This window comes from Oceanobacillus halophilus (genome assembly GCF_003628505.1).
Classification (GTDB): domain Bacteria; phylum Bacillota; class Bacilli; order Bacillales; family Amphibacillaceae; genus Oceanobacillus; species Oceanobacillus halophilus.
On the sequence record NZ_RBZP01000008.1, the window covers coordinates 57,672 to 148,203 of the forward strand.

General features: G+C 35.9%; 89 protein-coding genes, 3 tRNA genes, 1 rRNA gene, 1 other RNA gene and 2 other annotated features (1 of these 96 running past the window's edge). Of the genes, 78 read left to right on the forward strand and 16 right to left on the reverse strand.

Annotation, left to right across the window (positions count from 1 at the left end; translation table 11 throughout):
- From mnmE to rpmH, 8 genes are all read right to left on the reverse strand, one after another.
- On the reverse strand, nucleotides 1–660 hold the start of the coding sequence (mnmE, locus tag D8M06_RS11270; protein ID WP_121204591.1) for a tRNA uridine-5-carboxymethylaminomethyl(34) synthesis GTPase MnmE. It extends 717 nt beyond the left edge of the window; the window shows 660 of its 1,377 coding nt (coding positions 1–660); its start codon is at nucleotides 658–660; its stop codon lies off the left edge, out of view.
- 303 nt (nucleotides 661–963) lie between these two features.
- Nucleotides 964–1,212 (reverse strand): alpha/beta-type small acid-soluble spore protein, encoded by a 249-nt coding sequence (locus D8M06_RS11275; RefSeq protein WP_121204509.1) that lies wholly within the window; start codon nucleotides 1,210–1,212, stop codon nucleotides 964–966.
- A 39-nt stretch (nucleotides 1,213–1,251) separates the two neighbouring features.
- Nucleotides 1,252–1,467, reverse strand: a complete 216-nt coding sequence (locus D8M06_RS11280; RefSeq protein ID WP_121204510.1) for a YozQ family protein — start codon at nucleotides 1,465–1,467, stop codon at nucleotides 1,252–1,254.
- A 22-nt stretch (nucleotides 1,468–1,489) separates the two neighbouring features.
- Complete coding sequence (locus tag D8M06_RS11285) at nucleotides 1,490–1,750, reverse strand: hypothetical protein (protein ID WP_121204511.1); 261 nt, start codon at nucleotides 1,748–1,750, stop codon at nucleotides 1,490–1,492.
- A 732-nt stretch (nucleotides 1,751–2,482) separates the two neighbouring features.
- On the reverse strand, nucleotides 2,483–3,097 hold the full coding sequence (jag, locus tag D8M06_RS11290) for an RNA-binding cell elongation regulator Jag/EloR (RefSeq protein ID WP_121204512.1): 615 nt from the start codon (nucleotides 3,095–3,097) through the stop codon (nucleotides 2,483–2,485).
- On the reverse strand, nucleotides 3,094–3,873 hold the full coding sequence (gene yidC / locus D8M06_RS11295) for a membrane protein insertase YidC (protein ID WP_121204513.1): 780 nt from the start codon (nucleotides 3,871–3,873) through the stop codon (nucleotides 3,094–3,096). The genes jag and yidC overlap by 4 nt, the downstream gene beginning before the upstream one ends.
- A 71-nt stretch (nucleotides 3,874–3,944) precedes the next feature.
- Entirely contained in the window at nucleotides 3,945–4,298 is a 354-nt protein-coding gene (rnpA, locus tag D8M06_RS11300; RefSeq protein ID WP_121204514.1) for a ribonuclease P protein component, read from the reverse strand.
- A gap of 146 nt (nucleotides 4,299–4,444) precedes the next feature.
- On the reverse strand, nucleotides 4,445–4,579 hold the full coding sequence (gene rpmH / locus D8M06_RS11305; protein ID WP_121204515.1) for a 50S ribosomal protein L34: 135 nt from the start codon (nucleotides 4,577–4,579) through the stop codon (nucleotides 4,445–4,447).
- Nucleotides 4,580–5,440: 861 nt separating this feature from the next.
- Between rpmH and dnaA the strand changes: the two genes are divergently transcribed.
- From dnaA to D8M06_RS19715, 9 genes are all read left to right on the forward strand, one after another.
- The gene (gene dnaA, locus D8M06_RS11310) at nucleotides 5,441–6,787 is read left to right on the forward strand and encodes a chromosomal replication initiator protein DnaA (RefSeq protein ID WP_121204592.1); all 1,347 of its coding nucleotides are present in this window, start codon (nucleotides 5,441–5,443) and stop codon (nucleotides 6,785–6,787) included.
- Between the two features lie 210 nt (nucleotides 6,788–6,997).
- Nucleotides 6,998–8,134 (forward strand): DNA polymerase III subunit beta, encoded by a 1,137-nt coding sequence (dnaN, locus tag D8M06_RS11320; RefSeq protein ID WP_121204517.1) that lies wholly within the window; start codon nucleotides 6,998–7,000, stop codon nucleotides 8,132–8,134.
- Nucleotides 8,135–8,456: 322 nt separating this feature from the next.
- Nucleotides 8,457–8,678: a S4 domain-containing protein YaaA gene (gene yaaA, locus D8M06_RS11325; protein WP_121204593.1), complete on the forward strand. Its 222-nt coding sequence runs from the start codon at nucleotides 8,457–8,459 to the stop codon at nucleotides 8,676–8,678.
- Nucleotides 8,679–8,683: 5 nt separating this feature from the next.
- On the forward strand, nucleotides 8,684–9,796 hold the full coding sequence (recF, locus tag D8M06_RS11330; RefSeq protein WP_121204518.1) for a DNA replication/repair protein RecF: 1,113 nt from the start codon (nucleotides 8,684–8,686) through the stop codon (nucleotides 9,794–9,796).
- Between the two features lie 34 nt (nucleotides 9,797–9,830).
- Nucleotides 9,831–10,112, forward strand: coding sequence for an extracellular matrix regulator RemB (gene remB / locus D8M06_RS11335; protein WP_121204519.1), 282 nt, complete (start codon nucleotides 9,831–9,833; stop codon nucleotides 10,110–10,112).
- A 224-nt stretch (nucleotides 10,113–10,336) separates the two neighbouring features.
- Nucleotides 10,337–12,262: a DNA topoisomerase (ATP-hydrolyzing) subunit B gene (gene gyrB / locus D8M06_RS11340; RefSeq protein WP_121204520.1), complete on the forward strand. Its 1,926-nt coding sequence runs from the start codon at nucleotides 10,337–10,339 to the stop codon at nucleotides 12,260–12,262.
- Nucleotides 12,263–12,352: 90 nt separating this feature from the next.
- Nucleotides 12,353–14,875, forward strand: coding sequence for a DNA gyrase subunit A (gyrA, locus tag D8M06_RS11345; RefSeq protein WP_121204521.1), 2,523 nt, complete (start codon nucleotides 12,353–12,355; stop codon nucleotides 14,873–14,875).
- A gap of 102 nt (nucleotides 14,876–14,977) precedes the next feature.
- Nucleotides 14,978–16,072 (forward strand): HD-GYP domain-containing protein, encoded by a 1,095-nt coding sequence (locus tag D8M06_RS11350; protein WP_121204522.1) that lies wholly within the window; start codon nucleotides 14,978–14,980, stop codon nucleotides 16,070–16,072.
- 74 nt (nucleotides 16,073–16,146) lie between these two features.
- The gene (locus D8M06_RS19715; protein ID WP_147404969.1) at nucleotides 16,147–16,605 is read left to right on the forward strand and encodes a hypothetical protein; all 459 of its coding nucleotides are present in this window, start codon (nucleotides 16,147–16,149) and stop codon (nucleotides 16,603–16,605) included.
- Here the strand turns inward: D8M06_RS19715 and D8M06_RS11355 are convergent.
- The gene (locus tag D8M06_RS11355) at nucleotides 16,585–17,535 is read right to left on the reverse strand and encodes a YaaC family protein (RefSeq protein ID WP_121204523.1); all 951 of its coding nucleotides are present in this window, start codon (nucleotides 17,533–17,535) and stop codon (nucleotides 16,585–16,587) included. The two genes, D8M06_RS19715 and D8M06_RS11355, sit on opposite strands and share 21 nt — an antisense overlap.
- A gap of 163 nt (nucleotides 17,536–17,698) precedes the next feature.
- Between D8M06_RS11355 and guaB the strand changes: the two genes are divergently transcribed.
- From guaB to D8M06_RS11375, 4 genes are all read left to right on the forward strand, one after another.
- Nucleotides 17,699–19,171, forward strand: a complete 1,473-nt coding sequence (gene guaB / locus D8M06_RS11360; RefSeq protein WP_121204524.1) for an IMP dehydrogenase — start codon at nucleotides 17,699–17,701, stop codon at nucleotides 19,169–19,171.
- Between the two features lie 201 nt (nucleotides 19,172–19,372).
- On the forward strand, nucleotides 19,373–20,710 hold the full coding sequence (locus D8M06_RS11365) for a serine hydrolase (RefSeq protein ID WP_421904345.1): 1,338 nt from the start codon (nucleotides 19,373–19,375) through the stop codon (nucleotides 20,708–20,710).
- A gap of 73 nt (nucleotides 20,711–20,783) precedes the next feature.
- Nucleotides 20,784–21,012, forward strand: a binding site (T-box leader).
- A 630-nt stretch (nucleotides 21,013–21,642) separates the two neighbouring features.
- Nucleotides 21,643–22,917, forward strand: a complete 1,275-nt coding sequence (gene serS, locus D8M06_RS11370) for a serine--tRNA ligase (protein WP_121204525.1) — start codon at nucleotides 21,643–21,645, stop codon at nucleotides 22,915–22,917.
- Between the two features lie 252 nt (nucleotides 22,918–23,169).
- Nucleotides 23,170–23,262, forward strand: a tRNA-Ser gene (locus D8M06_RS11375).
- A 68-nt stretch (nucleotides 23,263–23,330) separates the two neighbouring features.
- On the opposite strand, the gene D8M06_RS11380 is transcribed toward D8M06_RS11375, so the two are convergent.
- Entirely contained in the window at nucleotides 23,331–24,059 is a 729-nt protein-coding gene (locus tag D8M06_RS11380) for a GTP pyrophosphokinase (RefSeq protein ID WP_121204526.1), read from the reverse strand.
- 135 nt (nucleotides 24,060–24,194) lie between these two features.
- Nucleotides 24,195–24,404 (forward strand) — a binding site (T-box leader).
- Nucleotides 24,405–24,448: 44 nt separating this feature from the next.
- On the opposite strand from D8M06_RS11380, the gene proC reads away from it, so the two are divergent.
- Nucleotides 24,449–25,261, forward strand: a complete 813-nt coding sequence (gene proC, locus D8M06_RS11385) for a pyrroline-5-carboxylate reductase (protein ID WP_121204527.1) — start codon at nucleotides 24,449–24,451, stop codon at nucleotides 25,259–25,261.
- A gap of 53 nt (nucleotides 25,262–25,314) precedes the next feature.
- Here the strand turns inward: proC and D8M06_RS11390 are convergent, their stop codons facing one another.
- Nucleotides 25,315–25,998 carry a deoxynucleoside kinase gene (locus D8M06_RS11390; RefSeq protein WP_121204528.1) on the reverse strand — a complete coding sequence of 228 codons (684 nt, stop codon included), beginning with the start codon at nucleotides 25,996–25,998 and terminating at the stop codon, nucleotides 25,315–25,317.
- Between the two features lie 15 nt (nucleotides 25,999–26,013).
- Nucleotides 26,014–26,655, reverse strand: coding sequence for a deoxynucleoside kinase (locus D8M06_RS11395; protein ID WP_121204529.1), 642 nt, complete (start codon nucleotides 26,653–26,655; stop codon nucleotides 26,014–26,016).
- Between the two features lie 178 nt (nucleotides 26,656–26,833).
- On the opposite strand from D8M06_RS11395, the gene D8M06_RS11400 reads away from it, so the two are divergent.
- The 3 genes from D8M06_RS11400 to D8M06_RS11410 all read left to right on the forward strand — a co-directional run bounded on the left by D8M06_RS11400 (nucleotide 26,834) and on the right by D8M06_RS11410 (nucleotide 29,433).
- A tRNA-Arg gene (locus D8M06_RS11400) sits at nucleotides 26,834–26,906 on the forward strand.
- A 184-nt stretch (nucleotides 26,907–27,090) separates the two neighbouring features.
- Nucleotides 27,091–28,806, forward strand: a complete 1,716-nt coding sequence (acsA, locus tag D8M06_RS11405; protein WP_121204530.1) for an acetate--CoA ligase — start codon at nucleotides 27,091–27,093, stop codon at nucleotides 28,804–28,806.
- 123 nt (nucleotides 28,807–28,929) lie between these two features.
- Nucleotides 28,930–29,433, forward strand: a complete 504-nt coding sequence (locus tag D8M06_RS11410; protein ID WP_121204531.1) for a YiiX/YebB-like N1pC/P60 family cysteine hydrolase — start codon at nucleotides 28,930–28,932, stop codon at nucleotides 29,431–29,433.
- A gap of 806 nt (nucleotides 29,434–30,239) precedes the next feature.
- On the opposite strand, the gene hmpA is transcribed toward D8M06_RS11410, so the two are convergent.
- Entirely contained in the window at nucleotides 30,240–31,469 is a 1,230-nt protein-coding gene (gene hmpA / locus D8M06_RS11415; RefSeq protein WP_121204532.1) for an NO-inducible flavohemoprotein, read from the reverse strand.
- A 142-nt stretch (nucleotides 31,470–31,611) separates the two neighbouring features.
- Here hmpA and D8M06_RS11420 point away from each other — a divergent pair, with 142 nt between their 5' ends.
- Complete coding sequence (locus tag D8M06_RS11420; RefSeq protein WP_121204533.1) at nucleotides 31,612–32,052, forward strand: Rrf2 family transcriptional regulator; 441 nt, start codon at nucleotides 31,612–31,614, stop codon at nucleotides 32,050–32,052.
- Nucleotides 32,053–32,226: 174 nt separating this feature from the next.
- Here the strand turns inward: D8M06_RS11420 and D8M06_RS11425 are convergent, their stop codons facing one another.
- Nucleotides 32,227–33,516 (reverse strand): glycoside hydrolase family 18 protein, encoded by a 1,290-nt coding sequence (locus D8M06_RS11425; protein ID WP_121204534.1) that lies wholly within the window; start codon nucleotides 33,514–33,516, stop codon nucleotides 32,227–32,229.
- 159 nt (nucleotides 33,517–33,675) lie between these two features.
- Here D8M06_RS11425 and tadA point away from each other — a divergent pair, with 159 nt between their 5' ends.
- From tadA to rsmI, 18 genes are all read left to right on the forward strand, one after another.
- On the forward strand, nucleotides 33,676–34,143 hold the full coding sequence (gene tadA / locus D8M06_RS11430; protein WP_121204535.1) for a tRNA adenosine(34) deaminase TadA: 468 nt from the start codon (nucleotides 33,676–33,678) through the stop codon (nucleotides 34,141–34,143).
- Nucleotides 34,144–34,219: 76 nt separating this feature from the next.
- An RNA gene (ffs, locus tag D8M06_RS11435) (signal recognition particle sRNA large type) lies at nucleotides 34,220–34,484 on the forward strand.
- 214 nt (nucleotides 34,485–34,698) lie between these two features.
- Nucleotides 34,699–36,393 (forward strand): DNA polymerase III subunit gamma/tau, encoded by a 1,695-nt coding sequence (dnaX, locus tag D8M06_RS11440; protein ID WP_121204536.1) that lies wholly within the window; start codon nucleotides 34,699–34,701, stop codon nucleotides 36,391–36,393.
- Between the two features lie 89 nt (nucleotides 36,394–36,482).
- On the forward strand, nucleotides 36,483–36,797 hold the full coding sequence (locus tag D8M06_RS11445; RefSeq protein ID WP_121204537.1) for a YbaB/EbfC family nucleoid-associated protein: 315 nt from the start codon (nucleotides 36,483–36,485) through the stop codon (nucleotides 36,795–36,797).
- A 15-nt stretch (nucleotides 36,798–36,812) separates the two neighbouring features.
- Nucleotides 36,813–37,409: a recombination mediator RecR gene (gene recR / locus D8M06_RS11450; protein ID WP_121204538.1), complete on the forward strand. Its 597-nt coding sequence runs from the start codon at nucleotides 36,813–36,815 to the stop codon at nucleotides 37,407–37,409.
- Nucleotides 37,410–37,436: 27 nt separating this feature from the next.
- A complete protein-coding gene (locus tag D8M06_RS11455) occupies nucleotides 37,437–37,646 on the forward strand; it encodes a YaaL family protein (RefSeq protein WP_121204539.1) in 210 nt (69 codons plus the stop codon).
- 128 nt (nucleotides 37,647–37,774) lie between these two features.
- Nucleotides 37,775–38,038 carry a pro-sigmaK processing inhibitor BofA family protein gene (locus tag D8M06_RS11460; protein ID WP_121204540.1) on the forward strand — a complete coding sequence of 88 codons (264 nt, stop codon included), beginning with the start codon at nucleotides 37,775–37,777 and terminating at the stop codon, nucleotides 38,036–38,038.
- A gap of 210 nt (nucleotides 38,039–38,248) precedes the next feature.
- Nucleotides 38,249–38,440 (forward strand): sigma factor G inhibitor Gin, encoded by a 192-nt coding sequence (locus tag D8M06_RS11465; protein ID WP_121204541.1) that lies wholly within the window; start codon nucleotides 38,249–38,251, stop codon nucleotides 38,438–38,440.
- An 83-nt stretch (nucleotides 38,441–38,523) separates the two neighbouring features.
- Complete coding sequence (locus D8M06_RS11470; protein ID WP_121204542.1) at nucleotides 38,524–39,960, forward strand: aminotransferase class I/II-fold pyridoxal phosphate-dependent enzyme; 1,437 nt, start codon at nucleotides 38,524–38,526, stop codon at nucleotides 39,958–39,960.
- The gene (gene tmk / locus D8M06_RS11475; RefSeq protein ID WP_121204543.1) at nucleotides 39,961–40,590 is read left to right on the forward strand and encodes a dTMP kinase; all 630 of its coding nucleotides are present in this window, start codon (nucleotides 39,961–39,963) and stop codon (nucleotides 40,588–40,590) included.
- Between the two features lie 190 nt (nucleotides 40,591–40,780).
- Nucleotides 40,781–41,110: a cyclic-di-AMP receptor gene (locus D8M06_RS11480; protein WP_121204544.1), complete on the forward strand. Its 330-nt coding sequence runs from the start codon at nucleotides 40,781–40,783 to the stop codon at nucleotides 41,108–41,110.
- A 27-nt stretch (nucleotides 41,111–41,137) separates the two neighbouring features.
- Nucleotides 41,138–41,569 carry a YaaR family protein gene (locus D8M06_RS11485; RefSeq protein WP_121204545.1) on the forward strand — a complete coding sequence of 144 codons (432 nt, stop codon included), beginning with the start codon at nucleotides 41,138–41,140 and terminating at the stop codon, nucleotides 41,567–41,569.
- Nucleotides 41,570–41,597: 28 nt separating this feature from the next.
- On the forward strand, nucleotides 41,598–42,587 hold the full coding sequence (holB, locus tag D8M06_RS11490) for a DNA polymerase III subunit delta' (RefSeq protein WP_121204546.1): 990 nt from the start codon (nucleotides 41,598–41,600) through the stop codon (nucleotides 42,585–42,587).
- A 5-nt stretch (nucleotides 42,588–42,592) separates the two neighbouring features.
- Entirely contained in the window at nucleotides 42,593–43,417 is an 825-nt protein-coding gene (locus tag D8M06_RS11495; protein WP_121204547.1) for a PSP1 domain-containing protein, read from the forward strand.
- 14 nt (nucleotides 43,418–43,431) lie between these two features.
- Nucleotides 43,432–43,782, forward strand: coding sequence for a DNA replication initiation control protein YabA (gene yabA, locus D8M06_RS11500; RefSeq protein WP_121204548.1), 351 nt, complete (start codon nucleotides 43,432–43,434; stop codon nucleotides 43,780–43,782).
- Between the two features lie 250 nt (nucleotides 43,783–44,032).
- Nucleotides 44,033–44,773: a tRNA1(Val) (adenine(37)-N6)-methyltransferase gene (locus D8M06_RS11505; protein ID WP_121204549.1), complete on the forward strand. Its 741-nt coding sequence runs from the start codon at nucleotides 44,033–44,035 to the stop codon at nucleotides 44,771–44,773.
- Entirely contained in the window at nucleotides 44,766–45,053 is a 288-nt protein-coding gene (locus D8M06_RS11510) for a GIY-YIG nuclease family protein (RefSeq protein ID WP_121204550.1), read from the forward strand. Before D8M06_RS11505 ends, D8M06_RS11510 begins: the two co-directional genes overlap by 8 nt.
- The gene (gene rsmI, locus D8M06_RS11515; RefSeq protein ID WP_121204551.1) at nucleotides 45,037–45,927 is read left to right on the forward strand and encodes a 16S rRNA (cytidine(1402)-2'-O)-methyltransferase; all 891 of its coding nucleotides are present in this window, start codon (nucleotides 45,037–45,039) and stop codon (nucleotides 45,925–45,927) included. The genes D8M06_RS11510 and rsmI overlap by 17 nt, the downstream gene beginning before the upstream one ends.
- 206 nt (nucleotides 45,928–46,133) lie before the next feature.
- Here the strand turns inward: rsmI and D8M06_RS11520 are convergent, their stop codons facing one another.
- Entirely contained in the window at nucleotides 46,134–46,418 is a 285-nt protein-coding gene (locus D8M06_RS11520; protein ID WP_121204552.1) for an AbrB/MazE/SpoVT family DNA-binding domain-containing protein, read from the reverse strand.
- A gap of 305 nt (nucleotides 46,419–46,723) precedes the next feature.
- On the opposite strand from D8M06_RS11520, the gene metG reads away from it, so the two are divergent.
- From metG to D8M06_RS11645, 25 genes are all read left to right on the forward strand, one after another.
- Nucleotides 46,724–48,682: a methionine--tRNA ligase gene (metG, locus tag D8M06_RS11525; protein WP_121204553.1), complete on the forward strand. Its 1,959-nt coding sequence runs from the start codon at nucleotides 46,724–46,726 to the stop codon at nucleotides 48,680–48,682.
- A gap of 207 nt (nucleotides 48,683–48,889) precedes the next feature.
- Nucleotides 48,890–49,657 (forward strand): TatD family hydrolase, encoded by a 768-nt coding sequence (locus D8M06_RS11530; protein WP_121204554.1) that lies wholly within the window; start codon nucleotides 48,890–48,892, stop codon nucleotides 49,655–49,657.
- A 291-nt stretch (nucleotides 49,658–49,948) separates the two neighbouring features.
- Nucleotides 49,949–51,157 (forward strand): G5 and 3D domain-containing protein, encoded by a 1,209-nt coding sequence (locus D8M06_RS11535; protein ID WP_121204555.1) that lies wholly within the window; start codon nucleotides 49,949–49,951, stop codon nucleotides 51,155–51,157.
- Between the two features lie 123 nt (nucleotides 51,158–51,280).
- On the forward strand, nucleotides 51,281–51,889 hold the full coding sequence (gene rnmV / locus D8M06_RS11540; protein WP_121204556.1) for a ribonuclease M5: 609 nt from the start codon (nucleotides 51,281–51,283) through the stop codon (nucleotides 51,887–51,889).
- Nucleotides 51,840–52,730, forward strand: coding sequence for a 16S rRNA (adenine(1518)-N(6)/adenine(1519)-N(6))-dimethyltransferase RsmA (gene rsmA, locus D8M06_RS11545; protein ID WP_121204557.1), 891 nt, complete (start codon nucleotides 51,840–51,842; stop codon nucleotides 52,728–52,730). The genes rnmV and rsmA overlap by 50 nt, the downstream gene beginning before the upstream one ends.
- A 231-nt stretch (nucleotides 52,731–52,961) precedes the next feature.
- Nucleotides 52,962–53,831, forward strand: coding sequence for a sporulation peptidase YabG (gene yabG, locus D8M06_RS11550; protein WP_121204558.1), 870 nt, complete (start codon nucleotides 52,962–52,964; stop codon nucleotides 53,829–53,831).
- Between the two features lie 261 nt (nucleotides 53,832–54,092).
- Nucleotides 54,093–54,350 (forward strand): biofilm formation stimulator Veg, encoded by a 258-nt coding sequence (gene veg, locus D8M06_RS11555; RefSeq protein ID WP_121204559.1) that lies wholly within the window; start codon nucleotides 54,093–54,095, stop codon nucleotides 54,348–54,350.
- Between the two features lie 198 nt (nucleotides 54,351–54,548).
- The gene (locus tag D8M06_RS11560) at nucleotides 54,549–54,731 is read left to right on the forward strand and encodes a small, acid-soluble spore protein, alpha/beta type (protein WP_121204560.1); all 183 of its coding nucleotides are present in this window, start codon (nucleotides 54,549–54,551) and stop codon (nucleotides 54,729–54,731) included.
- A gap of 266 nt (nucleotides 54,732–54,997) precedes the next feature.
- Entirely contained in the window at nucleotides 54,998–55,849 is an 852-nt protein-coding gene (ispE, locus tag D8M06_RS11565) for a 4-(cytidine 5'-diphospho)-2-C-methyl-D-erythritol kinase (RefSeq protein WP_121204561.1), read from the forward strand.
- Nucleotides 55,850–55,915: 66 nt separating this feature from the next.
- On the forward strand, nucleotides 55,916–56,737 hold the full coding sequence (purR, locus tag D8M06_RS11570) for a pur operon repressor (protein ID WP_121204562.1): 822 nt from the start codon (nucleotides 55,916–55,918) through the stop codon (nucleotides 56,735–56,737).
- A 176-nt stretch (nucleotides 56,738–56,913) separates the two neighbouring features.
- Nucleotides 56,914–57,204 carry a septation regulator SpoVG gene (gene spoVG, locus D8M06_RS11575; RefSeq protein WP_026680175.1) on the forward strand — a complete coding sequence of 97 codons (291 nt, stop codon included), beginning with the start codon at nucleotides 56,914–56,916 and terminating at the stop codon, nucleotides 57,202–57,204.
- Nucleotides 57,205–57,583: 379 nt separating this feature from the next.
- Nucleotides 57,584–58,957: a bifunctional UDP-N-acetylglucosamine diphosphorylase/glucosamine-1-phosphate N-acetyltransferase GlmU gene (gene glmU, locus D8M06_RS11580; RefSeq protein ID WP_121204563.1), complete on the forward strand. Its 1,374-nt coding sequence runs from the start codon at nucleotides 57,584–57,586 to the stop codon at nucleotides 58,955–58,957.
- 22 nt (nucleotides 58,958–58,979) lie between these two features.
- Entirely contained in the window at nucleotides 58,980–59,933 is a 954-nt protein-coding gene (locus D8M06_RS11585) for a ribose-phosphate diphosphokinase (RefSeq protein ID WP_121204564.1), read from the forward strand.
- 137 nt (nucleotides 59,934–60,070) lie between these two features.
- Complete coding sequence (locus tag D8M06_RS11590) at nucleotides 60,071–60,685, forward strand: 50S ribosomal protein L25/general stress protein Ctc (RefSeq protein WP_121204565.1); 615 nt, start codon at nucleotides 60,071–60,073, stop codon at nucleotides 60,683–60,685.
- 330 nt (nucleotides 60,686–61,015) lie between these two features.
- Nucleotides 61,016–61,582, forward strand: a complete 567-nt coding sequence (pth, locus tag D8M06_RS11595) for an aminoacyl-tRNA hydrolase (RefSeq protein WP_121204595.1) — start codon at nucleotides 61,016–61,018, stop codon at nucleotides 61,580–61,582.
- Nucleotides 61,583–61,761: 179 nt separating this feature from the next.
- A complete protein-coding gene (locus tag D8M06_RS11600) occupies nucleotides 61,762–61,992 on the forward strand; it encodes an anti-sigma-F factor Fin (protein WP_121204566.1) in 231 nt (76 codons plus the stop codon).
- 79 nt (nucleotides 61,993–62,071) lie between these two features.
- Nucleotides 62,072–65,593: a transcription-repair coupling factor gene (gene mfd, locus D8M06_RS11605; RefSeq protein WP_121204567.1), complete on the forward strand. Its 3,522-nt coding sequence runs from the start codon at nucleotides 62,072–62,074 to the stop codon at nucleotides 65,591–65,593.
- Between the two features lie 218 nt (nucleotides 65,594–65,811).
- Nucleotides 65,812–66,348, forward strand: a complete 537-nt coding sequence (gene spoVT, locus D8M06_RS11610) for a stage V sporulation protein T (RefSeq protein ID WP_121204596.1) — start codon at nucleotides 65,812–65,814, stop codon at nucleotides 66,346–66,348.
- A gap of 128 nt (nucleotides 66,349–66,476) precedes the next feature.
- On the forward strand, nucleotides 66,477–68,069 hold the full coding sequence (locus D8M06_RS11615; RefSeq protein WP_121204568.1) for a putative polysaccharide biosynthesis protein: 1,593 nt from the start codon (nucleotides 66,477–66,479) through the stop codon (nucleotides 68,067–68,069).
- On the forward strand, nucleotides 68,062–69,510 hold the full coding sequence (gene yabN, locus D8M06_RS11620; protein WP_121204569.1) for a bifunctional methyltransferase/pyrophosphohydrolase YabN: 1,449 nt from the start codon (nucleotides 68,062–68,064) through the stop codon (nucleotides 69,508–69,510). The genes D8M06_RS11615 and yabN overlap by 8 nt, the downstream gene beginning before the upstream one ends.
- A 5-nt stretch (nucleotides 69,511–69,515) precedes the next feature.
- Nucleotides 69,516–69,773 (forward strand): RNA-binding S4 domain-containing protein, encoded by a 258-nt coding sequence (locus D8M06_RS11625; protein ID WP_121204597.1) that lies wholly within the window; start codon nucleotides 69,516–69,518, stop codon nucleotides 69,771–69,773.
- 73 nt (nucleotides 69,774–69,846) lie between these two features.
- Entirely contained in the window at nucleotides 69,847–70,149 is a 303-nt protein-coding gene (yabP, locus tag D8M06_RS11630) for a sporulation protein YabP (protein WP_121204570.1), read from the forward strand.
- Complete coding sequence (gene yabQ / locus D8M06_RS11635; protein ID WP_121204571.1) at nucleotides 70,146–70,748, forward strand: spore cortex biosynthesis protein YabQ; 603 nt, start codon at nucleotides 70,146–70,148, stop codon at nucleotides 70,746–70,748. Before yabP ends, yabQ begins: the two co-directional genes overlap by 4 nt.
- A gap of 62 nt (nucleotides 70,749–70,810) precedes the next feature.
- The gene (locus D8M06_RS11640; RefSeq protein ID WP_121204572.1) at nucleotides 70,811–71,191 is read left to right on the forward strand and encodes an FtsB family cell division protein; all 381 of its coding nucleotides are present in this window, start codon (nucleotides 70,811–70,813) and stop codon (nucleotides 71,189–71,191) included.
- Between the two features lie 225 nt (nucleotides 71,192–71,416).
- On the forward strand, nucleotides 71,417–71,800 hold the full coding sequence (locus D8M06_RS11645) for a S1 domain-containing RNA-binding protein (RefSeq protein ID WP_121204573.1): 384 nt from the start codon (nucleotides 71,417–71,419) through the stop codon (nucleotides 71,798–71,800).
- A 91-nt stretch (nucleotides 71,801–71,891) separates the two neighbouring features.
- Here D8M06_RS11645 and D8M06_RS11650 read toward each other — a convergent pair.
- Nucleotides 71,892–71,965: transfer RNA gene (locus tag D8M06_RS11650), tRNA-Met, on the reverse strand.
- Nucleotides 71,966–72,509: 544 nt separating this feature from the next.
- Here D8M06_RS11650 and spoIIE point away from each other — a divergent pair.
- The 17 genes from spoIIE to D8M06_RS11735 form a co-directional block, all read left to right on the forward strand.
- A complete protein-coding gene (gene spoIIE / locus D8M06_RS11655) occupies nucleotides 72,510–74,963 on the forward strand; it encodes a stage II sporulation protein E (protein ID WP_421904367.1) in 2,454 nt (817 codons plus the stop codon).
- Between the two features lie 15 nt (nucleotides 74,964–74,978).
- Nucleotides 74,979–75,281, forward strand: coding sequence for a hypothetical protein (locus D8M06_RS11660; RefSeq protein WP_121204575.1), 303 nt, complete (start codon nucleotides 74,979–74,981; stop codon nucleotides 75,279–75,281).
- 425 nt (nucleotides 75,282–75,706) lie between these two features.
- Nucleotides 75,707–76,447: a VWA domain-containing protein gene (locus D8M06_RS11665; protein ID WP_121204576.1), complete on the forward strand. Its 741-nt coding sequence runs from the start codon at nucleotides 75,707–75,709 to the stop codon at nucleotides 76,445–76,447.
- Nucleotides 76,410–77,345 carry a protein kinase domain-containing protein gene (locus D8M06_RS11670; RefSeq protein WP_121204577.1) on the forward strand — a complete coding sequence of 312 codons (936 nt, stop codon included), beginning with the start codon at nucleotides 76,410–76,412 and terminating at the stop codon, nucleotides 77,343–77,345. Before D8M06_RS11665 ends, D8M06_RS11670 begins: the two co-directional genes overlap by 38 nt.
- A 364-nt stretch (nucleotides 77,346–77,709) precedes the next feature.
- Nucleotides 77,710–79,110 (forward strand): tRNA lysidine(34) synthetase TilS, encoded by a 1,401-nt coding sequence (gene tilS / locus D8M06_RS11675; RefSeq protein ID WP_241558938.1) that lies wholly within the window; start codon nucleotides 77,710–77,712, stop codon nucleotides 79,108–79,110.
- A gap of 10 nt (nucleotides 79,111–79,120) precedes the next feature.
- A complete protein-coding gene (gene hpt, locus D8M06_RS11680) occupies nucleotides 79,121–79,681 on the forward strand; it encodes a hypoxanthine phosphoribosyltransferase (RefSeq protein ID WP_421904361.1) in 561 nt (186 codons plus the stop codon).
- Nucleotides 79,682–79,793: 112 nt separating this feature from the next.
- A complete protein-coding gene (gene ftsH / locus D8M06_RS11685; protein ID WP_121204578.1) occupies nucleotides 79,794–81,791 on the forward strand; it encodes an ATP-dependent zinc metalloprotease FtsH in 1,998 nt (665 codons plus the stop codon).
- 616 nt (nucleotides 81,792–82,407) lie between these two features.
- Nucleotides 82,408–83,184: a type III pantothenate kinase gene (locus D8M06_RS11690; protein ID WP_121204579.1), complete on the forward strand. Its 777-nt coding sequence runs from the start codon at nucleotides 82,408–82,410 to the stop codon at nucleotides 83,182–83,184.
- A 41-nt stretch (nucleotides 83,185–83,225) separates the two neighbouring features.
- On the forward strand, nucleotides 83,226–84,095 hold the full coding sequence (gene hslO / locus D8M06_RS11695) for an Hsp33 family molecular chaperone HslO (protein WP_121204580.1): 870 nt from the start codon (nucleotides 83,226–83,228) through the stop codon (nucleotides 84,093–84,095).
- 18 nt (nucleotides 84,096–84,113) lie between these two features.
- Nucleotides 84,114–85,013, forward strand: a complete 900-nt coding sequence (locus D8M06_RS11700; protein WP_121204581.1) for a peptidylprolyl isomerase — start codon at nucleotides 84,114–84,116, stop codon at nucleotides 85,011–85,013.
- 116 nt (nucleotides 85,014–85,129) lie between these two features.
- A complete protein-coding gene (gene cysK / locus D8M06_RS11705; protein ID WP_121204582.1) occupies nucleotides 85,130–86,062 on the forward strand; it encodes a cysteine synthase A in 933 nt (310 codons plus the stop codon).
- A gap of 199 nt (nucleotides 86,063–86,261) precedes the next feature.
- Nucleotides 86,262–87,098 carry a dihydropteroate synthase gene (gene folP / locus D8M06_RS11710; RefSeq protein ID WP_121204600.1) on the forward strand — a complete coding sequence of 279 codons (837 nt, stop codon included), beginning with the start codon at nucleotides 86,262–86,264 and terminating at the stop codon, nucleotides 87,096–87,098.
- A complete protein-coding gene (folB, locus tag D8M06_RS11715) occupies nucleotides 87,091–87,456 on the forward strand; it encodes a dihydroneopterin aldolase (RefSeq protein ID WP_121204583.1) in 366 nt (121 codons plus the stop codon). The genes folP and folB overlap by 8 nt, the downstream gene beginning before the upstream one ends.
- Nucleotides 87,453–87,953: a 2-amino-4-hydroxy-6-hydroxymethyldihydropteridine diphosphokinase gene (gene folK / locus D8M06_RS11720; RefSeq protein WP_121204584.1), complete on the forward strand. Its 501-nt coding sequence runs from the start codon at nucleotides 87,453–87,455 to the stop codon at nucleotides 87,951–87,953. The genes folB and folK overlap by 4 nt, the downstream gene beginning before the upstream one ends.
- Nucleotides 87,935–88,162 carry a helix-turn-helix domain-containing protein gene (locus D8M06_RS11725; RefSeq protein ID WP_121204585.1) on the forward strand — a complete coding sequence of 76 codons (228 nt, stop codon included), beginning with the start codon at nucleotides 87,935–87,937 and terminating at the stop codon, nucleotides 88,160–88,162. The genes folK and D8M06_RS11725 overlap by 19 nt, the downstream gene beginning before the upstream one ends.
- 321 nt (nucleotides 88,163–88,483) lie before the next feature.
- Nucleotides 88,484–89,980 (forward strand): lysine--tRNA ligase, encoded by a 1,497-nt coding sequence (gene lysS, locus D8M06_RS11730; protein ID WP_277749481.1) that lies wholly within the window; start codon nucleotides 88,484–88,486, stop codon nucleotides 89,978–89,980.
- Between the two features lie 460 nt (nucleotides 89,981–90,440).
- Nucleotides 90,441–90,532, forward strand: a 16S ribosomal RNA gene (locus tag D8M06_RS11735); the annotation flags it as partial.

The following is a 90,532-nucleotide window of genomic DNA, read 5'->3' on the forward strand; positions in this document are numbered from 1 at the left end:
GCCTTCACGTAATATTTTTCCCTGCTTCGCTACTTGCAGGAGTTGCTCAATTTCTCCATGGACTTCTCTTGTTTTCGTTCGCATGACTTCATGCGACATTTCTTCTACATCATCATATTCCGGGTAATCGATATTTACTTCCACATGGGCAACCGTTTCTAATAAATCCTGTCTTAAGCGTTGGATTAATCCAGAAAGTCTACCATCCATTTGTTTTAAAGCAACATTCATTGCTTTATCCGTTTTAGCACGTATTAAATCCATTACTGCTTCTGCCTGTGATAAATCAATACGACCATTTAGAAAAGCTCGTTTCGTAAATTCACCAGGTTCAGCAAGTCTAGCACCTTTGGTTAGTAAAATTTCTAATACCCGATTTACTGCAACCATTCCACCATGGCAATTTATTTCAACTACATCTTCCCGTGTAAATGTCTTCGGCGCACGCATGACAGAAACCATTACCTCATCCGCAATTTCCTGAGTCTGTGGATCAATAATCTTCCCATAATTAATAGTGTGCGAATCCACTTCCTGCAAATTTTTCCCCTTGAATACTTCTGATGTTAACTGTATTGCTTTTGTACCGCTCAATCTAACAATTGCTATAGCCCCTTCACCAATCGGGGTTGAAATGGCGGTTATCGTATCTGTTTCCATCATCCCGTTCACCTCCAACATTATTCCTGACTCTATCTATCTGAACTTAAAATTATAGTCACTAACATATTAGGATATCATAATTCTAATCAAAAATAAAATTATCCACAACTATTTTTATTTGATTAAAAAGGGAATTATCAACATGTGGATAAGCCTTAGCCATTACAAAAAAGTTCCTTGTTCAACTTATCAACAGGATTCTTTCATTATGATTGTTAGTAATATCATAAGCAAAATTAACTTTAATTAATATTTAGATGAATGCCAAAAAGTCTCGCTTAGTAACGAGACTTTTAGAAGTTACTTATTGAGTTCGTTTTTCGCCATTTGAACTAGTTCCTTCACCATGCTACCACCTATATTTCCACCAATTTTACCAGCATCTTTTGCTTTAATTTCTCCATTATAGCCCTTATGAAAATCTATTCCCTGTTCATTTGCTATTTCGTATTTGGTCTCTTCCGGATTATTCGTATTAGTAATCCTTGCTTTTAACTGGTCCAGACCATTACGGGCTTCCGGAACTAAAATTTTATTTTTCCTTGCCATAAACTCACCTTGATCCCTATTATCAATTATTGATTCAAATTATCGTTTTCTTGGTATATTTTCTTCCTGACTGTTATCATCACGCTGGTTTGTATGATCTGCTTCTCTATCGGCTGTACCTTCCATGTACGTATCTGATACTTGTTCATGTGTTACAGCCATACCTTTTGAAAGTTGGTCATCACTATAATAATCTGAATATTGATAGGTTTTTTCCGCTACTGTTTTTGCCTTCCCGCTATTTTTTTTAAGCATCATTATTACTCCCTTCATACCTTTAATTTTTTAGAGATTGCATAATATCACCGATATCTCGTAATAACAGGTCAATCTCATCCTTTTGTATTAAAATAGGCATTTGATCATTTACTGTTATCATGCAGGTATCGTTTTGATTATTTAAATACTGGTATAGATCTGATAACTGTTTTTTGGATAAAACAGATCCCGTTTGAAGACTTTTTACTTCTGTGAGGTAAAAGTTGTCATTTCCCTGGTCAAACTCACCAGCAAAGACACCACCCGTAAACTGATTCATTCATAAAACTCCTTATAGCCAATTTATTATGCTTAGTATGGATTATCCATCCTATTACATTCACTATTGGCGAAAGGAATTTGCTATTAATTTGTACTAAAAAGGGGATTTTAAACAAAGTTCTTTTCTTAAGGCTCTTTGCGTGTATTTTGATGCTTTTTTTATGCCGCAGTAGATGGAAATTATTGATCTATTTAATTAAGAATAGTGTAGCTCTCGCTCGCACTTATGATTAACTTGTGCGAAAACTCGCTCCGGCAGAATACTTCGCTTTCCGCGGGCACGGCCTCAGCCTCCTCGCGGAAAAAGCGCCGCTGCGGGGTCTTCAGACTCGTGCTTTTCCCGCAGGAGTCTTCGTATTCTGCCTCCGCTATGTTACATAAGCTGGATATTCTTATAGCCAAAGCCCATAATGTCACGTTTTGGGATAGCTGTTCCTCATAAAAAATCTTTCCAGATAAAATCAAGTAGAGCAGACACTTAGCGGAGGAAATACACGGAGACTCCTGCGGGAAGAAGAGCATCGATGAGACTGCTGAGTGCGTCAGCACGAAGGAGGCTCATCAGCTCCCCGCGGAAAGCGAAGTGTATTTCCGTAGCGGGTGCTAAGCACTATTCTGAATTAAAGATATCAACAGTCTATACAATAAATGAAATAAATATAAATAAAACTTATTAAAAACAGCTTTCAGCAACAAAAAAACCTTGGAGTATCTCCAAGGTTTTTTTATCTTATGGTTGAATAACGATATGGCGATGTGGTTCTTCACCATCAGAATAAGTGGAAATTTTAGGGTTACCCTGTAATGCACTATGGATGATTTTTCTTTCAAACGCTGGCATTGGTTCTAATGCCACCGGTTTGTTAAGATGAATTGCTTTATCTGCCATTTTTAATGCTAATGAGTCTAAAGTTTCTTTTCTTCGACCACGGTAACCTTCCGCATCTAATGTTACGGTATAATAGGTTTCACTATTTTTGTTAATAGCTAAATGGGTTAGATATTGTAATGCATTTAATGTTTGTCCACGTTTTCCAATTAATATCGCAATATTTTTGCCGCTCAGTTCATAAGTAACATGTTTTCCATCGACATTTGTTGATATGTCAACATCCATGTTCATATTTGTTGTAATCTGCTTAATGAACTTTTCTGTTTCTAAAACAGGATCTTGGACAATAGATACTTTCACAACTGCTGGTTTAGAACCAAATAAACCAAGTAAACCTTTTTTTCCTTCATCAATAATGGTTATTTCTACTTGGTCTCTCGTGGTGTTTAACTGCTCTAGTGCTGATTGGACCGCTTCATCAACTGTATGCCCACTAGCAGTTATTTCTCTCACTTTTTAACTCCTCCATTTTCGTTATTGCTCATCATTGGCTTATTAATGAGAAGTGTTTGAGCAACCATAAAGATATTACCTGTTACCCAATACAAGGCTAATGCTGCTGGGAAGAAGAAAGCCATAACCCCGATCATGATAGGCATCATGTATAACATCATCTTCATTTGCATAGCAATTTGCGGGTTTGCATTTGCTGATGTATTTGTTGACATCATTAGTTTTTGTTGCAAGAACGTAAAACCGGCTGTTAGTAGTGGCAAGATATAATCTGGAGAACCTAATTCAAACCATAAGAAGCTATAGTTACTAATTTCCCCAGTTCTTACAATAGCATGGTACATTGCAATTAATATTGGCATTTGTACAAAAATCGGCAAACACCCTGCTAATGGGTTTACATTGTGTTCCTGCATTACTTTCATTGTTTCCTGTTGAAGCTTTTGTTGTGTATTTGCATCTTTTGAGCTATATTTTTCTTGAATTTCTTTTAATTTCGGTTGAACTTCCTGCATTGCTCTTGAACTTTTTATCTGTTTAATACTTAAAGGTAAAATGATCAAACGTAAAATAACTGTCACAATTATAATAGAAAGTCCATAACTGTTATTAAAAATTTCAGCAATTTTAATGATTACCCATGAAAGCGGATAAACAAAAACAGTGTTCCAAACTCCTTCGCTTTCTGACGTGATTGGTTGATCTACTTCTGTACATCCTGAAAGCAGTAAGGCTGCGCCAATCAATGCCAGAAGTAATAGATACTTCTTACGCAATTTATTTCCTCCTTAAATTCAGAGCCTAAATGTAACCCAATAGCTATTTTATCTTATAAATGGATATGTTTCTATTTTGAGCTTATATTCTTTAATAGTTTTTGCTTATATAACAGATGATTTAAACTTTTCTTCACTGCTTCATATTCCATATTTTTGGTTTGATTCCTAGCAATAATAACAATATCATGTGGATATTTAATATTATCTTCTAGCTCTTGAAAAGCTTGTCGTAAATAACGTTTGATTCGATTTCTTGTTACAGCATTCCCTATTTTTTTCCCAACAGACAGACCAATCCGAAAATGATCTTGTCCAGGTTTTTCTAAATAATATATAACAAGCTGACGGTTAGCAAAAGATTTCCCTTTCCGAAACACGAATTGAAAATCTTCATTTTTTTTAATTCGAAATCTTTTTTTCATCTTATATCACCTATCTAACACTTAAGCTTGTTAAGTAACAGTAGCTATCATGCACTATACCATTTATTGCATTTGTAAATCATTATGGATAGTTTCTCATTTTAACAAATCATTTATGTAAAAAAAACCACTGACTTAACAGTGGCCTATGCAGATAATACTTTTCTTCCTTTATTGCGACGACGAGCTAAAACTTTGCGTCCGTTTTTTGAACTCATGCGCGCGCGGAAACCGTGTACTTTTTTACGTTTACGATTATTTGGTTGGTAAGTTCTTTTCATTTATCTTGCACCTCCCTAAGGGAAACTTCAGTATCTAAAATTGTTTGTAAAACTTATCAATTAGACAGTCTTTGTAATTATACGTAATAGATGTGCATTTTGTCAACTTCATTTTCTGCAAAACAATCATATGCGATAGAAAATAACCTCGTAATAAAATTTGATGTTTGTCTTTTACTTTTTTAAAGGAGCTTTACTAACATATTGTTGTTACCTATGACTTTACCTTAGAGTCTGGAGTTTCTATCAACTACAAACGTCAAAAGCAACAAACTATACGAAAAGATACTTTTAAAACTTTTCATCCACCGTTATCACTTCCAAAATTCAGCTTACAAAAATAAAATCTTAAATGTTTTCCTATGAAAAAATTTTTTTCCATCCTTACCTCTAATTAAACTAAATACTTTATCCACACCACCTGTAAATAACAATTTCGACATCATTCTTCTATCCACAACCATTATCGACAGGAAAATCACAAAATATAGTAGTGTGGACAAAAAATATGTACAAGCAGTAGACTTTGTGGATAAGTGTCGAAAAACCATTGCACTATCAGTTTTTTTTTGATATTATATTAATGTTTTCACTTGTGGAAAACCAAAACAAGAATTGACTTATGCACAGATTGTGGATAAACTGTGGATAGTTGTTCACACCTATATATATAACTTTTTCAACAACTATGTGGATAACGTATATAACTATCTTTAACCTTCATTATACTTATATTATCTATCCACATACAATAATTCCTCTAAAATAATAATAATAATCTTATCCAACATGCCTTTCTATCATTTTCAACGAATGGAGGGAGGCTTTTTCTGTCATTTATTGAAAGGAGTGAAAACCGTATTGGAAAATATTGAGGAGCTGTGGGTTGCTACATTAGAAAAGATAGAAGAAAAAATAAGCAAACCTAGCTTTGACACTTGGTTAAAAAATACAAAAGCTGAAGCGCTAGACAAAAATACGTTAGTTATTTCAGCTCCAAATGAGTTTGCTCGTGATTGGTTAGAAAACCAATATACGGATCTGATTTCTGATATTATTGGCGAAATTACTGGTTCTCGATTAAATACAAAATTTATAATTCCCGACACAACTCCAGATATAGAAGATACAAAGCCTGTTCCAAAACCAAAGGAAACTTCTGATACAAATGAATTTCCAAAAACAATGCTAAATTCAAAATATACATTTGATACTTTTGTTATTGGTGCAGGGAATCGATTTGCTCACGCAGCCTCTCTAGCTGTAGCAGAGGCCCCAGCAAAAGCATATAATCCTCTATTTATCTATGGAGGAGTTGGTTTAGGTAAAACCCACTTAATGCATGCAATTGGGCATTATGTATTAGAGCATAATCCAAAAGCAAAAGTAGTTTATATTACATCTGAGAAATTTACGAATGAATTCATTAACGCCATTATGGAAAATAAAACAACAAATTTTCGTAATAAATATAGAAATGTAGATGTCCTTTTAATAGATGATATTCAATTTATTGCTGGAAAAGAATCAACTCAGGAAGAATTTTTCCATACGTTTAATACATTACATGAGGAAAGTAAACAGATTATCATTTCTAGTGATCGTCCACCTAAAGAAATACCTACATTAGAAGACAGATTACGGTCTCGTTTTGAATGGGGATTAATAACGGATATTACACCGCCAGATTTAGAAACACGAATTGCAATTTTAAACAAAAAAGCAAAAGCAGAAGGATTAGATATTCCAAACGAAGTAATGCTTTATATAGCTAATCAAATTGATACAAACATTCGTGAGTTAGAAGGAGCACTAATACGTGTAGTTGCCTATTCATCTCTAGTAAATCAAGATATTGATGCACCTCTGGCAGCAGATGCATTAAAAGATATTATCCCTAGCAGTAAGCCAAAAGTGGTTACTATATTAGGAATTCAAGAGGCTGTCGGAGAAAGATACAATGTTAAACTCGAAGACTTTGCAGCTAAAAAACGAACAAAGTCCATTGCCTTTCCTAGACAAATTGCCATGTATCTCTCTAGAGAATTAACAGACTTCTCTTTACCTAAAATCGGAGAAGAATTTGGTGGCCGCGATCATACAACGGTTATTCACGCACATGAAAAAATTTCTAAATTACTAGAAAAGGATACAGAACTAAATCGAGACATCGAAGAACTCAAGGAGCAACTTAAATCATTTAAATAATCTCTCCTTCTTCTTTTAGAAAGTCTTATGCACATGTGAATAGTGTGAATGAGCGATACACGTTACTAACATTCTATCCACATGTGGAAAACTTAGAGCCATTTGATAAAAATACGATTATCCACATAATCACAAGCATTATTACTTTTATTACTGTTTTTTTTATTAAAAATAAATATAATATAGAACTTCCACTAGGAGGATTTTTTTATGAAATTTATTATCCAACGTGATCAATTAATAGCTAGTGTTCAAAATGTCATGAAAGCTATCTCACCTAGAACCGTTATTCCAATCTTGACTGGTATAAAAGTTGAAGCAAAATCACACGGAGTAACTCTTACGGGTAGTGATTCTGATGTATCTATCGAATCTTATATTCCAGCAGAAGAAAATGAAAAAGTAAATGTAGAACAGATAGAAGAAGGAAGTATTGTATTACAAGCAAAGTATTTCCCAGATATTGTACGCAAATTGCCTGAAAAAACGGTCGAAATTGAGTCTGATTCAGATCTAAAAGTAACTATTCGCTCAGGTAAAGCAGAATTCACCCTAAATGGACAAGATGCTGAGGAATATCCACAGCTTCCAAAAATTCAAACAGATGATAGTTTTGAATTACCTATAGATTTGTTGAAAAGTTTGATTAAGCAAACTGTATTTGCAGTTTCAACGATGGAAACTAGACCTATTCTTACGGGGGTAAATATTAATCTTAAAGAAAATGTTTTAAAATTTATTGCGACGGATAGCCATCGTTTAGCATCTAGAGAAATTCCAGTTACAAATACAAATATTGAATTTAATAATATTGTTGTTCCTGGTAAAAGTTTAAATGAGTTAAATAAAATACTAGTCGATGCTGAAGAAACGGTAGAAATCAGCGTAACCAATAACCAAATTCTTTTTAAAACGAAGCATTTGAATTTCTTATCTCGTCTCTTAGATGGTAATTACCCTGAAACTTCACGTTTAATTCCTGAACAAAGTAAGACCTTAATTCAGGTAAAAACGAAAGAATTACTTAGCACAATTGATCGTGCCTCCTTATTAGCTAAAGAAGAGAGAAACAATGTTGTTCGTTTAACAACTCAAGGCACAGGGTTAATAGAAATTACTAGTAATTCACCGGAAATCGGAAATGTAACGGAAGATATTACCGTTCAATCCATTGAAGGAGAGGAATTAAAAATATCTTTTAGTTCCAAATATATGATAGAGGCCTTAAAAGCTATTGAATATGACGAAGTATCTATCGCCTTTACTGGTGCTATGAGACCATTCATTATTAGACCTGTAAACGATGATTCTATCTTACAATTAATTCTTCCAGTTAGAACTTACTAATTCGAAGGAAGAAACAAAAGCGTTCACGCTGGACGTGGCCATTCATGCATGTTATCCACATCCTATTTTTTATAATTTATGCTAGACCAAAAAAAGGAAATCGGCACAACCCGGTTTCTTTTTTGTTTCTAAAAAGCAAAAATAGGCCAAAATGAGCGTTTATTTTTAATTTCCAGGGTCTCACCTTCCCTTAAAGCAAAAACTTTAGTAAAATAGGTATATATAAGTTTTAGAAGGGAATAAGCAGAATATAGGGTTTTAACTAGATTTCAAAATTAGTTTGATAAGAGCCTAAAATAATAAAGAAAATTTGGTGATGACATTGCATGAAGAAGTTCAAATTCAAACAGATTACATTACATTAGGACAATTTATTAAACTCCTAAACATATTGGATTCAGGTGGTATGGTTAAAGCATTTATTCAGGATGTTGGTGCTGTTGTAAATGGTGAACTAGAACACCGACGCGGTCGAAAACTCTATCCAGAAGATATAATAGAGATAGAAGAGTTTGGTTCTTATATTGTTAAAAAAGAGGCTTAAATTATATGCACATTGAGAGGTTAGACTTAAGGAACTACCGAAACTATGAAAAATTAAGTATCTCCTTCGATGATAAAATCAATGTCATTATTGGTGAAAATGCCCAGGGGAAAACTAATTTGATGGAAGCAATATACGTACTGGCCTTTACCAAATCACATCGTACCTCACATGAAAAAGAACTTATCCAATGGGACCAAGAATATGCTAAAATAGAGGGTAGGGTAAAAAAACGAAATAACTCTCTTCCACTTGAAATTGTTATCTCATCCAAAGGAAAAAAAGCAAAACTAAATCATTTAGAACAAAAGCGACTTAGTGATTATATAGGGGCAATAAATGTCGTAATGTTTGCCCCAGAAGACTTAACCCTTGTGAAGGGGCCACCACAAATTAGAAGAAGATTTATCGATATGGAACTTGGTCAAATACAACCTACTTATATATACCACTTAGGACAGTACCAACGCATATTAAAACAGCGTAACAATCTGTTGAAGCAGATGCAGCGAAGAGATAAAACAGATAGAACGATGCTTGAAGTCCTATCTGCACAACTCATAGAACATGCCTCTATCATTCTGGAAAAGAGATTTATCTTTCTGGAATTGCTTAAAAAATGGGCAAGTCCGATACATCATGGAATAAGCAGAGGACTAGAAAAACTAGAAATCAAGTATAATGCTACAATTGAAGTATCAGAAGCAGAAAATAAGGAGAAAATAGATACTATCTATACAAAAAAATTTCAAGAAATACAAGAAAAGGAAATTGAACGTGGTACAACACTAATTGGTCCTCATAGAGATGACCTGAAATTCCAGGTTAATGATAAGGATGTCCAAACTTATGGTTCCCAAGGACAGCAGCGCACAACTGCCTTATCTTTAAAACTTGCTGAGATTGAGTTAATTAATAACGAGGTTGGCGAGTATCCAATATTACTCCTTGATGATGTATTAAGTGAATTGGATGATTATAGACAATCTCACCTACTGAATACCATTCAAGGGAAAGTACAAACCTTTGTATCCACAACTAGTGTAGAAGGAATTAATCATGAAACGTTGAAAAAAGCAGAATTGTTCCGGGTATCAGGAGGAAACATAGAATCATAATAAAATATTTAAATAGGAAGGATTCTGAAGCAAAATGTTTATTCATATCGGCGATGGAAACGTTATTCGTTCAAAAGATGTGATAGCGATTATTGATCATCAGATTATTTCTTCCTCGGTCATAATGGGAGAAATGATGGAAGCATGGAAAAAAGAAAAGAAAATTGCCGGCCCTGCAAACAGCTCGAAATCTGTAATAGTAACAAAAGATATGATATATTATACTACTGTTTCTGTTCCGACATTAAAGAAACGTACGAGTGTTAGTAAAATCATCAGTAATTTAGAGGATTATTCTGAAGGGGTCATTCCTTAGTGTTTTAATTACATTTTTGAAATTTGAATAATGAACCATAGGTGAATGCGAATGTTTTTAAACTTTCCAATTACAGAAATATGTATACAGAAAGATTAGACGAAAGCTTTTCGGTGATTACATATATCAACCTATGCAAGAAAAAAGTATCGTACTGCTAAAATACATGATTTTTATCATTAAAAAATAGATTGAGTTTTTCATAAGAAATGAGTGTGAGAAAGATGTCAATGGAAGAAAAAGTAACTACTGAACAATCATATGATGCCGATCAGATTCAAGTTCTAGAAGGTTTGGAAGCTGTTCGAAAACGTCCTGGAATGTATATTGGTTCAACTGCAGAAAAAGGTCTACACCATCTTGTATGGGAGATTGTAGACAATAGTATTGATGAAGCTTTAGCGGGATATTGTGATCATATTGAAGTTATTATTGAAGAAGACAATAGTATCACCGTTCAGGATAATGGTCGAGGAATTCCTGTTGATATCCAGAAAAAAACTGGTCGTCCTGCACTAGAAGTAATTATGACAGTGCTTCATGCGGGCGGTAAATTTGGCGGTGGCGGATACAAAGTTTCTGGAGGACTTCACGGTGTAGGTGCATCTGTTGTTAATGCCCTATCAACTAATCTAGAAGTTTACGTTCACCGTGATAATAAAATTCATTATCAGCAATTTAAAAAAGGCGTTCCTCAAGAAGATATTAAAGTAATCGGCGAAACCGATATTACCGGGACAATAACTCATTTTAATCCTGATCCAGAAATCTTCACTGAAACATTGGAGTATAATTTTGATACCTTATCACAACGTTTGCGTGAACTGTCTTTCTTAAATAAAGGATTGAGAATTTCTTTAGAAGATAAACGCTCAGATAAAGAAACGGAAAGTTATTATTATGAGGGCGGTATAGCCTCGTATGTTGAATATATAAATAACAATAAAGAAGTATTACATGAGCCATTTTATGCAGAAGGTGAAGATCAGAATATTTCTGTGGAAGTAGCAATTCAGTATAACGATGGCTTTGCATCTAATCTTTATTCTTTTGCCAACAATATTCATACGTACGAAGGTGGTACTCATGAAGTTGGCTTTAGAACTGGTTTAACACGTGTGATTAATGACTATGCTAGAAAAAATAACTTAATAAAAGAAGGCGAGTCAAACCTTTCTGGTGATGATGTAAGAGAAGGAATTACTGCCATTGTTTCCATAAAACATCCCAATCCTCAATTTGAAGGACAAACAAAAACGAAACTTGGTAATAGTGAAGTTAGAACGGTAACAGATTCTATTTTTAGTGAGAGATTTTCTACATTCCTCTATGAAAATCCTAATGTGGCAAAAATCATCGTTGATAAAGGTTTAATGGCATCAAGAGCACGTATGGCAGCTAAAAAGGCTCGAGAGCTTACTCGTAGAAAAGGTGCACTTGAAATTTCCAATTTGCCGGGTAAACTAGCAGATTGTTCATCAAAAGATGCCTCTATAAGTGAACTATATATCGTGGAGGGGGATTCTGCTGGTGGGTCAGCAAAAACAGGACGAGATCGTCATTTCCAAGCAATTCTTCCATTACGAGGGAAAATATTAAACGTTGAAAAGGCACGCTTAGATAGAATCCTATCGAACAACGAAGTCAGGTCCATGATTACTGCGATGGGAACTGGAATTTCCGAAGACTTTGATATATCTAAGGCAAGATATCATAAAGTTGTTATTATGACAGACGCTGATGTTGATGGAGCACATATACGTACCTTACTATTAACATTTTTCTATCGTTATATGCGCCCATTAATTGAACATGGATATATATATATCGCTCAGCCACCTCTTTATCAGATAAAACAAGGGAAAAGTTCCTATTATGCCTATAATGAAAAAGAGCTTGATAAAATTCTAGCAGAAATCCCAAGTACTCCTAAGCCTGGAATTCAACGTTACAAAGGTCTTGGGGAGATGAATGCAGAACAGTTATGGGATACAACGATGAATCCTGATAATCGTACATTACTCCAAGTAGAATTAGAAGATGCGATTGATGCAGACCAGGTATTCGATATGCTAATGGGTGATAAAGTAGAACCAAGACGGAATTTTATCGAAGAAAATGCCCAGTATGTAAAAAATCTAGATATTTAAAAAGTATGTTGAAGGTTAAAAGTCAATTTTATGATGTTTAACCAGTAGAAAAGCACTTGAAGTGTTTTTTCTATTAGGAGGTAATAAGTAATGGCGGAAGAAAAGCGCTCAAATGTTCAAGAGATAAATATCAGTAATGAAATGCGTACATCATTCCTTGATTATGCCATGAGTGTTATCGTGTCACGTGCCCTTCCAGATGTCCGTGATGGTATGAAGCCGGTACACAGAAGGATTCTTTATGCAATGAATGATTTAGGTATGCATTCTGATAAAGCTCACAAAAAGTCAGCACGTATTGTTGGAGAAGTAATTGGTAAGTATCATCCGCATGGTGATTCTGCTGTTTACGAAACAATGGTACGTATGGCACAGGATTTTAGCTATCGCTATATGCTCGTTGATGGCCATGGGAATTTTGGTTCGGTGGATGGCGACTCAGCAGCTGCGATGCGATATACAGAAGCTAGAATGTCCAAGATATCAATGGAATTACTTCGTGATATTAATAAAGACACGATTGACTATCAAGATAACTATGATGGATCTGAACGCGAACCGGTTGTATTCCCAGCACGATTTCCTAATCTATTAGTAAATGGCGCCTCAGGTATTGCTGTAGGTATGGCGACCAATATAGCTCCGCACAACTTGGGAGAAACTATTGACGCGGTTTTAGCAGTAAGTAAAAATCCTGAAATTACAATTGAAGAGCTTATGGAAGATTATATTTATGGGCCAGACTTCCCTACAGCAGCACAAATCTTAGGAAGAAGTGGAATTCGTAAAGCTTATGAAACTGGTAAGGGATCTATAACGTTACGTGCAAAGGCTAATATTGAGGAACATAGTAATGGCAAATCAACCATCATTGTTAATGAGATCCCCTATCAAGTAAATAAAGCAAAACTGGTTGAGAAAATTGCTGAACTTGTCCGTGATAAACGTTTAGAAGGTATTACGGACTTGAGGGATGAATCTGATCGTAATGGAATGCGTATCGTTATTGAATTGCGTCGTGATGCCAATCCAAATGTTGTTCTAAATAATTTATATAAAAATACCGCTATGCAGACGACATTTGGTATTAACACACTAGCGCTAGTTGACGGACAGCCAAAAGTATTAAATATCAAGGAATGTTTAGTACATTATCTAAACCATCAGAAAATTATTATAAGACGAAGAACAGAGTTTGAACTTAGAAAAGCAGAAGCTCGTGCACATATTCTAGAAGGTTTGCGTATTGCCTTAGACCATATCGACGAGGTAATATCGCTTATTCGGAATTCAAAAACAACAGAAATTGCACGTACTGGTTTAATGGAACGCTTTAACCTTTCAGAGAAACAAGCACAAGCAATCCTCGATATGCGTTTACAGCGTCTAACTGGTTTAGAACGAGATAAAATTGAGGAAGAATATGCAGAATTACAAGCATTAATCTCTGAATTAAAAGCAATCTTAGCAGATGAAGAGAAAATCCTAGAAATTATTCGTGAAGAGCTTATCGAAATTAAAGAAAAATACAATGATGAACGCCGTACGGAAATTGTAGCTGGTGGTGCTGGATTCTTCGAGGATGAAGACTTAATTCCTGAAGAAAACATCGTCGTTACCTTAACTCATAAAGGATATATTAAACGTCTTCCATCTTCTACGTATCGTACTCAAAAACGTGGAGGACGAGGTATTCAAGGAATGGGAACAAATGAAGATGATTTTGTAGAACATCTTGTATCTACCTCAACCCACAACACACTATTATTCTTTACCAATAAAGGTAAGGTATACAAAGCAAAGGGGTATGAGGTACCTGAGTTCTCAAGAACAGCAAAAGGTATCCCGATTATTAATATGCTCCAAGTTGAAAATGGAGAATGGGTTAACGCTGTAATTTCAGTAAGTGAATATAAAGAAGATGCGTTTCTATTCTTTACCACAAAACATGGTATTACTAAACGTACTTCTGTTTCGAAGTATTCCAATATCCGTAAAGGTGGGCTAATTGCACTTGGTCTTAAAGAGGATGATGAGCTGATATCAGTTAAAGAAACAGATGGTACGAAAGATGTTATGATCGCAACGAAGAATGGTTATCTTATCCGATTTGAAGAAACTCAAATTAGATCGATGGGTAGAACTGCTGCTGGTGTCAGAGGTATTTCTCTAAGAGATGACGATGAGGTTGTTTCCATGGAAATTATCGAAGAAGGCTGTAAGATTCTACATGTGACGGATAAAGGGTATGGTAAACAAACCCATGAGTCCGAATATCGCCGTACAAATCGTGGTGGTAAGGGTGTATTCACTTGCAAGTTAGGTGAAAAGACAGGAAATGTCTCCGCAGTAAAAACAGTAACTGGTGATGAAGACCTAATGTTAATTACAGTTGCTGGTGTGTTAATTCGAATTCCTGTTGAAGATATCTCTGAGACAGGTCGAAATACAATGGGCGTTCGTTTGATTCGTTTACTTGATGATGAAGAAGTTGCTACAGTTGCAAAAATAGAACATGAAGAAGATGAAGAAAACGAAGAAAGCGAAGAAAACGAAAATGAAGAGCAATCTTCTGAAGAAACTGATGTGGAAACACCAGATGATACGGAATAAAGAGTAAGGTGGCTTGATAAAGAGTCACCTTATTTTTTCAAATCCCACGCTTTTTCTATAAGAAACTACGGGATTACATACCTAGATAGAGGGGGCAATCATATGCTATCGACGCCATCACAGCTTGTTCCAGGTTGTATTTTGTTAAAGGATATTTACGGGAAATCAAATCGTCCTATTATTTATAAACATACAATATTAACAGAACAGCATATTGAATTTCTAAAAGCCTTCCTTGTTGAGTCTGTAGAAGTTGATCCCAATCTCAGTAACGGAAAAGTATTTGAACCCAAATTAGTAGATGAGCAAGTGGGCAGAATATCTCCGAATAGTGTAGAGGATCAAAATGGTATTTCTACTTTTAAACAGCATTTTCAAAAAGCTGTTAAGGATTACAAAAAGCTCTACAAAACCATACAAAGTGGGATTCCGTTAGATATATTAAAGGTAAGGCAAATTATTATTCCATTATTAGAGAGAGTCGACGAAATTGATGAAAATGTAACTCGTCTTCATCACTACGGTGAAAAAAGAGATTATTTATTCTTTCATAGTATCGCTTTAGGTATACTCTCCTCCTACTTAGCAAGAAAATTAGGTTTTTCTAAAGGGGAATGGCTTCAAATAGGAATTGCTGGCTTACTAAGTGATAGTGGCATGGCAAAGATAAATTCTAATATTATCTTAAAGGATGCTCCTTTACTAGAGAGTGAGCTAGAAGAAATAAAGAAACATCCTACATATTCCTACCGGCTTGTTGAACATATCTCTGCATTAACAGTTGGAGTAAAGCTAGCCGTCTTGCAGCATCACGAACGATTAGACGGGAGCGGTTATCCACTTGGTGTCCCTATGGATAAAATACATAAATATGCGCAAATCGTTGCTGTTTGTGATACCTATCATGCGATGACTAGTGAGCGACTATATAAAGAAAAAAAATCACCTTATAAAGTAATCGAGGAAATTCAAAAGAATCAATATACCAAGTTTAATCCAGAAATTGTAAAGGTGTTTGCAAAAAGCCTTGCTAATTTTTCTGTGGGCACGAAAATCCTGTTAAATAATAAACAACAGGGAGAAGTTATTTTTGTAGAGCCCGCTAATCCAACTCGACCAATTATTCGCCTTGAACATAACGGAGATATCATCGCACTCCAAACAGCACCCAACCTACATATTGAGCAAAAAATATAAAGGAATAGATTCCGGTAAGACTCCGGTTCTATTCCTTTTATGCTTTTTATGTAAGGTATGCTTTTTAGATAGGGTTGATAGAGCTTCTGGGTCGGTTGATAGAAGGTACGAGCCGGTTGATAGAAGCTCCAGGTCGGTTGATAGAGGGCACGGGGCGGTTGATAGACGGGACGAGCCGGTTGATAGAAGCTCCAGGTCGGTTGATAGACAGCACGAGCTGGTTGATAGAAGCTCCAGGCCGGTTGATAGAAGGTACGAGCCGGTTGATAGAAGCCCCAGGTCGGTTGATAGAGGGCACGAGCCGGTTGGTAGAAGCCCCAGGTCGGTTGATAGACAGCACGAGCCGGTTGATAGAAGCTCCAGGTCGGTTGATAGACAGCACGAGCCGGTTGATAGAAGCACCAACTCGGTTGATAGAAGCACCAACTCGGTTGATAGCCCCCTCCGACCGGTCGATATCCCAGCCCAAGCGGTTGATAGACTCACACTCCCCCACCACCAATTGTGTAATATCACAATTTTCCTACCGATAATAATTCATGTTGTAGTATTTGTGGTATTTTTTCAGCTGTAATGTTTAAAAACTTACGAATAAAAGGATAGTCTAAGTCTGATTTGGAGGATAATAGATCCCCCCACCATTCTGCCTCATATCTGCAAAGCATGCTTAGATTATATAACAGCAAGTAATGAATCATCACCTCGGAAATAGGTAAAAAGTGATTTCTTTGATAAGGAAAATATATCGTTCTATCCTTCATATGGATAAAAAACGGCCCGTTTGAACTTGTTATATTACGAGCTATCTTTAGTTGAATGTATTCTTTATCAATATCAAGGTCTTCGATTAGAGGAAGGTTTGGTTCAATACGTTTAATAAATGCCTTATTAGTTAGATGGTAGTTGTCTAATAACTCTGTTGGAAATTTTAAAAAGCGAGAATCCATAGAACCTACAGCAATCATTCTTCTGCTTTGCTGAAGATTAAAAAAGGATTGTATCTCAGGAATGACAGATAACAGATCCTCCATTTTCACTTTCTCAAAAGGCATATTGCTAATGTTAAAGAGATGACTTGAAAAGTATGGAAAGAGCCCTTTTTTTTGCACTTTTACGTCATCTTCCATGAATGAATAATTTTTTTTCTTTCGTTTTCTTGAGGTCACTCCGTGCGATAATAATGTAGTAGATTCTGGATAATTTGGCCTTCTTGATAATAGGCAGCCTTTTAATAAGTGTGTCATTCCATAGAAGTATAAGACTGGCTTTGCAAATAAATCTACGGTATCCCCTATTTCATAGAAACTTTTCCCATGTTCAAGATAATACATAAATGCACTGTAATTCTCGTAGCTTTTTGACGCTGCATCTACTTCACTAATCTCTTTGTAGCAGCTGAATAAATAGTTTTGTGCAGTTTGTTGAGACGTTAAATATGTATAAAAATCATAATTATTATTCATTTCATTCTCCTACCAAAAATTCAGAATCTATTTTCTTTTTACATTTCACGAATATGTTATTGAAAAAGCTAAATAGTTAGCGTATGGTATATAAAAATAGAATTACCTACTAGTTTGGTCATATTGTAAAAAAATAATACATGGTAAAAAGGAGGAGTAACTTTTGCGTAAAGATAAGTTTGCAAAAGAAGGTTTGACGTTTGATGATGTGTTGTTATTACCAGCTGAATCTGAAGTTTTGCCAAATGAGGTTAAGCTTCATACGGAGTTGTCTCCTAGTTTGCAATTAAAATCACCCTTCATTAGTGCTGGTATGGATACGGTAACCGAGGCAGAAATGGCAATTGCGATGGCTCGTCAGGGTGGATTTGGTGTCATTCATAAGAATATGTCCATTGAAGAGCAAGCGGAACAAGTTGATCGGGTAAAACGTTCTGAGAGTGGAGTTATAACCAATCCATTTTTCCTCACACCAGAACATCAAGTTTTTGACGCAGAACATTTAATGGGGAAATTTCGGATTTCTGGTGTACCAATAGTTAATACAATAGAAGAACAGAAATTAGTAGGTATTATTACGAATCGTGATTTGCGTTTTATTCAGGATTATTCCATCGCTATATCAGATGTTATGACTAGTAATAATTTAATTACTGCACCTGTTGGGACTACATTAGAAGAAGCGGAGAAAATACTTCAACAATATAAAATTGAGAAACTTCCTCTCGTAGATAATCATAATGTATTAAAAGGATTAATAACTATTAAAGATATTGAAAAGGTTATTGAATTTCCAAATGCTGCAAAGGATGCGCAAGGGAGATTATTAGTTGGTGCAGCCGTTGGTGTGACGAAAGATGCGATGAAGCGTATTGATAAATTAGTAGAAGCTGGTGTTGATGTCATTGTAATTGATACAGCACATGGCCACTCTAAAGGTGTTCTTGACCAGATAAGAGAGGTACGTAAAGAATATCCAGATTTAAATGTTATTGCTGGTAATGTGGCAACTGCTGAGGGTACAAAGGCATTAATCGATGCAGGAGCTACTATTGTAAAAGTCGGTATCGGACCAGGATCTATTTGTACGACACGTGTTGTAGCGGGTGTAGGAGTTCCGCAAATTACAGCAGTTAATGATTGTGCTGCTGCGGCAGAGGAATATGGGGTTCCAGTTATTGCAGATGGTGGAATTAAATATTCTGGCGATATAGTTAAAGCATTGGCAGCTGGTGCGCATGCTGTTATGTTGGGCAGTATGTTTGCTGGAACATCTGAAAGCCCTGGAGAAACAGAAATATATCAAGGCCGAAAATATAAAGTATATCGTGGAATGGGCTCAGTTGGGGCGATGAAAGCTGGATCTAAAGATCGATATTTCCAAGGGGATGCTGAAAATAAAAAGCTTGTTCCAGAGGGAATTGAGGGACGAGTTCCTTATAAAGGCGCTTTATCTGATACAGTTCATCAACTAATGGGAGGATTACGTTCTGGAATGGGTTACTGTGGTACTGCAACAATTACGGCTTTGCGTAATGATGCACAGTTTATTAGAATCACAAATGCTGGTTTACGTGAAAGTCACCCACATGACGTTCAAATAACAAAGGAAGCGCCTAATTATTCCGTACAATAATAGAGCTAAAAATATAATGTTTTCTTAAATAAGAAAAATTTTCAAGATGAGGACTTTCCTCATCTATTTTTTTTTCATGCTCTATGGTAAAATAACAAAGTGTGTGTTTAAAAGGACAAGAAATATAATCCGTAATCCATAGTAGACAAAAATAAAAGAAAGATATAATAAATAGAAACCAAATGTTGGAGGTACAGAGCGTTGAAATATGACATAAAATTGAACTTTACGATACTATTTGTTTTTGCGATTATGTTCGCAACTATTGTTATCAATCCTAGTGGGATAAAGGCACAGGAATCTTTAGATTTAAATGCTGAATCAGCAATATTAGTAGACTTTGATACAGGAAAAATTTTATATTCTAAAAATCCAGATGCTACTATTCCACCAGCAAGTATGACAAAAATGATGACAGAATACCTGGTGTTAGAAGCCATCCAAAATGGAGAGATTAGTTGGGATACCACAACAGAAATTAGTGACTATGCCTATAGTATTTCAGCGAATGATGCTTTTTCAGGTGTTGGTTTAAAACAAGACCAGCCATATACAGTGAAAGAACTTTATGAAGCAATGGCCATAAACTCTGACAATGCAACAACAATTGCACTTGCAGAACTCATTGCAGGATCTGAAGGTGAATTTGTAAAACTAATGAATCAAAAGGCTGAAGAAATGGGCCTTTCAGAATTCGAGTTTGTAAATTCAACTGGGTTGGACAATGCTGATTTGGCTGGAAATCATCCAGAAGGTACAGACTCAGATGATTTAAATTTATTATCGGCTAGATCCACAGCATTACTTGCTTATAATCTTGTTCATGACTTTCCTGAGGTTTTAGATACATCATCAATTCCAGAAACAGAATTTGCTGATCAGTCTATACGAAATTGGAATTGGATGTTGCCACATGAAGCATCTTTCCTAGAACAATTCTTTTATGAAGGCGTAGATGGTTTAAAAACTGGCTATACGGAAAGTGGTGGGAATAGCTTTGCAGGTACAGCAATACGAAATGGAAATCGTCTAATTACTGTGGTAATGAAGACAGATAGTAAAGAGGAACGGTTTGAAGAAACCGCGAAACTACTGGATTATGGATTTAAAAACTTCCAGACACAAGAGCTTTTTGCGGAAGGGTACCAATTAGATGGAAAATCAACATTGCCAGTACAAAAAGGGAAGGAAGATACGGTTAAAGTATCATTAGGAGATGCTATTTCTGTACCTATAAAATCAGAAGATGCTGAGCAATATAGTATTGAATACGTAATTGATCAAGATAAATTAAATGAAGATGGCGAATTAACTGCTCCGATAGAAAAAGGAGAAGTTGTAGGAACGGTAAATCTTGTTTTTGAAGGCGAAAATGATTATGGGTATATTATTAGTAAAAATTCCAGTTCTGTTCCATTGGTGACAGAAGATGGGGTAGAGAAAGCTAACTGGTTTATGCTAACACTTGGTGCTATTGGTGATTTCTTTGCTAATATATTTACAAGTGCAGTTGATTGGATTAAAGGTTTGTTTAGTTAAGAAATCAACAATGAAGATATTTACTTGCAACTTGGTAAAAAATTGATTATTATATTTATAATAAAATGTAACACAAATAGTTATGATAGGAATTAGTAACAGTATATCTATCCAAAGAGAGTCGATGGTTGGTGTAAATCGATGTTAGAAAGCTGTGAATCCATCCTTGAACTGGTTTATGGAATTGATTTGTATAGTCAAACTAAGTAAACCCGGTTACGGACCGTTAACACGTGGAAAGCCGGAAGAGATGAACTCTTCAACAAGGGTGGCAACGCGGGAAATATACTCTCGTCCCTATATAATAGGGACGGGAGTTTTTTATTTAAGATAAGATAGTAACGCTTTAAAGTAGGCTTCCTCGACGCAAGGGCCAAAGAATTCTCTCGATGCTCAGGTCTGCACACGTGCTGCTCCTGAATGACAAGCTATGGCAGCGTTGCATCTCAGGAAGAAAATAGTTCTTTAGTTTTAAGGAGTCTCTGTACTCTGCCTTCGCTAGTTTTAGTTTTCTGATTGGTGTATTGCTTCAAATTATATAGTAACGTTTGATAATATTTTTCCATCTGAAGAGATACAACAAATCTGTTAACGATTCTAATTAGATTTTATTAGTACAGATCAGCGGAGGAAATACACGGAGACTCCTTGAAAAAAGAAAACCACTTTTTTCTGCGTGCGATGTAACCCTGCCGAAACGTTCCTTGTCCTGCGGGATGATAGGCATCGGTGAGACCCCTAAAGACACGACAGTACGAGGAGGATCACCAGCCGCCCGCGGAAAGCGAAGTGTATTTCCGTAGTGGGTAAATGCAGAAACCTTCTTTATAACGGATTCTATAATCTTAACTAATTGATTTGTTTTTCTAAGTTGTTAGTAAAGCAATATAAAAAAATCCTATTTTACACACTAAAAAAAAGGAGGAATTATCATGCTAGACATGAAGTATTTACGTAATAATTTTGAGGAAGTGAAGGCAAAATTAAACCATCGAGGCGAAGATTTGTCTGAACTAAACCACTTTGGTGAATTGGATGGAAAACGCCGAGAATTAATAGCTGAATCAGAAACCTTAAAGGCTAAACGTAATGAAGCAACAAAGAAAATTTCCGAATTAAAAAGGGATGGAAAAGATGCAGAACCTGCCATTAAAGAAATGCGGGAAGTAGGAAATCAAATATCTGCACTGGATAAGGAATTAAAAGAAATTGAAGAAAAGTTACAATTGATTATGCTTTCTATTCCGAATATCCCTCATGAAAGTGTACCTATTGGCGAAGATGAGGATGACAATGTGGAGGTACGTAAGTGGGGGGCAATTCCTTCCTTTCCATTTGAAGAAAAGCCACATTGGGATATTGCAACAAATCTTGATATTTTAGATTTTGAGCGAGCTGGTAAAGTAACAGGAAGCCGATTTGTTTTTTACAAAGGCATGGGGGCTAGGTTAGAACGCGCTTTAATAAGCTTTATGATGGATTTACACGCAGATGAGCATGGATATGTTGAAATGCTTCCACCATATATTGTAAACCGCACAAGTATGACTGGGACAGGCCAGTTGCCAAAATTTGAAGAGGATGCCTTTAAATTAGAAGGATGGGACTACTTCATGGTACCAACTGCGGAAGTACCAGTTACAAATTACCATCGAGATGAAATATTAAATGCCGATGAATTACCAAAAAAATATGTAGCATTTAGTGGAAGTTTCCGTTCTGAAGCCGGTTCTGCAGGTCGTGATACTAGAGGGCTAATTCGACAGCACCAATTTAATAAAGTAGAATTAGTTCATTTTGCTAAACCAGAAGACTCTTATAATACATTAGAAACACTAACAGGACATGCAGAAAAAGTATTACAGTTATTAGAGCTTCCGTATCGAGTGATGAGTATGTGCACAGGTGATTTAGGGTTTACTGCTGCGAAAAAATACGATATTGAAGTATGGATTCCAAACCAAAATACGTATCGTGAAATCTCTTCTTGTTCAAATTTTGAAGATTTCCAAGCGAGACGTGCGGGCATTCGTTTCCGCAGAGAAGCAAATGGTAAGCCAGAATTCGTTCACACATTGAATGGATCAGGATTAGCAGTAGGTAGAACCGTTGCAGCCATCTTAGAAAATTATCAACAGGAAGATGGAACGGTTAAAGTACCTAACGTATTGCAACCTTATATGGGCGGAGTAGAGTACATCAAATAAGGCTAAAAAATGAGGCTGGGACATAACTAAAGTGTTTAACGCAAAAAACGAACAATGTGCTACTTAGCGGAGTATATTTCCGGAGCGGTAATTATGCACCAATCATGTTCGGGTTTTCCTTTGAGAAAATACTTTTATCCCAGCCTTATTTTAAATTTTAGAATTAAACAGTCCTGGTAAAAAAATGGTAGAAAAAAGTCGAATAATGTTGACACAGATTTTTCAGTATGGTATATTAATTCTTGTCGTCATGGAGGTATACCCAAGTCTGGCTGAAGGGATCGGTCTTGAAAACCGACAGGCGGGTCAAACCGCGCGGGGGTTCGAATCCCTCTACCTCCTCCATTTAATTATACATACAATACACTACTATAAAAACACCATTACAACTGTAATGGTGTTTATTATGATACCTACTTTTGTTTCATCAATGAATTTATAAAGTTAGTTGGCAGGTATAACTTATCCTCATTTATTTCTAAATAATTGATATTTTGATCTGTATGTCGGTCCTTGATGTGATTGACTTCTTTATGTAATCGCTCCATTCTTTCATCTAATTCATTCGCTGCTTTTGCTGCATCGGTTAATTCCTTTGTTAATCTTTCTGGAATCGTATTATTATACTTATAAAAGATTTTATGTTCGAGACTTGCCCAGAAGTCCATGGCAACTGTGCGAATCTGTATCTCTACGAAAACATCTTCCACTCGATCTGACATAAAGACAGGTATAGATACAATAAGATGTAAACTTTTATATCCATTTGGTTTTGGATTTTGGATGTAATCTTTCTTGGTAATTAATGTGACATCCTTTTGATTTTCAATCATGTTGCTGATTCGACCAATATCAGAAATAAAGGAGCAAACCACACGTATTCCTACTATATCTCGTATATTTTCCTTAATATTATCTGTTGTTATCGGAATATCCTTTCGATACATCTTTTTCATGATACTCTCTGGCGATTTAATCCGTGATTTAATATGTTCAATAGGATTATATTCATGAATATGTTGAAATTCTTCCTTCAAAATCGTTAACTTAGTATTCATTTCATCTAAGCCAAACTTATATGTCATCATAAATCGCGTTAATTCATTTTTTATTTTTCGTAACTTTTCTATATTGTTTTCCATAAAAATGTCCTTTCCTTCTGAATTTACACATATATTATACCAATATCCATGTATTTATCTCATTAAAAATGTCCACTTGACAAATTGCTGGAAAGAGCATATATTACAAAAAAACAAATAAATGATAGATGAATAATAAAGATGTTGATTAGGCCAGTAATGCAAAGCATATTCGAAAGAGAGTGGAATCCAAAGGCTGGAAGATTCCTCGGAAAATGCTTGTATGAACCTACCTAGGAGTCGTTAGCAAATGAAACTAACCACAGATTACTGTGTTATCAAATTAAAGCTGGGTAGTATAATTACCAAATTAGGTGGTATCGCGGAACTCATTTCGTCCTATATATATAGGGGGGAATGGGTTTTTTATTATACAAGGAGGTATTGGTATGAATAAAAATATAACTTTTTTAGGGGCAGGGTCTGCGGCAGAAGCCATTCTTTCAGGGATTATTAAAGCAGGAATTGTGGAAAGAAATCGTATCCGTATGACAAATAGGAATAATATAAAAAGGAGGGAATATCTAGAAGAACAGTATCAGATTACTTGTTGCGAGAATAAAGAAAAGGCAGTTCGAGAAGCAGATATCATCATTTTGGCAATGAAACCCTATGACCTTCAAGAGTCTCTAAGTGAAATTAAGTCTTATATAAATAAACAGCAATTACTTATTTCTATTTTGGCTGGGGTATCAACGGAAACGATTATCCGTGAATTGAATGTATCTTTACCAGTTATACGTGCAATGCCTAATACGTCTGCGATGGTAGGTTACTCTGCAACAGCTTTAACCAAAGGCAGACATGCTGATAGAGAACATATGGAGTTAGCAGAGGAGTTATTTGATACCATTGGAACAACTACAATCGTTGATGAAAACGATATGCATATCGTGACCGCTATATCTGGCAGTGGCCCTGCTTATATTTACTATATGGTTGAAGCAATGGAAAGCGCTGCTATAGAAGCGGGACTGGATCAGAAAGTTGCAAAAGAGTTAATTACACATACAGTTATTGGTGCTGGGGAAATGCTACAGAAAACTGGAGAAAGAGCTGATATTTTAAGAAAGAAAATCACTAGTCCTCATGGAACAACAGAAGCAGGAATCAGTGTGTTAGAGAAGAACCATTTTCAAAAAATAATGATGGATTGTGTAAAAAATGCGCAGCAGCGTTCTGAAGAATTAGGAAAAGGATAGTAAAAAGAAAAACTGGATGGACATGATTACTTCGACCCTCCAGTTCGTTACTTTTATTTATTTATGAACCTTGATGCAGGTTTTCTAGACTGTTGTATAAAATGGCCCACTTTCTCTAAGATTGGCTCGATTGTGTTTTCTTTCCTCATTAAGTCATAATCAGAAATATCTATTCGTAATATCGGGCATGCATTGAAATTATTAATCCATTCCTCATAGCGGCGATACATTTCTTCCCAATAACTGATTGGTGTGCTCTTCTCCATGGATCGACCGCGCTCTTCTATTCGGTTTAAAATGGCATCTAGTGATCCCTCTAAATAGATGAGCAAGTCTGGGTGTGGAAAATATGGAGTCATGACCATAGATTCAAAAAGATTGGAATAGGTTTCATAATCTGTCTTGGACATATTGCCATTTTCATAATGCATTTTAGCGAATATACCCGTATCTTCATAAATAGAGCGATCTTGTATGAATCCTCCGCCATATTCAAAAATTTTCTTTTGCTCTTTAAAGCGCTCCGCAAGAAAATATATTTGTAAATGGAAACTCCATCTTTCAAAGTCACGGTAAAAGTCTTCTAAATATGGATTGGTATCTACTTTTTCAAAAGAGGTTTTGAAATTAAGTGCATTAGCTAATGCCTTTGTCATGGTAGATTTACCAACTCCAACAGTACCAGCGATAGTTATCACACTATCATTAGGAATTTGGTATTTTTCTCTGAGATTCATTATTATTCCCCTTTATTATTTCGTCGTTGCCAAATCTTTAAGATGTTTATTTACATTATTTATGATTGTATCCAGGTCACTTTGAAATTGGATAAAGTCCGTTGAATCACCGTCAATTCGAATGATCGGTATTTCTGGATGCAGACTTTCAAATTCATTCATATAATTTTCGTAGTCATAGGATAGTTGTTCTAGATAGGAATGTTTAATATTTTTTTCTATATCTCTTCCACGCAAACGAATGCGATTTAAAATAGTATCAAGGCTCGCATTTAAATAAATCATCATATTGGGAACAGGCATATCAGCTGTTAAGATATGATAGATTTTTTCATACTTTTCAAGCTTATCCTTTTCTAACGTACGTTTGGCAAAAATCATATTCTTTGATATATGGTAATCGGCAATCACCGGTTTATGCTGATTTAAATACTTTTGCTCGATGTCTTCTAATTGTTTAAATCGATTGCATAAGAAGAACATTTCTGTTTGGAAACTCCACGCTTCTATGTCATCATAGAATTTCCCTAGAAAGGGGTTTTCTTCCACAATTTCTTGCAATAAATGAAAATTATAATGGCTGGAAAGTTTCTTAGCAAGAGATGTCTTTCCAATCCCTATGGGTCCTTCTATAGCAATAAAAGGAACATTGGCCATAGCTAGTCCTCCAATCCATTTGGCTTGTTCTTAGAAGACCTGTAGATAGGTTTTATTAACCTTTCTTTTAAAACCTTCTATTTCACAAATAATTATTCTAACATATATCTTGTTTATTTTATACTTTTCTTTTTCTATCATCCTGTTGTATAATTATATCTACTTGGGTTTAAAATATGGCCTCGTAGCTCAGGGGATAGAGCATTGGTTTCCTAAACCAAGTGCCGCAGGTTCGAATCCTGCCGGGGCCGCTTTAATAAGATGAAAGAAAACACACTAAATTAAAAACTTAGTGTGTTTTTTATTTTTTTCAAACTTCCTACTTTAAAATTGTCACATAATGTTCTAAAATAGACATAAGTTACTTAATATTTTAATTATTTTATCTAATTAGTAATGTAATCGATTTCAAATAACTAGGGTGAGGTGAAAAGGATGGATATGAAAGTTGTACCTGTAAGAGAAGGAAATTATAATTTAAAGGATTATGAAAAACTCCGAGAGAACTTTTCATGGGATGATATGAAAAAATATTTCTCATGGGATACAACAGGAAAAGTAAATATGGCTTATGAAGCACTAGATCGTCATGCGGAGGATTCGGAAAAGAAAAATAAAATCGCTTTAATATATTCTGACCCGTACAGGGAGGAAAAAGTAACCTTTAAAGACTTAAGTAAGGCAAGTAATCGATTTGCAAATATACTTAAAGATTATGGAGTGGAAAAAGGGGACCGTGTATTTCTATTTATGCCAAGAAGTCCTGAATTTTACACAGCTTTTTTTGGAATCTTAAAAGTTGCAGCTGTCGCTGGACCACTTTTTGAGGCATTTATGGAGCAAGCGGTTCGTGACCGACTGCAAGACAGTGAAGCAAAAATACTTATTACTACTCCAGAGCTTTTGAAGAGAGTCCCACAAGAAAATTTGCCAAATCTAGAGAAGATAGTAATTGTGGGGGACCATATTGATGATTCTGACAAGTATATAGATTATTACAAAGAGATGGAAGAAGCATCAGATGAATTTGATATAGAGTGGGTTGATTTAGAAGATGGAATGCTCTTACACTATACTTCTGGTTCAACAGGTAAACCAAAAGGCGTTTATCATGTTCATCATGCGATGATTCAGCATTATGCTACGGGTGAATGGGTACTAGACTTAAAAGAAGATGATACTTATTGGTGTACAGCAGACCCAGGATGGGTAACAGGGACAAGCTATGGTATATTTGCTCCGTGGTTACATGGGGTTACCAATGTCGTTCGTGGTGGACGGTTCACCCCGGAAGATTGGTACAACACACTAGAAAAATATGAAGTATCTGTTTGGTATACAGCTCCGACAGCATTGCGTTTGCTCGTTAGTCATGGAGAGGAAAAGGTAAGCAATTATAACTTATCTTCTTTACGTCATATTATGAGTGTTGGAGAACCGTTAAATCCAGAAGTTGTTACATGGGGATTAAAGGCCTTTAATTTACGAATTCATGATACTTGGTGGATGACAGAAACCGGTGCTCAACTTATTGTTAATTTACCTTCACTTGAAATTCGCCCAGGCTCGATGGGGAAACCGATCCCAGGAATAGAAGCTACAATTATTGATAATGAGGGTAATGAACTGCCACCTAATCAAATGGGGAATTTAGCAATCAAAGAAGGTTGGCCTGCTATGATGCGTAAAATATGGAATAATCCTAGTAAGTATGAAAGCTATTTTATGAATGGATGGTACGTGTCGGGGGATAGTGCATATAAAGATGAAGATGGCTATTTCTGGTTCCAAGGACGACTGGATGATGTAATAAATACCTCTGGAGAACGTGTTGGCCCATTTGAAGTGGAAAGTAAATTAATTGAGCATAAAGCAGTTGCTGAAGCAGGGGTAATTGGTAAACCGCATCCTGAGCGGGGTGAAATTATTAAAGCATTTATTACATTGAATGAAGGCTATGAGGAAACTCCAGAACTTTTAGAAGATATCCGTACATTTGTAAAAACAGGCTTAAGTGCGCATGCAGCACCACGTGAAATCGAAGTGAAGGATAGTATTCCAAAAACTCGCAGTGGTAAAATTATGCGTCGCTTATTAAAATCATGGGAACTGGGTTTACCTACAGGAGATACATCCACTTTAGAAAAATAAGTCAAATAGGTTATCATAGAAGGAAAACTTTGGTTCATGCTAAAGATAGCATTTGCCAAAGTTTTTCTTCTTTATACTAGTGAAAATAAAAATTAGCTATTGAATGGGAGAAAACTAGTAGTTATGACAAATAAATACATATATCCAGATACAGCTATTTTTATGAAACCAGGGGATGTACTGTACTCTCACAAAACTGCTAAGTCTTCGTTAATTGTAGGGCATACAGGAATAGTTGGAGAGGATTATAACGTTTATCATGTTAATTGGTGGGGGATGAAAGGACAAAGCGATACGCTGGCAACATACTTAAGCAGGCACAAAGAAGGGGAAAGATTAACTATTTTGAGGGTAAATGATGCAGAAACAGCTAGACATGCAGCGATATGGGCGAAGAAAAATATTAGCAAAGTAAAGCATTATTCTTTTAATCTCCATGTAAATAATATTGAACGTAATTATTGTTCTAAATTTATTTGGCAAGCATTTTATTATGGTAATCAAGGTAATATAGACATTTCCCAGAGAGGGTTACTTAATAATTCTAGGCGGTACATAACACCATTTCGAATTCATAAGTATTTCCATAAAATAGGGTGTTTTCATAAGAATACTGTTGGATCATAATTATGAAAGTCTAAACAAATTGGTTTGTTAAAGTTTTATATATAGGCTCTTTTCGTATAGTTTGTTGCTTCTCGCTTACACTGATGAAAGTTTTGTGCTAGGATTCGCTACGGCAGAATACTTCGCTTTCCGCGGGCACGGCTTCAGCCTCCTCGCGGAAAAAGCGCCGCTGCGGGGTCTTCAGACTCGTGCTTTTCCCGCAGGAGTCTCCGTATTCTGCCTCCGCTAAGATAGATGCAAAAATATTTTTGAGATCATAACTCATCGAAACACGTTTAAGACCGTTATTTTATTCTTGTAAACAACATATCTTTTGTTTATACAAGTAGAGCAGACAACATAGCGTAGGAAATACACGAAGACTCCTTGAAAAAGGAAAACCACTTTTTTCTGCGTGCGATGTAACCCTGCCGAAGCGTTCCTTGTCCTGCGGGAAGAAGAGCATCGGTGAGACTACGTAGTGAGGGAACTACTTGAATAATCTTCCTTGTTCCCTTGCGCCGAGAAAGCCCGCCTCGAAGCATTACTGGAAGACGCAGGCGCACACGCTTTTCAGCACGAAGGAGGCTCACCAGCTCCTCGCGGAAAGCGTAGTGTATTTCCGTAGCGGGTGCTAAACAGTATTCTAAATTAAGGATATCCACAGTCTATGTAAAATGTAAAGTAAAGTCATGTTAAAAAGCAACAATCTTTTTGAAAAGAGCATATATATAATTACACAAACAAAAAATCCGAACTTTTCATTTGTACTGAAGTTCGGATTTTTACTTTGAATGAGACATTATATTCAGCCCATAAATGAATTTTTATTTCGTTATGTCATCTGATGCTGGACCAAATATTTCATAATGGATATCTTCTTCTTTGACACCAAACTTGGTTAGATTTTGATACATGGCTCTCATGAAACCTTTTGGTCCACAGAAATAAAATGCTGCATCCTTTGTTGGAAGTTCTGATTTTAATAAATCATAATCTATATAACCTTCCTTATCACAAGATTCTCCTTCAACAGGACTGTCATAAACGGTTAAGCTTGTAACTTGAGGATGTTCACTTGTAATCTCATTCACACGTTGTTTCATAGCGTGGTATTTACCGGATCTTGCTGCATGAATGTAATAAATCTTACGTTCTGGATTTTCCTTTATTGTCGTTTCTAACATACTCATCATAGGAGTTAAGCCAACGCCTCCACTTATTAATACCAATGGACGCGAGTCGTTAGAATCAAGTACAAACTCTCCACCTGGAGCGCTTATTGGAAGGATATCTCCTTCATTAACATGATTGTGTAAATAAGTAGAGACGATACCTGCGGGACTTTCCCCTATTGCATCTTCCCTTTTTACACTAATACGATAGTACTCTTCGCCTGGAGCACAAGATAAACTATACTGACGTAAGTGGTTGTACGTTTCATCATCCATTTCAGCTTTGACAGTAATATATTGACCAGGTTCAAAATTTGGGAATTCCCCACTATCTGCAGGTTTTAAATAAAAGGATGTAATGACATCGCTTTCCTTTACCTTTTTCACCACTTTAAAATCACGATAGTCTATCCAACCACCGGACTTATTCTGTACTTCTTCATACATTTCTTTTTCCACTGAAATAAATACATCAGCAATTACACCGTATGCATCTGCCCATGCAGAAATAATCTCATCGGTTGCCGCATCACCTAGTACATCTTTAATAGCTGCTAATAAATTTTCTCCAACGATTGGATAATGTTCTGGTTTAATATTTAAACTTCTGTGTTTATGTGCAATTTGTTTTACTACAGGTAAAATAGCTTCTAAGTTATCAATATGTAATGCTGCAGCTAGTACTGTATTTGCAAGAGCCTTTGGTTGTTCCCCTTTACGCTGATTCGTTTGATTAAAGATATTTTTAAGTTCTGGGTGATTTTCAAACATCATTTGATAGAATCGTTTCGTGATTACGGTTCCATATTCTTGTAAAACAGGTACGGTAGATTTTACCGTGTCAATTGTATTTTTGTCTAATTCAACTGTTGCATTGGACATCAATAAAACACTCCATTTCGTACAGATTTTTAAACATGTATTCTGTATACATCTTTATTTTATATAAGTATTAACACTATATCAATAGGAAAAACAATTTGTGTGTTACAATATTGTGAAGGAAAAGCTGAGGTGAGATAATATGCAATTAAAGAAATATACAGATTATGCGCTTAGAGTCCTGATTTTCACTGGAATGAAAAAAGATGGAGAATTAGCTAGTATTAAAGAAATCTCTGAAACCTATCATATTTCGCAACACCATTTAGGAAAAATAGTATACCAGTTAAATAAACTGGAATTATTGGAGACGATAAGAGGAAGAAATGGCGGTATTCGTCTTGCTAAACCTGCAAATGAAATAAATGTAGGATTAGTTGTCCGAGTCTTAGAGAATGACTTCCATCTGCTCGAGTGTTTTGACAAAGGAACGGATCATTGTGTTATATCACCAGCTTGTACATTAAAGCATGTGCTAAATAAAGCATTAAACGCCTTCTTTAAAGTACTGGAGGAATATACATTAAAAGATTTAATTCGAAATGAAGAGGAATTGCTTGAATTAATGGGGATGGAAAAATAAGGCCTTTTTTGCATTTTTGTTGTTTCTCTTTCAACAAAGGAAAATCCAAACTAAATTGTAGCTTGGATTTTCCTTTTACTAAATATAGACTATCGATTCATTTATAACTACGTGTTTAAAAAGCAACAAAATATACGAAAAGTGCTTTGTTTATGTTCCATTCTCAGGATACGGTTATTCTAATTTAGTAACATTAAATTGGTCATCTAATAATAGCCAATTTTGCGGAAATGCCAAACCTAATTTCCAATATCCGATTCCACGTAAGCCAAGTTCTTTAATTAAGTCAAATTTGGCTTGAATCGACCTTGCATCTTCAAACCATACTTCATGTCTATTTCCTTCTGTATCTGTGTAGTAGAAAAAAGGAGCTTGTGCTGTGGTGTCAAACTGTATAGGGACGTTATTTTCCCTAGCTAAAGCTATCGCTTGCTGGGGACTAAGTGCTTTAGCTGCTTCTCCTCCTTCAACAAAAGGCAATGTCCAGTCATAACCATATAAATTTTGACCTAGAATGATCTTGTTTGCTGGAATCTCCGTTAAAGCATATTCGGCAACAACTCGTACCTGATCGACAGGGGACACAGCCATTGCAGGACCATAACTATAACCCCATTCATATGTCATTAGTACAACGAAATCAGAAATCTCCCCATGTGCACGATAGTCATGCCCTTCATATACAACGCCTTCCTGAGTTGCGCTTGTTTTGGGAGCAAGTGCTGTGGACATAATTAAGTTTGCTTGTGATAAACGTTCTTTTGCCTTTCTTAGAAAGGAGTTATAAGCTTCTCTATCTTCTGGTAAAATAAATTCAAAATCAAAATGGACATCTCGGTAGCCACCAGAAGTGGCAGTATTTACAATGGAATCTAATAAGGTATTCTGGACTGCTTGCACCGTTAATATAATATGAGCTAAATCAGAACTGAACTCGCCTTCTTCCAAATTTGTAACTACCAGAGTCAATGAAGCTTCGTTTGATTCGGCTATTTGTCTTAAATTACCTGATGGTGGTGCGGATAATGTCCCATCACGGTTTACTCTAAAACTAAAATGGGCTAAGTAAGTTAAGTAGGGGGTTGTTTTTCTAGCTGCATTTTCTAATGTATCTGAGACCGTATTTCCAAGTGGTTCAATGTAGCCAATCGATGTGATTGGACGTTTAGTAGGTGGAGGCACATACAGCCGTAAGCCTACTGGCAACATGTTGCTTACTGGGAAGTTGTTGATTTGGGCTAATTCTTGATACGATATACCAAACTGACCGGCAATGGAGTATAGGCTATCTCCCGGTTGTACAAAGTAGAATTGACCTACAATGGGAATGACTAAAGCCTGGCCTACCACAAGATTATCCGGAGCGTCTAATTCATTAGCATCAATAATAGCATTAGCGGATGAATTATATGTACTGGCAATCGAAAACAAAGAATCACCTTGTTGAACAACATGAATTTGCAATAAACTTCCTCCTTTAATATTGTGTAATACTAAAATGTATGAAAAGGTTTAAAAGGATATGCATTCTAGAGTATAATCAGTTATTATTACGAAACACAGAACGAACCAATCAAATTAATTAAGAAGAGTTAATCCTCAATAAGGAAATGGTGTGATTGAATGGAAGATGAAAAATTTATGACAGCAGCAATTACGGAAGCAAAAAAGGCTCTTCAACTTAATGAAGTACCTATTGGTGCGGTTATTGTCTATCAAGGTAAAATAATTGCTTCGGGTCATAATCTCCGTGAGACTTCACAAGAGGCATTAACACACGCAGAATTAATAGCTATTGAAGCGGCAAATAAAAAAATTGGTAGTTGGAGACTGGAAGATTGCACACTATATGTCACTTTAGAGCCATGTCCTATGTGTGCTGGTGCGATTGTACAATCTCGAATCCAACGAGTGGTATATGGTGCACCAGATCCAAAAGCAGGTTGTGCAGGGACATTGATGAATTTGCTCGATGAACCAAGATTCAATCACCAAGCAGAGGTAACTGATGGTATTCTTGAACAAGAATGTGCCTCACTGCTAACTGACTTTTTCCGAGAGCTTAGACAAAAGAAAAAGCAAGTAAAATGAAAGATAGAATAGACATAAGATGATTTACTGTATTTACCATTGCAATATTCGATAAAAGTCGCTATAATAAGAACTACCGTGCTAAGCGGGGAGGTAGCGGTGCCCTGTACTCGCAATCCGCTATAGCGAGGCCGAATCCCCATCCGAGGTGGTCGACTGTACGGTCTGCCTTAAGGGATTGGTGTTGACGCTTGGGTCCTGCGCAACAGAAACCCATGAATCCTGTCAGGTCCGGAAGGAAGCAGCAGTAAGTGGTCATTTCTGTGTGCCGCAGGGAAGCCTAGGCTGAGCCATGAACTTAAGTAACGCGTATAGCCGTTCCATCAACGATGGGTGCACGGTATACATATTACAGTTAAAAGTTAGAGATGTTATCTCTAACTTTTTTTAATATAATTATATGCATTTTTTCTTAGGGAAAAGCATTTCAATTTATAAGCGTAACGATGAATTCACTAGTCAAGTCGGCAAGATTTAAGTTTTTCCTTAACAGTTCACAATCACCCCTCAAATCGGGTATAATAAAAATTAGAATGTAGAGGGGAATTTTATACTATGACCTACCAAGCATTATACCGCGTTTGGCGACCAAAAAATTTCAAAGATGTAGCAGGACAATCTCATATTACACGTACTTTGCAAAATGCTATTGTTGGGCAGAAGTTTTCACATGCCTATATATTTTCTGGACCTAGAGGTACCGGGAAGACAAGTGCTGCAAAGATTTTTGCAAAAGCAATCAATTGTGAACACTCACCTGTAAAGGAACCATGTAATGAATGTGCAGCATGCAGAGGCATTCAAGATGGTTCAATTTCTGATGTTATTGAAATAGATGCTGCATCCAATACAAGTGTCGATGACATTCGTGAAATACGGGAAAATGTGAAGTATGCATCGAGTTCTGTTCCTTATAAAGTATATATTATTGATGAAGTGCATATGATTTCCAATAATGCATTTAATGCATTATTAAAAACATTAGAAGAACCACCAAAACATGTTGTCTTTATATTGGCTACAACAGAGCCACATAAAATTCCATTGACCATTCTTTCCAGGTGCCAACGGTTTGATTTCAAACCAATATCAAACCAAGCGATTGTCGATCGTATGAAAACGATTATAGAAGCAGAAAATGTGTCGGTTTCTGAAGAGGCTTTAGAAACGGTAGCATTGGCAGCTGAAGGTGGAATGCGTGACGCCCTAAGTATATTAGATCAAGCTATTTCGTACAGTGAAGATATCGTGGAACTTGAGGATGTATTAGCCGTAACAGGTGGAGTCGCTCAGAATGTTCTTACAGAGATAGTAACAGCAATGTACAATAAGGACGTGCAGGAATCCTTACAACTACTGGATAAAATTATCCATAATGGAAAAGATCCAGGACGCTTTGTTTATGATTTAATTTATTTTATGCGTGATTTATTACTATACAAAAGTGCCCCTTCACTAGAAGGACTGTTAGAAAGAGCTAGAGCAGACGATGAATTTCAATCGATTGCAAAAAAGGTTTCCAATGATTGGATTCAGGAAGCAATCATGCAGTTAAATCAATGTCAACAGGAAATTAAATGGACAAACAGTCCAAAAGTTTTTATAGAGATAACACTCTTAACTATAACAAATCGCTATAATGATAAAGAACAACCAACTACGACATCGGTAGACCAAGATGCTGTCATCCAATTAAATCAAAAGATAGCAAATTTAGAAAAACAAATTGCGACTGTACAGCAAAGTTCAGTAAGTCCAACAGTAAATCAATCAGTCGCTAAAGAAAAAAGACGTCCTGCAAGATCAGGAAAAAATAGTTATAAAATTCCTTATGAGCGAATTCGTGAAGTTCTTAAAGAAGCAGAAAAGTCTGCATTGAAACAAGTTCAATCAGGATGGGCGAATTTCTTAAGTAAGCTAAAGACAATGAATGCCCCAGCACATGCGACAATACAGGACAGTAAACCAGCAGCGGCTTCTGAACAAGCACTTGTAGTTGCCTTTAAGTATGAAATTCATTGCTCTTTATTTATGGACCATAAGGATACAGTAGAGTCTGTTTTGACTAGTGTATTGGGTAAACAATTGACAATTATCCCAATTCCAGAAAATGAATGGAAAGAATTACGAGAAGAATTCATTCAAAAACAGGAGAAAACAAGTCCCGATAAATCAATAAATCAGCCAGACCCTGTCGTAGATGAAGCTAAAAAGCTTTTTGGTGATGACTTAATTGAAATACATGAGTAAAATAAAGTATATATTTTGAAAAGATATGTACAGAATTTTCCTCGAATGAAAAACAAACATTTAACTGAGATTAAGAAGGAGGTATTTCCATGAAGGGAAATATGAACAATATGATGAAGCAGATGCAGAAGATGCAAAAGAAAATGATGAAGGCGCAGGATGAACTGCATGAAATGACCTTTGAAGCATCTGCTGGTGGTGGAATGGTTACTATTACGGCAAATGGCAAAAAGGAAATTACGGATGTGCAAATTAAAGAAGAGGTAGTAGATCCAGATGATATTGATATGCTACAGGATTTAATTCTTGCTGCTACAAACGATGTACTTAAACAAATCGATGACAAAACAAATTCAACGATGGGACAATTCACGAAAGGCCTAAATATGCCTGGAATGTTCTAATCTAGGAGGCACATCATGTATTATCCTGAACCAATTACAAAACTGATCGACAGTTTTACTAAATTGCCAGGTATAGGGCCGAAGACAGCAGTCCGCCTGGCTTTTTTTGTCATAAATATGCAAGATGATGACGTTATGGATTTTGCAAATTCGCTGGTAAGTGCTAAACGTGAATTAACACACTGTACTGTATGTGGCCATATTACAGACCGGGACCCTTGTGCCATTTGTTCGGATACATCTCGCGATAATTCAATTATCTGTGTCGTGCAAGATCCAAAAGATGTCATTGCAATGGAAAAAATGAAGGAATTTCGTGGGAAATATCATGTTCTTCATGGTGCAATCTCCCCTATGGACGGCATTGGCCCGGAAGACATCAATGTTCCTGATCTTATCAAACGCTTGAAAGATGAAGAAGTGGAAGAACTTATTCTTGCAACTAACCCTAATATAGAAGGTGAAGCAACAGCGATGTATATTTCTCGTTTGGTAAAGCCCTCAGGTATTCGTACTACCCGTATTGCGCATGGTTTACCTGTTGGTGGCGACCTGGAATATGCAGATGAAGTAACTTTATCAAAAGCATTGGAAGGTAGAAGAGATTTATAGCATATTTCTAGAAATTAGGTGAATTTCATGGGCAAGAAAAGGAATAAGAAAGAAGTCGATAACGAGTTACTTGAAACTATATATAAGCTGGAAGGTGAATGGAGACAAATCCGGTCTATTATGGAACACAGTATAGACCCTACTCCAAGCGGAAGACTTCAGGAGTCACTTGCTCAAGCAAAATATATCTTTTTATTAAGAGAAGCTAGGTATCGTAATCTTAGTGCGCTTAAATAAAATAGTAGATTGATAGAATACAAGAGTTAGCTGTTGATAGGAAGTAAAATTCCTGTCTTTTTTTTGTTCTTTTTTTTATTTTAACTACATAAATAATAGGGAGAGGATAAAAAGAGGGGTTGGTTTCTTTGAGTTCAACACTTATCATTACGATTATGGTTTCATTAATTATCATTCTTTTACTTGTAGGTGCCCCAATAAAACCAATGCGTTTTATTGGACAAGCGACCATTAAGTTAGGGATTGGAATTCTATTTTTATTCTTTTTAAATGTTTTTGGTGGAGCATTCGGGTTGCATATTCCTATTAATCTCTTTACAGCAGTAATCGCAGGATTCTTAGGATTATTCGGTGTTGCATCACTAACAGCTATTCATTTGTTTATTCTTTAGGGTACGAATGGGCAGATATCAACAACTCTAAACTCCTGCGTTCCATCTTTAACATTCGACATACATCATGTTGCAGGAAATAAAAAGCATGGATTTTATAACTGTATGGCTATTCCTCTATAGTTTCTATGATGGAATTAAAGTTTCAAAGTTTCCTTGTATACTTTCCGTTAGATTAGGAGATACTATTTTCTAACGGGAGGTGGGAAGATGGAACAAGCAAAATTTAAGGAACAGTGTGGTATTTGTGACGAAGAGAAGGAAACAGGCATTCATTTATACAATATGTTTATTTGCTCTGAGTGTGAACATAATATTATTCATACGGAGCCAAGAGAAGAAAAGTATAATTACTATCTTCAAAAACTTAAAAATGTTAATAAACCGAAATTATATTCTTAATCTAAGTCTTTGCTTGCAAAGGCTTTTTTTCTTGCTTAGTATAACCATCATAGAGTCAGAAGAAGTAGGAATGGAGATATAGTATGAATCAAACGAATACCCCACTATTTTCTAAGTTACAACAGTTTACTATGAAAGACCCCGTGTCATTTCATGTTCCAGGACATAAGAATGGACAAGTATTTTCAGAAGAAGGCGTAGATTTTTATAAGCAAATGTTGAGATTAGATCTAACGGAACTTTCGGGATTAGATGACTTGCATGCACCGTCTGGAGTAATACAAGAAGCGGAACAACTGGCAGCTGAATTTTTCAAAGCAGAGAAAACATTTTTTTTGGTAGGTGGGAGTACAGTTGGTAATTTGGCGATGGTCTTAGCAACTTGTCATAGTGGAGATAAGGTTATTGTACAGCGTAATTGTCATAAATCTATTATGAATGCTTTAGAATTAAGTGGAGCACATCCAATTTTTATTGCACCTGAATATGATTCTAATGTTGATAGATATACAAGCATCGGTTTTACAACATTGACTCATTCACTGGAAAGATATCCAGATGCTAAAGCGGTTGTACTTACCTATCCTGATTATTTTGGAAGGACTTATGAAATAAAAAGAATGATAGAATTAACACATGAATATGGCATACCAGTTCTAGTTGATGAGGCACATGGGGTACACTTTTCTTTAGATAATGGGTTTCCAACCTCAGCACTTCAACTTGGAGCGGATGTTGTCGTTCAATCAGCTCATAAAATGGCGCCTGCCATGACTCAAGGTTCTTATTTACATATTAAGTCAAGGTTTATTCTGAAGGAAAGAGTTGCCCATTATTTACAGATGTTACAGTCTAGCAGTCCATCTTATCCATTAATGGCTTCTTTAGACTTAGCAAGAGCATTTTTAGCAGCAATTACTCCGCGTGATATGAGGAAGATAAAGCAAAGTGTGGAGTGCGTGAGGGGAATGCTTAATAAGAGTGACTTATGGGATGTATTGCCATTGACAGAATATGATGACTTTTTAAAAATAACGTTACACGTGAAACAAAGATATTCAATTCAGAAAGTGGTAAATTTATTAGAAACAGAAAATATATTTCCGGAACTTCATACGAATAATCAAATCCTCCTTATACACGGATTAGCGCCATTCAACAGCACTGAACGTCTTGAAAAAGCAATAAAAAGGATCAACGAACAATTAAAAAATGATAGAAACCATGCTACAATAGATATAACAAAGCTATTTACTGAAAAAATTCAGGAATTAGCTTTATCTTATCAAGTTATGAATCAACTAACATATATAGAAGCACCAATTGAAAAAGGCATTGGAAATATAGCAGCAGAGGCAATCATTCCATATCCACCAGGTATTCCTCTAATCCTTAAAGGAGAAAGGATTACAGAGAAAAACGTAAGGATATTGAAACATCTGCTAAAACAAGGTGTACGAATACAGCAACGAATTCAAAATATAAAGATATACACCAATGAACAAAGGAGCACATTCTAAGTGAACGGACATTTTATTACATTTGAAGGTGGAGAAGGTGCGGGTAAAACAACGATCCTGCATAACATCCATCTTAAGTTGGAATCATTAGGTTATAATGTTCTATCTACAAGAGAACCAGGTGGAATAGATATTGCCGAACAGATAAGACAAATCATTCTTGATACATCAAATACTAAAATGGAAGAACGTACAGAAGCATTATTATATGCGGCTGCTCGTAGACAGCATTTAGTTGAGAAGGTAATTCCAGCTCTAGAAGAGGGAAAAGTTATTTTGTGTGATCGCTTTATAGATAGCAGTTTGGCCTATCAGGGTTATGCAAGAGGGCTTGGAATGGATGAAGTATTGACGGTAAACCAATTTGCTATTAAGGATAAGATGCCAGATTTAACACTTTTCTTCGATATCGAGCCAAAAAAGGGTTTAGCGCGTATTGCATCGAATAAAAGTAGAGAGAAGAATCGTTTAGATTTGGAAACACTTGTTTTTCATGAAAAGGTTTATAAGGGGTATCAAATCCTTACTGAAAAATTCCCAGACCGTATTCGTCCCATCAATGCTGACCAATCATTAGAACGTGTTGAAAAAGAAGCATTGATCAGTATCTTAAAACATCTACAAAATTAGGTGAATAATACAATGGTAGGCTAGTCACCTATTTTATAGAAGAAACATACTTTATAGTGTGTGTTCAAAAGGAGGACCAAGAAGTTATAGGAGTTATTTATACCAGACTTTTTGAACAACCTCTTAATAGTAATTACTGCTGTATTAAATCCAACTTGTCTTTATAATAAAAAAATAGGGAGGCCAAGACATGAAGCTAGTATTAGCAGTTGTCCAAGATAAAGATACCAATCGTCTAACTTCTGCATTAGGGGAAGGGAACTTTCAATCAACAAAGCTTGCTTCAACAGGTGGATTCTTAAAAGAAGGAAATACGACTCTAATGATTGGGTGCAAGGATGAGAATGTAGACAGGGTTTTAGATATCATTAAAGAAAATTGTTCTAATCGTGAACAAATGGTGGCACCGATTTCACCTATGGGCGGAAATGCCGATTCGTATATCCCAAATCCTGTAAAAGTAGAAGTTGGTGGAGCAACTGTTTTTGTATTACCAATCGAATCGTTTTTTCAATTTTAAGGATTTGTGAAAGGAGGGGCGAAGCAGTTGAAAATTTCAAATGAAATAGGAAGACAAACCGATTCAATCTATAAACGACAGTCAGATACAGACAGGGCATCCTTTAATAAAATGCTTCGTTCCCAACAAGTTTTTTATAATCAACAGCAATTAGATAATCTGATGAAAGATATCACTCTGCAAGGAAACAAACTTTCACGTTCTCGCACTTTTCGTGATCTTGCTAAATTTAAAAAACTAGTAAAAACCTTTCTTGATGAGACACTTTCAAAAGGTCTGAGTTTGCAGAAAAAGCAGAGCTTTGGTATGAATGGAAATCAAAACTTGGCTTTAGTAAAACAAGTTGATGAAAAGCTAATTGAATTAACGGAACAAGTCATGAATCAAGAAAAGAAGACGATAAATATTTTAGGTTTAATTGGAGAAATCAAAGGATTATTAATTAATTTATATACGTAAACATAAAGTTATTGAGGGACGGATACATATGAAAACATGGTCTGAAATAGTAGAAGTACAGCCGTTAGCAAGTAGAATTATTACAAACAGTATAAAAAAAGACCGTATTTCTCATGCGTATTTGCTTCAAGGTGATCGAGGTACTGGTAAGGAAGAAATGGCTATTTTAATTGCCAAGGTTCTTTTTTGTGAAAAGTTAAATGGGATAGATCCTTGCCAGGAATGCAGTAATTGTAAACGAATTGACTCCCATAATCATCCAGATGTTCATTGGATAGAGCCAGATGGAAAGTCTATTAAAAAAGAACAGGTGGAAAAACTTCAGAAAGAGTTCACTTATTCTGGGTTAGAATCTAATAGAAAAGTATACATTATTAAAGATGCAGATACATTAACTGTAAATGCCTCCAATCGAATTTTAAAATTCTTGGAAGAGCCTAGCAGACAAACCACTGCCATTATGCTGACAGAAAATAGTCAGTCCATTATTCCAACCATTAGGTCTCGCTGTCAGGTAATTGACTTAAAACCATTGAATCCACTCTTCTTCAAGAAACAATTAGTGGATAATGGAATAGAAGCCCAACTAGCAGTTTTATTGAGCACCCTTACAAATAATCTGCAGGAGGCAATGGATTGGAGTCAAGAGGAGTGGTTTGCAGAAGCTAGAAAACTAATGGTACAATTGATTGAAATACTTACAACAAGTCCTATCGATGGTTATTTATTCATTCATAGTCATTTGATACCTCATTTAAAAGATAGAAATGATCAGGAAAAAGGCTTAGATTTATTATTATTGGCATTTAAAGATATTCTTTATTATCAAATTGGAAACGAAAAGAAATTTGTATTCTTTGATCCAACAAACGCCTTGCTGGAAAAGGCTGCAATGACTTATTCTGGGGAGCAATTAATAGATATATTAAATGCCATTTTACAGGCTAAAAGGAAATTGAAGCAAAATGTTCAACCAACACTAGTGTTTGAACAGCTTACACTTCAAATGCAGAGGTGAAACAAATGATAGAAGTAATTGGAGTTCGCTTTAAAAAAGCGGGTAAAATATATTATTTTGATCCAGGTGAGGAAAATATTTCTCTCAATAGCTATGTTATAGTAGAGACAGTACGTGGCATTGAGTTTGGTAAAGTTGTTCTTACCAATAAACAGGTAGAAGAAGAAGATGTAGTCCTCCCTCTAAAAAAAGTAATTAGAGCTGCAGATGAGAAGGACAAGTTAACGGTCATTGAAAATCAAGAAGAAGCTAAGAAAGCTTTTGATATATGTACGTCGAAAGTAAGGGAACATCAACTAGATATGAATCTAGTGGAAGTAGAATATACATTTGACAGAAATAAAATCATTTTTTATTTTACAGCTGATGGCCGTGTCGATTTCAGAGAGTTAGTTAAAGACTTAGCTGCTATGTTTAAGACGCGGATTGAGCTAAGACAAATAGGAGTAAGAGATGAGGCCAAAATGTTAGGTGGGATTGGTCCTTGTGGCCGAATGCTTTGCTGCTCTACATTTTTGGGAGATTTTGAACCTGTTTCTATTAAAATGGCAAAAGACCAAAACCTTTCTCTAAATCCTGCAAAAATCTCCGGATTATGTGGTCGTTTAATGTGCTGCTTAAAATATGAAAATGATGATTATGAAACAGCAAAGCGTGAATTACCGGATATTGGGGAAGCTATTAACACACCATATGGTAAAGGAAAAGTGGTTGGATTAAATATACTTGAAAGACTAATTCAAATTGAAATTCCTGAAAATGAACGTGTCATTGAATATACATTAGATGAACTTATTGAAGAAGGAATTTTAGCTCAGGGCCAAAAATAACGAGGTGAGTGGGCGTGAGTAGCCGTCAAATCTTTGATCAAGTGTCTGATATGGAAAAACAAATCGGCGAATTATATGAGCAATTAGGTGACTTAAAACAGCGATTAAGTGAATTGCTGGAGGAAAACCACCGACTTTCCATGGAAAATCATAATCTCAGAAATCATTTGGATACGATTGAAGAAGATAGAAAAGAAATGGAAAATGAAAAGGAACCTAAAAAAAGAAAGTTGCCTAGCGAAGGATACGATAACTTAGCCAGGTTATATGATGAGGGTTTTCATATTTGTAATTTAGAATTTGGAAGTCCTAGAAGAAACGAGGATTGCATGTTTTGTCTGGAGTTTTTTGATAAAACAAGGTAATTACTAGCTACTATTTGAGTGTGAATGTTACTTTCATTCTTGCAAAAGCTATAACAAGCATGAAGAAATCCAGCTGTCTCATCATGAGACAGCTTTCTTTACTTTGTTTAGGAAATACGCTTTCCGTAGCGGGTAAACGCAGAAATCATCATTACGTAGACTTAAACTGAAGGCTATTCATGCTTTAAGTACCGCTATTACTTGCTATAATTATATTCAAGTCTATAAATTGTTGGAACAGGAGAGAATAATGGTACAGTTATTTGATGATGAACGTATTGATTTTCTATTAGCAGATGAAAGTATGAGGATTATTCAGAGTCCCACTGCATTTGCATTTTCACTAGATGCAGTGATGCTTGCGAATTTTGCATCTACACCTAAAAAGAAGGGGACCATCTTAGATCTTTGTACGGGAAATGGTGTTGTTCCATTGTTATTATCGAGGAAAACCGAGGCGAAGATAACTGGAGTAGAAATACAGGACAGAATTTATAGTATGGCAGAACGTAATATCCAATTAAATGATTTAGAAGACCAGTTAAACGTAATTCATGGAGATTTAAGAGAGATGAAACCGGTTTTGGGGCATAGTTCTTTTCAAGTGGTTACATGCAACCCTCCTTACTTTAAAACACCATCTAATCGGGAACAAAATCAAAATGAATACCTAACGATTGCAAGACATGAGATATTTTGTACATTGGAGGATGTTGTGAAAGCTTGTAAACTGCATGTGAAGCCTGGAGGGAAAGTAGCCATGGTACATCGTCCGGGAAGGCTAGTTGATATTATAACCTTATTTAGAAAATATAATTTAGAACCAAAGCGACTTCAACTGGTTTATCCAAAAGCGGGGAAACAAGCTAATATGCTACTTATTGAAGGAATTCGGGATGGCAAGGCAGACTTAAAAATATTGCCACCCCTTTATATTTATAAGGAAGATGGTACGTACACAAAGGAAGCTGAGGAAATTATTTATGGATAATAACGAGCATACGGTTTATATTTTGAAATGTAAGGATAATTCGCTGTATACGGGTTATACCAACAACTTAGAAAATCGTTTAAAAATGCATAGGGAAGGCAAAGGAGCAAAATATACTAGAGGCAGGGGACCTTTTCAAGTAGTATACATTGAAAAATTCTCTATGAAAGAGGAAGCAATGAAGAGAGAATATCAGATTAAACAATTAGATCGTAAAGAGAAAATGCTACTAATAAGGAATTGGCTGAAAGAAGTGATGAAAAATGAAAGTTCAAAATAGCTTTAGTGATAAAGTTTCTGATTCAGGTATAATATATGTAGTTCCGACGCCAATTGGTAACTTGGAAGATATCACCTTTAGGGCGCTAAATACATTAAAAAACGTGTCGGTTATAGCTGCAGAGGACACTAGAAATACAAAGAAGCTCCTCCATTACTTTGAGATTTCGGTACCTCTTGTAAGCTATCATGAACATAATAAGCAAGCGAGAGAAAATCAATTAATCGAACGAGTGCAGTCTGGTGATTCTATTGCCATTGTAAGCGATGCCGGTATGCCTGCTATTTCAGACCCAGGCTATGAATTGGTTAAAGCGGCTATTGAACACGATATTAAAGTGGTAGTATTGCCCGGTGCCAATGCAGCTTTATGTGCTTTAGTTGGCTCTGGTTTACCAGCAGATGAATTCTATTTTTATGGATTTTTACCACGAAAGAAAAAAGAAAAAGAAGCTGAATTACAGCGACTGAAACATATACAGGCAACATTGTTATTTTATGAGTCCCCTTATAGAGTAAAAGATACGTTGAATATATTATATAAAATATTAGGAAACAGAAAAGTAGTTGCTGCTCGGGAATTAACCAAGCGATTTGAGGAATTTGTTCGTGGGACATTAGAAGAGCTTATTGAGTGGATTGATAATCGTGAACTAAAGGGAGAGTTTTGTCTCGTTATTGAAGGAAATGACAAGGCAGAGACAGAACAAGACTTGTCTTTCTGGTGGAATGAATTATCTATTGTAGAACATGTTGAATACTATACAATAGAAAAATCACTAACAAATAAAGAAGCAATAAAACAAGTATCTATCGACCGAAAGATACCTAAGCGTGAAGTGTATCAATCATATCATATAGAAAACAAGCAGTAATTTATGATAGCGTGGTTTATCAATTCCTACATAGCTAATATTAAACAAAATTTATATGAAAAGATTCAAATGAAAAGAGAGTCGACGTGCTTAGCAAGCGTCGACTCTCTTTATGACTTTTAATAGTTACTTTATTCTAACAGATAAATTTAGTTACTGTAAATAGAAAGTTGAAAAAATTTAATTTTATATTTACAAAGTTACAATTACTTCTCTTTTTGTAATGATAAACTAATTTCTTTTACTAACTCTTCTGCACTTTCAGGACTCAAGACGATTTTTCCATCTGCTAGAACAAAGTTCTTCTCAGATATCTTTCCAGTTACCTGACACGCAAAGTTATCCTGGTACTTCTTTAGTATAATCTTCTCATTCTCCATAAATATTTCCATTTGGTCTTTTGGATGTATATCTAAAGTATTCCTTAGTTCAACTGGAAGCACTACTCGTCCAAGCTCATCTACTTTACGTTTTATACCTGTTGACTTCATCTACTTCCCCCCCTCAACTTATAAGTTATATATATTAATTGTATTTATTTTTCCTAATAGTAAAGATTTTTCGACAATTTTCTTTGGTTTAGAATAGCAACATTTTCAGATAATGTCAATATAATAATTTAGAATCTTTACATAAATCCCAAAACTAGCAAATAATATACACATTTTAAGCTTACGATGGCTATTATTTGTTAATAATAATATTGCACAGTATTTGGCAAATTAAGCTATAATAGCTACAATAGTAATAGTTTACAATTTTAAGATGTCTGTGGATTTTTTTAGGAGGTAGCATAATGCAAGAGAATAAAAAAACATTTTATATAACTACACCAATTTATTATCCAAGCGGTAACTTACATATTGGTCATGCATATTCGACAGTTGCTGGTGATGCAATTGCTAGATATAAGCGCATGCGTGGTTATGATGTCATGTATTTAACGGGAACGGATGAACATGGACAAAAAATACAAAAGAAAGCGGAAGAAAAAGGAGTCACACCTCAGGAGTACGTTGATGAAATTGTTAGCGGAATTCAGGATTTATGGAAACAACTTAAAATATCGAATGATGACTTTATAAGGACAACACAAGACCGACATAAACAAGTGGTTGAAAAAATCTTTGATCAACTAGTTAAACAAGGAGATATTTACCTTGATCAATACGAAGGGTCGTATTGCACCTCCTGTGAATCATTTTTTACAGAACGCCAATTAAATGATGGAAATTGTCCAGATTGTGGTGGTCAAGTTGATAAAGTAAAAGAAGAATCCTATTTCTTTAAAATGAGTAAATATGTTGATCGTCTAGTAAAATATTATGAAGAAAACCCAGAGTTTATTCAGCCTGAAAGTCGTAAAAATGAAATGCTAAATAACTTCATTAAACCAGGATTAGAAGATTTAGCTGTATCGAGAACATCCTTTGACTGGGGAATAAAAGTACCTGGGAATCCAAAGCATGTTATATATGTTTGGGTAGACGCACTAACCAATTATATTACTGCTCTTGGCTATGGGTCTAATAATGAAGAAAAATTCAAAAAGTACTGGCCTGCTGATGTGCATTTAATGAGTAAGGAAATTGTACGTTTTCATACAATATATTGGCCAATTATATTAATGGCATTGGATTTGCCTTTGCCTAAAAAGATTTTTGCTCATGGTTGGATATTGATGAAAGATGGAAAAATGTCGAAATCAAAAGGAAATGTCGTTGATCCGGTTAGCTTAATCAACCGATATGGACTAGATGCACTTCGATATTATTTATTGCGTGAAGTACCATTTGGTTCGGATGGTGTCTTCACCCCTGAGGGATTTGTCGAACGTACGAATTATGACTTAGCAAATGACTTAGGAAACTTATTAAATCGTACCGTTGCTATGATTCAAAAGTATTTCGATGGTGCAATTCCTGCGTATAGAGCATCAGAAACAGAAGTAGATACTTCACTTGAACAGTTCACACAGGATGCTATTAAAAAAATGGAAGATGCAATGGAAGAAATGCAATTTTCTGTTGCTTTATCAACCTTATGGCAATTAATCAGCCGTACGAATAAATATATTGATGAAACAACGCCTTGGGTTCTTGCCAAAGATGAAGGAAATAAAGAAAGATTAGGAAATGTAATGGCACATTTAGTGGAATCTCTACGCAAAACAGCTGTTATGCTTCAACCTTTCTTAACAGAAGCACCTACAGAAATTTTCCGTCAGCTAAATATTACAGATGAATCCCTAAAAATTTGGGATAGTATTTATACAGATGGACAAATACCAGAAGGAACCATTGTTCAAAAAGGAAATCCAATTTTCCCTAGACTTGATGTGGATAAGGAAATCGAAGCGATAAAAGCAATGATGACGAAGCCTGTAGAAGAAACACAGAGCAAAAAGCAATCATCTCCAGAAGTTAAAGAAGAGATTGTATATGATGATTTCATGAAACTTGATATGCGTGTTGGAGAAGTAATGGAAGCGCAAAAAGTGAAAAAGGCTGATAAGTTATTAAAAATTCAACTAGACCTAGGATCAGAAAAAAGACAAATTGTTTCAGGAATTGCTAAATACTATACGCCAGAGGAGTTAGTTGGGAAAAAGGTGATTTGCGTAACAAACTTGAAACCTGTCAAATTACGTGGAGAAATGTCACAAGGCATGATTCTATCTGGTGAAGATGAAGAAGGAAATCTTTCTTTAGCAACTGTAGAGTCTTCACTACCAAATGGGTCGATCGTAAAGTAATTCCTTGATATTTCATACTCTGGGACAATAAATAAATCACAAATTGATAAAAAAGAGGCTGGGAAATAACTAAAGTGTTTAACTCAGGAAACGAACAATGTGCTACTTAGCGAAGTATATTTCCGGAGCAGTATTTACGCACCAATCATGTTCGAGTTTTCCCTTGAGAAAATACCTTTGTCCCAGCCTCTTTATAGGAGGTACCTCATGTTATTTGATACACATGTTCATTTAAACGCGAGACAGTTTGCTGAAGATCGTGAAGAAACTATTCAGCGTGCATTTGATGCAGGTGTGAAATATATGACTGTAGTTGGGTTTGATAGAGAAACTATACCATTAGCGATAGAAATTGCAGAACAGAATGAGACGATCTATGCAGCAGTAGGTTGGCATCCAGTTGATGCAATTGATATGACTGATAAGGAACTGGCATGGATAAAGGAACTTTCCAGCCATCCCAAAGTGGTTGCTTTAGGGGAAATGGGTCTTGATTATCATTGGGATAAGTCACCAAAAGATATACAGAAGGAAGCCTTTCGTAAACAAATTCAACTAGCTAAGACTGTTCATATGCCAATTATAATCCATAATAGAGAAGCAACAGAAGATATTATTCAAATTTTACAAGAGGAAAATGCCAAAGAAATTGGTGGTATCATGCACTGCTATAACGATTCCGTAGACTATGTGCAAGCTTGTTTAGACATGAACTTCTATATATCTTTAGGTGGTCCCGTTACTTTTAAGAATGCTCCCTTGCCAAAAGAAGTAGCTAAACAGGTTCCATTAGATAGACTTTTAATTGAAACGGATGCACCATATCTTGCACCACATCCAAACCGCGGAAAACGCAATGAACCAGCATATGTAAAATTAGTAGCAGAGAAAATTGCCGAACTAAGAGATATACCATTCGAGGAAATTAGTGATATGACAACAAAAAATGCCAAGCGGTTCTTTGGTATCAATTGAAATGGAATTGTAATAAATTAGTAAAAAAGTAACAAATTCAGTTAAAATTGGTAGTTATTTGGTAGATATTGAATAAAAAACAGGGGACAGATGATAAGGATGTCCCCTGTTTTTTTTATTTATAAAACAACAAAAACCCACTGGTGTCAGTAGATAGAACTAGTTTCTAAAAATAGTCAAAATAAGTAGATAAGTGTGTGTAATAGAAATGTAAACCAATCGTAAAAGGAAAAGCATTTACTTTATATACGTCTGTTTACTATAATCAATCATACAAAGGGGGCAAGATGCATGCGATTTATTCAAAAGCTATTGCCGGCGTCGAAATGGAAGCTGGTTCTTTCTACTATAGGTATACTATCACTAGTTGCTTTTACCAGTATTGTGTTATTTGAAACTACGAAAGCAGAAGTAGTGATAACTGACAATGGGAAAGAACGAACAGTAACTACACACAAAAATACAGTTGAAGAACTACTAGAAGAAGTAGATATTACTGTTTCAGAGCATGATAGTTTATCACATGATTTAAATGCTGAAATTGAGAGTGGCATGGAGATAAATTATGACACTGCAAATCAAATTACTTTAGCTATTGATGGTAATGAAAATACATACTATTCAACTAAAGATACGGTGGAAGAATTCTTTAAGGAACAAAATCTTTCTTTCTCCAAACATGATGATATCTCCCTAAAGGGTTCTGACAAAATAAAAGATGGTTTACAAATAGAAGTTAAAAAAGCGTTTGAAGTTGCCATTAATGATGGTGGAAAAGATAAAGTAAAGAACTTTACTGGCGGTACAGTGGAGGATTTACTCAATCAATATCAAATAGAAATTGATGACGATGATAAAATAAAACCAGCATTAGATGAACAGGTAACAAAAGATACCTCTATCAACATTGTTCGGGTTGACGTCAAAGAAGAAGCATTGGAAGAAAAAGTTGCTTTTAAAACAGAAACAAAGCAGGATAGCTCTTTGTTAAAAGGAAAGCAAAAAACTATTAAAGACGGAAAAGACGGAAAAGTCCTCAAAACTTACGAAGTAACGTTAGAAAACGGAGAAGAAATTGAGCGAAAACTAGTTGATGAAAAAGTGCAAACAGAAAGTGTTAATAAAGTAGTAGCAGTTGGAACCAAAGAACCGGAAGCTAAACTTACTACACTATCTAGTTCTAACTCCAATACGACTAGCAGTTCAGATAGTAAGACACTTACGATGACAGCAAGTGCTTTTACATCCAGCTGTAGTGGTTGCTCAGGATACACAGCAACAGGAATTAATCTAAAAGATAACCCAAGTAAGAAAGTAATTGCAGTTGATCCAAGTGTTATTTCGCTTGGGACAAGAGTTTGGGTGGAAGGTTATGGAGAAGCGGTTGCTGGTGATACAGGTGGCAATATCAAAGGAAGCCGTATTGATGTTCATGTGCCAAATAAATCAGAGGCATATCAATGGGGAGTTCGTAAAGTTAAAGTGAAAATTCTTGATTAAGATGTATGTAAGTTATATGCTCTTACCATGCTATTGGTAAGAGCATTGTTTTATTTTTGGATTTTTAATTAGGTATAAAAGTTTTTATGAATATGGCATATGATTAATAGTGGAGGAAACAAGTTGAAGATTAAAGAAGTTATTGTTGTGGAAGGAAGAGATGATACGGCAAAAATCAAATTAGCCGTTGAGGCGGATACCATTGAGACAAATGGATCTGCAATTAATAAAGAAATTTTAACTAGAATAAAGCACGCAAAAGAGAAGCGTGGGGTTATTATATTTACAGACCCAGATTACCCAGGAGAACGGATTCGCCATATTATCGATCAAGCAATTCCTGGATGCAAGCATGCATTTTTAACGAAAGATGCAGCACGAGCGAATAATCCGAATAATAAAAGTCTTGGCATTGAACATGCTACAATAGGAGCAATAAGACAGGCACTAAAAGATGTTTATGAGTTAGTCGAACCAACGGAGATTGAAATAACTCAAGAGGATTTAGTCAATTATGGATTGATAGGTACTCCAGAGGCAAGTAAGAGAAGAGAAAAGTTAGGAAAACTTCTTCAGATTGGACATACCAACGGAAAGCAGTTATTAAAAAGGTTAACAATCTTTCAAATTACGAAGGAACAATTTGAGAAAGCAGTGTCAACGATAAACCAGGAGGAAGAAGATGACCAATTATATCGCTACACCAACCCGAACGAAAGCTATATTAAATAAGTATAACTTTGCGTTTAAGAAAAGTTTGGGGCAGAACTTTTTAATAGACGTAAATATACTCCAGAACATAATAAAGCATGCTGGAATAGATAAGCAAACAGGAGCTATTGAAATAGGCCCTGGAATTGGTGCATTAACAGAACAATTGGCTATACATGCTAGTAAAGTGGTTGCTTTTGAAATAGACCAGCGTTTATTGCCTATTTTAAAAGACACACTTCATGACTATTCCAATATTGAGATTGTTCATAAAGATATTTTAAAAGCAAATGTTGTAGAAATAATTAAGGAAAATTTCCCATCAAATCATGATATACATGTAGTAGCAAATTTGCCATATTACATTACCACGCCAATTTTAATGAAACTTGTTCGTGATAAGCTGCCCGTATCTAGTATTACGGTAATGATTCAAAAAGAAGTAGCTGAACGAATGGCAGCGAAGCCAAATACGAAAAGCTATGGTTCATTAACTATCGCACTTCAATATTATACAGAAGCAGAAGTAGTTATGACCGTTCCTAAAAGTGTGTTTATGCCACAACCAAATGTAGACTCAGCTATCCTAAGATTGAAACTAAGAGAAAAACCTCCAGTGTATGTAGAAGATGAAGATTTCTTTTTTAACATGGTTAAAGCAAGCTTTGCTCAACGAAGAAAAACCTTACAAAACAACTTAAAAAGTTACTTTAAAGATCGTTATGACAAAGAAACCATTAATGTCATACTTGAAAAGTCTGGTATTGATGGACAAAGACGAGGCGAGTCATTAGATATGAGTGAATTTGCTCAACTAGCTAATACATTTATAAAACGGGAGAGAAAAGCTACTGCAGAATAATGCAGTAGCTTTTGTTTAGGCATATAAGGCCAAAGGATATTATCCCTCGTTTCAGTGGCTTCAAACACGTCCTGTTCCCTCAGCAGGTATAAAGCAGTATAAAAGGCAACAAAAAAAGGAGCCTAACAAACTTCTTACAGAAAAGACCCTGGTAAACCGTACACAAAAGAGTGTTTTTATTCATAACTTATAGGAGGAATGGTTTCGTCTGAATGGAGGCGTGAGGTGAGTATGAGCTTTTCAAATGGTAGCTTAGTTACTCGTAAATCGTATAAACATGATTTATTATTTCGTATTGCTAATATAAAAAATGGTATGGCGAATCTTTATGGAGAAGACTTCCGCTTAGAAGCGGATGCTCCGATAGAAGATTTAAAGGCGATAGAGATTCGCGAATTAGAACAGAGAAGAAAAAAGGAAAAAGAAAAAGAAGAGTTCTCCTATCGCTTATTCCGGCAAGATTATCAGCTGATGAAGGAAAAAAGAGATTACCAATCATCGGAAGGATACCAAAATTATGCAAAGTATTTTCAATTACCAGCAAAGGTCCTTCATTTAGATGGTGACCAAATGTATCTAAGAAAGTGCATAGAACTTTATCAGCGATTAGGTTTACAAGTTCATGGGATTCATATACAAGAAAAAGAAATGCCAAATAAAATAGGAGAATTAATAGAAAGAATACAGCCAGATATAATTGTAATCACTGGGCATGATTCTTATTCCAAAAATAAAGGGACAAAAAATGACCTTCGTGCTTATAGACACTCCAAATATTTCGCGGAGACTGTTAGAGAAGCAAGACGAACTAACCCACACCTTGATCAGTTAGTGATTTTTGCAGGGGCATGTCAATCACATTTTGAATCTCTAATCAGAGCAGGAGCAAATTTTGCCAGCTCTCCATTACGTATCAACATTCATGCATTAGATCCAGTATATATAGCAGCAAAGATAGCTTATACATCTTTTATGGATAGTGTGAATGTCTGGGATGCTCTAAGAAATACAATGACTGGAGAAAAAGGAATGGGCGGAGTAGAAACCAGAGGATTATTAAGAACCGGAATGCCTTATTTAGAAGAAGATAATATGGACTAAATAGGAAATCATATCTAATGGAGATATGATTTCCTATTTTTTCTATGTTGCTTATTTAGAGAAGTTTATCAAATGTTGCAATAACAGGCAAAAAGATGAATTAAAATGAAAAATCTATACATAAATTGTTAACATTTACAAATAATACGAAAAGTAGACAAAAGTCTTTGTTGACATGAAAAAACACATCTTGTTATAATAATATGTTTTTGACTATTATGCAACGGTGTGGTATAATAAAATATAGTGAGGTGGAGTGTATTGGCTAAAACATTAATCGAAATTAAGCAAGGTCTTGAGTGTCAAGTTGGAAGAAAGTTGAAATTAAAAGCCAACGGGGGTAGAAGGAAAACCATTGAACGACAAGGAACTCTAGCAGAAACATATCCTTCTGTCTTTATTGTTGAGTTAGATCAAGACGAAAATGCATTCGAACGTGTTTCTTACAGCTATGCAGACGTTTTAACTGAAACTGTAGAAATTAATTTCTTGGAAGACCGAAATAAATCATTAATTTAATTTGAAAACAGTGGACAATCCCAAGTCTACTGTTTTTTTCTGTCAGTACTTTCTATCCTTTACGAAAGAAACGGTGTCTACTCGGATTATATGGAATTTTAAAATTTACCGTTTTTACATATATCTGACTCGATTTTATTTCCAGTATTAGTACAACCTATAACTGTCGTAAACATTACCTGAAAGGGGTTGTGCTTTTTGGCCAGACGAAAAGGGATTATGTCCGATTATCTTAAAGAAGAAATTGCCAAAGAGTTAGGATTTTACGACACAGTGCAGAAAGAAGGTTGGGGTGGCATTAAATCCAGAGATGCCGGTAACATGGTGAAGCGTGCAGTAGAAATTGCACAACAAAGTATGAATGAAAAGGGCAATTCCTAGTTTTATTTAGGGTTGCCCTTTTTAAATGATAAAAATATTAAATTTTCCACTACCACAGCGTTGCTAGCTGTGCTCTGCTCTCGTTCGTGTTAATTATGATGCATGCAGGATTTGCGCTTCGGCAGCGTAACATCGATGCGAGTTGAATAATGTGAGTGGTGGTTTAAATAATACACGTGATTAAATATTTACTAAAAAGTCGCCACTGGTTTTCTTATATGTTACAATTTGTTTATCTTTTTAATGGGTACAGAGTAGGTGAGTGTATGGCACTGATAGAAAGGGCGCCCGCAAAAATAAACTTATCACTAGACGTTTTGAGGAAGCGTGAGGATGGATTTCATGATTTAGAAATGGTAATGACAACCATTGATTTGTCTGATCGTATTGAACTATTTCCTTTAAAACAGGATAAAATTGAAGTTTCTATAGAGAGCAGATATGTACCAAGTGATGAACGGAATTTAGCATATAAGGCAGCAGTGGCCTTTAAAAATAAATATAACATTAAAACAGGTGTCCGTATTTGTATAGAAAAAAATATCCCCGTATCTGCTGGCCTTGGTGGCGGTAGTTCGAATGCTGCAGCAGTTCTCAGAGGATTAAATCGTCTTTGGCGTTTAAATATACCAAAAGAGGAGTTAGTTTTATTAGGAGCAAGTATAGATGAAGATGTAGGATTTTGTATATACGGAAATACTGCCGTTGTAAGGGGATATGGCGAGAAGATTGAAATGCTAGCATCTCCTCCTCCATGTTGGGTTATATTGGCAAAACCAAACATCGGTGTGACGACTAGAAAAATATTTGAGCAAATTAGTGTGACTGATTTGTACCATCCTAATACAAGTAAAGTGATTGAAGCGTTATATGAAAAGGACTTTCATAAGCTTTGTAATAGTATAGGTAATTCACTTGAACCTATTACCAGTGTACAACATCCTGAAGTCATGCATATTAAGCAAGCGATGTTAAACATTGGAGCTGATGGAGTCTTAATGAGTGGAAGCGGACCTACCGTTTATGGATTGGTAGAACATGAAAATAAAGCAAGGAGAATATATAACGGAATGCGAGGCTTTTGTGAAGAAGTATATTTAGTTCGAATAATTGGATAAGCATTTGCCTAAAAACGTATAATAGTGGTATATTAGTATTTAAATATACGGTTTTGAGGTGTGGTAATGAAAAGGAGTAACCGATTAGTAATATTAACTGAGTTTTTTATGGAAAATCCACGAAAACACATACAATTACCATTTTTTGTAGATCTTTGTGAAACTACTAAGTCATCCATTAGTGAAGACTTAGATATTATCGATAATGTTTTTAAAACCCAAGGGTTAGGCTATTTAGAAAGAACAACCGGTGCTGGAGGTGGGGTTAAATATATTCCTGAAATCTCCTTGGAAAAAAGCTCCCAGTTTATTGAGGAATTGCGTAAAGAATTGCAAGATGCTAGTCGTATTTTGCCTGGTGGATATCTGTATATGAGTGATATATTGGGTAATCCGAAGTTAGTTAGAGAAATTGGACGTATTTTTGCTTCTCGCTTTTCTAAGTTAGACATTGATGTAGTAGTAACCGTGGCAACCAAAGGGATTCCCTTGGCCTATGCTGTGGCATCTTTCTTGGAAGTGCCTGTTGTAATTGTAAGAAGAGACCCGAAAGTGACAGAAGGATCATCAGTTAGTATAAATTATGTGTCCGGCTCATCGAGGAAAATACAAACGATGGTATTACCTAAGAGAAGTTTGAAGGAAGGTAGTAACGTTTGTATTATTGATGATTTCATGAAAGCTGGTGGTACGATTAATGGTATGATCAGTTTATTAAGCGAATTTAATGCACATGTAAAAGCTATTGGTGTATTAGCTGAGGCAGATGATGAAGAGGAAGAACGAATTGTAACCAACTATACTTCGTTAATTAAAATTACAGATTTAGATTTGATACATAAAAAAATTGAAGTACTAGCAGGTAACTTTTTAGAAGATGTATTATAAATAAAATAGATTAAAAAGGCAAAAAAGGCTGAGAATATAGGCTTTTTTGCCTTATTTTAATAGAGTAAAAAAAGTCTTTTTGAAAAATATATAATTTTTTTTCTATTTTATGCAGGAATTTTAATAAATTTGTTGAATTAGTTAATAAGTTCTAAGGGAAAAGGTGGTGAGACATCATGGAAGTAACCGACGTAAGATTACGCCGCGTGAATACAGAGGGCAGAATGCGCGCAATTGCATCAATTACATTGGATCAGGAATTTGTTGTACACGATATTCGGGTTATAGACGGTAACAACGGATTATTTGTGGCAATGCCTTCCAAACGAACTCCTGACGGTGAATTCCGGGATATTGCACATCCAATTAATTCTGGAACACGTGCAAAAATCCAAGACGCAGTATTAGAGGAATACCACCGTGCTGGTGAAGCAGAGGTTGAATATGAAGAAGCAGGTGCTTCCTAAAACATGATTAACGAAAGGGGTCAAATCTATCAAAGATTGACCTTCTTTTTTGTATTCACCTCTTTTCGAATGTTTTTTTGCCTTTAGCTACACTATTCTGAATTAAAGATATCTGCAGTCTATATAAAAAGTGAAGTAAAGTCTTGTTTTATCAACTGTAACTTTTAAAAGTCTTGCAAACGCAAAGTGAGAGTAAAAAAATTGTCCACCTCCTGTCTACTATCATCAAGTAATTAAGAACTCCTTATGTAAAATCTCCTTCCAAACTTTATACACAATGGAAAAAGTACCCATGCTATTAGATAATCAATGTGTTGAAATCAAACCTTGTTTAAGATATATTTTATAATGGATAAAAGTAATAATTGGAGGTTTCCTTATGACGAATCGTTATGCTGTCATCTTGGCAGCGGGACAAGGAACAAGGATGAAATCAAAGCTTTATAAAGTACTACACCCTGTGATGGGCCGCCCGATGGTTCAACATGTTATAGATCAATTAACCCCTCTTAACTTAGATGAGACAGTAACCATTGTGGGATTTGGTGCAGAAAAGGTAAAAGAAGTAATTGGTAATCAAAGTAATTATGTTATACAAGAGGAACAACTTGGAACTGGCCATGCTGTGATGCAAGCAGAATCATTATTGAGCGATAAAGATGGGACAACAATCGTGGTTTGTGGTGATACACCATTAATAACAAATACCACTTTCGAGGCGCTTTTTGAACATCATGAGAAGGAAGGTGCAAGTGCAACTATCTTAACTGCCAAAGCTGATGATCCTGCTGGATATGGGAGAGTAATACGAAATGCTGAAAATGAAGTAGAACGAATCGTTGAACATAAGGACGCAAATGATGCAGAGCTCCAAGTATCGGAAATAAACACAGGTACATATTGTTTTGATAACCAGGCACTCTTTGCTGCATTAAAAGAAGTATCTAATGATAATGCTCAGGGTGAATATTATTTGCCAGATGTCATTGAAATACTTAGGGGCAAAGAAGAAAAAGTTAGTGCATTTATGACCGAACATTTTGAAGAGACGCTCGGAGTTAATGATCGTGTTGCTTTAGCAAAGGCTGAAAAAATCATGAAAAAGCGAATTAATGAGAAGCATATGAGAAATGGTGTTTCTATTATTGATCCAGATAATACATATATTCAGTCGAATGTTACCATTGAATCAGATGTTGTCATTCATCCTGGATCTGTGCTTAAAGGATCAACAATCATTAAAGAAGATGCAGAAATAGGCCCTAATACGGAAATTACCAATTGTCAAGTTGGAGAAGGTACTGTCATTAAACATAGTGTGGCTTCGGATAGTAATATTGGGCAACATGTTAATATTGGACCGTTCGCACATATACGTCCAGAATCAGTTGTAGGCAATGGAGCGAAAGTTGGAAACTTCGTGGAAATCAAAAAGACAAAAATGGGCGAAGGTAGCAAGGCATCTCACTTAAGTTACCTAGGAGATGCAGATGTTGGGAGCAATGTGAACATTGGATGTGGTACAATAACAGTGAACTATGATGGAACTAATAAATACCTAACAACGATAGAAGACGACGCGTTTATCGGTTGTAACTCCAATTTAATTGCACCAGTTACTATTGGAAAAGGGTCATATGTTGCTGCTGGATCTACCATTACAAAAGATGTACCAACAGAGGCATTGTCTGTTGCCAGAGCAAGACAAACAAATAAAGAAGGATATGTAACAAAATTAAAAAATAGAAAATGAGATTAACGGAGGGTTAAAATCCATGTCATCAAGTTACAGCGACTCATCGTTGAAGGTGTTATCACTTAATTCAAATCCAAAATTAGCAAGGGATATTGCAGATCACATTGGTGTTCAATTAGGAAAGTGTACAATATCCAGATTTAGTGATGGTGAAGTACAAATTAATATCGAGGAAAGTATCCGAGGCTGTGATGTTTATGTTATTCAATCAACATGTGCTCCGGTTAATCAACATATAATGGAATTACTAATCATGATTGATGCCTTAAAACGAGCATCGGCCAAATCGATTAATATTGTTATGCCATACTACGGCTATGCTAGACAAGATCGGAAAGCTCGTTCTAGAGAACCTATTGCAGCTAAATTAGTGGCAGATTTAATTACAACGGCAGGAGCTAATCGCGTAATTACGCTTGATTTACATGCTCCACAAATACAAGGATTCTTTGATATTCCGATTGACCACTTACAAGGTGTTCCCATTTTATCGAATTATATTGAATCAAAAGGACTAGAAGACCCTATTATAGTTTCACCTGACCATGGTGGGGTAACACGTGCTCGGAAAATGGCAGATCGGTTAAAAGCTCCAATCGGTATTATTGATAAGCGACGTCCTCGTCCGAACGTTGCTGAAGTAATGAATATAATTGGTAATATAGAAGGAAAAACAGCGATACTAGTTGATGATATTATTGATACAGCTGGAACGATTACTTTAGCTGCAAATGCATTAATTGAAAATGGTGCAAAAGAAGTGTATGCATGCTGCACACACCCAGTACTATCAGGACCGGCTATCGAGAGGATTGAGAACTCTAAGATTAAGGAATTAGTGGTTACTAATAGCATTCCATTACCGGCAGAAAAAAATATTGAAAAAATTACGACACTATCTGTTGCGCCTCTAATAGGGGAAGCGATAATTCGTGTCCATGAATTACAATCTGTAAGTATTCTTTTCGATTAATTGTAATGTTTAGATTGCCTTAGTATAGGGAATAAATGTATTGACTTAAAAATAGCTCCATGAAGAAAATGAGAATTATTAAAACAATGTATGGAATTTCAATGTTTTAGTATTAAAATATCTGGAGGATGATAACTATGTCAGTTACATTAAAAGCAATAAAACGAAATGATCTTACGCGATCCAATACAAAAACTTTAAGAGAAAATGGACAAGTTCCTGCTGTGGTTTATGGAAAACAAAAAGAGCCACAAGCTATTGCAGTGGACAGTATTGAGTTAGTAAAAGTAATTCGTGATAATGGGAAAAACGCTGTACTTTCACTTGCTTTAGATACAGATAACACCGTTGATGTCATGTTTTATGATTATCAAGTAGACCCTCTAAAAGATAACTTAGTACATGTTGACTTTTATATGGCCGATATGTCTGAAGCAAGAGATGTGTCTGTTCCAATAAGATTAGAAGGCGAGCCAAATGGACAAGGGGTTCTCCAACAACCTTTATTTGAAGTTCAAGTTCGTGCAAAACCAAATGATATACCTGAAGAAGTCACAGTAGATATATCTAGTCTTGAAATAGGAGATGTTATTACAATTGCTGATTTGCCGGCAAACAATAAATATGAATTTATTGATGACCCAGAATCAACAGTTGCTACAGTCCTTGCTCCGGATACAAACGTTGCAGAAGAGCATGCCGAAGAAGTAGAAGAAGCAGAGGCGGGCGAAGAAGAATCAGGAGAAGAATAGAGTATGATCAACCCTATTACTTCCCAAGTGTGTAAATAAATTCAATAATCCCCTTCCTTTAAGAAAAAGTACCTATTTTCTTAGTGGGAGGGATTGTTGTATTTGTAATAAACCTTCTCCAAGAAAAAAGTTAATTCTTTATATCGACTTTTTTATTATAGTGTGCAAACTAGTATAGAATGATTATGGTGATGCTCTCGCTTTAGCAACATTACATGACGTTTTCTAATCTTAATTAAGAGTGGATAATAAATAATGAGGTAGTTAAAGATGGTTTTTAATATATTTAATATAAAAAGATCAAAATCTAATAAAGGAAGCCAGCAAAAAATGAAATGTATTGTAGGATTAGGAAACCCAGGTAAGAAATATGAGAATACGAGACATAATGTAGGATTTATGGTAGTTGATGAATTAGCTAGAAGAAACGGATGGCAAATAAATAAATCCAAATTTAAAGGTACTTTTGTCATGGAGCAATTTGGAGGAGAAAAAGTTATCCTACTTAAACCTCAGACATATATGAATCTTTCCGGTGAATCGATACGTGCACTTATTGATTTTTATAATATTGAAATTGACGATATTGTCGTAATATATGATGACTTAGATTTACCACCAGGAAAAATACGTTTACGTCAAAAAGGCGGTCATGGCGGCCATAATGGGGTTAGAAATACAATTGACCATCTAGGTACCAAGGATTTTAAGCGTATTCGTGTAGGCATAGGAAGACCGTCTACTAATATGCCAGTAATTGATTATGTTTTGGGGACTTTTCCAAAAAGTGATCAGGAAAATATGCAAACAAGTATTAGTAAATCAGCAGACGCTTGCGAATCCTGGTTAAAAGGAAAACCTTATTTAGAAGTAATGAATGATTATAATAATAGTTAATAATATCAATGATGACTAGCACGAAAGCTTAACCTAACACTTTTCCCTTCAATCTATAAAGTAATGGTTCACTTACTGAAGCTTTGCAATATATACTGTTTGGTTGTATGTATAATATATCTCTATTCGGATAAACTTTTAATAAAGTTTTGATTCACGTTATCCGAGGAGGAATATAGGTGTCCATTGTTTATAATTGCAGACACTGTGGAAATGAAATAGGAAAATTGGAAAACCAGATAATCGATACATCCATGTTAGGATTTGATCATCTATCCATGGAGGAAAAAAAGGAAATGATCCAATATCAATCAAATGGTGATATCCATGTAAAAACAATTTGTGAAAGCTGCGAAGAAACACTAGGACAGCATCCACATTATCATGAATTGGATTTCTTTATACAATAGTATAAGCAAGAAAAGCTTTGGTATTAGACCAAAGCATTTTTGCGCTTAGTATGAAAGTGCAATAAGCGGGGGTTTAACGATGAAAGGAATTAATCATTATTTACAATCACAGGAAGATATACAGTCTATTATTAATGGTATAACTAGTGGTATGAATGAGCAGCTAGTTGCTGGTCTATCTGGTTCTGCTAGAAGTATGCTAGTTTCTGTTGTTAACGAATCTATTACTAAACCAGTATTATTAGTAACACATCAACTGGTACATGCTCAGCAACTGCACGATGATTTGGTGGACTTTGTAGGGGAAGAAAATGTACATTTATATCCTGTAAATGAGTTAATCGCTTCTGAAATAGCATTTTCAAGTCCAGAATTGAGAAGTCAGCGAATTGAGGCATTAACATCATGGTCACAGAATAAATCGGGAATTTTAATTGCTCCTGTAGCAGCATTAAAGCGTATTCTACCCCCGCCAAGTTATTGGAGTAGATATCAATTAAAGTTTACTCTTGGTGAGGAAATTGATATTGATAAATATCTCGCATCTCTTGTAGATATGGGGTATGAACGTGCATCGATGGTGTCCACCCCTGGGGAATTTAGCAAGCGAGGTGGGATTATTGATATATATCCAATAACCGAGGAAAATCCGGTTCGAGTAGAGTTGTTCGATGAAGAAATTGACTCTATACGCTATTTTGATGCTGAAACTCAACGTTCACTAGAGAAACGAAATGAAATTATTGTTGGACCAGCATCTGAGTTGTTATTGACTGATGAAGATATCCATTCCTCAGCAGAGCGGTTAGAAACAGCACTAGCAGAATCGTTGAAAAAGATGAAAAAATCAGAGACAAAAGAGAATTTGATTGAAGTCATCGAAGCAGATATTGGTCGGTTAAAAAATCTAGAGAGATTTCAAGAAATGTATAAATATATCGGATTTCTATATGAAAAGCCTGCTAGTTTGTTAGATTATCTAACGCAAGATGGGCTTGTAGTGCTAGATGAGATGAGCAGAATTCAGGAAACGGCTAATAGTTTGGACACAGAAGAAGCAGAATGGTATAGTAGTTTGCTTGAGGCAGGAAAGATGGTTCGAAACAGCAGATTTTCCTATGATTGGCAAACTGTATTGGATAATATGACCCAACAGCGGATGTATATGTCTGTTTTTTTACGACATATACCAAATACAAACCCGCAGAATATTATCAATCTTTCTTCCCGAGCTATGCAGGAATTTCATGGTCAAATGCATTTATTTAAAAATGAACTAATCCGCTGGAAGAAAGGGGATTTTTCTGTCGTTATTTTAGCCCCAAATGAAAAGCGGGCGGAAAAGATTCATTCTATTCTCATGGATTATGATGTGGAAGCCGCTATTTCTAAGCAATTAACGTTACCAGTTAATAAACCTACGATAGCTATAGGAAATATCAATAGCGGAATAGAACTTCCAATGCATAAGCTTGTAATAATTACCGAAAATGAATTATTTAAAAAGCGAATGAAACGAGCAAGAAAACAGCAAAAGATCTCCAATGCAGAACGTATAAAGAGTTACCAAGAGTTAAAGGTCGGCGATTATGTTGTTCATGCTAATCATGGGGTCGGTAAATACTTAGGAATAGAAACATTAAAATTAAACGATTTGCATAAGGACTTTATGCTTATTCGTTATTCTGGTGACGACAAATTATATGTTCCTATTGATCAAATTGATTTAGTTCAAAAATACGTTGCAGCAGAAGGAAAAGAACCAAAACTATATAAATTAGGTGGAACAGAATGGACGAAAGTTAAAAGAAAAGTCCAATCAAGTGTAGAAGATATTGCGGATGATTTAATCAAGCTTTATGCCGAAAGAGAAGCTAGAAAAGGATATGCATTTTCTAAGGATACAGAGATGCAACGAGAATTTGAAGCATCTTTCCCATATCAGGAGACGGAAGATCAATTACGTTGTATTGAAGAAATCAAAGCTGATATGGAAAAAGAACAGCCAATGGATCGTTTGTTATGTGGTGATGTTGGTTATGGGAAAACAGAGGTAGCGATTCGTGCTGCTTTTAAGGCAGTGATGGATGGAAAGCAAGTTGCATTATTGGTGCCAACAACCATTCTTGCCCAACAGCATTATGAAACGATTCGAGAAAGATTTCAGGATTATCCTATTAATATCGGGCTACTTAGCAGGTTTCGTACTAAAAAACAACAAACGGAAACAATCAATGGCATCAACAAAGGAACGATGGATGTGGTTATTGGAACGCATCGTGTATTGTCAAAAGACATTCAGTTCCGTGATTTAGGTCTACTAATAGTAGATGAAGAGCAGCGTTTTGGAGTGAAACATAAAGAGAAAATTAAACAAATGAAATCTAATGTGGATGTTCTTACTCTAACTGCAACACCAATACCAAGAACATTGCATATGTCAATGCTAGGTGTTCGCGACCTTTCTGTTATTGAAACCCCTCCAGAAAATCGTTTCCCTATTCAAACGTATGTAATGGAATATAATCCTATACTGGTGAGAGAAGCGATTGAACGAGAAATGGCGCGTGGCGGCCAGATTTTCTTCTTATATAATCGTGTAGAAAATATTGATAAGGTAGCACGTGATGTTGGTATGCTTGTTCCAGAGGCAAGAGTAGCTGTTGCTCATGGAAGAATGACAGAAACAGAATTAGAAAATGTTATTGTAAGCTTTTTAGAAGGGGAATTTGATGTCCTCGTTAGTACGACAATCATTGAGACGGGTGTTGATATCCCGAATGTAAATACGTTAATAGTAAGCAATGCCGATCATATGGGTCTAAGTCAATTGTATCAATTACGTGGTCGTGTTGGACGTTCGAATCGAGTAGCCTATGCTTATTTCACATATCAAAAAGATAAGGTGTTAACGGAAGTTGCTGAAAAGAGATTGCAAGCAATAAAGGAATTCACAGAATTAGGATCCGGTTTTAAAATTGCGATGCGTGATTTGTCTATTCGTGGGGCAGGAAATTTATTAGGCTCTCAGCAGCATGGATTTATAGATTCAGTAGGATTTGATATGTACTCGCAAATGCTGAAAGAGGCTATTGACGCACGAAAAGAAGGAAAAGAGATTGAAGGGATTGCTCCATTTGAGCCAGAATTAACGCTTAAATTAGATGCCTATATTCCAGATGATTACATTAAAGATGAGAAGCAAAAGATAGAAGTTTATAAACATTTTCGTTCACTGGAAACAGCTCAGCAAGTGAGTGATTTAAAAGACGAGTTAATAGATCGGTTCAGTGATTATCCGGTTGAGGTTGGAAACTTATTTATTGTATCGACTCTGAAAATGTATGCAAAGAAAGAACGAGTAGAATCAATAGTAGAAAAGAATAAAAAGATTACACTTCTGGTAGAAGAAGAGAGAAGTCAAAAAATTGATGGCTCTAAGCTATTTGAATTAGCGAATGAGTTTGGCAGAAATGTGCAGTTAGGTACCGAGAATAATAAATTGAAGATTGTATTTAAGTATTCGGTACCATCACCAAATCGTTTTGAAATTGTTGAGGATTTTATAAAAAAATTAGCTACAGTGGATAGAAATGGCTAAAAAATTGGTAGGTTATGTATAGTTCTTCTTGAGTTGTCTTATACTAAAAGCACACCTGGTGATTATGAAACATCCCGAGAGTTTTTATTAGTGGCTTTGGCTCGGTAAACACTTATTTATGAGCCGTCGTTACACTTATCCAGAAGAAAGCTTATACTTTCTAATCTGTGGAAAAAACGGAAGCAAGTATAATCATCATAGAAAGTGAGGATACTCAAATGAAGGCTACAGGTATTGTACGTCGAATTGATGATTTAGGGAGAGTTGTAATTCCTAAAGAAATCAGAAGAACTCTACGTATACGTGAAGGAGATCCACTGGAAATTTTCGTCGATAGAGAAGGCGAAGTTATTTTGAAAAAATACTCACCTATTAATGAACTAGGGCACTTTGCAAAGGAATATGCAGAAGCATTGTTTGATTCACTTCAGTTCCCTGTTTTAATTTGTGATCGAGATGAAGTAATAGCAGTGGCCGGTGAATCAAAGAAAGATTACTTAAATAAAGTGATTGGTTCACAAATAACTAAAACAATTGAAAATCGCACAACCCTTTTTGAATCAGAAACAAATACATTAGAAATTCTTGATGGAAAAGAGCAAGAAGTTGATTCTTACTGTATTAGTCCCATAATTGCTAACGGAGACCCAATCGGGTGTGTGCTTATGTTTTCGAAAGATGGAAATAAACTTAGTAATGTCGAACAAAAATCAGCAGAAACTGCTTCTGGTTTTCTAGCCAGGCAGATGGAGTAGTATGTTACAAGCAAAAATCAGCAATGTCTGGTTTTTGCTTATTTTTAACCCAAAATTAATAGGGTACACAATAGCTCCTTTCCATTTATGCTATAATGATGTAGAAATGAACAAAAAGGACGTTAGTGATGGAAGAAAATGAAACAAACCGGCTCGTAAAAGGGGCATTATTATTAAGCTTGGCGGGTTTAATTAGTAAAGTTCTAAGTGCGGGATATCGAGTTCCACTCCAAAATTTAACAGGCGATGTGGGGTTTTATATATATCAGCAGGTGTATCCTATCTTAGGGATAGCAATGATGCTTTCATTATATGGTTTTCCGCAGGCAATTTCCAAAATGATGGCAGAAATGAGACTAAGTGGCAAAAGACCATCCTTCCGTAATTTTTATTTGCCACTCTTCTTCATCTTATTAGTTATCAATGGAGTATTATTCCTTTTCATGTTATTTAATGCAGATAAGTTAGCTGTTTGGATTGGAGACAGTAAGTTAACGAATACATATCAGTTTGCAGCATTTGTATTTTTATTTGTCCCCTTTACCGCGTTATTGCGTGGGGTTTTTCAAGGTAATCTTTATATGAAACCAACAGCATATTCACAAGTATTTGAACAACTCACTCGTGTGGCGATAATAATAGGAGCAGCAGTACTTGTGGCTAATCATTCGTTGGATTTTTATAAGATAGGTCAATCAGCAGCAATTGCCTCTCTTAGTGGAGCGTTTGCCGCTATACTTGTACTGCTACTATTTTTTGTGAAATATAAGCCAGTTTCCATGGAAAAGCATGTTATTCCATGGAATTATTATGTCAAGACACTCTTGTTTCTAGGAGTGATTGCAGCATTAAATCATATGTTGCTATTGGTTATTCAATTTGCAGATGCCTTCACCTTAATACCGAGTTTAATGGATTATGGTTTATCAAAAGCAGAAGCTATGGAAACTAAAGGTATCTTTGATAGAGGTCAACCGTTAATTCAGCTAGGAACGGTACTCGGTTCTTCTTTTGCCCTTGCATTAATTCCATCTCTATCAAAACATAAACTGGAAGAGAATGAAGGGGAATTTAATTTTTACATACGTAGTGCCTTACTCTTTAGTTTTTATTTAGCTGTTGGTGCAACCATAGGGTTAATTGCAATCTTCCCAGAAACAAACACGTTGCTATATCAAGATGATAAAGGGACTGTAAATTTACAAATATTAGTACTTTCCATTTTTCTTTCTTCGGTAGCCATAACAGCATCTTCTATACTTCAAGGATTAGGTTATATAAAACGTACAGCAGCTTTTATTTTACTAGCATTATTTGCAAAATGGATATTAAATCAATTCCTTGTTTCAATTATGGGTATAACTGGAGGAGCATTGGCAACTGTTTTCAGTTTGCTTGGATTACTTATAGTTGTATTATTCGACTTAAGGCGGAAGTTGCCTGGATTGCAATTATTAAATCAGATACAGTGGATTTCCCTTTTGAAGGCTTCTATGCTAATGCTTGTATATTTGTTATTTGTAGATTTCGTTTTCCCGGAAAGTTTGTTACTGTCACGTGTACAGTTACTACTATATGTCCTATTCTTGGTTACAACAGGAGCTGCTATATTTTTATTTAGCTTATTAAGAGGTAAGGTGTTTTCAGAAAGGGAATTATTGTTATTACCTTATGCCTCTTTGTTTATAAGAATTTATAGAGAGAGGGAAAAAAATGAGTAGAATCGAGATTATTGGTTTAGGCGCAGGAGATGTTAATCAATTATCATTAGGGATTTACAAAAAACTAACAGCTCAGAAATCAGAAATATATACTCGTACATTAGACCATCCAGTAATTGATGCATTAAAACTGGAGGGTATCAATTTTTTTGGTTTTGATTATATTTATGAGTCTGAAAAAGGATTCGAATTGGTATATAATCAAATCGTTGCAACATTAATAGAGAAAGCTAAAAATTCAGAGGGGATAATTTATACAGTACCAGGACATCCCATGCTTGCTGAAAAAACCGTCCAATTATTATTGGAACAAACAGAAGTTGAAGTGGAGATTACTGGTGGCCAAAGCTATTTGGATGATATGTTTACGGCGCTACAGATTGATCCAATTGAAGGTTTTCAATTTATTGATGGGACTTCCTTTGAACGGAGCCAACTTCAATATCGTGGGCATCTTATCTTTTGCCAGGTGTATGACCAATTTATCGCATCCGATGTTAAGTTAGCTTTATTAGAGGATTTACCACCTAATTACGAAGTAACGTTACTAGAAGCGGTGGGAAGTAGTGATGAGGTAATAAGAACTGTCCCATTAGAAGAATTGGACCATCAAGTTGAAATCAGTAATTTAACAAGCGTTTATGTTCCACCTGTGCCAACAGAATTATTAAATCATCGCTTTGAAAATTTAAGAGCAGTTATGAGAACTTTGCGTGGACCTAATGGTTGTCCATGGGATCGGAAACAGACACATGAATCCCTAAGAGAACATTCTATTGAAGAAATTTACGAACTAATCGAAGCAATTGATAATCAAGATGATGAAGGGATAATAGAAGAACTTGGTGATATACTTATGCACGTTATGCTGCATAGCCAAATCGGTGAAGACAATGGGTACTTTACGGTAGATGATGTAATTCGTGGTATTACCAATAAGATGATATATCGCCATCCACATGTTTTTGGAGATGCAAAGCTTGAAACAGCTGATGATGTTACAAGGAATTGGGAAGAACTTAAGAAAAAAGAAAAAGGTAACAAGCGGAAGTCTGTTTTAGACGGTGTTCCCAAACCTATGCCTTCTCTAGCAAAAGCTTACCAATTACAGAGGAAGGCGGCGAAGGTAGGTTTTGATTGGGATGAAGTCTCAGACATTTGGAATAAGTTAGACGAAGAAGTAGGAGAAGTTAAAGAGGCTATTGAAATAAAAGATAAGCTAGAAGTAGAAAAGGAATTTGGCGATGTTTTGTTTGTCCTAGCAAATTTAACAAGATATTATAATATCAACCCAGAAATAGCCTTAGAACAAACAAATCAAAAATTTATATCTCGTTTTACCTATATTGAGGAACAGCTCAGTAAACAAGGAAAGGATATCCACCACTCCTCCTTAGCTGAGATGGATGCCTTATGGAACAAGAAGAAAGAAAGAGAGTGATTATTATGAGATTGGATAAATTTTTAAAGATTTCAAGGATCATTAAGCGACGAACATTAGCAAAGGAAGTAGCAGAACAAGGCAGGATTACTATTAATGGTAATAAAGCAAAGGCATCCTCTACCCTTTCACAAGGGGATGAACTCAAAATTCGCTTTGGACAGAAGATTGTTACGTTTAAGGTAAATGATCTACGGGAAATTGTAAAAAAGGATGAAGCAGAGACACTCTATACGATAGTAAAAGAAGAAAAGGTTGATTAAGATTTATCTAGTTTCCTGTTCTATACTTGTCCCCCTTATCATAAATTGTTAATGATAAGGAGGGCATTTTATTATGAATTATTATGATAATAAAGAAAATGTGACACGGGTGCAAACGGATCATTTCTTGAAATTAAATAATCGTAGGAATCTGGAAATCACAGGAGTTAAGGAAGTTGATAGCTTCGATAATGAAGAATTTCTACTAGAAACAGTAATGGGCTATTTAATCGTTCGTGGCCAGAACCTGCAATTAAAAAACCTGGACGTAGGTGAGGGAGTTGTGACAATTAAGGGAAAAATCTATGAGCTTTCGTATGTAGATGATCAGGGGCAGGAGAAAGCTAAAGGATTCTTTAGCAAGTTATTTAGATGACGCTCAGCGTTCAATTTTTAACGATGATAACGATGATAGGTGGCGGGTTTTATTTAGGAATGATACTTGATACCTTTCGCCGTTTCACTCCATATTGGAAGAATAACATCCCTCTAACATACGTAATGGAGATATGTTTTTGGCTTACGCAAACAATTATTTTATTCTATATTTTATTCCAGGTGAATGCAGGTGAGATAAGGTTTTATATCTTTGCAGCATGCCTGCTTGGCTTTGCTATGTATCAAGTATTTGCTGCTAGTAGTTATAAACGGTTATTAGAATACATTATACGAATGATTGCTTCTGTTTATCGTTTTTGCAGAAGAGTTGTACAAGCCTTAATAATAAAACCTATTACATGGATAATAACTACAATATTCGCCATTGTATTGTGGATATTAACTATTTTATGGACAATCATTCAATTTATTGCAAAGCTTCTATTTGCTCCTATAAGATGGATTGTAACTGGCATCTATCGTATACTTCCAAAAAGTTTTCAAAGATTTTTGCACCAACAAGCAGGATTTTATAGTAAAATAAAGAATATAGTAATTAAATGGATGAAGTATATAAAAGGTGGAAGCGACCGTTAAATTAACGCTTAAAGCACGGAAGCTGAAACTAGACTTATAAAGTCAAAGAGGAGGTAGAAGCTTTGTCTTCTCAGAAGAAAACCGTTACTAAAATAGATTCAAACTATATGGAGCAGTATGATGTATACATAGAAAGGCAAAAAAGGAAAAAGCAACGACTGATTCGTCGTTTGGTTCTATTTTCTTTGGTTACACTGGTTATAATCGGAAGCATGGCTGGATACCATGTAAAACAACGTGTACTTCATGCGGAAAAACAAGAACAGTATGAACAGCTTGAAAAAGAATTAGCTGAGTTAAAACAAGAAGAAGAAAATTTGAAGGAAGAAATCAATTTATTAAATAATGAGGATTATGTTTTAGATATAGCTAGAACTAATTATTTCTTATCTAAAGAAGGGGAACTTATATTTACCATACCTGATGAAGAACCGTCTTATTGACACTTTTTCGTAAGATTAATATACTATAATTGAACTTATCGCAGTTATTGCAGGTTACTGGGCGGAATTATCGCTGAGCTCATAAAAAAAGAACAACCCAAGTATAGTTCGTGGATAATTTGCCCACATAAGCGCGATACGTTCCATTTAATTTATGGTTTGGGGAAATCCTAAACTTATAGAAGTTTTACTTTATCTAATCTTTTAAGGAGGAGCATTTTTTTTATGTCAATCGAAGTAGGCAGCAAGCTGCAAGGGAAGGTAACAGGAATCACTAATTTTGGAGCATTTGTTGAACTCGAAAAAGGAAAAACGGGTCTTGTTCATATTAGTGAAGTTGCCGACAACTATGTTAAGGACATTAACGACCATTTGAAAGTCGGAGATGAAGTTGAAGTTAAAGTCATTAATGTCGAGAAGGATGGCAAAATTGGATTGTCCATTAAAAAGGCCAAAGACCGTCCAGTTCGTCCTAAAGTCAAAAAGGAGCGTCAGGAAAATTTCGAAGCTAAAATGAGTCGCTTTCTCAAAGATTCCGAAGACCGTTTGGCCTCTTTGAAGAAGCACACGGAATCCAAACGTGGAGGTCGGGGTGCTAAAAGGGGCTAGCAGTTGCTGTCTATTATAGTTAATGCTCTAATATATGAGAAAAAGCAGATGCCTGTTTATAGGCATCTGCTTTTTTTAATCCTTATATTGATAGCGGCGGAGGGGATCGAACCCACGACCTCACGGGTATGAACCGTACGCTCTCGCCAGCTGAGCTACGCCGCCATGATAATTAGTGCATTACTTTGGGAATCGCAAATTCCGAATCAGCAACAAGAAATATAATACAGGATGAAATGTCGACTGTCAATAGATTTTTGTATGTTAGAAAATTACGCAAATAATTATTAGAAGAAAATGTATAAAAACCATAAATTGACGAGAATGGTTTACGAAATTCGCCATATCACTATGCAATTCGGCAAAGACTCCGCTTAAATAAGATGCCTTTAAACTATTTTCTTTAGGTCTAAGCCCCCACTTTTTTAACATCTATGCTTACCTTATCTTTTATTCCAACGCCACTATGTTGCCTAGCTATGTTTCTTTATCAAATTTAGGATGCGACTCTGTCAGGCATTAAGATAGCAAATATGCCAATAAATTTCTAAAGAGATATCGCGCGCATACATACCCAACACTTATTTGTTGAAATTTGCATATTGCATAGAAAGCCGTCGAACGATTTTTTGGATTAGCACTGATGTTTTGACAAAAAAAAGAGTCATAGTGTGATTTACTAGTTGAAAAGATAGGAGTGGGTATTATGATGAGTTCTGTTCCAAAGATGGAAACAAAAGGCTTTGGTGTGCAAAAAAACAAACAGGTAGAGAAAATAAGGAATCGATTCTCCATAAAAATGAGTTCAATCTTGTTGGAAAAAGGATGGTTGTTTTTTATTGTTGGCTTCTTATTGGGACGAGCAGTCATTTTATCAAATGTTTCACCATTTGCGGTGGCATTTATTGCAACTATCTGGTTTGTAGATCGGAAAAAAACCTTCCATACGATGATTGCCGTTTTAATAGGTGCACTAAGTTTTTCTGTTATTCATAGTGTATTTATTGCATTGTCGATGATTGTATTTATTTTCTTAGCTGCTTTATTTAAAAATAGGAAGAGTCAACAAATACTAGTGCCATTATTTGTGTTTCTATCAACTGCTTTATCTCGCATTTTTTTATATTCAATTAATAGTCAGCTAACTTCATACGAATGGATGCTTTTGGCTGTTGAAGGAGTATTAGGTACTGTCCTAGTATTAATCTTTATGCAAAGCATTCCATTATTATCACCAAAAAGGTATAAACCCACACTAAAAAATGAGGAAATTGTCTGTATGATAATTCTCATTGCCTCTATATTAACAGGAATGATAGGTTGGGAGATTTATTATGGTGCATCATTAGAACAAATCTTCTCACGATACTTTGTGCTAATTTTTGCTTTTGTAGGAGGTGCTGCGATTGGGTCTACTGTTGGTGTAGTGGCGGGGTTAATCTTATCCTTAGCCAACGTAGCCAACTTGTATCAAATGAGTCTCTTAGCCTTCTCAGGGTTGCTAGGAGGATTACTAAAGGAAGGGAGGAAGATAGGGGTAGGAATTGGATTACTAGTAGGTACCTTTTTAATAGGTATTTATGGCAATACGGTAGATTTGATTCCATCTGTAATTGAATCTGGGATAGCTATTGTATTGTTTCTGATTACTCCAGCATCATGGTTTAACAAAATAGCAAGATATATACCAGGTACAGAGGAGTATACCAATGAACAGGAAAGATATTTGCAAAAGGTAAGGAATGTTACAGCGAAGCGGGTAGAGCAATTTTCCGGTGTGTTCGATGCCCTCGCAAAAAGTTTTGAAACAACTGATGTGTACACAATAGATGATGATGAAAAGAAAAAGGAAACAGATTATTTCCTCTCGCAAGTAACCGAGAGAACTTGTCAGACGTGTTTCATGAAGGATCGATGCTGGCAAAAGGAATTTGATACAACGTATACACTTATGGAGGATATAAAGGAGGATATAGCTGATGGATTAAGTCCAAATCATAAGGTAATGAGGGAATTTGAGAATCATTGTGTTAAATCGAAAAAGGTAATAGGCATCATGAAGGAAGAGATTACCTTTTTCGAAGCCAATCGTAAATTAAAACAGCAGGTACTAGAAAGTAAACGGTTAGTTGCAGATCAGCTGCAAGGTGTTTCAGAAGTTATGGGCGACTTCGCTAAAGAAATTTTAAAAGAACGACAGAATCATGAAATTCAGGAAAGGCAAATTATTCATGGATTAGAGCATATTGGTATCGAACCAGAAAAATTAGATATTTTTTCCCTAGAGAAAGGAAGTGTTGACATTGAATTGACTGCTTCATTTTATAATTATCACGGAGAAGGTGCGAAATTAATTGCACCTATATTATCAGATATCCTTGATGAAATGATTGTGGTTAAACAGGAGGAAATTTCTCCGTTCCCAAATGGGACAAGTTACTTTGCATTTGGTTCAGCAAGAGAATTTGTTGTCTCAACAGGTGCTGCAAATGCGGCGAAAGGTGGTGGAGTTGTATCAGGTGATAGTTTTACAACAATAGAGTTAGGAGCTGGTAAATATGCCATGGCCATAAGTGACGGAATGGGAAATGGTAAGCGTGCTAGAGAAGAAAGTGTGGAGACCCTTCGATTATTGCAGCAAATTCTACAAACAGGAATACCGGAAAAAGTGGCAATTAAATCTATTAATTCCATCTTATCACTGCGAACGACAGATGAAATGTTTGCAACGTTAGATCTTGCGGTTATTGATTTACACGATGCTTTTGTACAGTTTTTAAAGATAGGATCAACACCAAGCTTTATTAAAAGGGGTGATAATGTAATAAAGATTGAAGCTAGTAATCTTCCTATTGGAATCATTCAAGAATTTGATGTAGATATTGTCAGTGAACAATTACTTTCTGAGGATTTGTTAATTATGATGAGTGATGGCATCTTTGATGGACCGACCCATGTTGAAAACACAGATCTTTGGATGAAGCGGAAACTTAGGGAAATGGCGACAGATGACCCTCAGGAAATTGCAGATCTTTTACTGGAAGAAGTGATTCGATCGAAGTCAGGAGAAATTGATGATGATATGACTGTACTGGTTGCTAAGATACAAAAAAATCAACCTAAATGGGCAGCAGTACCTGTATACAGTGATAGAGCATTATAAAGGAGATGAATAGTTATGATTCAATCATTAATGAAGCGCTTTATTTTAGTATTTGTGTATTATGTTAATCGTAAGCAAGAAGAGGCTATTTTCCATTTTAATATGGAGCGTATATGGACCGTTGGAAAAGAGCGAAGACTTATCTTTCACGAAGAAGAAAGAGAGCGAACGGCTATAGATGAGACTCGGACAGGGAGGACAACATCTATTGTAAAACATGAATGCATGCTTACCAGTATTACCGTAAGAGGGAGTCCTTCGGCTATAAGTTATCAGTTGTGCATCTATAAATTTAATCTAAGTGGATGTATCTATTAAAACCACAATGACTGCGTCCTCCATACATATAGGATCTTTTTTGAAAGGTTGTTGCTTGTTATTTCTTCCCACTTTATATAAAGAGCGAATATATTTAATTCAGAATAATATAGCTCTCGCTCACACTTATGTTTGAAATGTGCAATCATTCGCTCCGGCAGAATACTTGCGGTTCGCGGGTACGGTCTCAGCCTCCCCGCGGAAAGCGTAGTGTATTTCCGTAGCGAAAGTTAAGCACTTTACTCTGAATTCAGATTATCAAGAGTTTCTATCAACTATAAAAATAAAAGTTGTAAAAGTAATAAATTATACGAAAAGAGGCTACATATAAAGCTTTTAATCAAACCCTCCCTTCGGCTATCTTATGTATACTTTTCCCATATTTTGGGGATGATGCTAGTGGAATATAAGGGAGGTTTTGGGCTTTGAAAAAAGGGACATTGAAACAAATTCTATTGATTACAGACGGTTGTTCGAATAAAGGTGAGGATCCTGCCGCTGTTGCTGCGATTGCTAATCAGCAAGGAATCACGGTGAACGTTATAGGTGTTTTGGATGACAAGCAAGTTGAAGATGTAGACGGTCTACAAGAAGTTGAGGATATAGCTCTTTCTGGTGGTGGTGTGAGCCAGATAGTTTATCGGGAATCATTATCACAGACAGTACAAATGGTAACAAAGCAGGCGATGACACAGACAATTCAAGGATTTGTAAATAAAGAACTAAAGCAGATATTGGGATCTAGCCAATCATTAGAAGACGTTGAACCAGAAAAACGCGGTGAAATTATGGAAGTCGTGGAGGATTTAGGTGAAACGAGTGATTTAGAAGTGGTTGTATTAGTAGATACTAGTGCTAGTATGCATGAAAAACTCCCAACAGTAAAAGAATCATTGATTGATTTATCTATTAGTCTGAATTCTCGTATTGGCAAGAATCGATTTTGTATTTTTAGCTTTCCTGGAAAACGAAAAGATATACAGAAAATCTTAGATTGGTCCCCACAACTTAACTCTATTTCAGAGGTCTTCCCAAAACTAACAAGTGGTGGTATCACCCCAACAGGTCCAGCGTTACGGGAAGCGATGTATCAATTTGGCAAGAAAAGCTTACTAAGGAGCTTAAGAAATGAAGATGAATCAGACGTGGAAGAAACAGGATATTGACTTTAAGCCAGGGACCTTAATTACTGGTAAGTGGCACAATAAACAATACTTAATCAAACAAAAATTAGGTGAAGGTGCAATTGGGACTGTCTACTTGTGTGAGACGGAAGGAAAATTAGCTGCCCTTAAGATAAGTGAGAAAGGCACATCCATGACAGTAGAAGTAAATGTGTTAAAGTCATTGCAACAGGTCCAAGGAAGAAGACTTGGACCTTATTTGTTGGATGTAGATGATTGGAAATCTCCATATGGGACTTCCTTTTCCTTTTACGTTATGGAGTATTTAAAAGGGGAGCCTATGTCACATTTTATAAAAAAACATGGAAGTGTTTGGATTGGGGTCTTCTTACTGCAACTGCTTGAGGATTTAGAAGAGCTTCATCGTTCTGGTTGGGTTTTTGGAGACTTAAAGTTAGATAATTTAATGGTTTTATCGTCGCCAAAACGTGTTAGATGGGTGGACGTAGGAGGTACAACTCAACAAGGAAGGGCAATCAAAGAGTATACAGAGTTTTATGATCGAGGTTATTGGGGACTTGGAACCAGAAAGGCAGAACCAAGTTATGATCTTTTTGCATTAGCGATGGTTTTCCTAAATATCTATTATCCAAAGAGATTTGAAAGAGTTGCTCAATCTGAGAAACTCTTGTTTAAGAAATTAGATAATGTCAAAGCTTTAGAACCATACAGACAGCCTTTAAAGAAAGCAATTGCAGGGAAATATCAAACTAGTGATGAAATGAAAAGCGATGTAACTAAACTCCTCTACCAAGCACAAAATAAAAGCAGGTTGAAGAAAAGATCAAAGCAACAAAATTCCAATATCCCCTTTTATTTAGAAATAGGAGGAATTTCATTTGTCGCACTAGGGTACTATCTCATTTCTTTACTTATATAATAAAGAAAGGGTTTTTTATCGTATATTTTGTTGTTTTTAAAGTTTTACAGTTGATAGTTGATAGAAACTATTAACTAATCTTATTCAGAATAGTAGCTCTCGCTGACAGTTATGAATGTTTTGGTGCCACCATTCTTCGCTATTTCACCTGACCTAGATATTTTATTGCGATAGCACAAGGTGGCTCACCAGTGACCCGCGAAAAGCGAAGTGTGTTTCCGGAACGACATGTTTCGCACAAAAACAACAATGTTTTAGAAAAGAGACTAAAGAAAAATAAGTATCATTTGGTTGAGATTCCTAGTAAAAAATATATATAATGGAAATACTAAAAAATCATTGTTGGTTAAGTGGAGATGGCGTAATGTTGAATCAACCCGTACTTAAATTTATAAAAAAGCATCAGTTGCTTACCAATGGGGCTACAGTTCTAGTTGGTGTATCTGGTGGTGCAGATTCTATGGCTTTATTACATTTTTTTCATAGTATTAGAGAAAAGTGGAATTTGAAAGTAATTGCTATTTCAATTGACCATCAATTAAGAGGAGAAGAGTCTCGATCAGATATAGAATATGTAGAAAAGGTTTGTAAAAATTGGGATATTCCCTTTGTCTGGGAGTCTGTGAATGTGGCCAATTATATGAAAAAGAAACATTTAAGTACAGAAGTGGCTGCGCGTGATCTGAGATACCAATGTTTTGCCAAACAAATGAATGTGGTAAAAGCTGACTTTCTTGCATTGGGTCATCATGGTGATGATCAAATTGAAACCATGTTAATGAGCTTGACAAGATCTGCTACTTCAAATGCCTTTTCCGGAATCCCAGTAAAGCGGGAATTTGAGTCGGGATGGATTATACGCCCATTCTTATGTATTACGAAAGCTAGTATTTTAGATTACTGCAAAGATACAGAGATAGAACCACGAATTGACCAGACAAACTTTGATACATCTTATACAAGGAATTTCTTTAGAAAGCATATACTTCCATTAATAAAAGAGAAAAATAATAATATACATACTACCATACAGCATTTAACTGAAACGCTTCATGAGGATGAGAAATTCTTACAAGTGAAAGCGAAAGAGATGGTTAATGAACTTGTCGTTTTTGATAAGAAAAATAATACTGCGGTTATTGAAATCGATCTTTTTAAAAATTATGCCCAAGCTTTACAAAGACGTGCACTTCATCTAATATTAAACTATCTATACAAGCAAATACCTAAAGGTTTATCCTATATGCATGAAGAGCAATTTTTCTCATTATTAAATGACAAAGGTGGCAATAGCCATTTAGATTTTCCTTCCCAGTTGAAGGTGGAGAAATCCTACGGGAAAATACAATTTCACTTTAAAGGAAGCATTCTTTCAGAAGATTTATCCTATCATTACCTGTTACATATTCCGGGAAAAGTTACTTTATTCAATGGCTCGGTTATAACAGCCGAGTATCCAAAAGAGAGTTGTGATCAGGATCCATTATCTCATGATTTTTTATTAGATGAGAAACAACTCCCATTACATATCAGAACCAGAAAGCCCGGCGATAGAATGAGCTGGAAAGGGCTAAACGGAAGCCGTAAACTAAAGGATATCTTTATTGATGAGAAAATTCCCATTGATGAGCGGAATAGTTGGCCCATCATTGTAGATAATAACGGAGAGATTTTGTGGTTAATTGGATTAAAAAAGGGAAAAACAAAAGCATATCAGGAAAAAGGAATTAGGGTTAGGATAAAATATGTTATAGGCAATAAGTAGGAGGATATTCATGCTTAAGGATTATATACACAACGACATAGAAAAAGTGTTAATTACAGAAGAAGAAATAAGAAATAAGTGTAAAGAACTGGGCAAACAACTTGCAGAAGAATATGATGGAAAGTTTCCTTTGGCAGTCGGTGTATTAAAAGGTGCCATGCCTTTTATGTCTGATATTTTACGTTATACAGACTGTCACGTGGAGATGGACTTTATGGATGTTTCTAGTTATGGAAATGAGACACGTTCCTCAGGTGAAGTAAAAATCGTTAAGGACTTAAACACGAAAGTAGAAGGACGAGATTTACTCATTATTGAGGATATTATTGATAGTGGGTTAACATTAAGTTACTTAGTTGACTTATTTAAATACCGTAAAGCAAAGTCAATTAAAATCGTTACTTTGTTGGATAAGCCAGAAGGAAGAACTGCGAATATAACAGCTGATATGGTTGGGTTTCATGTTCCTAACGAGTTTGTAGTTGGTTATGGGCTCGATTATGCAGAAAAATATCGAAATTTGCCATATATTGGTGTTCTAAAACCTAAAATTTATGGTGGAGAAGAATAGGTTTAATAATAGCCAAACTTTTCTAAAATATTCAAGCTAAATTAGTTGTATTTAAAGTTTTTCATATGGTACGATGAACTATAGTTTTTCCCCGTCAGGGAGGAGGTACGTAATGAATCAGATTTTTCGGAATGTGTTCTTTTGGATGCTCATTTTCTTCGTTGTAATTGGTGTAATCGGAGTATTCAATGGACAAGGTGAAGAAAGAGAACAGCTAGATGTAAGAGATTTTATGGATGTTTTAAATACAGGTGATGTTGAGGATATGACATTACAGCCAGCGAACGGTATTTATCGTGTAACTGGTGAATTAAAAGATGGTACTCCTTTTATAGCACAGATACCTGATAATACAGATGTTGTTGCTCAAGTTACACAGACAGCTACAGATCAGGGTGTTCTTAATGTTATTGAAGAGGAACAGCCTAGCCCTTGGTTAACCTTTTTAACAGGTATACTCCCATTCTTACTAATCGGTCTATTTATATTATTTATTTTTAGCCAAGCTCAAGGTGGCGGCGGTGGCGGCCGTGTAATGAATTTTGGTAAAAGTAAAGCAAAAATGTATACCGAGGAGAAGAAAAAGGTTCGCTTTAAAGATGTTGCTGGTGCGGATGAAGAAAAGCAAGAACTGGTAGAAGTTGTGGACTTTCTAAAAGATCCCCGCAAGTTCTCTGCTGTAGGTGCGCGTATACCTAAAGGTGTTCTTCTAGTAGGACCTCCTGGTACAGGTAAAACCTTACTTGCTCGTGCAGTTGCTGGAGAAGCTGGTACTCCATTCTTCTCTATAAGTGGTTCTGACTTTGTGGAGATGTTTGTAGGGGTAGGTGCCTCTCGTGTACGTGATTTATTCGAAAATGCGAAGAAAAACGCTCCGTGTATCATATTTATTGACGAGATCGATGCAGTTGGTCGGCAGCGTGGTGCTGGACTAGGTGGCGGACATGATGAACGTGAGCAAACCTTAAACCAATTACTTGTTGAAATGGATGGGTTTGATGCAAATGAAGGTATTATCATTATTGCTGCTACAAACCGTGCCGATATCCTGGATCCAGCATTGCTTCGTCCTGGGCGATTCGACCGTCAAATTACAGTAGATCGACCAGACGTGAACGGTCGTGAGGCTGTGCTGAAAGTACATGCAAGAAATAAACCGCTAGATGAGTCGGTTGATTTAAAGACTATTGCAATGAGAACACCAGGTTTCTCTGGTGCAGACTTAGAGAACTTATTAAATGAGGCAGCGTTGGTTGCTGCAAGGGATAATCGTAAGGCGATTAATAAAGATGACCTTGATGAAGCTTCAGATCGGGTTATTGCCGGTCCAGCTAAGAAGAGTAGAGTTATTTCCAAGAAAGAAAGAAATATTGTTGCCTATCATGAAAGTGGGCATACAGTTATAGGAATGGTTTTAGATGAAGCAGATATGGTACATAAGGTTACAATTGTGCCTAGAGGTCAAGCTGGTGGTTATGCTGTTATGCTACCTAAAGAAGACCGCTACTTCATGACAAAACCAGAACTGTTTGACAAAATTACTGGATTGCTAGGTGGACGTGTTGCGGAGGAAATTATCTTTGGTGAAGTAAGTACAGGGGCACATAATGACTTCCAACGTGCTACTAATATTGCTCATAAGATGATTACAGAATATGGTATGAGTGATAAGATTGGGCCACTTCAGTTCTCTAGTGGTGGCGGCGGTAATGTATTCTTAGGACGCGATCTGCAAAATGAACAAACATATAGTGATACCATTGCTTATGAAATTGATAAAGAAATGCAAAATTTTATTAATTACTGTTATGAGCGTGCGAAGAAGATTCTTACCGAAAACAAAGATAAACTTGAAATTATTGCTAAAACCTTGCTTGAAGTGGAAACATTGGATGCCAAGCAAATCAAGTCGTTATTTGAAGAAGGCAAGCTACCAGAACCTGTTGTTACAGACTCTGATGAAGATGTGAAGGTAAATATTCAATCTAAAGAAGATGAAGATGCAGTAGGATCTTCCTATGAAGAAGCGAAAGCAAAAGTGGAAGATGAGGAGAATACTCAAGAATCATCTGATGATGAAGAAAATAAACCTTCTGAAGAAAATAAATAACTAGCTATCAAAAACAGTCACTTTACTAAGTGGCTGTTTTTTTACTTGGCTATTTTTTAATGCTTTTTACTATGACTATACTTTGCGTTTTGCATAGACTGTGAACATCTTTAATTCAGAATAATGCTTAGCCCCCGCTACGGAAATACACTCCGCTTCCTTGTCCTGAGGGAAAAGCACGTGTCCGAAGACCCCACGGCGAAGGTACAACCTGACTAAATTCCTTTGGCACTTGCTCCGAGGAAGACTACTTCGAAGCGTTACTAGGAGACGCAGGTGCAGTTATGGTCTTTCCGCGAGAAGGCTGAGGCCGTGCCCGCGAACCGCAAGTATTCTGCCGGAGCGATTGTCAGCAGAAAACATTCATAAGTGAAAGTGAGAGCTACTATTTTGAATTAAATATATCAGGAGTTTCTATTAACGGTAAAACTTCAAAAAGCAACAAACTATACAATAAGAGCCTTTTACTTTGATATACTCACAATTTACAGTTGTTCATCATTTTTTGTTTTAAAAGTAAAGTATGGTATATTTTACACGTTAAGTAACGAAAAAACAGAGAAAGTATGACATACATAAACAGTTATATTTTGCAATAAAGGATGGTGGTTGGGTTATGCTATTTGTGATTGATGTTGGTAATACTAATATGGTCCTTGGTGTATTTGAACAAGATGTTTTGAAATATGAGTGGAGGATAAAGACCGACCGTTATAAGACGGAAGATGAATATGGCATGTTAGTAATGTCATTTTTTAAGCACAAAGGAATAAGCTTTGATGATATAGATGGAGTGGTAATATCTTCCGTTGTCCCTCCAATTATGTACGCTTTAGAACAGATGAGCCGTGATTATTTTGGACTGGAAGCTTATGTGATAGGTAAGGATGATTTCAGCTCCATATTAAAAATGAACTATCCAACTCCGAATGAGATAGGTGCTGATCGGGTCGTTAATGCGGTGGCGGCAATAGAAGAATATGGTACTCAGCCGTTAATCATTATTGACTTTGGAACAGCAACTACTTACTGTTATATTAATGAAAAAGGAGAATATTGTGGTGGTGTCATAACGCCTGGTATAAATGTTTCCATGGAGGCTTTATATAGCAATGCATCAAAACTACCTAAAGTTGAGATAGAAGCACCGGAGAATGTCGTAGGAACTTCTACTGTAGAAGCAATGCAATCCGGTATTTATTATGGAACAATAGGGATGATCGATGGATTAGTTAATCGGATGAAAGAAGAAGTTGATGGTATGCCCAAGGTTATAGCTACTGGCGGTCTATCTAAATTAGTAGCAAAAGACTCAGTAACAATTGATGTTGTTAATCCACACTTAACCTTAAAAGGTTTATATATTATCTATAAAATGGTTAATGACTTATAATGAGAAATAATTTTTACAAGACATATAAAGGAGATTTATAAATGAAAGATTATCTAGTAAAAGCAACGACATATGATGGAATGGTACGTGCGTATGCGGCTACCACCTCTGACTTGGTAGAGGAAGCACGTAGGCGACAAGATACATGGGCAACAGCTTCTGCGGCGTTAGGTAGAACTTTAACAATAACCGCCCTTATGGGTGCAATGTTAAAGGGAAAGGACTCTGTAACGGTTAAAGTGAATGGTGATGGCCCAATAGGTGCTATTGTGACAGATGGTAATGCGAAAGGGCAAGTACGTGGGTATGTAGTTAATCCTCATGTTGATTTTGATTTAAATCAAAATGGTAAGCTAGATGTTGCGAGTGCAGTTGGAAGACAAGGAAGTGTTAGTGTAATTAAAGATTTGGGGCTCAAGGATTACTTTACTGGGGAAGTACCTATTATTTCAGGGGAAATAAGTGAAGACTTCACTTATTATTTTGCTTCTTCGGAACAAATCCCTTCTGCGGTAGGTGCGGGTGTTCTAGTTAACCCAGATCATACCATTCTGGCTGCGGGTGGATTTATTGTTCAAATAATGCCTGGGGCTGATGATGGAGTTATTAGCAGATTAGAAAAACAAATCAGCAACTTCCCTGCTATTTCTGAACTGGTTCGTGAGGGTAATGCACCTGAACAAATATTGGAGCGATTATTTGATGACAGTGAAATCAAATTTCATGAAACAATGCCACTAGTATTCCACTGTAAATGTTCAAAAGAACGGATTGCCAACGCCATCACTGGATTAGGTAATGAAGAAATTCAAAGCATGATTGATGAAGATCATGGTGCAGAAGCGAATTGCCATTTTTGTAATGAAACTTATCATTTTACCGAGGATGAACTAGAAGAACTGAAACAGTAAGGAAAGGAAGTACTCAGTGTGTCCAAAAGGTTCCTGTTAAGTGTTGTTGTCGTACTTTTAATAACTAATATTGCTACTTTGCTTATATTTAGCAGAGATGATAAAGTCGTTCTTCAAAATGGCGATATAGAAGTTTCCTCAAATGATGCGGTTGCGACAGTCAGTGGAAAAGAGATTGAATATGGAGCTTGGGTAAATGCTCTTATGGACAGCTATGGCAAAAAGAAACTTCAGACAATGATAGATAAGGAAGTTGTACGTCAGTTAGCTGATGTACATGAGATTGAAATTGATAAGAAAGTGATTGAAAGGGAAATTTCCTTCCTTGCTTCGATGCAAGGTGTGATGACCGAGAAAGAATTTAATGAGTTGGAAGAAGGATGGGTCAACGATATTCAATATCGATATCAGTTAGAAAAATTATTAACCAAGGATATTACAGTCCCGCAATCTGAAGTAAGACAATTCTATAATACTTATGGAGATCAATATAACTTTACAGAATCAATGCAATTGTCTCATATTTTAGTGGATGATTTTAAAACAGCTGAGAAGATAAAACAAGAACTTGATGACGGCGCCTCCTTTCCTTTGCTTGCAAAGGAATATTCGTTAGATGAGGAAACGAAAGATGATGGTGGTTATCTTGGATTCATTCATACGAATAGTCAGTTTTTCCCTACTGGGTATAAAGAGGTAGCGGAAGAGTTGGATGAGCATACGTATAGTGAACCTTTCTCTGCTACTGATAAGGTGGCGCTTATTTATGTACACCGTAAACTCCCTTCTATTGAGTTTAGCTATGATGAAATCAGCCCTTATATTGAAAGTGAGTTGGCTATGCAAGAGGTAAACCAGTCCCTATCCGCAGCGCCATTATGGAAAGAGATAGATATTAACTGGATCTACGGTGACTAAAACAGAGAATGATTTGAAAAAAACTGATAATTCATCATGCTTTTTCTTGACATATTGGAACAAAAGGACTAGATTAAACATATAAGAATAGTAGGAATTATAAGGAGGATACCAGTGTGAGAGTAGCAGATTCGATTATCGGTTTAATTGGGGAAACGCCAATTGTTAAATTAAACAACATGACAGATGAAAATAGCGCAGATATCTATGTGAAGCTAGAATTTTTTAATCCTGGAAGTTCGGTTAAAGATCGTATTGCAATGGCAATGATTGAGGCCGCAGAAGAAGAAGGAGTATTAAAAGCGGGAGACACTATTATTGAACCAACGAGTGGGAATACTGGTATTGGTCTTGCGATGGTTGCTGCAGCTAAGGGTTATAAGGCAATCTTAGTTATGCCAGAGACTATGAGTATGGAGAGACGTAATTTATTACGTGCATATGGTGCCGAACTTATTTTAACGCCTGGTCCAGATGGAATGAATGGTGCAATAGCAAAAGCAGAACAATTACAAAAGGAAAATGGCTATTTCATGCCACAGCAATTTAATAATGAGGCAAACTCAGCAGTACATGAACGAACAACTGGAAAAGAAATTGTTAGTCAAATGTCCGAGGGGCTAGATGCCTTTGTATCTGGTATTGGTACAGGTGGTACTATTACTGGTGCTGGTAAGGTCCTAAAAGAAAATTTTGATGGAATTAAAATATATGCGGTTGAACCTGCTGCTTCAGCGGTTTTATCAGGAGGTAATCCAGGGCCACATAAAATACAGGGGCTTGGTGCAGGATTTGTACCAAAAATTCTAAACACCGACGTTTATGATGATGTAATCAAGATTGAAAATGAAGTGGCTTTTGATACTTCACGTGAAGTTGCAAAAACAAACGGTATCTTAGGTGGTATCTCTGCAGGTGCTGCTGTAGCTGCAGCTAAAAAAGTAGCTAAAGAATTAGGTAAAGGGAAAAAAGTTTTAGCGATATTCCCTGATAATGGTGAACGTTACTTATCAACACCTTTGTATCAATTTGAAGATGAAAGCAAATAATAAATAAACAAGAGGATTGGTGCCATATTGGAGCCAATCCTTTTTGTGTCTTAACTGATAGATTGTAATCAATAAAGCACCTTATTCTTTTTAGAAAATGTCAAAGTTTTATATTTAGTTTGTTGTGTGCTAGTTAATTGTTTGCGATTTATGATAGGATAAGAAAGATAAAGCTATGTTGGAAGAGGTTCGATATGGTATGAAACTTATAACAAAAACAAAGACATTACATCTAAATGAACGAACACATATTATGGGAATTCTAAATGTTACTCCAGATTCCTTTTCGGATGGTGGAAAGTATACAACAGTAGATAGGGCGGTAGAACAGGCGATAAAGATGGAAGAAGAGGGCGCGGATATGATTGATATAGGTGGTGAATCGACACGCCCGGGCCATGTTCCTGTCAACAGTAAAGAGGAGATTGAACGTGTTGTGCCAGTAATAAAGGCAGTGAAAGAACATGTCAACATTCCGGTTTCCGTTGATACGTTTAAGTCGGATACTGCCCGACATGCTGTAGAGGCAGGAGCAGACATTATCAATGATGTTTGGGGAGCGAAAAAAGACCCAGAGATTGCTAAAGTTGCTGCTGACTTAAATGTACCTATCATTTTGATGCACAATCGTGAAGATGAAAATTATCGTTCCTTAATGGACGATATGAAGATGGATCTTCAGGGAAGTATTGATATAGCTGTTAACGCCGGAGTACCAAAAGATAACATCATATTGGATCCGGGTGTGGGGTTTGCTAAATCAGCTGCAGATGATAACTTAATGGTGATGAATCGTTTAGATGAGTTAGTTCAGATGGGGTACCCCTTTTTATTAGCCACATCTCGGAAACGATTTATCGGCAGTACACTCGAAATCAAAGAACCAAGTAAACGCGATATAGGGACTGGTGCAACAACATGTCTCGGTATTGTTAAGGGTGCCCATATCGTGCGTGTCCATAATGTAAAGGTGAATGTTGAACTTGCAAGAATGATGGATGCCATGCTTCGAAAGGGGGAAACGGATAATGGATAAAATCTTACTAAATAATCTCCAGTTTTATGGTTTTCATGGTTTGATGCCTGAAGAGAATCGATTAGGACAACGTTTCCGTGTTGATGTAGAGCTATATGCAGATTTAAAAAAGGCAGGACAAACAGACAATATGCATCATTCAATCCATTATGGAGAAGTTTACCAGGTAATTAAGGAAATTGTAGAAGGAGAAGCAAAGAATCTAATTGAGGCTGTTGCTGAACAAGTTGCTGAAAACTTGTTCCAAACATTTAACCTACTAAACGCTTGTACTGTAAAAATTATAAAACCCGATCCCCCTATTGTTGGACATTATGATTCAGTTGCAGTAGAGATATATAGGGAGAGGAAGTTATGAACCAAGCCTTTTTATCTTTAGGTACAAACATAGAACCAAGACTTGATTACCTAGATGAAGCGATAGAATTATTGGAAGATCACCGAGATATTACTGTTAATCGGAAGTCGTCAATTTATGAGACAGTACCTGTAGGTTATGCTAATCAAGCTGATTTCTTGAACATGGTTGTTGGTATAGAGACTTCTTTACAGCCATTTGCCCTCCTGGATTATTGCCAGCAGATTGAAAATCGGCTTGGTCGGAAAAGAAACATTCGCTTTGGTCCGAGAACAATAGACCTTGACATTTTGACATACAATTTAGAGAATAGTACAGTAGAGAAATTGCTAATTCCGCATCCGAGGATGAATGAGCGTGCATTTGTTCTCATTCCATTACATGAAATTGCTCCAGATTTTAAGATTCCATTATGGAATAAACGCGCAAGGGAATTATTACAATTACTTCAAGAATCAGACATAAAGGGCGTAAGGAAATGGACTCAAAACGGCTAGGCAAACGTGTAAAGGCTTTTCGGAAGTTAAAAGGGTATACACAAATAGATTTTGCAAGAGAATTGGATGTTTCTATATCAACCATTGGAAATGTTGAACGTGGAACTAAGGAAGTAACAGATGAGTTACTATCGCAAATTTCTTCTGTTCTTAATATACCAAAGGAAGAAATAGTATTACATGAATCTACAGATGGAAAGAGAAACTAATGTTTGGCCCAAGATAGAAGGCGGAAAGTAGTAACTATTTAAACGGTATGTAAGAAACGGAAAGTAATGTTTTATCACTTGACCTTCAACAGAAATCTGTCAGTAGTCTTACTGGCAGGTTTTCTTCTTTCTGTAATGCTCTTTACACGTGAAATATTAATTGATAGAGTATTCATTAGTATTTAAGACTAGCTGATAGGTTATAATGCACTAAAGTATATACGAAAGAAATGGCTCCTTGCACGAATAGGATCATGGTTATAAGTACTACATACGTGAAATATATGATATTTTCTTATATACTAATTTTTATATAATGAACTGGAGGGCTTTATTGTGTCAGAAGAATTAAATGAGCAAATGCTCGTAAGACGTAATAAGTTAAATGATTATCGCGAAAAAGGGATGGATCCTTTTGGAGAAAAGTTTGAACGTACTCATTTAGCTGACGAAATAGTTAAAGAATATGAACCTTTCTCTAAAGAAGACTTAGAGGAAAAAGCAGATCAAGCTACTGTAGCAGGAAGAATCATGACAAAACGCGGCAAAGGAAAAGCTGGTTTTGCACACATTCAAGATTTAACCGGTCAAATTCAAATCTATGTTAGAAAAGATGCGATAGGCGAGAGCGCATATGAAGTTTTTAAGACGTTAGACTTGGGAGATATTGTAGGAATAACTGGCGACATATTCCGTACGAATACAGGGGAATTGTCCATAAAAGCAAAACAGTTCCAATTGTTGTCTAAATCATTACGCCCACTACCAGAGAAATATCATGGCCTTAAAGATGTTGAACAGCGTTATCGTCAGCGCTATTTGGATTTAATTACTAATATGGATAGTAAACAAACTTTTATTCTCCGTAGTAAAATCATTCAATCCATGAGGGAATACTTAAACAACCATGAATATTTAGAAGTTGAAACACCAATGATGCACAGCATACCTGGTGGAGCGGCAGCACGTCCATTTGTGACACACCATAACGCGCTTGATATTCCACTATATATGCGTATCGCTATTGAGCTGCATTTAAAACGATTAATTGTGGGCGGATTAGAGAAAGTATATGAAATAGGTCGTGTATTCCGAAATGAAGGGGTATCAACACGCCATAATCCAGAGTTTACAATGATTGAATTATATGAAGCTTATGCTGACTATGATGATATTATGGAGCTAACGGAAAATCTAATAGCCCATATTGCGAAAGATGTTCTAGGTACAACAAAGGTTACCTATGGAGAATATGAAGTTGATTTAGAACCAAAGTGGAGAAGACTTCATATGGTTGATGCCGTTAAGGAGAAAACAGGAGTAGACTTTTGGGAAAAGATGACAGACGAACAAGCGAGAGCATTGGCAAAAGAGCATGGTGTGGATGTTAAAGAGAGCATGACGTTTGGTCATGTTTTAAATGAATTCTTTGAACAAAAGGTTGAAGAAACTCTTATTCAACCAACATTTATCTATGGACATCCTGTAGAAATTTCTCCTCTTGCTAAAAAGAATAAGGATGATGAAAGATTTACTGATCGTTTCGAATTATTTATAGTAGGTCGTGAGCATGCGAATGCATTTAGTGAGCTTAATGATCCAATTGATCAACGTGAAAGATTTGAGGCTCAAGTAAAAGAACGTGAGGAAGGAAATGACGAAGCTCACCTTATGGATGATGATTTTCTAGAGGCTCTTGAATACGGCATGCCGCCAACAGGGGGACTTGGTATTGGGATTGATCGCCTAGTTATGCTGTTAACTAATTCACCATCTATTAGAGACGTATTATTATTCCCGCAAATGAGAACTAAATAGAGTAGATGAAAAACCCAACCTAATCAAGATTATTGCTCTTGGTTAGGTTTTAATTTTGGTATTGTTAAAGTTCTTGGTTTTAAAATAAAGAAAGTGTGTAATATTAATATCAGTAGCATAATTATATATCCAATAAAAAAACATAAATTTCCAATCGAATGTACTTGATTTTTGATAGCAAACATGATAAATTATATATCGTTGCTTCGACAGGAAGTAACAAAAAAGAAGACATAAAAAAATATCAAAATAGAGTTGACACTAAAAACTCGTTATGGTATATTAATAAAGTCGCTGTTACAAAAACAGCACAAACATTTGCTCTTTGAAAACTGAACAAAACAACCAGTATGTTAAGACATAAAGGAAACTCGTTTTTCTTTATAAAATACAGAAGGTAACACTTCTGGAAGCTAAGAATTCTCTTTGTGATTGATTGGTGTTAATCACAAAACAAACTTTTTTGGAGAGTTTGATCTTGGCTCAGGACGAACGCTGGCGGCGTGCCTAATACATGCAAGTCGAGCGCGGGAAGCTAACTGATCTCCTTCG

Excerpts from the sequence above, each read along its gene's own strand:
- D8M06_RS11275 (WP_121204509.1), bottom strand. The coding sequence starts at position 1,212 with ATGGCAAGGAAAAATAAAATTTTAGTTCCGGAAGCCCGTAATGGTCTG.
- D8M06_RS11280 (WP_121204510.1), bottom strand. The coding sequence starts at position 1,467 with ATGCTTAAAAAAAATAGCGGGAAGGCAAAAACAGTAGCGGAAAAAACC.
- D8M06_RS11285 (WP_121204511.1), bottom strand. The coding sequence starts at position 1,750 with ATGAATCAGTTTACGGGTGGTGTCTTTGCTGGTGAGTTTGACCAGGGA.
- rnpA (WP_121204514.1), bottom strand. The coding sequence starts at position 4,298 with ATGAAAAAAAGATTTCGAATTAAAAAAAATGAAGATTTTCAATTCGTG.
- rpmH (WP_121204515.1), bottom strand. The coding sequence starts at position 4,579 with ATGAAAAGAACTTACCAACCAAATAATCGTAAACGTAAAAAAGTACAC.
- dnaN (WP_121204517.1), top strand. The coding sequence starts at position 6,998 with ATGAAATTTATTATCCAACGTGATCAATTAATAGCTAGTGTTCAAAAT.
- recF (WP_121204518.1), top strand. The coding sequence starts at position 8,684 with ATGCACATTGAGAGGTTAGACTTAAGGAACTACCGAAACTATGAAAAA.
- remB (WP_121204519.1), top strand. The coding sequence starts at position 9,831 with ATGTTTATTCATATCGGCGATGGAAACGTTATTCGTTCAAAAGATGTG.
- gyrB (WP_121204520.1), top strand. The coding sequence starts at position 10,337 with ATGTCAATGGAAGAAAAAGTAACTACTGAACAATCATATGATGCCGAT.
- gyrA (WP_121204521.1), top strand. The coding sequence starts at position 12,353 with ATGGCGGAAGAAAAGCGCTCAAATGTTCAAGAGATAAATATCAGTAAT.
- D8M06_RS11350 (WP_121204522.1), top strand. The coding sequence starts at position 14,978 with ATGCTATCGACGCCATCACAGCTTGTTCCAGGTTGTATTTTGTTAAAG.
- D8M06_RS11355 (WP_121204523.1), bottom strand. The coding sequence starts at position 17,535 with ATGAATAATAATTATGATTTTTATACATATTTAACGTCTCAACAAACT.
- serS (WP_121204525.1), top strand. The coding sequence starts at position 21,643 with ATGCTAGACATGAAGTATTTACGTAATAATTTTGAGGAAGTGAAGGCA.
- D8M06_RS11380 (WP_121204526.1), bottom strand. The coding sequence starts at position 24,059 with ATGGAAAACAATATAGAAAAGTTACGAAAAATAAAAAATGAATTAACG.
- proC (WP_121204527.1), top strand. The coding sequence starts at position 24,449 with ATGAATAAAAATATAACTTTTTTAGGGGCAGGGTCTGCGGCAGAAGCC.
- D8M06_RS11390 (WP_121204528.1), bottom strand. The coding sequence starts at position 25,998 with ATGAATCTCAGAGAAAAATACCAAATTCCTAATGATAGTGTGATAACT.
- D8M06_RS11395 (WP_121204529.1), bottom strand. The coding sequence starts at position 26,655 with ATGGCCAATGTTCCTTTTATTGCTATAGAAGGACCCATAGGGATTGGA.
- acsA (WP_121204530.1), top strand. The coding sequence starts at position 27,091 with ATGGATATGAAAGTTGTACCTGTAAGAGAAGGAAATTATAATTTAAAG.
- D8M06_RS11410 (WP_121204531.1), top strand. The coding sequence starts at position 28,930 with ATGACAAATAAATACATATATCCAGATACAGCTATTTTTATGAAACCA.
- hmpA (WP_121204532.1), bottom strand. The coding sequence starts at position 31,469 with ATGTCCAATGCAACAGTTGAATTAGACAAAAATACAATTGACACGGTA.
- D8M06_RS11420 (WP_121204533.1), top strand. The coding sequence starts at position 31,612 with ATGCAATTAAAGAAATATACAGATTATGCGCTTAGAGTCCTGATTTTC.
- tadA (WP_121204535.1), top strand. The coding sequence starts at position 33,676 with ATGGAAGATGAAAAATTTATGACAGCAGCAATTACGGAAGCAAAAAAG.
- dnaX (WP_121204536.1), top strand. The coding sequence starts at position 34,699 with ATGACCTACCAAGCATTATACCGCGTTTGGCGACCAAAAAATTTCAAA.
- D8M06_RS11445 (WP_121204537.1), top strand. The coding sequence starts at position 36,483 with ATGAAGGGAAATATGAACAATATGATGAAGCAGATGCAGAAGATGCAA.
- recR (WP_121204538.1), top strand. The coding sequence starts at position 36,813 with ATGTATTATCCTGAACCAATTACAAAACTGATCGACAGTTTTACTAAA.
- D8M06_RS11455 (WP_121204539.1), top strand. The coding sequence starts at position 37,437 with ATGGGCAAGAAAAGGAATAAGAAAGAAGTCGATAACGAGTTACTTGAA.
- D8M06_RS11465 (WP_121204541.1), top strand. The coding sequence starts at position 38,249 with ATGGAACAAGCAAAATTTAAGGAACAGTGTGGTATTTGTGACGAAGAG.
- D8M06_RS11470 (WP_121204542.1), top strand. The coding sequence starts at position 38,524 with ATGAATCAAACGAATACCCCACTATTTTCTAAGTTACAACAGTTTACT.
- D8M06_RS11480 (WP_121204544.1), top strand. The coding sequence starts at position 40,781 with ATGAAGCTAGTATTAGCAGTTGTCCAAGATAAAGATACCAATCGTCTA.
- holB (WP_121204546.1), top strand. The coding sequence starts at position 41,598 with ATGAAAACATGGTCTGAAATAGTAGAAGTACAGCCGTTAGCAAGTAGA.
- D8M06_RS11495 (WP_121204547.1), top strand. The coding sequence starts at position 42,593 with ATGATAGAAGTAATTGGAGTTCGCTTTAAAAAAGCGGGTAAAATATAT.
- D8M06_RS11505 (WP_121204549.1), top strand. The coding sequence starts at position 44,033 with ATGGTACAGTTATTTGATGATGAACGTATTGATTTTCTATTAGCAGAT.
- D8M06_RS11510 (WP_121204550.1), top strand. The coding sequence starts at position 44,766 with ATGGATAATAACGAGCATACGGTTTATATTTTGAAATGTAAGGATAAT.
- rsmI (WP_121204551.1), top strand. The coding sequence starts at position 45,037 with ATGAAAGTTCAAAATAGCTTTAGTGATAAAGTTTCTGATTCAGGTATA.
- D8M06_RS11520 (WP_121204552.1), bottom strand. The coding sequence starts at position 46,418 with ATGAAGTCAACAGGTATAAAACGTAAAGTAGATGAGCTTGGACGAGTA.
- metG (WP_121204553.1), top strand. The coding sequence starts at position 46,724 with ATGCAAGAGAATAAAAAAACATTTTATATAACTACACCAATTTATTAT.
- D8M06_RS11530 (WP_121204554.1), top strand. The coding sequence starts at position 48,890 with ATGTTATTTGATACACATGTTCATTTAAACGCGAGACAGTTTGCTGAA.
- D8M06_RS11535 (WP_121204555.1), top strand. The coding sequence starts at position 49,949 with ATGCGATTTATTCAAAAGCTATTGCCGGCGTCGAAATGGAAGCTGGTT.
- rsmA (WP_121204557.1), top strand. The coding sequence starts at position 51,840 with ATGACCAATTATATCGCTACACCAACCCGAACGAAAGCTATATTAAAT.
- yabG (WP_121204558.1), top strand. The coding sequence starts at position 52,962 with ATGAGCTTTTCAAATGGTAGCTTAGTTACTCGTAAATCGTATAAACAT.
- ispE (WP_121204561.1), top strand. The coding sequence starts at position 54,998 with ATGGCACTGATAGAAAGGGCGCCCGCAAAAATAAACTTATCACTAGAC.
- purR (WP_121204562.1), top strand. The coding sequence starts at position 55,916 with ATGAAAAGGAGTAACCGATTAGTAATATTAACTGAGTTTTTTATGGAA.
- spoVG (WP_026680175.1), top strand. The coding sequence starts at position 56,914 with ATGGAAGTAACCGACGTAAGATTACGCCGCGTGAATACAGAGGGCAGA.
- glmU (WP_121204563.1), top strand. The coding sequence starts at position 57,584 with ATGACGAATCGTTATGCTGTCATCTTGGCAGCGGGACAAGGAACAAGG.
- D8M06_RS11585 (WP_121204564.1), top strand. The coding sequence starts at position 58,980 with ATGTCATCAAGTTACAGCGACTCATCGTTGAAGGTGTTATCACTTAAT.
- D8M06_RS11590 (WP_121204565.1), top strand. The coding sequence starts at position 60,071 with ATGTCAGTTACATTAAAAGCAATAAAACGAAATGATCTTACGCGATCC.
- pth (WP_121204595.1), top strand. The coding sequence starts at position 61,016 with ATGAAATGTATTGTAGGATTAGGAAACCCAGGTAAGAAATATGAGAAT.
- mfd (WP_121204567.1), top strand. The coding sequence starts at position 62,072 with ATGAAAGGAATTAATCATTATTTACAATCACAGGAAGATATACAGTCT.
- spoVT (WP_121204596.1), top strand. The coding sequence starts at position 65,812 with ATGAAGGCTACAGGTATTGTACGTCGAATTGATGATTTAGGGAGAGTT.
- D8M06_RS11615 (WP_121204568.1), top strand. The coding sequence starts at position 66,477 with ATGGAAGAAAATGAAACAAACCGGCTCGTAAAAGGGGCATTATTATTA.
- yabN (WP_121204569.1), top strand. The coding sequence starts at position 68,062 with ATGAGTAGAATCGAGATTATTGGTTTAGGCGCAGGAGATGTTAATCAA.
- D8M06_RS11625 (WP_121204597.1), top strand. The coding sequence starts at position 69,516 with ATGAGATTGGATAAATTTTTAAAGATTTCAAGGATCATTAAGCGACGA.
- yabP (WP_121204570.1), top strand. The coding sequence starts at position 69,847 with ATGAATTATTATGATAATAAAGAAAATGTGACACGGGTGCAAACGGAT.
- yabQ (WP_121204571.1), top strand. The coding sequence starts at position 70,146 with ATGACGCTCAGCGTTCAATTTTTAACGATGATAACGATGATAGGTGGC.
- D8M06_RS11645 (WP_121204573.1), top strand. The coding sequence starts at position 71,417 with ATGTCAATCGAAGTAGGCAGCAAGCTGCAAGGGAAGGTAACAGGAATC.
- spoIIE (WP_421904367.1), top strand. The coding sequence starts at position 72,510 with ATGAGTTCTGTTCCAAAGATGGAAACAAAAGGCTTTGGTGTGCAAAAA.
- D8M06_RS11660 (WP_121204575.1), top strand. The coding sequence starts at position 74,979 with ATGATTCAATCATTAATGAAGCGCTTTATTTTAGTATTTGTGTATTAT.
- D8M06_RS11670 (WP_121204577.1), top strand. The coding sequence starts at position 76,410 with ATGAAGATGAATCAGACGTGGAAGAAACAGGATATTGACTTTAAGCCA.
- tilS (WP_241558938.1), top strand. The coding sequence starts at position 77,710 with ATGTTGAATCAACCCGTACTTAAATTTATAAAAAAGCATCAGTTGCTT.
- hpt (WP_421904361.1), top strand. The coding sequence starts at position 79,121 with ATGCTTAAGGATTATATACACAACGACATAGAAAAAGTGTTAATTACA.
- ftsH (WP_121204578.1), top strand. The coding sequence starts at position 79,794 with ATGAATCAGATTTTTCGGAATGTGTTCTTTTGGATGCTCATTTTCTTC.
- D8M06_RS11690 (WP_121204579.1), top strand. The coding sequence starts at position 82,408 with ATGCTATTTGTGATTGATGTTGGTAATACTAATATGGTCCTTGGTGTA.
- hslO (WP_121204580.1), top strand. The coding sequence starts at position 83,226 with ATGAAAGATTATCTAGTAAAAGCAACGACATATGATGGAATGGTACGT.
- folP (WP_121204600.1), top strand. The coding sequence starts at position 86,262 with ATGAAACTTATAACAAAAACAAAGACATTACATCTAAATGAACGAACA.
- folB (WP_121204583.1), top strand. The coding sequence starts at position 87,091 with ATGGATAAAATCTTACTAAATAATCTCCAGTTTTATGGTTTTCATGGT.
- folK (WP_121204584.1), top strand. The coding sequence starts at position 87,453 with ATGAACCAAGCCTTTTTATCTTTAGGTACAAACATAGAACCAAGACTT.
- D8M06_RS11725 (WP_121204585.1), top strand. The coding sequence starts at position 87,935 with ATGGACTCAAAACGGCTAGGCAAACGTGTAAAGGCTTTTCGGAAGTTA.